This is a genomic window from Sphingomonas faeni (assembly GCF_024273235.1).
Lineage (GTDB): Bacteria > Pseudomonadota > Alphaproteobacteria > Sphingomonadales > Sphingomonadaceae > Sphingomonas > Sphingomonas faeni_A.
Window position 1 is genome coordinate 1 of the sequence record NZ_JANBVH010000022.1, and the last position, 81234, is coordinate 81234.

Sequence of the window (81234 nt, forward strand, 5' to 3'; positions counted from 1 at the left end):
GGCCGCGGTCCGGACGGCGATCGCCAAAGGCTTTCCTGTCGCCGCCTCGCTCTTCCGCCAAATGGAAGAAGATCCCGCGGTCCTGCTCGGTGAAATCTGGTCTGTTATGCTGGAAACGCGCGAGCTCTATGAGCATGAACTAAAGGACGCGAAGGCCACTTTGACCACAGTGCAGTGGTATTCGCCGACCATCGCGGCTGCGACGTTGAAATGTTTCGCCTGCGAATCCGAATTGCTGGAGCAGCTCGATCCCGACAACAGCGCTCAGGAAATGGTCGCTTTTCGATGCCGCAGCTGTTTCGCTACACCAGACGTAGCCGATATCATCGAGGCGACGATCGAGAACGCCTTCGCCTTCGACGCCTATACGCGCGCTAAGGAAGGCGGCGAGGAGGGCCCGGTCTACCAATGTCCCGCATGCGAACGCGACACCTATGTCGAGACGGAGGACAGCTGTGCCAATTGTCATGAAAGCCTTAATTACGACGCTGAATGCGCGCGCTGTTCCAATGGCATCTCCATCCAAGAATACCTTGACGGCAATGATTCCGGGCTTTGCGGTTACTGCAGCTACGTTTCCGACAAGGTGATGCGTGAGTAACGCCCTGTTGCCGAATATGCGCGGTACAGTTCTGACGTTTTCCAAGTCTCAGTGATTCAAACGTAGAACTTGAACGGTTGCCGTTCCTCTCCTTTCGCCGACCCCATCGTTAATACATCACCGACCATCCTCGCAAAACGAACCGTGACGGGAAGGCCATCGTTAAAGTTACATGAATTGTAGTTTATTTTAGTTAAACCCATTATGTCGTTCAACACTGACAATATATCAGGTTGCGTATCCTTGCTTCTCATGACTGTGATGTGAAGGGGATTCGGTGTCTCAGGACCGATGTACGTATCGAGCTGAGGGACATAGCCGTTAGAGCGGTTTCTGATCAGTCTGCATCGTAACCAGCGGCTGCAAAATAGTTCGAGCATTCCTGGGGTGAGTAGAGGTCCACGATGCGGCCGATGGCGTCCCAGAGGCCATGGATGGTCCGCTCGGCCGCTTTTCGCAGATGCGCCTTCAGCTTGGAAAAGGCCATCTCGATGGGGTTGAAGTCTGGGCTGTAGGGCGGAAGGAACAGGAGCCTGGCACCCGCGGCTTCGATGGCGGCGCGCACGGCAGGCGCCTTATGGCTGGATAGGTTGTCCATGATGACGACGTTGCCCGGTGAGAGTTCAGGCACCAGCACGCGGGTCACATAGGTGGTGAAGGCATCGCCGTTCATCGGCCCGTCGAGAACCCAGGGTGCGATCATGCCGGTGCGGCTCAGACCCGCGACGAAGGTGGTGGTTTTCCAGTGCCCGTGCGGCACGCCGGCCCGCAGTCGTTCGCCGCGCGGCGCCCTGCCGTAGCGACGCGCCATGTTCGTCGATGCCCAGGTCTCATCGATGAAGATGAGCTGCTCGGGATCGAGATCGAGCTGACCGTCAAACCATTCCTCGCGCCGCTTCAGGATGTCGGGACGATCCTGCTCGGTCGCGTGCGCAGTCTTTTTTTGCGCGTGATCCCGCGCCGCGCGAAGAACCGCCATATCGTGCCGAGTGCGACCTCGGTGCCGTGATCGGCCAGAAGTGCCTGCAACTCTGCCAGAGTGATGTCGGGCGTCGCCTTGTAAGCCTCCAGGATCAACCCGGCATGCGCCTCGATCCTCATCGAACGTCGATCGCCACCCTGCTGCTGTGGCGCCGGCGTTCCGTGCTGGTTTGCAAGCTGCTGCCACCGGACAGCGCTCGCGGCACTGACACCGAACCGTACCGCCGCCTGTCGACGCGACAGACCGCTCGCGATCGCCGCCACAACCCTGTCTCGAAGATCCACTGACAATGCTCGCGCCATCCATGCCAGCCTCCTGCACCGGCACGCACCTGAATCAGAAAACCGCAGCGACGGGAATCCCCTTATGATTCAGCACGGTGAGAAACCGCTCTAGTCCAGAGGTAGGCGGTCCGCCGATCAAGCAACAGCGCCGTTCCACGCAAGACCGGATAGTCGCCGTCTCGAAAAAGTTTGGTGTCTCCCGAAGTCGTGCGGATGCGAACGCCTATGACGTTAGTTTCGACTGGCGCGGCGTCGACGAACGCCTGCCATTCCTCATCATTGAAGTAGGTTTGGCCGTGAATGAATAATTCGCGAGGCGGTGCTCCGTGACTCGCCGTGTAGGTATCGAGTACCATCGTCAGTAGCCGCTTTGCAGCGTCGCGCTTAAGGTGGAATTCGTAGTCGCCGGTTTTCCAAGGCCCGTTGGCGCCCCGAAACACCACCCCATCGCCTTCATTGAGAAACATTTGAGCAGCGCAGCAAGAATGCCCTTGGGGATCGTTGGGCAAGCTTTTGTAGACCATGCCTATGTAGCAGACCCCCGGCCGCACTGACGCCAGCCGCCATGGCGGTGTGGGCTGGGATTTATAATATAGCCCAGTGGCCAGGTTCCAGGCGATCGTGGCGGCGTCTTGAGTCTTGCGTAACGGATATCCGGCGCTGTTGAGAAAGGCTTCTGGTGCAATCGTCGTCTCCCGAAGGAGCTGCGTAGGTGCAATCTTGAGAAACTCTGCCTTGATCCGGCGGTGAAAATCCGGAACGTCTTCGAAGATGTTCTCGTTGGTCTGATCGATCACGCCGGCAGCGGCTAACAGTGGCAGGCTAACCTTCAGCTTTTGCCTTTTGGAGAAAGTCCCTTTCTCCATCTTCAAGCCCATTCGTTTGGAGCCTGGACGGCACCGGTCATATACGATCTCGGGCACCACCAGCATCCAGACGTCGACGCTGCTTTCCTCATTACGAAGGTGCTTGTTGACCCGGTCGATGTAGAGGTGGGCAACTTTCTCGACGGCCTCGTTCAGGTTCTCGATGCGCGTGGCTCGATCAATCTCTTCGATGGTTATGGCGAGCGTTCTTACATCGTCCGGGTCAAAGGTGACGCCGAAGGCCTCGTCAATGCCGGGGAAGTTTGCGAGATGTAGACGGTCCGCTTTCTCGCCCTTGCCGGGGGGTGGCACTGTCACGACTGACTTCAGTTTGTAGGCCCAGGCGCGGAAGTGAGCGATCCCTTCGCGGGTGCCGACTACCCCGATCCGGATATCGCGAATCTTTTTAGGTTTGGCGTGTGGCCCATAAAGGAATAGCCCGTCTTTTGGGTGGGGGCTGCGCTGGCCAGCGGCGAACTCCAGTTCGGGTTCGTGGATATGCTCAACGCGCAGCGATACTTCCGGGAACCTCATGCCTCAACCTCCTCCTCAGTTTCTGGACGGCCAAGCGTGCTCAAATCCGCTTCCTCGTCGTCGGCATCGAGGATGTCAGGCAGGGCCGTACTGACCGGGGAGGAAAAGAGGATAGGTGCCGCCTCCATAATGACCGCCGACGAGGCGGAGAGGGGAAGACGGATAAACGCCGACTCCCCCGACAGAAGCTCTAGGAACGCGAGCATGCGGCCGTGCCACTGCTTGTTACGCCATCCTTTACAGACGCTGCGTCGAAGTCGATGCATCTTCTTGGCGTCATCAATTTCTAAGCCAGATGGGGTGCCGTTGTCAGCCGCGAACAGCACCCTCGACTTAAGTTTGAAGTGCCAGAACGGCCAAAAAGTCGGCAGGGCAGTGACGCCAAACTGCCAAATATGTCCCTTGGCCGCATTGCGCAGCATTGAAGAACGCCGATCTCCTTGCCGACCCCACGGTATCCGCTGGCCTGTAGCGGCGAGTCCGGGAGAAGCGTGAAATCCGATGCTGCCGGAATAACGGTACTCGAGCAGACCGCGCTTACGGCAGAACCCAAACCATGCCTCTTTAAACATCGTGTTGATGATATTGGACGCTGGTTGACGAAGCAGCCCAAGTCGCCGCGAGCCGTGTTCGACAAACTCCACGATTGGAATAGACAGTACCGCTCGGAACCGCCCTACCCCCCCGAACGCTTCTGCGATCTCAGCTTCGTTGGAAAACGACAGGAAACCGGCAGCATGCAGAGCAGCAGGGAAAGGGAATGCTGCAACCGCCCGCTTCAGCGTCGCCTGATCCACCACGCCGCTGCTCTCGTAATAGTGGATGTCATCTGGCGCTTCGACGACACGCAGCCAGTTGGAGGTAAGGCGCTCAGGTTCGTTGACGAGCGGGATGGCACCGCGTCGGCGGAAGATTTCCCAATTGGGATCGATTACCCGTTCGTCAGAACGCGGGACCCTTTGCCGCTTGAGGGCGTCGAGCAGCAGTGCCAGCCCCTCTCCCCAGCCACGCACGAAATCTACGGGAACGGCATCCCCAAGGCCTTTGACCTTCCGGAAGCTTTCGAGACGTAGCGGGACGATAAAGCGATTATCGCCGCGCTCCTTGGCGACGTCGAGCGCAATCTCTAGATCGTCCTGAACATGTGGATCTTCCAGCGTCGTATTCGTACACACCAGGAGGACTTTTGCGGCGCGATATTGCAAGGCTGCGTTGATCTCGCGCCGCCAGCGATCGCCAGGCTGCAAGGTGAGGATATCGGCAAAGACACGGTATCCCTCCGCTTCGAGCTTGGGCGCTAGCCATAGTGTAAATTCATCATCCGTCGGGCTCGCTTTGAGCAAGAAAATGACGTCGTGCTGGGCCGGCGCTTCATCGGGCTTAGCGGACGCCGATGGCGGCGTTGGCAGAAGCCGTGCCAGCACCGGTGGTAGCCCGGGTTTACCCAATGCCTTTTTGACGGCATCCGTTACCACCGTCTCCAGCATTGTAGTGGAACCCGACCAAAGCCTGCTATGCGCACGCTCGACCTCGGGAAACTCGCGCAAAAGGGCGGCGAGATCGTCTGCACCGAAGATGTCGCCAGACGAGATCAGCGTTGGCCCGATAATCGTCGCCAGACTGGTCTTATTGCCTGGTGTGAGCGGCACCGAGGTCGCGAGGATATAGCGTTCTGACTGCAAGCGGTCGATTGATGGCCGCTCTTTGGTCATCGTTGTCTTAAGAGCTGAGAACGGTGAGCGCTGGTAATGCTTGACCTGAAGTATGATCGCTCCGCTTTCTGTCACGTACCGACCATCAATTCCGCCGTCAGGCCCTTCCGTGAACGCTTCGAGACGAACACCGATGGCGCGGCCGATCAGGTCACGGGCTAAGCTTTCAAAATCGGTGTGAGATAGCTTAGAAAAATCATAATCCATGGGGCATGGAAGACGGTGTTTTCCACTATCGTCAAGCCTTGGCCGTAGGATAGCACCGCCGCCACGTCGCCCAGAGGGATGTCCGAATTACAGGAAGCCCTCGCTGGCGTATTCGCGGAACCGCTCGTGATCGCGGACATATTCAGCCACCATGTCGATTGAAGCATGTCGGCTGTGCTCGCGCATCGTGAACAGATTAGCGTTTTGCCGCCCTGCTTCAGTGAGGAACCCGGCTCTAAGCGAGTGGCCGGAAAATAATACACCGGCTCAGGCTGGCTTTCGCACGGCAGCTTTCACCATCAGCGCCACACCTGGTGCGCTCATCGGTCCCGCTGTCAGCCGCCCCTGCGGTGTCAGCTTCCGGAAGACTGGCCCCTATTCGGTCCCGGTTTTAGCCGACCAGGCGCGACAATGGCGAACTGGCTCGAGCCGTCGACCATCCGGAATGGCGACGCTGTGCCCCTGCCCTCTTGGTCAGTCTTCGATGTTGGCACCCGCACCTGCAAGCTGCGCGTGCCATCAGACACAGGCCAACCGTAATCGCCACCAGCGTGGAGCGGCGAAAGGCACCGGCCATGCCAATCGCGCCCGGCCGCGGTATGAGCGCAGATCCTCGCCATCGATCGTGTGCAGCATATCGCGCAGCGCGTCGCCGTCGGCAGGACGCTTCTTGGCGGCTGCCCTAAGCGTTGCGCCGGATAATGCGCGGGCGACATGACCGTCGACGAGAATTTTGATCCGCTGCTTGCGTTATTGCAAGCAGGTTGCTTGCTTACAAATATCCCTCCCGAAAGCTTCTAGGAAAGCGCAAGCGCAAGCGCAAGCGCCCGCGCAAGCGCAAGCGCATTTGCAAGCGCTTGAGCAGGCGCAAGTGATTGGCAAGCGCGAGCGCAAGCGCAGGCGCATGCGCCAGTGCTAGCGAGTGCGCCAGCGCATGCGCTAGACACTGGCAGGCTATAGTGATATCGATTGCGAAAGCGCATGCGCTAGCGAACACGCAAGCGACTGCGCAATCTTGATGGGGGGCTCCATGTCCGTAATTTCGATCGGCAATCCAAAAGGCGGAGCGGGTAAAACCACACTTGCGCTAGTGCTCGCCGACCAGCTCCACGAGAACGGAGTCAAGACAGCCGTCATCGATGCTGATCCGAACGCGATCATCGCCAAGTGGGCTGCGAAGCGAACCAAGGCGGGGAAGGGCGTCCCTTACACAGTCGTCCCACGGCCGACCGAAGGCGAGATGATTCAAACAATCGAGCGCCTGTCTGAGACACACAGCATCGTTATCATCGACCTCGAGGGTGCGGCCTCACGAATGACGTCGCGCGCTCTTGCAAGGTCACACATGGTCCTCATTCCATTCAATCAATCGCCGGTTGATGCAGAACTCGCGGCGACGGCGGTCGCACTTATCGAGGAAGAAAGCGAAGCCCTTGGCCGCCGAATCCCATATCGGTTGGTACGTAGCCGAGACAGCGCAGCGATTGCGACGAAGACGTCCAAGCGCATTGCCAGTGCGATTGAAGAGGCCGGGCTGCCGACACTGAGCGTGGGCCTCGTCGAGCGGGCCGCCTACCGGGACATATATGAGTTCGGAGCGTTGTTGCGCGAGTTAAATCCGACCGAAACATCAGGCCTCCCCAGGGCCCAAGAGAACGCCCAAGCCTTGGCTGAAGCCGTGATCGAAGCGCTGCGCGTGGAGTACAAGGCATGAGCAACTTCGGGTTTAAAAAACCGGCGACAAGCGGAGAAGATACTAAGCGGCCGGGTCTCGATCTCGAAGGCATCCCGACAGGACCAATCGCGCTGGATCCTGTGAAAGAGCGAGAGGCGGTGCAAAGGGGTGAAGCGCTTGGCTTCACCGATCGCGGCCAGAATGAGGACACTCAGAAGGGCAGGGGGCGCCGCCGACAGAAACCTCCAGCCACGCCAATGGAGGTCATCTATGTCCGCGCGCCCAAAGAACTGGCGGAGTGGTTCCAAAACTACACCGACGCCCAAGGTCACAAGGCATACTGGCAGTCGATCCAGGACATGCGGGATCTGATCGAACGACGGCGTGACACCGGCACGGAACGACAGCCGCAGGAATGAGCTGTTAAATGGGGCTGACGTTGACGACGCCCTCGCACGTGATCACGTCCAAGCAGGCAAGCACCGGCTAGTGACGCCGGCTAACGAACTGGCGAACTGGCACCGCACAAGGGGACCGAACTCGGTCAGCCGAATTTGATCCTGCGACGCCAGTGTGAGAGGCCGATGTGCAGGACGGTAGCTGAGCGCACGAAGATCGGGTGACAATGACGCAATCAAAACCTCAGGCCCCTTCGCAAGATCACCATTTCATACCAAAGTTCCTTCTGCGCGCCTGGGCAGGAGCCGATCGAAAGGTAGCGTGTTGCTGGCGCCGTAAAGACGGGATAGTTCGACCGGGACGCCTCAGTCCGAAAAGTTTCGGTTATAGAACGCTGCTCTATACCACCCAGGGCTTGCCGCCGGAGCATGCCCAACAAATGGAAGATAAATTCTTCAAGCAGCTCGATGACCAAGCAGCCAATGCCCATCAGCTTTTAGTGGCAGGGCGCGTCGGAGAGCTGACCGACGCCATGGTTTCAGGGTGGGCGAATTTCATCATATCGCTGTGGTTTCGCACACCCACCGACATTGATGGTCTGGGAGAATTCGTAGATGCTTTCAGGGACTCGGACTTCAGCGAGGCCAAGTTAGGAATGGCGACACCGGAGGCGCTTCCCGATGGCGCCTATAGTGCGCTTCAGATGGAAGCGGTCCGCGAGGCGATCTATGATCGGGCGTTGAACCAAGCGCTTGTAGACATGAATTGGTATTCGCTCGAGACGGACACCTCACGCCGCTTCATGATCTCGGACTGGCCCACGCACACGGCTCAGAACCTGCCGTTTCTTGGGCACCCCAACTCGTATATCGCGATGCCGATTTCACCGAGGCGCATCTTCATCGCCGCAGCGTCGAACACCTTCATTTACGAGGGGCTTGATACGCCCCAAGCGTTTCTGGTCGATCGCGTAAATGAAGGGATTGTCGCCCATGCCAGGCACTTTGTCGGCTATGCCGATGAGGGAGAAGTTCCGTTCATCAAAAGCCATTTCGCAAGCGCGCGACGCCCATCCGTCGCGGCGACTATTCGGAATTGAGTGCGAACGTCGATAAGCCGATCAAGCATCCGCTTTTGTCCCGGATGCTTGGGGGATGGAGGTTAGGTGTGAGGCGACCGCCGCTCCACCATGCTGGTCGATAGCCGATGCAATTGCCCTGGCGTCCGACTTCTCAATCGCGGCGATCTTTACGCGTTCAAGGGCAGCGAGTAAAATAGGGCGGCCAGCGTCGCGTGCAGCGATTTCTGCGGCCTTTGCTTGCTCGTCGAGTTGAGCAAGCTCCGCGAGTAGGGCCTTCTTGCGCATTTCAATGGTCCGGAGATCGGCTGGTTTAGAAGGCGAACGCGGCATTGGCTTGTCTCCTAGGGTGGGCTGAACCAGTTAGTATGATGTCGGGAGACGGCTAAGATTTCTAGTGACTTTGATAGAGCCTGGATCGCTTAAATTTCAAAAAAACAGCGCGCGCCGAAGGTGCACATTTGGGGGGTCATCGACGTGAACCAAAAAGGGCTGATGTTCTGACGAGGGGACAACGCCAGACAGTTGCTCCCGCTCCGCGTCTGTGAGAAGATGCAGGGCGCGGGGATGATTTGGAAGACCGATGAGGGTGAGTGTTGAGGGATGGCAGGATATTACTCGTGGCACCAATGTCGGACATTGGTTCACGAGGTTCCGCTGCTCGGGGCTTGAGAAATGAAGGTTACGGTCCGGCTCAGCGATGACCTTACCGCGGAGATCGATCGGATCGCCGCAGCCAATGGGCAGACGCGTAGTAGCTGGATCACTAAGGCGTTGACGATTGCGGCGGTCTCCTCGGACAGCCAAGACGTTCCGCTCATGCCGGTGCAGGGCAGGGGGCACCCGGACGACTACATCCGGGTGACGGTCCGACTTAACCGCAGTGAGATGGAAGCCATCGACACCGTTGCTGCACCGATGCGGCTGACGCGGAACGAATGGATCAAGCGCACAATCCGTTGGCAGCTTTGGGACAAGGCGGCGCTGCTGCGGCTTGCACCAGTCACTCAGACCGAGATCGGTAAAGTGCGAAAGCAGGTCCTGGCGATCGGGCGAAACATCAACCAGGCGGTCCACGCCATGAACGCCGCCAACCAGCCGGAAAGCTCTCTCGACATCGCTCGGATCGCGGGCACGTTCCTTGAGACCTGCGGCGATTTGCGGTCGCTTTTGATCGAGGCACGGCGCTCGCTGGCTTCATCCATTGGTGGCGAGATCGGCTACTGGACCCGCAGGGATGAAGGGCAGGGCCAATGAGTTTCCGGTTCTCGTCCGGTACGATGGACTCGATGGCTGGCGTGTTCGCACCACCCAAGAAGTACCGCATGGGATCGGGTGGGGGCAGCGCCAAGGGCCCGAAGGCCAGGGGCACGATACTCGGCATGGCCGTGGCGTCGATGTTCCCGAAGCCGACGTCATCGACGGGTTCCCACGCGAGCAGTCAGACGAAGCACGCGTTCGGGGGTGGGTCGCATACTCGCGTGAACAACCGTGCGGTGATGGCTGCGGAGCGCACGTCGCGTCGCGTTCCTGAGGCGGTAGTACGGGTCACAGGACGACAGCATGGTGGCGGCCATGTGCTTGCGAACTTCGCGTACATCAGTCGCCTGGGTCACGGCGACGAGAAGGAACTGGGGCTCGAAACGAGTGAGGGCGAGATCCTCCGCGACGGCCGTGAGATGCAGTTGCTCGCCAAAGAATGGAACGATTGGGAGATGGACGGCGATGCACGTCGCAAGGGTGCGACGTCGCTTTCCATGATCCTATCGATGCCCACGGGCACCGATCCGGAGCGTCTCAAAGGTGCTGCCCTGGATTTCGCCAGGGAAGAGTTTGCGAACCGCTCCTGGGTCGCTTCGCTCCACGTTGATCGCGATCACCCGCACGTCCATCTTACGATTGCACGCCGCGATCATGACGGACGGCGCTTCCATCCTAACCGTGAAGATCTCTTCCGCTGGCGCCAACGCTTCGCCGAGAAACTCCGTAATCGCGGCATCGAGGCGAACGCTACACCGGCAAAAGCGCGGGGGATCGACCCCAAACACGAGCCGATCGCCGCTGTAAAAATGCGTGAGAAGGGGCAGGTCCCGCAGATCGACAAGAGCCGCATGGCACGTGTGCAACGTCTCCGCGAGCAGGGGGTCGAAGATCCGGTCTTTGCCATGCTCGCGAGCCGACAGGCAGCGGTCCGCGCGACCTACACGCGCTCGATCATCGAACTGTCGGCGTCGCCCTTTGCTGCTGACCAGCTGGTTGCGAAGAGCCTGGAACGGTTTGTCGAGACAATGCCGCCGCCTGAGCCCAACTCAGTCAGGGCTATGCGCCTCGCAAGCGAGCGAGAGGCCGAGCCGATCGCCTCGGCGCCCGTCCGCGCGCCCATTCGTATCCCTGATGTGTCGGCATCGCGCGTCGATACCGGCATCGACCGGCTCAAGGCGCTGCACGAAAAACTCACTTCTCCCGAGGCACAAGCCAAGTCCCCGACCGATGGAAAGGCAACGACGAGCGGCCCTCCCAGCGACGTCGCGGACCGCATTCGCAAGCTCGTAGAGAAGAACCGAGGACCTGCCGGCAAAGACGATGATCCAGACCGTGCGGGTACGCTCAGCGACCGTCTCCGTGCCCTTACCGAGAAGATCAGCGAACCTTCACAGCCCATCGATCTTTCGCGCCACGACGAGATTGTGCGGCAAGCCGAGGAGCGAAACCGCGAGCGGCTTGATCGCGAGCGGCTCGACCGTGAGCGGGCGAAGGATAGGGACGGACCAGGCCGATGAGTTCAGACGCATCTACCGTCGCGCTTGCCGCCCTGATGGACGCAGTGTCCTTGCTGCGGGGTGAGGTAGCAGCCCTGGCGCAAAGCAACGCTCGCCTCGAGGCGTCCCAGCAGGAAATCCATCGACGTCTCGACGTCATCGACACAGGCCTTGCCCCGCTTCCCGACCTCTTGCCGTACCAGGAGGCGATCCTCACCAAGACGCTTGAGGGTGATTATGCCACGCACGAGTGGCTCAAGGCGCTAGCACCGGTCCTGGACAGGATCGTGGAGCAATCTGCCGAAGATCGGGAGTCGATCGGCATGCTGCATCAGGACGTTATCCGGGTCCGAGAAATTGCCGGCGCTGGCCAGAAGGGGACCGCAGAGGTGGCCCTGGGCTTAGAGGTAATCGCAGGTCGTTTGGAGGAAGCTGCCAGCGCAGCTCGTAAGGAGAGGAAAGCCGGGTTCACGACGACCGCGGAGTTGATTGGCTATACGCGAGCGGCCGCCCTGGGGCACCGAGGACCATTGCCGGTCCATGTCGAAGACAATCCTATGCTGGAGCGCTTTATCCTTGCCCAGCCCGCCGACCTCACCTCCGATGAGCGCGCCCTGGTCGATTGGAGAACCGCCGCCACGGCCGCCAGCACCGCAGACCTGATCACAATCCTGGAGAAGCAACAAACGCCGTCACCAACCGACACTCCCCAGGCGCGCCTCCTTCGATATCGCCTCGCAGCGATCACCCGGGCTAAGATCGAAGAACGCGGAGCAAAGCCGCCCGCGCGGCCGACCACGACACGAGCAACCGACCGATCGGCAGCGACGAGCTTTGAACGCTCCCTGGAGCTTGCTGAGCTATGGCGAAACGGCGAGAGCACCGAGCTATATGCCGAACCCGAATTGGCCGGCGCGATCGATCTTTTCGACGCTCTGGAGAGTGGGCTAGAACCTACCGCAAGCGACGCCGTCCAGCCTGAGCTGTCCGCGTTTCACCGCGAGATAGCCAAGCGCCTCGAGCTAGGCGAACGGCCGACACTCGATGAGAGCGGCCCAGCGGCGCGGCTCGACCGCGCAAACACGGTCGAGCCTAGCAAGGACCGCTAGGCTTTTGGCGCTTTCTTAGGGTCGGCGGGGTGACGATGATCGCCGCGCTTGCCGTAGTCGTGGGGGCCCAGGTATTGAACGGTTAGGCGCGTCGGTCCGGATGCAGGGCAAGCTAAAAGCCTGTCGGCGGGACAAGGAATTGCCGATGGCTACTGAAATTAGGCGCTCCTGTCTTATTTGGCCACCGACTCTCGGAAAGGCACGATATCGATGACCCTGCTATCTCTGCTCTACGTGAGCCGAAGCACCATCGATGCGGCGCTGGCCGAGACGGTGGTGGCGGACATCGTTGAGACGGCCGGTCGGGTGAATCTCGCACTGGAATTGACCGGCGCGCTCATATTCACCGGAGCGCATTTCGCGCAAATTCTTGAGGGGCCAACCGGCGCGGTCGATACCCTCATGACGTCGATCGCGGCCGATACTCGTCACCGGAACATCCTGATCGTCGACCGGCTGCCTGTCCAGAGCCGAAGCTTCGACCAATGGAGCATGGCGTATTTTGGCCGCGTCCGCTTCGTTGAACGGCACATCACCGATCTGATCGAGACGCCGTCCTCCAGCGATCGAAGTCATTCCAGCAAGCTGCTTCGTAAGCTCATGCACGAATTTTCGGTGCAGCACGTGCCGGCGTTACGCGGGGCGTAGTTGAGCGCCGAGACTCCAGTATCAGGCCCGAAGACCTTCAGAGCATTTCGGGGCGAAACAGGTGCCGGCGGGAAACCGTCTTGCCCGACAGCATGAACTCGCCATCCCCACGATAGTGCAGCGTTTGCGGATAGCGCGGCGAGATAACTGCCTGGATTCCAACAACCTCGAAGATGAAGAGATTGTAGCGATCGACCAGGGCATCGTCGTGCAGTCGGCATTCGAGGTTGGCGTAGCATTCGCCGATCGAGGGCGCTGCAACCAAGCTGCTGTCGACACGCGTGAGGCCGAAATGGTCGAACTTGTCGATGTTCGCGCCCGACGTGTTGCCGATCGACACCACCGTGTCGGTGAGCACGGTGGTCGGAACATTGATCACGCATTCTCGGCTTTCGCGGATCATCTCGAAGCTGTGGTTACCGTTTGAGATCAGGCAACTGACCAGCGACGGCGTGAATTCCAGTATTTGATGCCAGCCTGCTGTCATGATGTTCGCGCGACCATCATGAAGCGAGGAGATCAGGATAACCGGGCCGGGCTCCAGGAATTGCCTGGCCCCGCTGACCGGCACCGTCTGTTTTCGTGCTCCTGTCATTGCTGATCTTCCATATCCGCGCATTCCTCTGGCGGTAACGTCCAAGGCCTGCCTGCGGTACGGGCCAAGGCCTACCGCTTGCGCTCTCGGGTCAGGCCGCCTTAGACTCTGTCGCCGAGTCCTCTGCTTCCGCGGTCAGCGTGGGATAGTCGGTATAGCCATGCGCGCCACCACCATAGAGTGTCTCGGGCGCCATGAGCGGGGCGAGCGGGCGATCCGCGCGCAGCCTGGCTACGAGATCGGGATTGGAGATATAGGCTCGTCCGAACGACACCAGGTCCGCGCGATGGCTGGCAACGGCGTCGATCGCCATCGAACGATCATAGCCATTATTGACCATCCAGCGGCCGCCGAACCGGGCGTGGAGGGCGGCGTAATCGAACGGCAGATTGTCGCGCGCGGCACCGGTTGCGCCTTCGACGATATGCAGGAAAGCCAGACCTAAGGGGTTCAGGGCATCGACCACGTGATTGAACAGCGCCTGCGGGTCGCTGTCATGGGCATCGTTAACCGGCGAGACCGGGGAAAGCCGCACGCCGAGTCGGTCGGCGCCGATTTCCGCCGCCACGGCCGTCGCGACTTCGACCAGCAGCCGCGCGCGGTTCGCGATCAAGCCACCGTAGATATCGGTTCGCTGATTGCTGCCATCGCGCAGGAAAGCATCGAGCAGATAGCCGTGTGCGCTGTGCAGTTCGACACCATCGAAACCAGCCTCGATCGCCCGTCTTGCTGCAAACCGGAAATCGGCGATAATGCCCGGGATCTCGTCTAACATCAGCGCGCGCGGCATGGACGTATCGACGAACCCCTCACTTGCTACGAAGGTCTTCGTCTTGGCGCGTATCGCCGACGGCGCGACCGGTGCGGCACCACCTGGCTGGAAGCTGACGTGCGAGACGCGCCCGGTATGCCAGAGCTGGACGATGATCTTGCCGCCCGCCGCGTGCACGGCTTCGGTGACTTTTCTCCAGCCGGCGACCTGCGCGTCGCTGTAACAGCCCGGCGTGTCGGAATAGCCCTGCGCCTGCGCGGAAACCTGGGTCGCCTCGCTGATGATCAGGCCCGCGGTCGCACGCTGCGCATAATATTCCGCTGCCAACGTGCCCGGGACCAGGCCGGGGCCGGCACGGTCTCGCGTGAGCGGCGCCATGACGATCCGGTTCGCCAGGTCTAGGGCGCCGACGGAGACGGGTTCGAACAGGGATGGGGTAGCAAGATGTTCGTGTTGAAAACGCACGGTAAGCCTCCGAAGGAATAGTGTGGAGCATATCAGCCGAGCCGTGGCCAAACCCTCGGCCAGCGCGACTGACCGAGGGGCTAGGTCACACCGTCGCCAGCTCGCGCGCGGTCGCCTCCGGGGTGACTGCGCTCGCGTCAGAGAAATCGAGCACAACGCGCGACGGCACGTCGCCGCGCTCAAGGCGATCGAACACGGTGTTGATCGCCGAGAGCGGCTGCAGCTCGATATCGGCCTTGACCTTGCCGTCGGCGGCGAACTGTAGGCACTCCGCCATGTCCTTGCGCGTGCCGACAAACGATCCGCGCACCGTGATGCAATTGGCGACGACGTCGAACAGCGGCACGGGAAACTCGCCCGGCGGCAGGCCGACGAGCACGCAGGTGCCGCGCTTGCGGGTCATGTCGACACCCTGCTTGAACGCCGCGAGCGAGGGCGCGGTGATCAGCACGCCGTGCGCGCCGCCGCCGGTCTCCTTCTTCAGAACCTCAGCGGGGTTTTGGGTCCTGGCGTTGATCACGAGATCCGCGCCGAGGCGGGTGGCGTGCGCGAGCTTGCCGTCATCGATGTCGATCCCGACCACGTTCAGACCCATCGCCTTGGCATATTGGATCGCCATATGGCCGAGCCCGCCGCAGCCCGAGATCGCGACCCATTCCCCTGCCTTGGCCTGGGTTTCCTTGATGCCTTTGTAGGTGGTGATCCCAGCGCAGATCAAAGGCGCCGCCTCGAAGGCGCTCAAACCCTGCGGAATGTGCGCGACATAGTCGGGGTCGGCGAGGAGATAGTCGGCAAAGCCACCATTCTGCGTGTAGCCGCCAAATTTGGCCTCGCCACACACCGTCTCCCAAGCGGACAGGCAATATTCGCAGTGCCCGCACGCGGAATAAAGCCACGGCACGCCGACCCGGTCGCCTTCCTTGACCGTGGTAACGCCCGCGCCGAGTGCGACGACAATGCCGATCGCTTCGTGTCCGGGAATGAAGGGCGGGTTGGGCTTGACGGGCCAGTCGCCCTTGGCGGCGTGAAGATCGGTGTGGCAAACGCCGCACGCTTCAGTCTTGACGAGGATCTGGCCGGGACCGGGGGTAGGGATCGCCAGTTCCTGGAGGACCAGCGGCTTTCCGAATGCCGTGACGACGGCAGCCTGCATTGTCTTGGCCATGACGGTTTTCCTTCGTGGGTTTTGGGTAAAAGGGGAGGGTTCAGGCTGCGGCAGCGGTCAGGCCGCGCACGGCCTCGATCATCGCGACGAGCGCGACCTTCGCGTCACCGTAAACCATGTCGCAATTGTCGCCGTAGAAGAGGGCGTTGACGATGCCGGCATAGCCTTTGCCCTCGCCGCGCTTGACCACATACACGTGGCGGGCCTTGTCGACGTTGAGGATCGGCATGCCGAAAATCGGCGAGCCTTTGTCGGTGCGCGCGGCGGGATTGACGACATCGTTGGCGCCGATCACCAGCGCGACATCGGTGGTTGCGAACTCGTCGTTGATCTGGTCGAGCTGGAAGATCATGTCGTACGGCACGCCGGCCTCGGCGAGCAGAACGTCCATCTGCCCCGGCATCCGACCGGCGACGGGATGGACCGCGAACTTCACGACAACGCCCGCGCCCTGCAGCAATTTGACGAACTCGAAGAGCTTCTGCTGCGCCTGGGCGACGGCAAGGCCATAGCCGGGCACGATGATCACCGACTTGGCGTAGCGCATCGCAATGCCGGCGTCGGCGGCCTGCACCGGCTTGAGGTTGCCAACGATCGCGCCTTGCTTCTGCTTGGGCGCGTCGCCGAAATTGGTGAACACCACATTGGCAATCGAGCGGTTCATCGCCTTGGCCATCAGCAGCGTGAGGAGAAGTCCGGCGGCGCCGACGACCATGCCGGCGATCATCAATGCCGGGTTCTGCAGCACGAAGCCTTCAAGCCCGACCGCAAGGCCCGTGAAGGCGTTGAAGATCGAAATCACCACCGGCATGTCGGCACCGCCGATCGGCAGCGTCATGAGCACGCCGAATAGAATGGCGAGGCCGAAGAACACGCAGATCCAGACCGGCAGGCTCAGCAGCGGCACAGCAATGCCGAATACCGCCGCGACGATGAGCCCGCCGACCGCGAGCGTTGCGACCAACGCCATCGCATTGACGACCTGCTGCCCGGGGAAGCGCAAGGGCTTGTTGATCACACCGTCGAGCTTGGCCCAGGCAATCAGCGATCCCGATAGCGAGACCGCGCCGATCAAGGCGCCGAGCAGGGTCACGACCAACTCGGTCGCGCCGCTCGTGCGGTTGCCGAACAGCTCGGCGGCGGCGATGGCACCAGCCGCGCCGCCGCCCATCCCGTTATAGAGCGCGACCATCTGCGGCATGGCGGTCATCGCAACTCGCTTGCCGCTCCACCATGCTAGACCACCGCCGATCGCCAGCGCGACCACCGCCAGGCCGATATTGGCGTACAGGTGCGGCCGCGCCGCCTCGACAACATCGAACACATACAAGAAGCTGGCGAGGATCGCCGCGACCATGCCGACGCCCGCGACGAAGATGCCCGAGGAGGCGGTCGCGGGCGACGACATGCGCTTTAGGCCATAGAGAAACAGGAAAGCGGCAGCGAGATCGGCCAAGCCGATAACAAGCGATGGCAGGGAGGTAAGCATATCCTCAGCCCTTCTTGTGATGACGGGGTTTGGCGCGAGCAGGCTTCGCCTCGGCGGTCTGGAACATTGCCAGCATCCGCCGCGTGACCGCAAAGCCGCCCGCGGCATTGCCGGCGCCGAGCAGCACGGCCACGAAGCCGATTGCTTGCTCGGTCGGGGTACGCGCGCCCAGCAAGGTGTAGAGCCCGCCGACCACGACGATACCGTGGACGAAGTTCGAGCCTGACATCAGCGGGGTGTGCAGGATTGCCGGCACATGGCCGATGATTACCCATCCCGCGAATCCAGCGAGTAGGAACACGTAGAGGGCGACGAAGCCCGTCATGCTGATCTGGAAGTCCATCATCATCTCCGGGTCACGCGGCTTTGGCTTTGGGGACTGACGCTGCGGCGGCGTCGCAAAGCTTGCCCGCGTGCGTAAGCGCGGTCTGGCGCAGGACCTCATCGGTCCAGTCGATGCTGACGATGTTGTCCTTCATCATCAGCAGCAGGAGATTGTACTGGTTCTTGGCGTAAAGCTCGCTGGCATCGTCACCGAGCAGCGAGGGGACGTTAAGCGGTGCGACGATCGTGACGCCGCCGACCGTGATCGTCTCGCCCGCTTTCGTGTCTTCGCAATTGCCGCCGCCCTCAGCCGACAAATCGACGATCACCGCGCCGGCTTTCATGCCGGCGACCTGTGCTTTGCTGATCAACTTTGGCGACGCCCGACCGGGGATCGCGGCCGTGGTAATGACGAGGTCCACAGCTTGAATACGCGCCGTGAGCACCGCGGCGACCTTCGCCTGCTCCTCCGCGGTGAGGGCTCGCGCGTATCCCCCCTTGCCGCGGGCATCGACGCCGGTGCGAACGAAGGTCGCGCCCAGCGATAGCGCTTGCTCTTCGGTTTCAGGACGCACGTCATACCCCTCGACCACTGCGCCGAGCCGGTGTGCCGTGGCGATCGCTTCGAGCCCGGCGACACCGAGCCCCATCACGAGCACCTTGGCCGGCCCGATCGTACCGGCGGCCGTCGTGATCTTGGGCAGCACGCGCCCGAGATGCGTGGCGCCGAGCTGGACCGCATAATAGCCCGCGAGCGCCGACTGGCTCGACAGCGCGTCCATGGCCTGCGCACGCGAAATCCGCGGCACGCGCTCCATCGCGAAGCAGGTGATTTTCCGGTCGAGCAGGCGCTGGACCAGCACCGGCTCGTTCTGCGCATAGATGAAGGACACCAGGATCGCGCCCTCCTGCATTGCGTCTATCACCTCGAGCTCCGGGGGCTGGACCGACAGCACGACATCGGCGTCGCGCACCATCGCCGCGCGATCGTCGCAAAACACGACGTCAGTATATGCGCCGTCGGCGAGCTTGATCGCCGCGCCGGCGCCGGTCTCCATGTGGAGCTTGGCGCCGAGCTTGATCAGCTTTGGGGCAACCGAGGGGGTCAGCGCGACGCGACGCTCATGGGCGCGTGTCTCTTTGAGAACGGCGAGGTTCACGTACATTGCGGGTTCCGTGTGGTGGGAGGCCGGGGGCGGGCGGGGACGAGCCCCGCCCGGATTCGCTCAGGCAGGGGCAGCCATCTTCGCGAGGCGCACCAGCTTCTTGTTGACGAACTGCTGGATGCCCATGTCGCCGAGCTCGCGGCCATACCCTGAGTTCTTGATACCGCCGAACGGCAGTTCGGCATCGGTCCAGTCGATGTTGTTGATGAACATCATGCCCGTCTCGACCGCGCTGGCCACGCGGCGGCCGCGCGCCTCGTCCTTGGTCCACACCGACCCGCCGAGCCCGAAGTCGGAATCGTTGGCGAGCGCGATCGCTGCGGCCTCGTCCTTCACGCGGTAGAAGGAGGCGACCGGGCCGAAGAATTCGTCGCGGAAGGCGGGATTGTCGGGCGCGATGTCGGTCAGGATCGTCGGTTGCATGAATGATCCCGGCCGATCGACGCGCTTGCCGCCGATCACCACCTTCGCACCTGCGCTGACGGCGGCGTCGACCTGGCCCAGCAGCTGGACCAGCGCGGCTTCACTGGAGAGCGGCCCGAGCGTGGTCGTCTCGTCGAGTGGGTCGCCCGCCTTGAGTGCTGACAGTGCTGCCTGGAAACGCGCGAGGAACGCATCGGCAACCGAGTCCACGACGATGAAGCGTTTCGCCGCGCAACAGGTCTGGCCGGTATTGTACATCCGGCCCCACACCGCCCAGGGAATCGTGTGGTCGAGATCGGCGTCTTCGAGCACGATGAACGCGTCGCTGCCGCCCAGTTCCATCGACGAGATTTTCAGATTTTTGCCGGCGCGCGCCGCAATGCTCTGTCCGGCAGCGACGCTGCCTGTCAGTGCGACGCCCTTGACGCGGGGATCGTCGATGATCCGGTTCGACTGGTCGTGCGAGATGAGGAGGTTGGTGTACAGCCCCGCCGGGGCGCCCGCATCGAGGAGCAGCTGCTCGAACGCGATGGCGCATCGCGGGACGATCCCGGCATGCTTCACCACCAGCACATTGCCCGCCATCAGATGCGGCCCGGCGATTCGCGCCAGCTGGTAATACGGGAAATTCCACGGCTCGACGCAAAAGATCACGCCAATCGGGCTGCTCTCCATATGCGCTTCGCCCACAGTTGGGTCGAGCTTGACGGGGGCGAGGAAGCGCTCGGCATTCTTGGCGTAATAGGTCAGGATTCGTGCGCTGAACTCCACTTCGCCCCGCGCCTCGGAAATGCGCTTGCCCATCTCGAGCGTCATCGTGTGCGCGAAGGTATCGGCCTGAGCATGGAGCAGCTCGGCGGCCTTTTTGATGATGGTTGCGCGCTCGGGATAGCTCTTCAGGCGCCAGCCCTCGTAGCAGGTCTGCGCCGTCGCGAGCTTCGTCTCAAGCTCCGCGTCGGCAATGTCCGCGAAGCTCTGCAGCGTCTTCCCATCGAACGGATTGAGGCTTTGATAGGTCATGCAAGCTTCCTTCTGGAACCAACCTGGGGCCGCGCCGCAGCACGTCGATCGCATCCTGAAAAATCGGGGCACGCCGGTATGGCGTTGATCGTTCGTCGATTTAGGCTTCTGCGGGGGCCGCGGTGCAGCCTCGGGAACTACCTACAGATCACCTGATCCTCGATCGATGCAGCTCTGAGTGTCGGATGCGTAGTTCCCGAGGCTGAGCACTTCATCCCGGCTCGCCTATCCTGCAGCTTGCAACGGCGATCTGCCGCTCGCGCGAACACGCCGATCTTTGGCGCGGGCGGTGCGACGCAGAGGGTCAGGAGACGACATGACATCCATCGCGCAATTCGCCCCGGCATCGGCAATGCAGCCACTGCCAGAAATCGACCAGCATCCGGAAAGCCGTCACGCCGTAATCGTGTGCAACCCCGACCGGCATAGCTTCGATCATTCGATTGCGCTTCGATATGCCGAAACGGTGCGCGGGGCGGGACACGAGGTCGTGATCCGCGATCTCTATGCGATGGGCTTCGATCCGGTGCTCAAGATTGCCGAGCAACCCTCCAACCAGGCATTCGCACCAGCTCGTGATGTCGCGCGGGAATTACAGGAACTGGCGGGCTGCGAGGTGTTCGTGCTGGTCTATCCGATCTGGTTCGGCACTCCGCCGGCGATGATGAAGGGCTATATTGAGCGCGTGCTTGGAGCTGGTGTCAGGCCGCAGCCGGTACAGCAGGGCAGCCCGACCGCATTGCTCGGCCACAAGACGCTGTTGAGCTTTACGACATCTGCCACCACCAATGTGTGGCTTGACGAGCAGGGCCAGCTGATGGCGCTACGCCAGGTGGTCGATCTGTATCTGGTTCATGCCTTTGGTATGCGGAAGCAGTCGCACGTCAGCTTTGACCATATCACCGAGGACATGAGCGATCATTTCGCTCAGCAATATTTGCTCGAGGTGGAGGAAGAAGCAAAGCGCGTCTGCGTCGACATCGATGCGCTTTCGAATGGGGCCGGCCGCGCTCAGGGATGATCGAGCCGGAGCGCGGCGGCGGACAACGCCAACAACATGATCACGGGCACCCATAACGCTGCAATTCCGACGTAGGGATAGAGTAATGCCCCGGACAAGGCGCCTGTCGCAAGGCTCAGCCATTGCGCGAGATAGGGGAGCCACGCCCAGCGCTCGCCCCCAGCGGCCGCACCGGCGAGCCGCTGGCCGAGCTTGACGAGCGTTCCGGTCATATAGGTCAGACCGATTTGCACGTCGCCGTCGCGTTCGAACACGGCATTCTCGGCACCCATCGCCAGGGCCATCGCGGTGAACGCGAGCGTGCGGCCGCCAACGGTGTGCAACGCGATCGCTGCTGCGAGAAGGGTGGCCACGACGAGCAATACCCAGGTGCGCCGACGGCGACCGGCCATCCGGCTGATCGTGGACCCCAGTACCACTCCGAGGACAAACGTGCCGATCAACCCGATAGCGACCAGTCCGTCGTGCGCGCGGTCCGCAAGGCCAACCCCCATGCGCGTTGTGTTGCCGCTCATGAACGATACAAAGAAACCCCCGAGCGCGAGAAAGCCGACCGCATCGACGAAGCCGGCGACACAGGAGGCGACGCCCGCGAACGCACGCACGCGAGGCGCTAGGCGGTTCAACGGCCAAGGCCTGTACGTAAACTCCACAAGCGCCAGCTCTCGCGTTGCTGGCTATGCCGGTTCATCGGAGATTCTCCATGAACACCGCGCGCCACACCGCCCCGCTTCGCCATGTCGTCGTGCTGGGCCATCCTGCTACCCATAGCTTCAACCGCGCGATTGCCGAGCGCTATTGCGAGGTCGTCCGCGATTGCGGGCAGGAGGTCGTATTGCGCGACCTCTACGCTCTCGACTTCGATCCGCGTCTGCATGCCGACAGACTCCCCGGCCTTCCGACAGATCATCTTTCGGGAGATGTGTCACGCGAGCTCGGGCTTTTGCACGGCGCCGATGTGATCGTGTTCATCTACCCTTTGTGGTTCGGAATGCCGCCGGCGATTATCAAGGGCTATGTCGATCGAGTGCTCGGAGAGGCGCTGACGCCGCGCGATATCAAGAACCACATCCCGGACGCGATTCTCAACCGCAAGCGGTTTGCGACCTTTTCGACGTCGGCCACGACCCGGGCCTGGCTCGAAGAGCAGGGGCAGTGGCAATCGTTGCATCAGGCGTTCGACGCCTATCTCCTGTCGATCTTCGGCATGCGCGATGGCGGCCACACCCATTTCGACGCGATCGTCGATCCGCTCGATCCGCTCTATGCGGCTGAGACGTTGTTTGCCGTCGGAGAGAAAGCCCGTGTCCTGTGCAGCACGGCCTTGGCCGAGCGCCACGCGACCGCTGTGGAAAGTCTGCTCATAGACCGGGGGTAACGAACGACCGATGCCGTGGACCGGCGACCGGCCGCTCTTACGATCCATCGGTCGCGATGACGGTGAGGGGCTCGCCGGTGCCCGCATCCTTCAGCGTGTCGCGTGTGATCAGCAAGGTCGTGCCCGGCGTAAGGACCGTCTCCAACAACGCGCCGAACCCCGGAGGGAGATGTCCTTTGGCCTCGTCCTCCGGCGAAAGATCGGCTGAGGCACCCGGAGCCTGTCCGGGTAATGGCAGGCGAAGCCAGTGCGCGCCGCTGGCATTCTTCGTTCCCAGCGTGAAGGCTTCCGTCACCGTAACTGGGCCGTCGATCGCAATCTCACTGGAGCCGATCTCGACGCCGTTGCGCAGGACGATCAGTCGCCGATCGCGGCCGCTGACGACGATCGACACTGGGCCGGCCGGGGCACGGTCGGGATGCCAGACAAAGGGACTCGCGGTCGCTTCGGGCTTCCCCGAAAGAAGCGGAGGGGCCGCGACAGCGACCGGCACCGCGGCATCGTCAGTGATGACCACGGTCATGCCGAGACGCGTTATTCCATAGAGCAATTTGGCGAAGGCAAGGGGCAGACGGATGCAGCCATGCGACGCCGGAAAGCCCGGAAGATTGCCAGCGTGCATCGCGATACCACCCCAGGTCAGGCGCTGCATGAACGGCATCGGCGCGTCGGAGTAGAGGTTCGACTTATGATCCACCGCTTTTTGCAGCACGGTGAAGACGCCGGTCGGGGTGGCATGGCCGCGGGTGCCGCTCGAAATCGTTGACACGCCGATCGGAACGCCGTTTCGATAGGCATAAGCCCGCTGCGTCTTCAAGCTGACGATGACGGTGACGGGGCCCTCGGGCGCGACCTGGGGTGCCCATAAGAACTCGCCCGGCTTCATGCGTTCGATCTGTCCGTCCACCGCAACGGGCAGGCTCTGCCCGATGGCGGACGTCGTGCTGGCCAGGGCGACGAGTATCGCGACAAGCCGGACGCTCACTGCGGTTGCTGCATCATTGGAGGCAATGCGACGGACGACACGAGGCCGATAATCGTCGACGCCAGCGGCGAGTCCTGTCGGTCCAAGGATATCGACCTAGGAGTCCGCCCCTCACGTGTCTCGATAATTGTCTCGAGGCGTGTTGCATACCGGGCTGCGAGATCCTCGTGGACCGTGCGAGCGCAACAGTCGGCAGCCGCGCGCGCCATGCGCAGCGACTGCACGACGCGCTGCTGCACATACTGGAATTCCGCATTTTCGAGGTACATCATGATTTCCTGGCTCGCCGCCGGGCTCGGCTTACGATCGAGTATGTCGGTAGAGCGGAGGGTGCCGATCGTCTGGCATCGGAAAACACGTACCAGCCGCGCACCTGCGTACTTCCCGATCCTAGGAGGGGCGGGCCGGGGTCCCCTATCGCCATGTCATCGGGACACGCGGGTTCCGCGAGATACTTCTTTTGCGCCGTCATGCGTGTCCCGATCCCGAGAACGGCCCAACCTGAATTAAATGGCAGGGCTCACACAGGATGGATGGCGTGGACGATCCCTATACAACATTGGGCGTCGCGAAGACCGCGAGCCAGGACGAAATCCGGCGCGCCTACCGCAAGCTCGCCAAAAAGCATCACCCCGACCTCAATCCCGGGGACACCAAAGCCGAGGATCACTTCAAGAAAATCTCGGCCGCCAACGGATTGCTGTCCGACGCGGATAAACGGGGCCGTTTCGATCGTGGGGAGATCGACGCGGGGGGCCAGGAACGTGCCGCGCAACCTTCCTATCGTGAGCACGCCCAAGGCGATTCCGGACGGCGTTATAGCCGGGCCGAAGCCCCCGGACAGGGATGGGACGGACAGGATTTCAGCGACATTTTCGGCACGATGTTCAGCCAGGGACGACGCTCCGGAGCCGACCATCGTGCCCGCGGCGACGACGAGCGCTATTCACTCACGACGAGCTTCCTGGATGCCGTCAATGGCGCGACCCGGCGCCTGACGCTTCCGGATGGCCGCACGCTCGACGTGAAGATTCCCGCCGGTGCCGTCGATGGTGTCGTCATGCGGCTTAAGGGGCAGGGCGGGCGGGGCCTGAACGACGGACCTGCAGGCGACGCGATGATCGAGATCCACGTCGCGCCACATCCGTTCTTCGAGCGGCTCGGCCAGGACATTCGCCTCGTTCTGCCGGTGACGCTATCCGAAGCGGTGCTCGGCGCCGCGGTCGAGGTGCGCACCCCAAGGGGTAAGGTTTCGATGCGGATCCCCGCGGGCTCGGACTCCGGGACCGAGCTGCGTCTGCGCGGCCGCGGCGTGCCCTCTACCAAGAACCAGGAGGCTGGCGACCTCTACGCGACCTTGCGGATCTTTGTCGGCCCGCCCGACCCGGCGCTTGCCGACTTCCTTCGGACCTGGTCGCCGGAAACGCCCGTCGATCCGCGCCGCTTTATGGAGGACACGCCATGATCAGCTTCGACGTCCTGATCGCCCGCACCGCAGGGCTTTGCCCCGTCGATCTTCACCGCTGGATTTCGAACAAGTGGGTTCGGCCGGACGGAGATGCCGGCCACTATGCCTTTCACGAAATCGATGTCGCACGCGTCAGGCTCATCTTCGAACTGCGCGACGATCTCGACGTCAACGAAGCGGCTTTGCCGGTCGTCCTGTCACTGCTCGATCAGCTCTACGACGCCCGGCGTCGGATGCGCGAGCTCGGCGACGCGCTCGGCGACCTCGCACCCGCACCACTGCGACAGGCGCTGATCGACCGGCTTTCCGGACCAAATGCCGGCTCGAATGCGTAGTTTCCGAGGCTGACGAGCGCGCCAAAACGCCGCCTATGATCTGCCCCGGAGCGGCGCGTTCGATCTGCCGCATGCACCCCTTTTGAAAAGCAGCGCCATGAACCCGACGAGCGATCCTCTTCACCCCGGCAACCTGCCGGAGGCCGACGATGGCCCGGACGCCGCTGCGCCAGAGAGCGCTTTTACCGAGATGCGCGATCGCTGGATGCGATCGCAGGCCGAGATCGCCAACGTCCGGACCCGCGCGCGGCGCGACGTCGACGACGCTCGCCAGTTCGCGGTGCAGAAATTCGCGACCGATGTCGTCGAGGCCGCCGAGAACTTGCATCGCGGTTTGGAAGGCCTGCCGGCTGCGTCCGCGCATGAATCCGAGAACATGACCGGGATTCGGCGCGGGCTGCTCGAGATCGAGCGGGGCTTTATCGGCGTTCTCGAACGCAACGGGGTCAAGCGCGACGATCCGGCGGGATCGTTATTCGATCCCAATCTGCATCAGGCAATGTCCGAGCAAGAGGCGGTGGGGGTTAAGCCCGGCACGATCCTCCAGACCCTGGCGCCGACCTGGACGCTGAACGGAAGGCTGCTGCGACCGGCGATGGTCATTGTCGCCAAGGCAGCCTCCGCGCCGCCGCCCGCCACACCACGGCGTCCGGCGCACTAGACCTACCACCGGAAGGGTCTGTCGGTCGATCGCATCAGACCCCTGTCTCCCAATGAACCGCAAATGCCCGAGAGCCGATGCGCTTCCCACCCAAGGATAAGATCATGAGCAAAGTTATCGGCATCGACCTCGGCACCACCAACAGCTGCATTGCGATCATGGACGGCAAAGACGTACGCGTGATCGAAAATGCTGAAGGCGCACGCACCACGCCGAGCATCGTCGCCTTCGCCGACAAGGGCGAGCGTCTCGTCGGCCAGGCCGCCAAACGCCAGTCGATCACCAATCCCACCAACACCATCTACGCGGTCAAGCGGCTGATGGGTCGTCGCTATAACGATCCGGTCGCCACCAAGGACCAGGGCCTGGTGCCATTTTCGATCGTCGAAGGCGATAACGGCGATGCGTGGGTCGAAGCGCGTGGCAAGAAATACCCGCCCTCGCAAATCAGCGCCTTCATCCTCGGCAAAATGAAGGACACCGCCGAGGCGTTCCTGGGCGAGACGGTCACCCAAGCGGTGATCACCGTCCCGGCCTATTTCAACGACGCGCAGCGGCAGGCAACCAAGGATGCCGGCCGGATCGCCGGTCTCGACGTGCTGCGGATCATCAACGAGCCGACGGCGGCGGCGCTGGCTTATGGCCTCGACAAGAAAGCGGAAGGGCGGATCGCCGTCTATGACCTCGGCGGCGGGACATTCGATATCTCGATCCTGGAGATCGGCGATGGTGTCTTCGAGGTGAAGAGCACCAATGGCGACACCTTCCTCGGCGGCGAGGATTTCGACGCCCGCGTGATCGATTTTCTGGCGTCCGAGTTCCAGCGCGAGCAGGGCATCGATCTGCGCACCGACAAGCTCGCGCTGCAGCGGCTCAAGGAAGCCGCCGAGAAAGCCAAGATCGAGCTGTCGTCGGCCAAGGAGACCGAGATCAACCTGCCGTTCATCACGGCCGATGCGGCGGGGCCGAAGCATCTCCTCATCAAGATCACCCGCGCCAAGCTCGAGAACCTCGTCGACGACCTGATCGCGCGCACGATGGAGCCCTGCAAAGCGGCGCTGAAGGATGCCGGGCTGACAGCGGCCGACATCGACGAAGTCGTGCTGGTCGGCGGCATGACGCGCATGCCCAAGGTCATCGAGGTGGTTCGCCAGTTCTTCGGCAAGGAGCCTGCTCGCAACGTCAATCCCGACGAGGTCGTCGCGATCGGCGCGGCGGTGCAGGGCGCGGTCCTGAGCGGCGACGTCACGGACGTGCTGCTGCTCGACGTGACGCCGCTTAGTCTCGGCATCGAGACGCTCGGCGGCGTCTTTACCCGACTGATCGACCGCAATACGACGATTCCGAGCAAGAAGAGTCAAACCTTCTCGACCGCGGACGAAAACCAGAGCGCTGTCACCATCAAGGTCTATCAGGGCGAGCGCGAGATGGCCGTCGACAACAAGCCGCTCGGCAATTTCGACCTGACCGGCATCAACCCGGCGCCGCGCGGCGTGCCGCAAATCGAAGTGACGTTCGACATCGATGCAAACGGCATCGTCTCGGTTCAGGCGCGAGACAAGGCGACCGGCAAGGAGCAGCAGATCAAGATCCAGGCCAATGGTGGGCTGGGCGACGCGGATATCGAGAAGATGGTCCGTGAAGCCGAGACCAACGCCGCCTCCGATAAGGTCCGGCGCGAATTCGTCGAGGCCAAGAATATCGCGGACAGCGCAACGCATGCGCTAGAACGCACGCTGGCCGAGCATGGCGAGAAGATCGGCGAGCCGCATAAAGCTGAAGCGCAGACTGCGCTGGCCGTCGTCCGGGCCGCAGTCGATACGGGCAATCACGCGGACCTGGTCAAGGCGACCGAAGGCCTTGGGAAGGTGGCGGCAACGATCGCAGACGCTGTGCAAAAGGCTCAGGCCGGAGCCCCGAGTGCCGCGAGCGGGTCGCCTGGCAAGACGGACGAGCATATCGTGGATGCTGAATTCGAGGACGTCGGCAACGAGAAGACAGACGCATGAGCAAGGCGGCCGCTGGACGCCGCTATCACGCGGAGCGCCGGCGGCCGACACAGGATCCACAGGAAGTCGAACTCAAGTTCCAGCTGTCGGCGGACGATCGTATCGTCATCGAGGCGAGCAATGCTTTGTCGGCGCTGGAACCGACCGAGGTGCATCAGATCACCACTTATTTCGACACGCCGAAAGGCGTGCTCGATGCCGCTGGGATCACCCTGCGCGTTCGAACTGTTGGTGGAATATTCATCCAGACCGTCAAGTCGCGCGACCAGGGGACCTGCTTGGCCAGCATCCGCGGCGAGTGGGAATGCGAGATTGCAAGCCCCGCGCCCGATCTCTCGCGGCTCGGCGAGGTGCCGCAGCTGGCCGAGATGGTCGAATACCTGGCCGGTGGGTTGAATCCGATGTTCGTGACCGACGTCCAGCGCACGATCCGCACCGCCACGCTTGGCAGCGGATGCGTGGTCGAAGTCGCGATCGACACAGGCAAGATCGAGGCCGGCAGCCGATCGGAGCCCATTTTCGAGATTGAGCTGGAACTGAAAGCGGGTCCGCCTGGGCCGATGTACGTCTTCGCCCGCATCCTGCAGTCGGCAGCGCCGATGTGGATCTCCACTGAGAGCAAAGCGACGCGCGGCTGGCGGCTCAGAACCGGCCAGACCGCCGCCATCCGGCTTGCAACCGCCCCGCTGCTCGATCCAGACGCCGACGCGACGCAGGGCTTCCGTCACATCCTCCACGCGGCGATGGGGCATCTCACAGCCAATATCGGGCCGACATTGCGCGGCGATCCCGAAGGCCTGCATCAGATGCGGATCGCGCTGCGCGCGGCGCGCGCGACACTACAACTTTTCGCACCCGCGCTCGACCGTGCGATGGTGGCCCAGTTCGATGACAGCTTGCAGGCGGTCTGCCGCACATTCGGGATAGCGCGCGACTGGGATGTTTTCTGCCTCGAGACGCTTCCCGAGGCAACGCGCGCCTTACCGAGCGCGCGTTTGGGGGACTTGGTGCCAGTGGCGGAGGATCGCCGCGAGCAGTCGCACCGCAACGTCAATGAAATCGTTCGCGGCCCGCACTTTACCGCGATGCTACTCGCGCTGGCGACTTGGGCCGAACCGACTTCTGGAAGCGATCGCGGCGATGCCGTCGCTCCCGCCGGCCGCAATCTCGGGCCGCTTGCGCCGGAGCTGCTCGCCCGAGTCGCCGCGAAAACGCGGAAGCGCGGCCGGAAGGTCACTCGGCTTTCGCCGGAGCGACTTCATCGCTTCCGCAAAGCGCTCGACAGGCTGTGCAGCGATTGCACGGCCTTGGCCGCGCTGTTCCCGAACCACCGGGAAACCGTCTATCATGCCCGGTGTGTCGCGCTGCAGGGCATTCTCGGCGCAGCCAACGATGCGGTCGTGGCGCAGGCAATTGCGCGCAGGTTGAGCGTTCGACCAGATCTCATGGCCCCGGTGGAGGCGCTGCTCGATTGGAGCAAGGCACGCCGGGCGGCAGCGCTGACCGGCCTACAGTCGGCGACACATGCTTTTCGGTCGGGCGCGCCCTTTTGGAGCTGAGCGCATAGCGTTCGCTTCCGCCCTCTGCGGCGGAACCGGGCCTCCTACGCAATCGCTCCGGATCGTGTCGGCGCGCGACGCCGATCTACGCCAAAATATCGACGCAGTGGCGAGCAATTTGCGCATTCTCTTTGGCAGGAATTACGCGAACCCCGAAATCGCCCACCCATTTCAAACGCGCGCAGATTGCTGCCCTTACGTCCGCGTCATGTTCGCCGATTCCCCCAGTGAAAACGAGCAAGTCGATCCCATCAAGCGCTGCGATCAGGCCGGCGATCTGCTTACTCGCCGAATAGCAGAACATATCGATAGCAAGCCGGGCGTCCGCCTCCCCGCTCGCTTTATCCTCGAGCACGCGCATGTCGCCAGAGACGCCGGATATACCGCGCAGCCCCGACTGCTGGTCGATCATCTTCTCGAGTGCCGAGGCATCCAGCCTCTTCTCGCGCAGGAGATAGAGCAGAACGCCCGGGTCGAGATCGCCGCTACGCGTCCCCATGATCACTCCGCCCGACGGCGTCAGCCCCATGCTCGTGTCGATCGACCGCCCGCCCTTTATGGCAGTGATGCTCGCACCGTTGCCGAGATGGGCGAGGATCACGCGGTCGGGCAGATCCTGCGCCAGCACCTGGACCGCGGATTCACACGACAGGCCATGAAATCCGTAGCGGCGAACGCCTTCAGTCCGTAGCGCGCGCGGAACCGGCAGGGTATAAGCGACCTCCGGAAGCGTCGCGTGGAACGCCGTGTCGAAACAGGCGACCTGCGGCAGCGCCGGATAATGCGCGATCGCCTGGTGGATCAGCCCCAGCGATGCCGGATCGTGGAGCGGCGCGAAAACCGCTGCCGCTTCGAGATGTTGCAGCACGGCTGGGCCGATCCGGCAATGTTCGGTCAGGTTTGGGCCGCCATGGACGATCCGGTGCCCGATCGCGGTCGGTGCGGGCAGGGCATTTTTACCAAGAAGACGGTCGATCCGCTCGAAAGGATTTTCGTCCTGCGGACTGGTTTCGATGTCGTCGGTCAGCAGCTCGGACAGATGGGATGCCCCGACCTCGTACAGGCCAATCTTCAGCGAAGACGAGCCGCTGTTAAGCACCAACACGATGCTAGGCACCTCGACGGCCGGCCGCGCTTTCACTCCCGCACTTCCCACTTCCAGTTGCGGACCTCGGGCAGATCTTCGCCATGCGCGTCGATATAACGATTATGCTCGACCAATTTGTCGCGCATCTGCTGCTTCAGATAGGCGCCCTTGCTGCCGAGCGCGGGCAGCGCGTCGATCGCGTCCTGGACAAGATGGAAGCGGTCGATCCCGTTCTGGACGCGCATGTCGAAGGGTGTCGTGATCGTGCCCTCTTCCTGATAGCCGCGCACCTGCAGGTTGCGATTGGCACGGTGGTAAGTCAGCCGCTGCACGAGCCCAGGATAACCATGGAACGCAAAGACGATCGGTGTGTCGCGGGTGAACAGCGAGTCATAGTCGGCGTCGCTCAGGCCATGGGGATGCTCAGCACACGGCTGGAGCCGCATGAGGTCGACGATGTTGACGACGCGCACGCGCACCTCGGGCAGATGCTCGCGCAGGATCGAGACCGCGGCCAGCACCTCCAGCGTCGGCGTGTCGCCACAGCATGCCATGATCACATCGGGTTCGCCGCCCTGGTCGTTGCTTGCCCACTGCCAGATGCCGATCCCCTGCGTGCAGTGCGCGATCGCCTGGTCCATCGTCAGCCATTGCGGCAGCGCATGCTTGCCGGCGATGACGACGTTCACATATTGCCGGCTGCGCAGGCAGTGATCGACCACCGACAACAGGCAGTTGGCATCCGGCGGGAGATAGGCGCGCACGATATCGGCCTTCTTGTTGATGACATGGTCGAGGAACCCCGGATCCTGGTGCGTGAAGCCGTTATGGTCCTGCTGCCAGACGTGCGACGACAGAATGTAGTTGAGCGAAGCGACGTCGCGCCGCCAGGGCAGTTCGGAGGTGACCTTGAGCCACTTCGCATGCTGGCTGAACATCGAATCGACGATGCGGATAAAGGCTTCGTAGCTGTCGAACAGGCCGTGCCGTCCGGTCAGCAGATAGCCTTCGAGCCAGCCCTGGCACTGGTGCTCGCTGAGCATGCCGTCGAGCACCCGACCGGAGGGGGCGAGCGACTCATCGCCCGGTATGACTTCGGCATCCCACTGGCGGTCGGTCACCTCGAACACGCCGCTGAGCATGTTCGAAAGTGTCTCGTCGGGCCCGAAGACGCGGAAATTGCGCTCTTCCTGGTTAAGGCTGACAACGTCACGCAAAAAGTAGCCGAGCACGCGCATGTCCTGCGCCTCGCGCGATCCCGGCGCTTCGATCGTGAAGGCATGGTCGCGGAAGTCCGGCATGCGCAGGTCGCGCAGCAGCATACCGCCATTTGCGTGGGGGTTGGAACCCATCCGCCGATCACCCTTGGGCGCAAGCGCGGCCAGCTCGGGGATCAGCCCGCCGGCGTCGTCAAACAGCTCCTCGGCGCGGTAGCTCTTCATCCATTCTTCGAGCAGCACGACGTTTTCCGGGTGCGCCGGGTCGACGATCAACGGCACCTGGTGCGAGCGGAAAGTGCCTTCGACCGGCAGTCCGTCGACGGTTTTCGGTCCGGTCCAGCCTTTGGGCGAGCGCAGCACGATCATTGGCCAATGAGGGCGCTCGCTAAGGCCCTTGCCGCGCGCCTCTGCCTGAATGGCATGGATCTGCGCAATGGCCTGATCGGTAGCAGCGGCCATCTGCCGGTGCATCGTCATCGGATCCGAGCCCTCGACGAAGATCGGATCCCATCCGCATCCCCGGAAGAACTGCTCAAGTTCATAATGCGGGATCCGCGCCAGTACGGTCGGGCTGCTGATCTTGTAGCCGTTGAGATGCAGGATCGGCAGAACGACTCCGTCGCCCACGGGATCGAGGAACTTGTTCGAATGCCAAGCGGTCGCCAGCGGCCCGGTCTCGGCTTCGCCGTCGCCGACCACGCACGCGACGATCAGGTCGGGATTGTCGAACACCGCCCCGAACGCGTGGGAAAGCGAATAGCCAAGCTCGCCGCCCTCGTGGATCGACCCTGGCGTCGAGGGTGCGACATGGCTGGAGATACCGCCCGGGAAGGAGAATTGGGTAAATAACCTTTTGAGCCCGGCCATGTCCTGGCTAATGTTCGGATACACCTCGCTATACGAGCCCTCGAGATAAGTCTGGCCGACGATCGCCGGGCCGCCATGCCCAGGGCCCGCGACATAGAGCATGTTCAGGTCATGCTCGACGATCACCCGATTGAGATGGGTGTAGATGAAATTCTGGCCCGGGCTCGTGCCCCAATGGCCGACCACCAATGGTTTCACATGGGCGAGCGTCAGCGGCTCGCGCAGCATCGGATTGTCATAGAGATAGAGCTGTCCGACCGAGATATAGTTCGAGGCGCGCCAATAGGCGTCTAGCCGGCCTAGCTCGCTTTCCGTCAGGCCCTTGGGCTGTGGTCGTGCTACCATCGCGTCCATCGGTGAATTCCAGCATGTTGTGACCGACTCCCGCGATCCCGAGATCAAAGCGGTGGGTCTGTCCTCAGGAGATCTGAGCGTGGAATCTACGCCGCTGGAGCGGGCCACAGCAGCCTCGGGAACTACCTATTCCCATTCCATCGCGGCGAGCAGATTGCCGACTTCGACCTTGGCGAAGGTCGTGAAGCTGTCCGCGATCGCATAGGGGAGCAGGAGCGTTCGCCCCTTCAGGACCGCGCCGCAGCTATAGATCACATTGGGCACATAGCCGTCGCGTTCCGCGCGGCGCGGCCGTAACAGCGGATGCCGCATCCGTGCCAACACTTTCGAGGGATCGTCCTTGTCGAGCAGGCAGGCGCCGATGCAGTAGTTCCGCACGGCACCGACGCCGTGTGTGATCACCAGCCATCCCTCGTCGAGCTCGATCGGCGAGCCGCAATTGCCCACCTGCACGAACTCCCACGGCCATAAGGGCGCTACCGTCTTCGTACCGCCGTTCCACTGGTACAGATCGTCCGAGGTTAGCAGCCAGATATTCTCATGATCCTGCCGGCTGAGCATGACGTAGCGCCCGTGGATTTTGCGCGGAAACAGCGCCATGCCCTTGTTGACCGTGGCATCGCCGCGCAGTGCGCTGAGCTCGAAGGTTGCGAAGTCGGTCGTGCGCAGCAATTCCTGGCGGACCAGGCCGCCACCAAAGGCGGTATAGGTTCCGAAATAGGTGGCGATCCCGTCGTCATTCACGAAGCGCACGAGCCTGAGATCCTCGATCCCCTGCCTCTGGCGATCGGTGATCGGATAGATCACCACCTCGGAGAGATCGCGGCTGCCGTTGCAATAGAGGCGCACACCGGGATCGTCGGGCGCGCCGCCCGGGATCAGTTCGATGCGTGGCGAGATCGCCTGCGCGCTTGGGAGATCGAGCGTCACCGATCCATCCGCAGCCCACAGGCCAGTGCGGAAGGTGACCGACGAGATATGGCCTTCGCCAACGCCGCGCAGCGACAGGATGAACCGCATCGCCCCGGGCGCGACCGCCGACTGATCGGGATGCGCGACGATACTCGGGTTAAAAAGGGCGGCGGCCTCGAACGAATATTCCTCGCTGAAATAGCCACCGATCAGTAGCGCCTGCCGGGGTCCGACGGCAGTGGCATCGATCACCGGCCCGTTCACCTCGTGATAGCGACGCGCGAGCGTATGTTCGATATCGCGGTGCCGGTCAGCGAGCCCCGTCGAGACGCGCTCCCATTCGTGATCCAGCTCGGGTCCATCCAGGCTCAGCACGCGATCGGCGATCCGTTGTGCCCGAGAGACCCCCGGGGTCGCAAACGCCGGCGGATCGTCCGCCGGCATGAACGGCCGGATCACCACCCGAGACGGATCAGCGTGGAGGGCGAGCGCTAGATGTTCGACGAGCTCGTGTGCGGGCGTCGGGTCTTCGGCAAGCGCAGACACGATAGTCAGTTCGACAGCAAGGCGCAGCGATTGTCGCTGAGTAGCATGTCGCGCGTCACGCCGCCGAAAGCCCATTCGCGAATCCGACTGTGGCCATAGGCTCCGGCGACGATCAAATCGGCATCGTGTTCGGTAGCAATCTTCGAGAGCCGCTCGGTGATGTTGCCACCCAAGGGGGCCAAGTGCCGGTCTGCGGAGACACCGTGCCGCTCGAGCCAAGCGATGACCTGCCGGACCTCGATATGCACATCGCCCATCTCGGCGGTCACCGCTGCGACGACGACGTGGTCGGCGCGCTTGAGCAGCGGCAAAGCGTCGGCGATCGCCCGGCGGCATTCGCGAGAGTCGTTCCATGCGACCATCACGGTCTCGAACACGCCCGGTGCTGCAGTCGGGGGGACGACGAGCACCGGCCGGCCCGCCCGCAGGACGAGGTCGCCGGTATCGGCATGCGTATTGCCGTTGTTGCCGCTGCCCTTGCCCACACCGGTGATCAAGAGATCGGCGGACCGCGCCTCGGCGGCGATGACATGGGCGATTGGCTCGAGCGCTGGTATCGAGCGCCACTCGAGCACATACGGCTCGAGCGCCACGCAGTCCCGGAACTCTGTCTCCGATCGTTTGAGTTCGTCATCGACGATGTCGCGTTCGGCGACCGCGAAGTCGCCGGAGTAAAAGCCGTCGCAATTGCCGATCTGGGCAGGCTGCCCGGCGGCGATCCCGATCACGCCCGCGGCGAAGCGCTCGGCCTGGCTGGCGGCAATCGCGAGGAGAGGCGCGTTGGTGCAACCCGCATCCAGATGCACCATCAGTGTTGCGTAGGTCACACAATGTCTCCCGAATGCTCGATCGAGCGGGTCACGCCGCGACGTCTCGCCGCAGGTGCCAGGTTGCAGGGGCGGGAGCGCGCCACCAGCGTCGGAAACTACGCAGGCGAGAGGGGCTCGCCCTTTGTGCGCAAGACCCTTCGGATCAGCAGGTATCCGGGAAGCAACGGCAGCCAGAGCGTGAACACGCGAAGAAGCAGGGTCGCCGCAAGCGCTGCTTCGACGGAAACGCCCATAAGACTTAGCATCCCCGTCGCGCCGGCTTCGAATGTGCCGAGACCGAGCGGGATCGGACCCAATGTGGCAATCATCGAGGCGACTACCACCGCGACGAACGTGACCGAGAAACTCACATCCTGTCCGAGAGCGCGGAAGCAGACCAGCAAGCTTGCCGCATCAAGGAAGAAGACAAGACCGTTCGCCGCGACAGCGCGACCGATTAGGGCGCGGTTAACGAGCAAGGACTTGGGCGCTTCGGCAACGATCAGGAGCAGGTTGCGTACTACGGCGAAACGGGAAAGGACAGGCGAGAGCGGGCGCTGCCCGCGCTGGCGGATCCAGATGGCGAGCCCCGGAATGGCAAGCGCCACGACCTGGAAGACGAGCACGAAGCCGGTCATCCAAAGCGAGGCGATGCCTTTGCTCCAAAGGAGGGTCAGCATCCCGAGCGCGCAGGCGCTGTAGGCCGCGTAGAAGCCGGTCATCGAGATCAGCAGCGCGGCCACCGCGACGCCACGGTCCACGGCCAACGCTGTCAGCCGCTCGACGACAAACAGGTTACCGCCCATTCCGGCGACCGGCACGACCTGATCTGCGAACAATTTGCCGATCGCGATAGGATAGAGCCGTCGGAACGACCGCGGCGAACCGGCCGCCGCCAGGACGAACTTCCATCCGCTGGCGACGCAAAGATAGGTCGCTGCCTGTAATACAGCGGCGACCATCAGCCAGCCGGGTCGGGCCCTTCGCAACAGTGCGGCAAACGCCGCAAGATCGCCGATCCGGGCGACTGCGCCGATTACCACTGCAATCGCCGCCATGCCGAGGACCGGACCGGTATTGCGCAACATGGCGTGCCAGATCCACCGCACCAGTACCAAGCTAGCGCGCTCGCCGACGGCGAAGGCCACGCCCGTGCTTGCGTGGCATGTGGTTGAACAGGAAGGTCTTGAGGAGTTCGGCCGAGACCAGATAGGCGATCGTCACGAGCCCGAGCCCGGCAACGACCTCGATCGGCGGCGCGACGAAGCCGAACCAGTGGCCAGCCGGCGTGAACGGGAGCGCCAGCGCCACGAGCAGGGCGCCCAGCGATGAGATTGCCAGTGCCGGTCTCGGCAGATCCGCCCAAGGCCGGCCATTGGTGCGGATGATGAAGATCACCAGGATCTGGGTCGCCATCGTCTCCAGGAACCATGCGGTTCGATATTCCGCGGGCGCTGCGTGAAAGACGAGAGAGAGCCCGGCAAAGGTCAACAGATCGAAGGCCGACGATAACGGGCCCATCACCGCGGCGAACCGGATTAGCGCGCGCATGTCCCAGACCTGGGGTCGCGCGACTGCCTCGGGCCGGACGCCGTCAAACGGAATGCCGATCTCCGATATGTCGTAGAGCAGATTATTGAGCAGGATCTGGGTCGGGAGCATCGGCAGGAAGGGCAGGAATAGCGAGGCGGCTGCCATCGACAGCATGTTGCCGAAGTTCGAGCTCGCGCCCATGCGCACATATTTGAGGATGTTGGCGAAGGTCCGCCGCCCCTCTTCGACGCCGTCGGCGACGACCCCCAAATCGCTGTCGAGCAGGATCATGTCCGCCGACGCTTGGGCGACGCTCGCGGCGCCCTCGACCGACAAGCCGATATCGGCAAGTTTGAGCGCCGGCGCGTCATTGATTCCGTCGCCGAGATACCCGACCACCGCGCCACCTGCCTGGAGCGCGCGGACCAGCCGTGCCTTCTGGTCGGGCGCCAACCGACCAAAAGTATGGACGTTGTGGACCTGCACCGCCAGCGCATCGTCGCTGAGCCGGGCAATGTCGGCGCCCGACAGGGTTTTTCGCGTGGCGAGACCGACCAGCCCTGCAAGCCGTCCAACCACGACCGGATCGTCGCCAGACAGGATCTTAAGCTGGATGCCCGCCGCTTTGAGCCGTGTCACCGCCGCGTGCGCGGTCGCTTTCGGGGGATCGGCGAACGCGCACAGCCCTTCGTACACGAGGTCGGTCTCGTCTTCGGTCTCGGGTGCGTGGATGGCGCCGACCCAGGGCCGCGACGCGATGGCGATGGCACGCAATCCTTGCCCGGCAAGCAACAGGACCTGGCGTACCACCGCGTCGCGGGCTTCGGGATCGAGCGGCGTCGCGCCGGAACCCGAGCGCCCCTGCCCGCAGGCGGCTAGGACGGCTTCCGGTGCGCCCTTCAGGATCAGGACCGGCCCGTTGGAGCCTTGGGCCAGGACCGACCCAAGCCGCCGATCGAAATCGAACACCCCTTGCGCGGCGAGCGTCCAACCCTCGACCGCCTTAGCCGACGCCGCCACCAACGCCAGATCGAGCGCCCCCTGACCTCCACCGAGCGCGGCGGCAATGGCGCCTAGCCGGGCCGGCTCGGGACCGTCCGCGCCCGAGGGCGCGATGCTTCGCGCCAAGCTAATCTGGGCGGAGGTGAGCGTACCCGTTTTGTCGGTACACAGGATCGTCATCGCGCCGAGATCGTGAATCGAGGCGAGCCGCTTCACGATGACTTTCCGCTTCGCCATTCGCATCGCTCCGCGCGACAGCGTGACGGTCGTGATCATCGGCAGCAATTCAGGCGTCAGGCCAACCGCCAGCGCAACCGCAAACAGCAGCGACTGCAGCAGCGGTCGGCCGAGGAAGATGCTGGCGGCGAGCACGATGACGACAAGCGCGAGCGTCAGTCGCGTCGTCAGCAGGCCATAACCGCGGAGATCGCGCTCGAACGGGGAGGGGCCCTCCGCGGTGGCCAGCGCGGCCGCCGCCGATCCGAACATCGTGTCAGCGCCGGTACCGACGACCAGCATGGTCGCGCACCCGGTTTGCGCGATCGCGCCGCGGAAGAGAGCGTCCGATGCTTCCGCCGCCGACGTGGCCGTGACCACTCCCGGCTTTTTCTCGACCGGATAGGGTTCGCCGGTCAGCGCCGCCTCATTTGCGGTGAAGGCGCTGCTGTCGAGGATAAGGCCGTCGGCTGGGATGATATCACCCGCCTGAACGCGCACGATATCGCCCGGCACGACTGTGTCGATCGAGACCTGCACAAAGGCGCCATCGCGCCGAACGGTCGCCGAGATCGCGACCGACTGGCGCAGGATCTCGGCCGCGTGGACCGCCTGTCGTTCTTGATAGGTGTCGAGCAGCACCGAGAAGGCAAGGATGACGACGATGATCGAACCGCCGATTGCATCGCCCGTTGCCATCGAGACGATCCCGGCGCCGAGCAGGATCAAAGAAAGCGGCTCTAGCAGCCGCCGCGCGATCGCGCGGACGGGACCTGTCCGCTTCCCGACCACGTCGCTGTTCGCGCCGTGCTGCCTGAGACGCTCGGTCGCGTCCAATCCTTTGAGCCCGTCGCGCGAGGCGCCGAGCTTGGCCAACACTACCTCGACTGATTCGGTCCAGAAAGGAGCGGCCACCGGCGGTCTGGCAGGATCGACGGTCACGATCGTCAGGCCGCCCGATCGGTCACTGCGGCCAGAGCTGGAGCAGATGCAGCCAGGTCCGCATCGTGAACGGTGATCCGCCGCGGCGACAGAGTCTCTAGCGTCGCGCGCGCACGATCCATTTCGCCCGCTGTGCCATGCGCCATGACCAGAAAGCCGTCTGCGGCTACCTCGGCCTGATAGGTGACGATGCTATCCTCGGGGATTCCAAGGCTCGCGAGGCCTGCCACGAGAGCACCGGCGCCGCCAAGTACGATGGCACCTTCGATCGCGGATATCCCGGCGGCAGCCAGATGGCCGAGCAGCACAACGCCGCCGACCATCGGCACCGTCGCGTAAAGTCCTCCCAAGAACAGACCCCAGAGGCTGCCCCAAAGCGCGCCACGCGATCCCCAGAAACGGATCCGGTCGCCGCTATTGTAGAAGCCGGTCGCGGTCTCGCTCGTGTGATAGCCTTTGCCGACGACGCTCAGTCGGCGGAACTCGAAACCCGAGGCTGCCAGCGCCTTGACGGCGGCATCGGCTTCTTCGTGATCGTCGAACACCGCGACGATCGAATGGGGGAACTGCATCGGATGATCCTCAGATTGCACGTCGCAACACCGTAAAAGCCCCAACCGGAGGTACCAGCGTCGGGAAGTACCTATCGGTGCTTACGGGGCGCACCTGCGAAGGGGCGCGTTCAAGCGGCGAGTTGGTAGGTCGCTTGTCCGCTTGCTTCGAACGTCGACAAATTGGCCATGGTGGTCGCGGCGATCGCGCTTAGGGCTTCCTTTGTGAAAAAGCCCTGGTGGCCGGTCACGAGCACGTTCGAGAACATCAGTAGCCGCTCGAATACATCGTCCTGAATTACCGCGCTGGATAGATCCTCGAAGAAGAGATCGTCTTCCTCCTCATAGACGTCGAGCCCAAGATGGCCGATCGCGCCGCTCTTCAGCCCCTGGATCACCGCCGCGGTGTCGATCATGCCGCCGCGGCTGGTATTGATGAGCATCGCACCGTGCTTCATGCGACCGATCGCTGCCGCATCGATGAGATGCCGTGTCTCGTCGGTGAGCGGGCAGTGAAGGGACACGATGTCGGCCTGGCCGAGTAGATTTTCGAGCGTCGTATAAGTGACGCCCATCGCAGCGCACCCCTCGTTGGCCATGACATCATAAGCGATGACCTTGCAGCCGAAGCCGAGCATGATCTTGGCAAGGCTGGTGCCGACGCGGCCCGTCCCGACGATCCCTACGGTGCGACCATGGAGGTTGAAGCCCAGGAGGCCCTCAAGAGCGAAATTGCCCTCGCGAACCCGCGCATAGGCACGGTGGATGTTGCGATCGAGCGCCATGATGAGCGCCACCGCATGTTCCGAAACGGCTTCGGGAGAGTAAGCCGGCACCCGGGCGACGGCGATGCCGAGCTTTTTTGCGGCTACGAGATCGACATTGTTGAACCCCGCCGAACGCAGTGCGACGATCTCGATGCCGAGCTCCTTAAAAACCTTCAGCACGGCCGCATCCACCTGATCGTTCACGAAGACGCAGACCGCCTTTGAACCGCGCGCGAGGATCGCAGTTTCCTGCGTCAGCCGGCTCTCGACGAACTTCAGACTGTGGGCAGTGCCGGCGGCCGGCTCCAGAAACGTGCGATCATAGGATTTGGTGCTGAACACGGTGACGATCATGGAAAATTGCCTTTGAAGAAGTCGGGGATGCTGGAGCTATCGGGCGTGGCGCTCAGTGCGCCGCCGCCAGGATAGGTGCCGTGGGTTTGGCGAGGGGAACGACCTTGTCCGCGTGATGACCGGTCTCTTTCAGGAAGAAGCTCAGGCCGATCGCAACGATGACACCCGCAACCAGCGGCATGAAGCCGTCCTGGAACTGATGCAGGGTAAGTGGCGTCCCCTGCGGGATCATCAGCCGCGAGATGAACGGCGAGACGATGCCGCTGGTCACGAAGACGAGGAAATTCATGACCCCCGCAGCCGTACCTTTGACCTGCGACGGGTTCGTCTCTTTCATCATTGAAAAGGGGATCATGGCAGCGCCCGAGGCGATACCGAGCAGCAGCGCGACGCTATACGGCGGGAACAGGCCGACAGGCGCGTAGATCGCGGTCAGGCCCGCTGCGAGCATGACGAGCGCGCCGAGGATCAGCACCGGCTTGCGGCGGCCGAGATGGTCGGCGACATAGCCGAGCAAGGGACAGCCGATCACCCAGCCGATCGGCACCATCGACGCCTCCATCGCGGCGGCGGACATCGACATGTCCTTGCCGCCGTTGAGAAAGGACGTTGCCCAGACGAGCGCGCCGATCGTCGTCGGCAGGAACAGTAGCCCGCCGATCACACCGGCAAGCCAGCTCTGCGGATTGGAGAATACGGTTTTGAACGGCTGGATCAGGCTCGCCATCGAAAGGGGTCCGTGATGGGATTCACTGTCGCCCGTATCGCGCGGCATGATGACCCACGTCGCAATCGCCAGGACGAAACCGGCGCAGGCGAAGCCGACCCAGACATATTGCCATGGCACGTGGAAGCTGCCCGCCGGATCGATGAGCATATGTACCGGCTTGGAGCCGAAGGCGGCTCCCGCCATCCCCAAGCACTGGGTCAGGCCAATGAACATCGCGAGCATCCGCGAGGGCAGATAGCGCGCGGCTACATAGGAGGCGCCGATGAAGGCGAAGATCGCGCCGATCGCCTGGATGACGAAGCCGGCCACGCCGGCGGCTTCGCTCCCCTGAGCGAAGACGAGGCATCCAAGGCCGACGACGGCGATACCGTAGGGAATCGTTCGCCGCGGCCCGTAGCGGTCGAGCAAGACACCCGCGATCAGCGCCATCAGCGCGTACGCGACATAATAGGCCGAGATCATGCCGCCGATGTGGTTGCCGCCCCATGCTTGAGTCAGCTCGTGCTGCATCACGCCCGGCGCGGAGCGGACCGCGTACTGGAAGAAATAGAAGATCGCGCACAATGCCCAGGCCAGGAAGAAGAGCGGCTTCAGGACGCTGGGTGGCGACATCTCGGGGCTCGTGACCACCACCGGCGTCGCCGCAGGCATGATGTCGGCCCCAGCCCGAACAGGACTCGGCATAAGGTGGATCCTCTTAAAACGACCCCGTAGGGTATGGCAGCGGTCCAGGTGTCTCCATCGGAGCAGGCAGCGCCTGGTCCGGTGAATCGTTTCGTCGAGTTTGACGGGTGCCTGTTCGCTCGAACTTCAATAGCGTACCGGCTTGCTTGCCCGCTACGCTCGGGAACTACTCAGACCGGCTGTCGAAGGCTCCGGCTGGGCGAGGATCTTTGACAGTCGATTGTGGATCGCGGTCGCGGCAATGGCCGCCTCGCCGTCGGCGACGGCGATCTGGTTGAGGCCGCGAACGAGATCGCCGGCGGCGAATAGCCCGGGGATCGAGGTTTCCTGATGCCCGTCGACGAACAGCCGGTTCGCGGCGTCGACCGTGGCGCCGACTGCGATCGCCAGCATCGTCTGGGGGACGATGCCGAACGCGGAATAGACCAGGTCGAACCGGTGCGTGACCCCGTCGCCGACTGCGACGGCGGTGACGCCATTTGTTTCCATGGCGACCGACCCCACCGCGACCTGTAATATCTCGACGCGTGCCGCCGCCAGTGCGGCGCGGGTCTCTGGGGACAGCGCGATCTCGCCCGTGGGCAGCAGCAAGCTGACCTGAGACGAGAAGGTCCGGATGAACAGCGCCTCGGCGGCGGCATGCTCGCCGTTGCCGAGCACGCCGATCCTCTTGCCGATGGATTCGAATCCGTCGCAAATCGGACAGGTGCGGATGAGGCCATCCTTCACCGCTTCGGCGACGTGCGCGACCGGAGGATTGTTTTCCACCACGCCCGCCGCAAGAATCACGGTGCGCGCGAGGATGGTATTTTGCCCCATCTTCGCCAGGAACACGCCGTCGTTCGCCCGGTACAGTGTCTCGATCGTGCCATGCTCGAGCGTGGCGCCATAGCGGCGCGCTTGCTCGCGCATGCGCGCCAGCAGGTCCACCCCGGAAATGCCGTCGGGAAAGCCCGGCAGGTTGTGGCTGAGCGTGATCCATTTGGCACGACTCCACCCCTTGTCAATCACCAGAACGTTACGTCGGAACCGACCGAGATAGGTCGCTGCGGTGAGGCCCGCCGGACCGCCGCCGATGACGACACAATCGAGTACGGCGGTCATGATCGCGCCGCGTTGCGTCCGGCGACGCGGCCAAAGGCAAAGCACTCCGCGATGTTGCCGCCGCCCTGATAGAGAAAGGAATAGATCGAGCCGAGCTCGCCGGCGGAAAACAGCCGGCCGATCGGAGCGCCGTCCGCGCCGACGATCTGCGCTTGCGCGTTGCGCCGCGGTCCGCCCTGCGTGTTCACGAGCGCAGGGGTCAGTTCCATCGCATAGAAGGGACCGGTCTCGATCGCACCGAGCGTCACGGGTTTGCGACCCCAGTCCGGATCGGCGCCGTTGCGCGCGGACTCGTTGAAGCGGCTGATCGTGTGCTCGAGCGCTGCGGGCGGAAGGTCGATCAGCCCCGCCAGGTCTCGCAGCGTGCCCGCCGTCTTGATCCAGCCCTTGCCGACCTCACGCAGATTGTCGTCGCTCCAGTCGTACAGATTGCCGTGACTGACGTCCCAATCCGCACCAGCCTTTCCGATCGGGCCGTGCTTGCGATAGGTCTCGTCGAAGATCATGTGGATCGGCAAGGGCATCGCCTGCCGCCCCCAGTGACCGTGGCGCTTCACCTTGCCATGTGCGTCGCCGACCGAGCAGGGTTCGCCCTCCATCGTGAACCGGCTGCCGTCGGCGCCGACGAAGAGGAAGCTTTGCCCGTGCGGCAGGTTCAGCCACTGCGCGACCGGGATATCCGGCGCCTTGAACGACAGGATCGGGCCAGACACGTTGCTCATGTGCCAGAGGTCGGCGCCGACCTCGAGCCCCATGCGAATGCCGTCGCCGGTGTTGTAGGGTGTGCCGACCGGGTGGACGCGCGGTAGTCCATCCACGTAGTTGCGGATCATGGCCGGGTTGTTCTCGAACCCGCCACACGTAAGCACCACGCCGCGACGCGCGCGGATCGCGACGCGCTTGCCGCGGCGTTCGGCGATGACGCCGATGATCCGGCGCTCCTCCTTCACCAAGCTGACCGCCGGCGTGTCATAAGAGATCGGGACGTGGCGCGCCTCGACGGCGGTCTCGATCAGGCGCCAGAGGCGTTCGCCGCCGACCGGGCCTTCCCCGTTCAGCAGCACGCGCACGCAGTCCGACCCGGTGAGTTCGGGAAACTCGACATACGGCATTTCGACCGGGGTCATGCCCAGGCCCTCGAGCCACGCTTTGTTGGCGAACATCTCCGTGGCCCACACGTCGAGTAGCTCGTCTGAGATGTCGTCCATGTACGGCCCGGCCATCGCGCGGAAATAGACCTTGGCCGTGTCCACGTCCGCGGGCCAGAACACGATATTGGCCGAAACGCGGCTGTTGCCGCCCTTGTGTGCTTCGGGCGCCTTTTCGAGCAGCAACACCTTCGCACCGGCCTCTTGCGCGGTCATCGCCGCCGTTGCGCCGGCATAGCCGTAGCCGACGACGATCACGTCGGTCTCTTCATCCCAATCGCGTGGCGGCGGTGTCATGATGGTTGCCTTTCCGGGCACGCGCGTGAGCGCTTTCGCTTCGGTTGATGCGTGGAGAAGACGGCATCTCCGGACACTCTTGGTGCGAGCTCCGATGTATCGGAGGAACTCAGCGCACGAGCCCATCGGGAACTACGCATAGGGTGCCACGGAGAGTTCGCGAGCCGGCCCGCCGAGTGCTCGGCCCTGCGTAGTTCCCGATGATGATCACGCTCCGGATCGACCGCTATGATGCGTCGGAGTGTTGTCGCCCGACCGACGGACGACGATACCGTACACACCGATCGGACCCCGCAGCGATGAGCATCAACCGATCGACGGAAATCGCGGCAATGGGCGCGCCATGAACGTGCAGCATCGCTTCGGTACCGTCGCCAACCACGACCGCCCGATTGCGTGGCACACGATGTCGAGCATTGCTGACGTCCTGTGACTCAGCGCATGCAGGAGATCGCCCAGGAGATTGTTCGGCTACAAGCCGAGCTCGATCGGGAGATCGAAAGCCGCAAGCGGGCGTTGGGCGTCGAGGTCGCGGGCCGCATCGTCGGGTTCGAACGCGGTGTCCTAGATGCGCACCGCCAGTTACGGGTGTCGGTCGGCCGCTTCATCGCGCAGTCCGAGCTTGTCTCCTGGCTTACGGCCCCGGTGATCTACTCGCTGATCGTGCCCTTCGTGCTCGTCGATCTGTGGGTAAGTCTCTACCAGGCAATCTGTTTCCGGGCTTATGGCATCCAGCGGGTTCGACGCTCGGACTATATCCTCTTCGACCGGAGGCATCTGGCCTATCTGAACCGGGTCGAGGCGCTGAACTGCATGTTCTGTTCCTACGGCAATGGTCTTATCGGTTTCGTTCGCGAGGTCAGCAGTCGTACCGAACAATATTGGTGTCCGATCAAGCATGCGCTGCGCGTGAATGATCCGCTGCAACGCTATTACGAATTCCTCGAATATGGCGATGCCGACGGGTACCGGACGCGACTGGCCGAATTTCGCGATCGTCTCCGTGGCTAGATCTGGACGCAGCGAAGGAGTGACTTTCGCCAGTTGGCCAAGCCCGATGGAGTGGCAATGATGATCGAAAATCTCGACGATTCAGTTTCGGTCGGCGAACGTTCGGCGGACGCCGGGGCATGGACCTGCCCGATGCACCCCGCGGTCCGGCAGCCACATGCCGGAATCTGCCCTATCTGCGGGATGGCGCTCGAACCGGTGCTAGTGTCGGTCGATGACTCCGCAAACCCGGAACTGGCCGATTTCTCCCGCCGTTTCTGGGCCGCAACGCTGTTGTGTATCCCGCTGCTGGCGCTCGCAATGGGTGGTGACATGCTGCGGCCGGGGCTCATTCCGGCAGGTGTGTCGCCGTGGATCCAGCTCGCCTTGTGCACACCGATCGTCGCCGGCGCGGGTCTGCCGGTGTTCCGACGGGCATGGACTTCGGTCGTGACGCGGCGGCTCAACATGTTCACCCTGATCGGCTTGGGCGTCGGCGCTGCGTATCTGTACAGCTTCATCGCGACCATCTTTCCCGACATGTTTTCGCCGAGCCTGCGCGGTCACGGCGGGATGGTACCGGTCTATTATGAGTCGGCGGGCATGGTGGTCACGTTGGTGCTGCTAGGCCAGATCCTCGAATTGCGCGCGCGAGCAGCGACCGGGAATGCCATCCGCGCGCTGCTGCACCTTGCGCCGAAGATGGCGCGCCATATAGCCGAGGACGGCAGCGAGACCGACGTGCCGGTGTCCGAGGTCGTGATCGGCGACAGGATACGGATTCGCCCCGGCGAAGCGGTGCCCGTCGATGGCGTGGTGCTGGAGGGGCGTTCCTCAGTCGACGAGTCGATGCTGACGGGGGAGTCCGCGCCGGTACAGAAAAGCCCGGCCAGCAAGCTGACCGGCGGGACGCTGAACGGGTCGGGAAGTCTCATTCTCGGTGTCCGTGCGGTCGGCAGCGACACCATGCTCGCACAGATCGTTCGCATGGTTTCGGACGCGCAACGCAGCCGAGCCCCGATCCAGGCGGTCGCGGATCGCGTCTCGAGCTGGTTCGTGCCGCTGGTGATAGCGATCGCCGTCGCGACGTTCGTCATCTGGCTAGTGGTTGGTCCGGAGCCGCGGTTCGGCCATGCGCTGCTCAATGCGGTATCGGTCCTGATCATCGCCTGTCCCTGCGCGCTCGGGCTGGCAACGCCCATGTCAATCATGGTCGGAACGGGGAGGGGCGCGAAGGCAGGCGTCCTGGTGAAGAATGCAGAAGCGCTTCAGGCGCTGGCAGCGATTGATACCCTGGTGATCGACAAGACCGGAACGCTGACCGAGGGACATCCCAGGCTGGTGGAAATCGAGACGTTTGGCCGCGAGCCGGAGAACGCCGTCCTGGCTTTGGCCGCCGCGCTCGAGGTTCAATCGGAGCATCCGCTCGGGCTCGCGGTCGTGGACGGCGCCCGCGAACGCAAGCTCGCGTTGGCCGAGGTCGCGGATTTTCAGTCGCAGGCGGGGCTGGGCGTCAGTGGGCGGGTAGATGGCCGCTTGGTCGTAATCGGGAACGCAGCGCAGATGGAGCGGGTCGGCATCGAACCTGAGCCGTTCGAGGCGACTGCCGATCACCATCGAAACACGGGCGCCAGCACGATGTTCGTGGCGGTAGACGGCGGCTTGGTCGGATTGCTCGCCGTGGCTGACCCAGTGCGGAGCGCCAGTGGCCCGGCGATCCAGGCTTTGCGCGCGGACGGTTTGCGTATCGTGATGCTGACCGGCGACAATTTGGCGACGGCCACGGCCGTCGCAAAGGCGGTTGGCGGGATTGACGAGGTCTGGGCGGATCTGCGTCCGGAAGACAAGGCACGGATCGTGTCGGAGCTGCGGGCTGCGGGCGCAAAGGTCGCAATGGCGGGCGATGGCGTAAACGATGCGCCGGCGCTGGCGGCGGCTGACGTCGGCGTGGCATTGGGGAGCGGCACCGATGTGGCGATCGCGAGCGCAGGTCTCACCCTTACGAAGGGCGACCTTTCCGCGCTGGTGCGGGCGCGGCGCCTCTCCGAGGCGGTGATGCGCAACATTCGCCAAAACCTTTTTTTCTCGCTCGTTTTCAACGGTGTCGGCCTGCCGGTAGCCGCGGGTATCCTTTATCCCCTGACGGGGACGCTTCTCTCGCCGATGATCGCCGGGGCCGCGATGGCACTATCGAGCCTAGCCGTGATTGGTAATGCGCTGCGACTGAGTTCGGTTAGACTTTAAGCGGGACGTGCCGCACGCTGGCACGAGCGGATGGCGTGAAAGCGGCCCAGGCATCGACCTCGTTTTGCAAAAACACGATACAAGCGCTTTCTGGCGGTTCTGCATTCCCCGCTTCTCCGTACTTCCCGACTCTGTCTGGTCCGCGGCTTTGCCTGCTAGTTAATAATGCGGTCCTCAGCCGGACCAAGCCATGTCAACCGGTCGTCATTTACAGAACCCCAAGCCAGACGTACGAGAGTCTTAACCGGGCACCCCATGGCATCTACTCCGCAGAAACTGATCCTACAGGTTGATCTTCATTCTAATTACGAATGGTATTGCCGATGCTCACCAGTGGGGGCTTCCTTGTTCTCATAGTCCTGCCAATCGTCGGCGGCGTTTTAGCGTCGCTTGCGGTAATCGCACTTACACACGTTGAGCCAAGCTGGATCTGGAAGGCCACCCCTCCAGATACGCCTTGGAAATAACGAAAATAGAGTGGCGAGGGTGGTGAAGCGTGGCGGCGGGGCACCAGAGATGCGATCAGGTCATGCCGATATGATTGTCGTCACGCTTTTCTACTGACGCACGATGAACGGCAAACTCGCACGGCGCCGCCCCTCCCCTTAATTCGGCAGGCGTTCCGGGTCGATCGTGAGGGTAATGATGACGCCCCCCGTCGGCCAATCGAAGTCGATCGAGCCCCCAAGGTCGGCCTTCATGCTGCGGACGATCAGTTTGCTACCGAACCCACCTGTCGTCGGCGCACCGACGATCACCGGCCCGCCGGTTTCAATCCAGCGTAGAACGAACGTCGCCTCTTCTTCCGCGCTGTGCCTCAGGTTCAACCGACCATCGGGCGTCGACAGCGCGCCATACTTCATTGAATTGGTGGCGAGTTCGTGGATCACCAGCGCAAGCGCCGTGGCCGAGCGCTCGCCGATGGCAACGCGTGGTACCGAAACCCGAACGCGACCGGACGAATCGGCTTCATCATATGGCTCCAGCAGGATGGTCAGCAGATCGCCAAGCAGAGCGCCACTCGGCTTGCTGCCGGCAATCGGGCGAACCTGATCGTGCGCCCGGCCAAGCGCCGAGAGCCGCTGCGTCAGATCGCGCGCCATATCGGCCGCCGATGCGGCCCCCCGCGAGCTTATGTGGGTCAGGCCGGTGGCGATGGTCAGCAGGTTTTTCACCCGGTGGCTCATTTCGCCTGCGAGCAGTTCGTGGCTCTCTTCCGCCTGCTTGCGGCCGCTGACGTCTAGAAAGATTCCGAACAAGGTCTGCTCAGCCGCTTCAGTATCGTCACCTTTGCCACGCGCCGAAATCCACCGGACCGTGTCGGCGACGAAGATCCGAAAGTCGATCTCGTACAGGCCGAGCTCGGCGCGTGCGGCGTTAAACGCGGCACGAACCCGCCCGCGGTCCTCCGGATGGATGTGCGCCGACAAATCCTCGAACGTCACCGAGTCACTCGGCTTTAAGCCCCAGAGCGAGAAGGCGACGTCGTCCATCTCAAGGATGTCAGTCTCCATGTTCCAGGACCACAGCGCGATGCCGGCCGCTTCAACGGCAAGTCGTAGGCGTTTGGCCCCCCAAAGGGGTACGCACCTAGCTTCAGTTGTGGAGATATTCTTGATCCTTCAACGTCTAGGCAATGATCATTCCGCGGCGGTCCAGCTGCTCCAACTGCGATCAACCGAGGCGGCGATCGCTGCGACGAGGGGGCGATCGCCGATGTTGCGATCGAACACCTTGTCGCCATTCTCTGCCGCTTCCTGTGCGAGCTTGCCCTCGGGGTCCAGCCCGTCGAGCAGGATGCCCCTGCCCCGCCAGCCGGTGGCACGCATCTCGCGCAGAAGTTCGAGGCCATCGATCTCGGGCATGTCGATATCGACGATAATGCAGGCATAATCGCGCGAGCGCGGGTCGGCGAGGAGTGCGGCGCAGGTTGCATAAGATCGGACGCCATAGCGTTCCGAGCGCAGCATGATCTGTCGCGCGTGCCGGATATCGCTGTCGCCGTCGACGAGCGAGACGCCGATGCTTTCCGGAGAAGTAATATCCTTCATAGTCATGCCAATTCCTTGTGGAATCCAAGGGTCGCATGTTCTGCCTGGCGCTGTCTTTACGTAGTAAGCGAGGGGTGTGGCCGTGATCAAGCCGCCTCGCCGAGCCCCGCGGCGAATGCGATGCGCAATACATCGGACAGGCTGCGGGCGTGGACCTTATCCATCAGGTTCGCTCGGTGAACCTCGACCGTGCGGGTCGCAATTCCAAGATCGAACGCGATCAGTTTGTTAGGCCGGCCGAGCACCATGCCATCCAGCACGTCGCGCTCGCGCGGGGTCAGCGCTGCAAGCCGCACGACCGCGTCCGCCGAGGCCACATGGTCGCGCTTGTCGCGCGCGGCATGCTTGAACGCCTCATCGATCGCGGCGAGCAACGCTGCACGCTCGAACGGTTTTTCCAGGAACTCCAGAGCGCCGGCCTTGATAGCGCGAACCGCCAGCGTGACGTCGCCGTGACCAGTGAGCATGATCACCGGCAGTCCGATTCCTTGCGACGACAGGCGGTCCTGCACTTCCAGTCCGTCGATTCCGGGCATGCGGACGTCGAGCAGAATGCAGCCCCGCGTCTCGCGGTCGACGACCCCCAGGAATTCCGTACCCGAGGTGTAGGTCTTCACGACGTGTCCCGCCTTGCGGAGCATGAAACCGATCGACTGGCGGATGGCTTCGTCGTCGTCGACGATATGAACGATGTTGGGCGTATCGGTCATTCGTCTTCTCCAGCGAGTGGAACGCAAAAATGGAAGACCGTGCCACCGGTGGGTACCGCGTCGGCCCAGATGCGGCCGCCATGCGCTTCAACGATGGTACGGCAAATCGACAGGCCAAGGCCCATGCCGCTCTCCTTGGTGGTCGCGAATGCCTCGAACAGACGCTCGCGAACCGCATCCTCGATGCCGCTACCGGTATCGCTCACGCTCACCCGCACCCATCCTGCCCGATCAGGGGCGGTCGAGATCGTCAGATGCTTGGTCGACGCTGTCGACATCGCCTGAATCGCGTTGCGGATCAGATTGACCAGCACCTGCTGAATCTGAATGCGATCGACGAGGACATGGTCGAGGCCTGCGGCGATCGTCATAGTGACCGTGATCCCGGCCTCATGCGCCCCGAGCAAGCCGAGGCTGGTTGCCTCGTTAACCAGCGCGTCGAGACGCTCGAGACGAAATCCGGTGTCGCCCCCGTCCACGAAGGACCGCAACCGGCGGATGATCTCGCCGGCCCGCAAGGTCTGGGCGGCCGCCAAGTCAAGCGCTTCGGAGATTTCGGCAAGCAAAGGATCTGCTGTCTCACCGATCATGTCGCGGCTTGTCTCAAGATAAGCGGCGATCGCAGTCAGCGGCTGGTTGATTTCATGCGCTAGCGTCGACGCCATTGTTCCCATCGCGCTGACGCGCGAGACGTGGACCAGCTTGGACTGTAATTCCTGCATCTTGCGCTCATCCTCGCGACGCGAGGTGAGATCGCGGATGAAGCCCGTAAAGATCCGTTCGCCGCCGATCGAAACTTCGCCGACCGCGAGCTCGATCGGAAATTCCTCGCCGTTCGAGCGGAGCGCCGTAGTCGCGCGAATGCTGCCGATGATATGACGCACCCCCGTGTCCAAATAGGTGCTCAGATATCCATCGTGAGTCGTGCGTTCGGCTTCCGGCATCAGCATGCTAACGTTGCGGCCAACGACATCGGCTTCAAGATACCCAAACATCGTCTCGGCCGTGCTGCTGAACGAGGAGACCGTGCCAGTTTCGTTCATCACGATCATGGCCTCCGGTACGGTCGCAAGGATCGAGCGGAGATGATGTTCTCGGCGTGAAACGGCGGCCGCGGCCGCTTTCTGATCGGTGACGTCGCGGACCACCTTGCCGAAGCCGCGCAGCGCACCATTGTCGTCGCGCAGCGCGGTGATGGTCACACTGGCTAGAAATTCCGATCCATCCTTGCGGATCCGCCAGCTTTCCTCCTCGACGCTGCCTTCGGCATTCGCGCGCGCCAGGTCGCGCTTTGGTTTGCCGGCGGCGACATCGTCAGGGGAATAGAAGGTTGCAAAGTCCCGGCCGATGATCTCCTCCTCGGTCCAGCCTTTGATCTTTTGCGCGCCGCGATTCCAGATCGTCACCCGGCCCTTGGGGTCGAGCATATAGATCGCGTAATTGGTGGCACCGTCGATCAGCAGCCCGAGTTCTTCGTGCATTTCGGCATTGCTGCGAGCGACACCCGCAAGCGCCGCGGCTACGGACGTCGGTTGATCGGCGTTCACAACGGCACGCGCGCGGATGGCCAAAGCCGGGGTCGGGATATCATCTGAGCGTCCGCCTTCTGAATCAGAGGCTTGGGGCGCCGGACGCCGATACGAGTTCTGCTTAGGCAGCCGGCGTTCGTCCCCCTTACACCAGTCCGGCGGCGTAAGCGAATGCTGCCTCACCTATGATAAGAATGGAAAGCACGCCGCCGCCGATCGTTGCGCGAATATTGAGCGAAGTAAGAGATCGGAAGAGCGGCCGCAGATAGAGATTGAGAGTGTGAGCCATTTCGAAACCCGTTTTCATTGCCTGGCTAAGGTGACGGAGCGCGGGCGGTCCGCCTATTGTGGTTTCACACATCGCACGGAAATGCGTGGGTCTTCGGCCCGTTTGCGTAGTTTCCGAGCTTTGTCGCCGCCGGCTCACGCAGTTAGGCCCAGAGCCTGTCCAAACGAGATGCCTCACCTGACGAGCGGTTCGCTCTTCCCCACCGCTGTCGGAGATACCCACGTGATCCCAACGGTTCGACATCTCGAGCACCATACGACCCAGAATGTCGGATGGCTGCGTGCGGCGGTACTCGGTGCGAACGATGGCATCCTGTCGACAGCAAGCCTGGTCCTTGGCGTAGCGGCCGCGCATGGCACGCCACAAGCCATCTTAATCGCGGGCGCCGCCGGCCTGGTCGCAGGGGCCATGTCGATGGCGGCGGGCGAATATGTCTCGGTTCATTCTCAGGCCGATGCCGAGAAAGCCGATCTGCGGCGTGAGGGCGCGGAGATCGCTTCGGACGCCGCTGGCGAAACCCGTGAACTGGCCGCAATCTATGTAGGGCGCGGGCTGGATGCGGATCTTGCAAAAAAAGTGGCGGACCAGCTTACCGCGCATGATGCGCTGGGCGCGCATGCGCGCGATGAGCTCGGGCTCAGCGACGAACTTCGTGCGCGGCCGATCCAGGCGGCACTCGCCTCCGCAACCAGCTTTGCGGCCGGGGCGTCGCTTCCAGTGCTCGTTGCCCGCTTCGCGCCTCCGTCGAACCTGATTGCAGCGGTTTCGCTGACATCGCTGCTGTCGCTCGCCGTGCTAGGGGCCCTTGCTGCACAGGTCGGTGGCGCGCGCGTCGCTGTCGGCGCGCTGCGCGTGACCTTCTGGGGGGCGCTCGCCATGGCGGTGACCGCCGGTGTGGGCGCGCTGTTCGGGACATCTGTGTGAAGAGCCTGGGGCGGGGTCAGCCACTATGGCTTTCGCATGAAAATGTCGAACGGCTCGCTGAGACTAGACGGTCAGCACGGCCGCACCCTCGAACCGGCCGTGACGAAGATCCGCGAGCGCCGTGTTGGCTTGAGCGAGCGGATACCGGTTGATCGTCGTGACGATGCCGATCTTGGGGGCGAGCGTCAGAAAATCGAGACCATCCTGCCGGGTCAGATTGGCGACCGACACGAGCTGGCGTTCTTCCCACAGCACCCGGTACGGGAAGCTTGGTATGTCGCTCATGTGGATCCCGGCGCAAACCACCCGGCCGCCCTTGCGCACCGCCTTCAGCGCGAGCGGCACGAGATCGCCAACCGTCGCGAACAGGATCGCGGCGTCGAGTGGCTCGGGCGGCATCTCGTCGGAGCCCCCAGCCCAGACGGCGGCCAAGGTTCTGGCGAACGCTTGGGTCACGAGATCTCCTGGTCGCGTGAAGGCATACACCGATCGCCCTTGCCAGGCCGCCACCTGCGCGACGATATGAGCAGAGGCGCCAAACCCATAAAGACCAAGCCGTTTTCCCTCGCCGGCCTTACCGAGCGAACGCCAGCCGATGAGGCCAGCACACAACAACGGTGCGAGTGCGGCATCATCGCCCTCGTCACCGAGCGGAAAGGTGTAGCGCGCGTCGGCGATCACCGACGTCGCGAAGCCGCCGTCCCGCGTGTAGCCCGTAAAGAGCGGCGCATCGCAGAGATTCTCCTGGCCCGATCGGCAATAGGAGCAGATCCCGCAGGTATGGCCCAGCCAGGGTACGCCCACACGCTCGCCGACGCGCAGACCCTCGACCCCGCTGCCGATCGCATCGATCCGACCGACGATTTCATGGCCGGGAATGATCGGCACCTGCGGCGAGGCGAGTTCGCCATCGACGACATGCAGATCGGTACGGCAAACTCCGCATGCCGCGACCGTCAGACGGATTTGCCCGGGGCCAGGCGTCCGCTCGGGCATTTCGGTCCACCGAAGCGGCTGACCGATCGCATTTAATATCATGGCGTGCATCGTTCGCTCCTTCAATCAAGCGGCGTGCGCCTTAAGGAGTCCGGCGAGCCGTCAATTTTCGTGGCCACGTCGACCCGTTCGAGAAAGCGTCGGAAACTACGCAGCTGCGCGCGACTCCGCCCTTGGAACGCGCGGGCCCCTTAGATCTGCGCCGCGGTCGCAAGGGGCCCCACTCCCGGATTCTGGCGCGGACCGCGCGCGCCGAGCCAAAAGCCTCAGTTCGAGTCCGCGTTTAGGTAGTTCCCGACGGTTCGCCCGTGCCGCGATCACGACCATTGCTGAGACATCAAAGTTCGCCAGCTCGAGTTGAGAGGCGCCTCTACCGACTTCGTCATATTCCCAAATTAGGTGCGTCTCCCATGAGCAAATATTACTTTGTCGGCAGCGGCATTGCCTCGCTGGCGGGCGCCGTTTTTCTCATTCGAGATGGCGGCGTGTCCGGTCGAGACATCGTCATTTTCGAAGAAAGCCTCCAGTTCGGCGGTGCCTTCGACGCACATGGCGACGCCGAGCACGGCTACTTCATGAGCGGCAGCCGCATGTTCGAAGCGATGTACCAATGTACCTTCGACCTGCTGGCCTCGATCCCGTCGGCCACTAATCCCAACATTTCCGTCAAGGAAGAGACCGACCAGGCCAATGCCAAATGGCCGTGGCACAACAAGGTTCGGCTGGTCGACCGTGACGGGCATGTGCCGGACTTCCATACGATGGGTTTCAGCGAACGAGACCGGATTCAACTCGTGGCGATCATGGCCGAACCGGAAGCACTGCTCGACGGCAAACGCATTACCGACTGCTTCGGCGACCATTTCTTCGAGACCAATTTCTGGTTCGAATGGTGCACGCTGTTCGCGTTCGAGCGCTGGCACAGCGCGATCGAGTTCCGGCGCTATTTGCGTCGCTTCGTCCACCATTTCTCGACGATCGACACGCAGGAAGGCATCTACCGAAGCCTCTACAATCAATATGACAGCTTCGCCGTACCGCTTACGAGTTGGCTGAAGGACCATGAGGTCCGCTTCCACTTCGGCGTGCGGGTCGAAGACCTCGGTTTCGCGTCAGGAAGTGAAGCGATCACGGTGACTGGGCTGGACACCAGCAGGGATGGCGTTGCCGAGCACATTCTGGTGGAAACCGGTGATCTCGTCCTCGTGACCAATGGCTCGATGACCGCCGACAAGAGGTTCGGCTCGATGACCGAGGGTCCGGGCGTCGAGCGATACGGCTCATCGGGTGCTTGGCGTCTTTGGGAAAAATTGGCTCAGGGTCGGCCGCAGTTCGGCAACCCCGCGGCATTCAACAGCGTGATCGCGGAATCGTCATGGATTTCCTACACGGTCACGGTCCAAGAGCCGCTCTTCCTCGAACTGATGGAAGAATTCAGCGGACAGCCGGCTGGCATGGGAGGCCTGATAACGTTCAAGGACTCGAATTGGCTGATTACGATTTCGATCTACCATCAGCCCTTCTTCCCTGAGCAACCGGAGGGTGTCGCGGTATGGTGGGGCTATGGCCTGTTCCATGATCGACCGGGCAACTTCGTCAAAAAGCCGATGGCCGACTGCTCCGGTGCGGAAATTCTCGAGGAAGTTCTCGGCCATCTTCACTTTGCGCGAGCCGATCAGGACGCCATCATGGCTGCTTCGAACTGTATCCCGTGCACCATGCCCTACATCACGAGCCAGTTCATGGTTCGGACGGGTAAAGACCGGCCGCTGGTCGTGCCCGACGGGTCTACCAATCTCGCCTTTCTCGGTCAGTACACCGAGCAGCCCGACGACGTGGTGTTCACGGTCGAATATTCGGTGCGTAGCGCGATGACCGCGGTCTACACCTTGCTCAAGCTGAACAAGAAGCCGCCGCCGGTCTACAAAGGGCTGCATAGCCCGCAGGTGATCATCGACGCGATCCGGACAATGCACCGCTAAGCGCTCGCCAGGGGCGCCGTTCTCGCTCAAACAGCCGGCGACAGCCAAAGCAACGGCTCGACCAAGCTTCCCGGCTCCGCATCAAGCGAGCGAGCCTGGCGGCCGGCCCACCTCGATCTCGAACAAACATAGGCACGGAGACGACGCCATGGTACGGGCATGCATCACCAGAACGTTCCTGCAGGCGCCCCGTGACCGAGGGATGATCGCGCCCCCGCCTGCAAGAGTGAGCCCGGCGGTGTTCTTTAGTATGCTTCAAATTCGTTCGATCGGCTGACCGGGGTGCCCACGACCCTTCCAGTCCGGAACCTCGACGAGGCCAATCGTCTCGCTCAAGCGATCGTGAATACGATTCCCGAGCCGTTTCTCGTCCTCGACGCTGACCTCCGCGTGCTCGAGGCCAGCCGCTCCTTTTATGAAATCTTCAAGGTCGCGCCCGCTCAGACCCAAGGTTGCCTGCTCTATGCGCTCGGAGACGGGCAATGGGACAGTCCTCGCCTACGCGAACTGCTCGAGACGATCCTTCCCGAGCGCGTCGCGATGGACGCTTTCGAGGTCGATCATGATTTTCCGGGGCTCGGTCACCGCGTGATGCTGCTCAACGCCCGCAAGGTCTTGTACGACGAGAGCGATACGATGACGATCCTGCTCGCGTTCCGCGATGTGACAGAGCGTCGCGCGATCGAAGCCGAAAAGGAGGCTTTGCTCAAGCGATCGGAGGATCTGAGACGCCAGAACGAGGTGCTGCTGCAGGAGATGAAGCACCGCGTCGCCAACAGCCTGCAAATCATCGCTAGCATCCTGCTGCTCAAGGCGCGGGCTGTGGCCTCCGACGAGACCCGTTTCCATTTGCGCGACGCGCACCAACGCGTGATGTCGGTCGCCGCGGTGCAGCAGCATCTCGATATGACCGACGGCATCGATCAGATTGAGGTCGCCACCTATCTCACCAAGCTCTGCGCCGGCCTCGGCTCGTCGATGGTAAGCGACTCCCAACCCGTCGTGATTACAGTTACCTCCGACAAGGGCATGATTCCGTCGGCAAAAGCCGTCAGCCTCGGGCTCATCGCCACCGAGCTCGTCATCAATGCCCTGAAATACGCTTTCCCCGTGCATCGCGACAAAGCGTCGATCCAGGTCGGCTATACGATCGATGACGGCCGTTGGGCGCTGATCGTGTCGGACAACGGCGTTGGCAAAGCCATCGACAAGGCGGTAAAGATCGAAGGGGGCCTCGGCACGACGATTGTGGCAGCCCTGGCCACGCAGCTGGACGCCAAGGTCTCCACGGTATCCGATTCGACGGGCTATTCGGTCACTGTCGGTCAGGCGATCGAGCCTGTCGTCCTGCGACCGGCGGCGTAGAAGCTAAGCCGCAGAAACCCAACCGATAATTGTCATCATCCCGGCTCATCCGCCACCTTGGCGCGTTGGGTAATTGTAGCAGCACGGGCGCATCGCGCTCCATCGCGCCCCCGACCAAGGTATCGATTCATCGTGACCAATGGCGTACTGATTCTCGTAGTCGAAGACGAAGCCCTCATCGAAGAGCTCGTCGTCTCGGGCCTAGAAGATGCCGGGTATACGGTGGTGGCTGCACAATCCGCCGAGGACGCGATCGCACTGTTGGGGCAGACGGAAACGGTCTTCCGCGCGGTCGTTACCGATGTGAACCTTGTTCCGCACAAGCTTACCGGATGGGACGTCGCCCGCCGCGCGCGCGAGCTGACCGCGGACATCCCGATCGTTTATATGTCGGGAGCGAGCGGCCAGGACTGGACGGCGAACGGCGTGCCCAACAGCATGATGATCGCCAAGCCGTTCGTAAACGGTCAGATCGTCACGGCCGTGTCGCACCTGCTCAACGCGAGCGGCCCGATCCACACCGAGTAACGCGGAACCGGAGAGGACCAGAGCATAGCGCCCGTTCCCCCTCTGGCAGGTTAATTACGCGCCCACCGCCAGTTCGGTAGCATGGCGCGGATATGGGGCGATGGTTGCGGTGTCGTCGTGCGTTCCCGCCAGCGTGCTGGCAAAGCCGTGGTTCACGTCGCGGTGGTGTGCTTCGTCGGCTCGGACGACGAGTACCACGTCGCGCAACGTCGCGTCGTCCGGCATCTGCCAATAGTGGCGCGCGATCGCGGGTGCGGCGACGTTTGGTGACCGACCTTCGTCGATTTCCTGGAGATACAGCGTGTAGCTGATGACTGCCTCTTCTTCGAAATAGCCGACAACACGGTGTGCAGTGCGTGAGGAGAGGAGATACAGGACCGAGAAGCCCACCAGAAAAACGCCTTGTACGCCGAGGATCACCATGCGCTCGAACCAAGTGGGTTTGGCGATCTCGATGAACGTCATGAGATGCATCCGCTCATTTTCGGCCTCTTCCATCAGCGTGCGGATCCAGCCTTCGTCGTCGCGCATCCAGCGCAGACAGTTCAGATGGGTGAACATGGCGCCTACCATCCCCGGGACAGCAGCGACTGTTTCGAGGACGATCGCGCGGTGCCCGTAACGCTTGGCGAAGAACGTATCCGCGCTGAACCGCAGGAGCTTGGTGAACCCAAGCGCGAAATGATCGGAGAAGGTCTTGGCGACATGATGGATGACGGGTTCGGCGGCGCGCTCCTCGACCAGAGCACGTGCGTCCGGGCTGAGGATGGTATTGACCATGGCCGTTGTCCTAAAATGGTGGCGCCTGCCGGGTTAGCGGCGCGATCAGCGTGAGCGAGCAGGAGCTGATCGTTCGTCGATCGTATAGGCGGAAACCGCGCCAGCGCGCAGGCTCGGCTAACACGTAGAACTTCTCGCTTCGGACTACCGCCCGGTCGCCCAGTCCGTTTCAGGGCAACTTAGGCCTAGGCCTCGCGGGGCCGCTCCTGCCGCGCAAGGCACGCGCCGGTCGGCGCGTCGCGTGCTCCCAAAGTCAGCAGCGCATCGTGCCGGTGTCGAGGAAGCGTTGATGCCAAGACAGCGCCTCGCCGGGCAAGGATGGGGACTGTTGCCCGTAAGAACCTTTGCGGGCGCGCCGATAATAATCGGTTAGCGCAGGGCGGTAGTCGGGGTGCGCGCACTTCTCGATAATCACCTGCGCGCGTTGCTTGGGGCTGAGCCCGCGCAGATCGGCGAGGCCCTGCTCGGTCACGAGCACCTGCACGTCCTGGCTGATGTGATCGACATGGCTAGCTTGCGGCACGATCGCCGAGATGTCGCCACCCTTGGCAGTCGAGGGCGTCATGAAGATCGAGACATAGGCGTTGCGCGCGAAATCGCCGGAGCCGCCAATCCCGTTCTGGATGCGCGAGCCCATGATGTGCGTCGAATTGACGTTGCCGTAGATGTCGGCCTCGATCAGCCCGTTCATCGCCAGGCAGCCGAGGCGGCGGATCAGTTCAGGATGGTTGCTGATCTCCTGCGGCCGCAGGATCATCTTGTCGCAATAGGCGCCCATGTTCGCGTTCAGCCGCGCGGCGGCTTCGGGACTGAGCGAGAAGGCGGTGGCCGAGGCCATCCGCAGCTTGCCCGAGTCGAGCAGGTCGAGCATCCCGTCCTGGATGACCTCGGTGTACGAGGTCATGTCGTCGAAAGGCCCATGGACCAGCCCGGTCAGTACGGCATTGGCAATGTTGCCGACGCCCGACTGCAAGGGCAGCAATGTCCCGGGCAGGCGCCCCCGCGCGACCTCGTGCCGGAAGAATTCGATCAGATGCCCGGCGATTGCTCGCGCCGACGCGTCGGGCGCGGCGAATGGCAAATTGCGGTCGGGTGCCTCGGTCTCTACGATCGCGACGATCTTGGCGGGATCGACGCGGAAATAGGCCTCGCCGATGCGGTCGTCGGGGCGGACGAGCGGGATCGGTACGCGGTGCGGCGGCAGCGCGGTGCCATAGTAGATGTCGTGCATCCCCTCGAGCGCCGGGTTCTGCCAGCGATTGACCTCGAGGATGATCTGGTCGGCACGGTCGAGCCAGGTCTTGTTGTTGCCGACCGAGGAAGAAGGAACCAGCGAACCGTCGGCGCGAATGCCGGCCACCTCGACGACGGCGGTGTCGAGCGGCCCGAGAAAGCCCTGCCAGGCCATCGGAGCGACTTGGCTCAGATGCATGTCGAAATATTCCATTTCGCCGCGATTGATCTTCTCGCGGGCGATCGGATCCGAATTGTAGGGAAGGCGGAATTCGATGCCGTCAGCCTTGGCGAGCGCGCCGTCGAGTTCGGGGCCCGTCGAAGCACCGGTCCACACACGGATCCGAAAGGGATTGCCGGCGGTGTGCTCCACCTCGATCCGCGCGGCGAGCGCCATTGGCACTGCCTTGGGATAGCCCGAGCCGGTGAAGCCGCTGAGGCCGACCGTGCTGCCTGAGGTAATCAGGCCAGCCGCGTCCTCTGCGCTCATAATCCGGTCGCGCAGGGCTTCGCAGTGCATACGGCTCATGTCGTTTCTCTCCGCTTCGCGGCGTGTCGCGAGCATCGAGCCTTGGGCCAGGTCGCGGCGTAATACACCTGTGTTCGCCGACCCCACGATTGCGGCCAACGTTCGAGGCGCGGTCGTCGCTACCCCGCCGGCGAGGCCGGCGGGGTAGGATTTTCAGGCGACGATCAGATCGTTCTCGACGCTCGTCGCCCCGGGGGCGCCCCAGGCGGTCGATCCCGCGGTCCAGCGCTCGCTCGACGAGTGGACCGTCCCGGTCAGCTTGACCTTACCGCCAGTCGCGGTGACCTTGACCTTGTCCGGATCGAACCACGAACGATGTAGCGCGGTATTGATATCCGCGCTGATGTTGACCGCATCGGGCTTCTGCTTGATCGTCGTCAGGTCGGAAATTCCGACTACGCCGTAAAGGCCGCGCACCGCACGCTCCGCAGCTTCCTTCTGGAAATGCCACTCGACCTCGCCCGAGAGCGTGACCCATCCCTTTTCGACCCGCACCTTGATGGCGTTGGCGGGCACCGATACGTCCCAGATGAGGTGATCGATCGCCACGCGGGCGATCTCCTCGTCGCTACGCTCGGCGGAGAAGTGGATGCGCACCTCCATCTCCTGCACGACGCCCTTCACGCCCTTCACGCGCGTTGCTGCGACGGCCGCGGCATGCTTTTCGAGATAGTTCGCGACGTGTCCGGTCAGCGTCACGATGCCGGCGTCGGCGATCACACCGATATGGGCCGCGTTGATGCTCGGCTCCCACGCGAATTCGGCGAGAACGGCTTCCTGCAGTTGACGATCCTGAGACATAAATTCTCCTGTAATATCGGATGAGCCAACGCGGACGATCGCGCTGACCAGTTGCTCCGGATCGATCTTGGCTGGGCGCGTTTTTCAGCCGGGGTGAACCGGAAGCTCGAATGTAGAATGACGCTCACACACCGATAGCTTCGGGAAGTACTTAAAGACTTAGGAGCGCCGCCTTTGAGACCCTTATGAGGCGTCGGTACTGGTAGGCGGGGGCGACGGGCGGGGGGGAACGATCACCGTCCGCTGCGCCTCCCGAGCGTTCAGCTAGCCTGCGATCGCTGGGCTCAAGCCCAGGACGGTATTACTTGATCCGGCCCCGCGGCGGACGTGAGGTTGCGTGTCACGATCACCGTCGATGGATCGCCTGGGTCGGATACAACGCTGAACCCCATGTCGCGTTCGACGGCGATCGCCGTATGGTTGTCTCGGCTTTCGATCGACTGCAGCGTCTTGATGCCCTTGGCTTCGGCGTAGCGCGCGATATGGTCGAGCAAGGTCCACCCGAGACCCTTGTTCTTGAAATCCTTATGGATTGCGATCGCGACTTCCCCGCGGGCCATCGCCGCGTCGCACGCCAGCATGGCGGTCGCGATCATCGTCGAGCCGTCCTCGGTAAAGGCCAGGAAGTCCTCGGTTTGACGATGGTCCACCTGAGTGAGCGCAGCAATCTGGCTGTCGCCTACGACGGTCAGTCCGGCCAGGAACCGGAACCGGAGATCTTCCCGTGTCACATGGGTGAAGAACTCGGCGACCGTGCCTGCGTCTGCCGGGCGCGCCGGGCGGACGTGCAGTCGGAAACCGGTTCGTGTCGTGAGGTGTCGGTTCCAATCATCCATCTGCCTATTCCCTGATTTTACGCGGCCTGACATGGGCGCCAGCCTTGCGAATGCCGGGCTGTCGCCGCGGCGATGCGTCTCACGTCTTGGTCTAATCACCACCGTGCCTGGTGTAGTTGCGTAGTTTCCGATGGGTACCGAACCGCGGTTGGTGCGCCTCACGATCCGAGGCAGCCAGGCGGCCAGCGCGGCACGCACGCGTGGCGACCATCGCTCGCTGGAGAGGAGTCCGCGACGAAGGAATTTCGTTCGCCGGTGTTCATGACCGGCCCAGCTTCGCGAAGGCGCTGTCGGTCTGCGTACTTTCCGAGCCTGTGCGAACCGCATCGTTCCCTGTCTAGATCGTCGGGCCAACGACCTAACCCGTAACAGGAACGCCGAACATGCAGTTCGACCATCCGGGCCTGCCCGCGCTCTACCTCTCATAAATAGGCTGATTCCTCGGGCGAGATCTTTCGCGGCCAACATCAGCAATCCGTGCGGCTCCTCGTGACGGGCCGTGAACGTCCTCGGTCGTCACTCGAATGCCATGAAGGACGACCCTATGTTCGCGACACGAAATCGTTGGACGGTGCTCGCCGCATTCGCCGCGGGTCTTTTCCCGATGCTCGGCGAGTCGAGCGCGTTAGCGCAGGCCGTCGCTTCAGATCCCGTTTCGGCGGCTAGCGCAGTGAGCATCCCGACACCGGCGGCACCACAAGCCGAAATCCTACCAGGCGGTCGTCCTGGCCCATCCGGGGTGCCCCAGCTGTTTCGTTGGACCGAGGATTGGTCTGCCCCGCCCGCGCCGGGTACGCCTTTGGTCGACAGGATCCGACATATCCCGCTCGGTTCGAGCGATACCTACCTCTCGCTCGGCGGAGAGGTACGCGCCTATTATACCGATTGGCAGCACTCCGCGCTCGGCCTGCGCGCGGCTGATGATAACGACCCGCTGCAGCTCAGACTTCGCTTGCTTGCCGATCTTCATATCGGTCCGCATGTGCGGGCGTTCGTGGAAGTTGGCGACAATCGGGAATTCGGCGCGCAGTTCGCGACACTTCCCAATCGCGGCAGGCTCAATCTCCAGCAGGCGTTCGTCGACCTAACGCTGCCGCTCGGGAATTCGGGATCGATCACGCTGCGGCCCGGTCGCTTCGAGATGCCGCTCGGCAACAACAAGCTTGTGAGCGTGCGCGACGCCATGAACGAACGCTTCACCTATCAGGGGCTGCGCGCCACCTACATCCTTCCCGGCAGTCTAAGCGTCGATGTGTTCGCAGTGCGGCCGGTCAGTCTCAAGCCCGGAACGTTCAACGATGGCCCGAGCCATGTGAGTTCGTTTCGCGGCGTCTATGTCAGTGCCGCCAAGGGGCCGTTCGGGCTGGGCACCGACGCCTATTGGTATAGGCTTGACCGGGAGGTAGCGGTGCTTGGTCCGCGCAGCGGTGAAGATCGCCGCAACACCTGGGGCATGCGCGCGTGGAAACGCACCTCGAGATGGGATCTCGATCTCGAGGCCGCGTATCAGAGCGGCACGTTCGCGACCAAGGACATCGCCGCCTGGGCCGTCATGTTCGAAAGCGGCGTGACCCTTTCCAAGACGGCGATGACTCCGAGGCTTGGACTGCGCGCAAATGTGTTCAGCGGAAATCACGATCCCAGCGGGAAGACCAGCGGAACATTCGTCCCGGCGTTTCCTCGGTTCGGCCTGATCAGCGAGGCAGCCTTCTTCAACCTGTCCAACCTCATGGACATCTATCCGTCTCTAACGCTCAGTCCTCATCGCGACATCACCGTAACAGTGGGGCCCGACTTCTTGTGGCGAAACAGCCGCGCAGACGGCATCTATATCGGCGCGACCGGCGCTGCGTTCGCGGCATATGGCTCGAGCCGGTTCACCGGCACCGACCTTAATCTTCAGGCGAACTGGCAAGCCACCAAGCACTTGCAATTTACGCTATATGAAACCTCTTTTTCCGCCAGCGGCTCGTTAATGAGCTACGGCGGCAAGAACGGCAATTATCTCGGCATCCAGTCAGACTTCAAGTTTTAGCGCGCTGTTATGACAGCCTTGAACCGCATCCAGGTGCCACGTGATTAGCTGAATCAATATAACTGAGGCTCGTCATCGGAGACAGTTGCGCGAAGATTGCCTCCACGCGTCATTCCAATCGTCGTGATGATTAGGCACGCGGCATACGAGCTCACGACCCTTTGCCTCAAGATGATCTCGCGCCTCGTCTCGCCCGAGCTGTTCGCAATGGGCAACCGCACGGAAGCACGGGACTGCCGTGAACGTCGCGATAGGGTAAGCATGGCGTATAAAACGCTAGCGGATATGCTCTACCTTGAGGCCCTTGACCTTCACCTTCTTCCATTCGCGATCAGCCGTAAGGGCAGGAACATTGAGCTGCATGGCTAGGGCCAAGCAAGAACGATCACCAAGCCCGCGTCCAAACTCCCGTGTCTGCCCGTGAAGGCCTGCGGCCGCATAGGCCGCTTCGGCATCGTGCGCCCGAACATCAAGGCGAAGCTCGCCAAGGAGTTCGCGGACGGTAGGCTCGTTAAGTCCACTCAGGAGCATTTCTTTGATCACTTCCTGAAGGTTCACGGCGGAAATCGCAGCTCGCCCAATATGTGGTACGACCTTGTCGGCACCCGGTTCATCCCGGATGAGCGCCAAAACCGCGGACGCATCCAAAACAACCGACGTCATTTCGGATCGTGCTGCTGATTGGTTGCCAGTGGCTCACCGGCGTCTGCGACTGCCTCCGCCTTCCGATCGCTCAAAAAGTCGTCTGTCGTGCGAGCGTGCTTGGCATGCTCCCGATACAGGGCTTGAGCGCGTGAGACGCCATGGCCGATCGGAGACAGCCGAACCTGATCGTCCTCAATCGTCAGTATGACCTTCGCCTCGCCATGTAGCCCCATGGCTTTACGAACTGAGGCCGGTAAGATCATGCGGCCGTTGCCGGCTACCCTCACATCTATGGACTGTGTAGCCACGGGCCGTTCTCCAAGTTATGCCAGGAATGAGCTAGTGCCATACTGATCGGAATGTCACAAGCCCGCCACGTGCCGTTACTATGAAGATGCATACCGGCAATCGTCAATATGGGTATACCCTGAGTGGGCATGTGCTTTGGTACACAAAACCCGTTCAAACAGGGTCGGTAGCAGAGAAATCGGACACCTCATTATGAGGGTCTAGAGGCTGCCTGAACACATTAGGGGGGCGCGTCTGACATTGCTGCGTCAGCCTCTGCCTGTCGACGGCGATCACGAGCAATCTTGGCGAGCAGCGTTCGACTGCACCCAGTCGCATCCATTATATCGCGCCAGCTTCGGCCATCGCGAAGAAGGCTCGAGATCGCAGCATTGCGGGTCTTGTTCTCGGGGCGCCCCTTATAAAGGCCCGCTGCCCTGGCTTTTGCGGTGCCTTCGGCTTGTCGACGACGGCGATCCTCATAGTCCTTACGGGCAACCGCGGCGAGTACGTCCAACATCATGGCGTTGACCGCTGCGAACATTCGGCCGGTGAACTCATCCGTCGGTGCCGTCAGGATCCACGACGTCGGCAGGTCGAGTGCAACAACCCGGACCTGCTTGGCGTCGATTAGATTCCGCAGTTTGATCCAGTCTGGGGAGGTGAGGCGGGAAAGCCGATCTACCTGTTCGACCAGGAGCACGTCTCCCGGCTCGCAATCCGAAAGCAGGCGGAACAGCTCTGGCCGGTGAAGCTTGGCTCCACTTTCGTTTTCGACATAGCGGGCCGCAATCCGAAGCCCGTGCTCGGTCGCAAACACGTCGAGGGCGCTCTTGGCGCGCGACGCATCCTGTTCGGAGGTAGAAGCGCGAAGATAGGCTCGGATAAACATCCCGTAGTCTGCTATATGTGGTACTTATTAGTCTAGTCCTTTTTACGCCGTCAGGACGGTATTAAAGTACCAGCTATTGAGAGGTCTGCGAAAGGCATACTCAAAACGCACTGGTCATAACGCGAGCAGCATTGTTTCGGAGAGATCGTCTACAGATCGCGAGAGTTGGTAAGTAGGGCAGGGGGCTTACCTCGCGGCTAGGATCAAAGCCCCCGATTGCCATGTAATTAGCTGCCCCTAAGGGCGGCGTGACATCGAGCTTCGTCACCTTCTGGTTTAATCGGCAAGAAGATCAGGCAGTTTCCTAAGGAGCAAGGTGGCTAGTCTTCCTCAGCCGGTTCCACCATCAAATCGAGGCTCGGGTAGGCGATCATCCCGGCTTGCGCATAAAGGTCGGGTCTCAACCCCAGCGATGCGCCTACATGCTGACGATGATGTACGAACCTCTCGGCAAGCGCCAAGAACGCGGCCCTTCGTTCGCGGATCTGTTTGATGTCCAACTCTGCCCGGCCCGTGTCATTTTGAAAGGCGGCCCAGGTGAAGAAAGGCTTGATGCGATGCTGGAGTGCATCACCGTCGTTGCGGCCAATAAGCACGAAATGCGCGATCTCGTGGCGCTTGCGGTAAAGGGCGAGCGTCTTTTTGCGCAGCGACTTAAAGTGCGGGGGGTAGGCGTTTTCTAAACCGGCGATCGCCTGAACTGACGCCATTATCATGTCTAACCGTGCCTCAAGTGCCACCACACTTTCAAATGCTGCGCGTAGAGGATGGGTAAACTCGTCCCATTTGGCGGCATGCACGATCATAAACAGCTGACTGACCTCAATCTCGACATTGCCCCAAGCATGCAGGCATTCGCCGACCTCAGCGAAAAGGGCGCTAGACGCTACTTCGGACATTGGCGTTGTACTCACGTCAGAACGATAGGAAATTAGGCAATCGGTCTAGGCTAACCCGATGCACTGAAGCAGGGTGGCCAAATCAGGTTCGACAGCGGCCGCCCGTAGAACGGCCGTCCGGTCGATCCGCTTGGCTAGATTGACCCGCGTCATTGGTTTCGCGTAGTCCACCCACTCCTTTTCTAGTGCTTTGATGGCTCCGGGTGTGTCCGGCGGTCGGTTGGCTGACTTGCCCTCGAGATGGCGCAACAGCAAAGCTTCGAAGCACGGCCGCTGCCATAGAACCTTGATGTCGTTTTCGATGGCTAGAGCAATAGCGCGTTGAGCGCGCTGCGGATCGCGCTCGGCTTGGTCGAAGTCGATTAGCGCAAAGCGGTCAGCTGGCGCGCCGCGCTTTTTTTGAAGCTGGCGTAGCCGCAAGACCGCCATCTCGATCCGCGACAACGGATCTCCTGTCCCTGGACCTAGTTCGTCAACGTGGAGATGTACCGCGACACCTGCATCACGGATCAGGTCCTGAAGAAACCCAGCATAGCCTACCTCGGATGCGCCCTCACAGCCGATATAAACTGGGCGACGAAGCTCGATAAATGGTGAGCGACGACGGGTCATCCGAACTGCGGCACGCCGCCGTAGGCACCGCTCAGATATTTACGGTAGTGGTTCTCATCGCGCCGAACCTTCACGTCCATGAGACTATGGATGTGGCTGCGGCCCTGCCGGTCCTTCTCGCAAATGACGATCTCTTCCTTGTTGAGGTCATCGAGCAGGGAAGCAGAATGGCATGACAGCCAGAGCTGCGCATCGTAAGGGTTGCGGCCAGACGTCGCATAAAACCAACGGACCAGCTCGGGCAGCATCGTAGGGTGAATGGCAGCGTCCATTTCGTCTATTGCCGAGATGCCTCCACCTTCCAGCGCGCTCAGTAGAAAGGGGAACATCTTGATAAATGCACGCGTCCCGTGGCTCTCCATTCCCCATGGCATTTCCGCCGCGAGTCCAGCATGCCTGAACAGAAGTACCGGTCCGTTCGCAGTAGTATGAAACCGCATCCCCTCTACGCCAACGTCAATGCGGCTAAGCTCGTCGGTAAGCCGAGACACGACATTGGGCTGCGTCTTGAGATAGTCGATCACGTCACGGTCAACGAACGAATGAACGGGCTCAATCTGGAAGAAGGCCTTTCTTGCAGATTCCACAATGATTTGCGCGACCGGGTGCTGAAACTTCGCGAAAGACGATAGGACTGTGTGGTTGGCGGCCAGCGTCTTCACCAGATGCTGGAAACCCGATAGGCTGAACGTCCTCGAATCCTTCACCCGTCCATCTGGGCTACGTTCGAAAATTCGCTGCCATTTCCCCACGCCCCCAGGTCGCTGACGTAGGACCTCGGACGTGATCTGAAGCGCGAACCCATCCTTGACTTCGATATCCAGTTCGTAGCGATAGGTGCCTTGCTCGACTGCTTCACCTGCCTCAGCGCGCTGAAAGGTTTCAGGGGTCAGGTTCATGACGCCGCCAAGCTCGATCGCGAAGCGGATTGGCCGGTTGGCAGACTCTTCATCGTTGAAGCGCTCGATTCCGGCGAATCCTGGCACCGTGCGCTGAACGCTGTCACGTACCATTGTGAGAACGAATTCAAGTGCGCGGAGCATCGTGGTCTTCCCCGAGGCGTTTGCGCCATAGAGAGCCACCACCTTTGGCGCGCGTAGGTCGGCACCTTCGAAGATCGGCGCGTATCTACCTTCCGGGTCAGGAACCTTACCGTCAATCGTCAGGTCAAGCACCTGTGGATCGCGGATAGAGAAAAAGTTCTCGACTTCGAGCCGATAAAGCATGGTCACCTCGCCGGATGCCAGGTAGCATATTTAACGAGAAAACGTCAATATCCCGACTAAGCAACGCAGGACGGCTGGTGTCCGGCTGTGGGCCATGGAAAATGGGGAGCCTCCGCGGCGTTCTTTTTTCCCGTTCTGTTGGAGCTCTCGTTTCCGAGTTGGCGCGGAGGCCTAGTTGTCCAACGCGCGAGGAGGGCAGGCTTTGATGGGGTACTACCCCGAGGGAGCAAGTGCCTCTATGATCCTACAATCGGCGACGGTGTTCCGAGTACAAGAGTCGATCAGCACGTCGAGTTCGTTAGCGAGCGCAGTCAGGTCCGCAATCTTACGTCTAATCGCGTCGCGGTGTTGGTTAGCGACAACATCAACCGCGATGCAGGACTGATCGCGGCGGTCCGCGAGCCCCATCAACTCGCGTACTTGGTCGATCGAGAAGCCAAGATCGCGCGCACGCCGAATAAAGGACAGGCGGCGTAGATGGGCGTCTTCATAGGTCCGGTAGTTCCCCGCTGATCGTTCAGGCGCGGGCAGCAAGCCAATCTGCTCATAATAGCGGATCGTTTCGACCTTCGTACCAGTCGCACCAGCCAGTTTCCCGATCGTCAGTTTATCAGACATAGCGCTTGACCCTCTAGCGACTAGAGGGTGCATATAGGCTGTCAGATCGATTCTATCGAGGTGGCGAACATGGCCTGCACAAGCTGCGCGTCCGATAAGGCGGGTACTCTCAACGACCCTAAGTGGCGCCGGGCGCTATGGATCGCGCTCGTCATCAATGGCGGCATGTTCGTTATCGAGATTATAGCCGGCATCACGGGCGGATCGAAGGCGCTCCAAGCCGACGCGCTCGACTTTTTTGGCGATACCGCGAACTACGCAATCAGCCTTGGCGTCGCCGGAATGGCGATAGCCTGGCGCGCACGCGCTGCGATGTTGAAGGGGGCGACGCTTGCTTTGCTAGGCGTCTATGTCCTGTTCGCGGCGGGATGGGGTGCGCTCCACGACGCGACGCCCCATGCCGAGATTATGGGCGTGGTCGGCATCGCCGCGCTGATCGCGAACCTTGTCGTCGCGGTCATGCTGTACCGCTTCCGAAGCGGTGACGCGAACATGAGGTCAGTATGGATTTGCTCGCGCAATGACGCGATCGGCAACATCGCCGTCGTGCTAGCCGCAGGCGGGGTCTTCGGCCTCAACAGCGCGTGGCCTGATCTTGCCGTCGCCACCTTGATGGCTGTGTTGGGAATATCGGGCGGTGTTCAGATCATGCGGCAGGCACGCGCCGAAATGCGTAGCGAGCCCTCACCCGCCCCCGCTACTTACCAGCAGTCGTTACATGGCAGTCGGTAAGCTGCTAAGGCGCGGGCCAATGCACCGCCTTTCCGCCCTGTTCCTCAGTTTCATGCTCGTGCTTATGCTCGGGCTTGGATCAGTCGCGCATGCGACAGAAGGCGTGACGTGCGTTGATACCACAGCGGTCAGTTCCCTAGACCATTGCGATGGCGATGCCGACCAAGTGCCGGCAGACGCCGACAAGGCGTATCCCCATCATCATGGCGGTTGTCACGGCCATCATGTGGGCGTGCCGATTGCGTCCGATCCAACCGGACCAACCAGCAGCGTTCGTATGAATGCATCGGTGTGGCGCAACGCGCCCAAGGCCCCGGTAGCGTCCGACCCAGCCCTACGTCCTCCCCAAGCCTGATCGACGCCTAATTTCGCCGGGAAAGCCCGTGCGGATGCTCAAAGGTTCGTCAGGAGTCCGTTACCCATGCACCGTTTTATTGCGGCCTTATTGGCCGTGGCGTCGTGCGCGTCGATCGCGCAGGCGCAGTCAACCGATTCCACATCAAGCAGTCCCCCGCTCACCCTTGAGCAGGCGCTTTCACTTGCCGGAGCGACCGCCCCTAGCTTGGAGGCCGCCACAGCGGGCGTCCGGGCAGCAGAAGCAGGCCGAACGGTTGCTGGCTACCGGCCGAACCCGTCGATCGTCGCCGAGACTGAGAATATTGCCGGCAGCGGTCAATATCGCGGTCTTCGCAGCGCGGAGACAACGGCCGGTCTGGCACTACCGATCGAGCTGGGTGGCAAACGATCGGCACGGATTGCCGTCGCGGATGCAATCGGTAATCGAGCGCGGATAGGCACGGCGCTGGCCGAGGCTGATCTACGGCTTGCCATCACGCAGCTCTACATCGAGGCGACCGCAGCGGAACGCCGACTTGTGACCGCGCGCGAGCAAGCCGGTATCGCCCGCGAGGCATCGCGCGCAGCCGGCGTTCGCGTTCAGGCTGGACGAGCATCACCGCTCGAACAGCAGCGCGCCGATGTATTGCGGATCAATGCGGAGACAGCCGTGGAGCGCTCGGAGCGGCTTTCGGAGGTCGCGCGAAGCAATCTTGCACGACGGATTGGCCAACCTCTCACAGGACCGTTGGACTTGGCGTGGTTCGGCCGTGTCGAGGGCTTTGGTCCGGCACGGCCGATCGAGACCGCCGGGACGCTGGCATTGGCGGCCACGCGCGCGGACGTGACAACGGCAGAGGCACAGGTGCGGCTTGCCAGGTCGCAGCGCATTCCCGACGTGACACTCAGCGCCAGCGCACGACGGCTTGAGGCTACGAACGACGTGGCAGCGGTGTTCGGGCTGTCGATCCCGTTTCCGTTGTTCAACAACGGCAAGGCGGCAGTGGCGCAGGCGCGGGCGCAGACCGATCAGGCGCAGGCTCTACGTCGCGCGGCCGAGCTGGATACCGCCCAGGACATCGCAAGCGCACAGGCAAACGTCGCGAATGCCGCGACGACCGCTCGCAACGCCAGCGGGCCGGCATTGGCGTCGGCAAGCGAAGCCGCTCGGATCGCTCGGATCGGCTACCGGGAGGGCAAGTTTGGTCAGCTCGATTTGCTCGATGCCGAACGTACCCTGTCTGAAACACGAACCGCCGCGATCGATGCGCTCGCCACCTATCACGACGCCAAGGCACGCCTCGAACGGCTCGTTGCCGCAGCGCCCTCGCCCGAGGAAACCAATCAATGACGAAGATCATCATACGGGCGCTCGCGCCTGTGACCCTGGCTATCCTCCTTGCCGGGTGCGGCGGGGGTGGCAACAGCGAGGCCGGTGAGAAGGCCGGAGCCGAGAAGACCGAAGGTGCCGAGGCCGGCGAAGCCAAGGAGGGTCCAAAGGATATCGTCACCCTGTCCGCGCAGCAGATCGCGGATGCCGGGATAGAGGTTACGCGTCCTACAGTAGGCGGCGTGGCCGGAGCGATCGAGCTATCGGCAACGATCGAGGGCGATCCTCAGGGTGTGCAGGTTGTGTCCACCTCCGTAGGCGGTCGGCTCGTTTCCCTTACCCGCAATCTCGGGCAGTCAGTCAGCCGGGGAGACCCGCTGGCTATCATCGAAAGCCGGGAAGCGGCATCACTGAAAGCGGAGGTAGAAGCCGCGCGCGCGCGTTCCGCACTCGCCCAATCAAACCTTCGCCGCGAACAGCGTTTGTTCGCTGAACGGGTTTCGCCAGAGCAGGATCTGGTCGCAGCGCGAACGGCCGCAACGGAGGCCAGTATTGCCCTTCGCCTGGCGCAGCAGCAGTTGTCAGCGACGGGCAGCGGAGGCGGCGCGCTCAACCGCATCGCGGTCCGCTCGCCGATCGCCGGCCAGGTCATCGCGCGGTCGGCTACACTCGGGCAGGCCGTCGCGGCCGATGCAGAGCTGTTCCGTGTCGCTAACCTGTCGAAGGTGACTGTCACCACATCACTCGTCCCCACCGATGCCGGCCGGGTAAAACCTGGCGTGCGTGTCGAAGTGACGGCACCGGGGCGGCGTCAGGAGGGGCGCGTCACGTTCGTGTCCCCCATTCTGGACGAGACGACCCGATTGGTGCCGGTGATCGCCACCCTCGACAACGCCGGCAGCACATGGCGCGTTGGTGAAACGGTCAACGTATCTATCCTCGTTCCTGCGACCGGGGACCGCACCGTCGCCGTGCCATCGGCCGCAGTGCAGATGATCGAGGACAAGTCGTTTGTGTTCGTCCGGACCGCGACGGGTTTCCGGGCAATTCCGGTGACGCTTGGTCGCACCAATGGCGGACAGGTCACGGTAACGGCAGGCCTTACCGGCTCGGAGCGCATCGCTTCCACGAACAGCTTCACGCTCAAGGCCGAACTCGGCAAGGGCGCGGGCGGGGATGAGGACTGAGCCATGATCGGTCGCATCGTCACCCTCTCCGTCGAGAAGCGTTGGCTCGCCCTGCTTCTGACCATCGCGGCTGCATTGCTCGGGATCGGCGCGCTGCGTCAGCTTCCGATCGATGCCGTACCCGACATCACCAACAACCAGGTGCAGATCAACGTCGTTGCTCCTGCCCTCTCTCCCGACCAGATCGAGAAGCAGGTTGCGTTCACGGTCGAAACCGCGCTCGCGGGCATTCCCGGCCTTGAATATACCCGCTCGCTAAGCCGCAATGGCTTTGCCCAGATCACAGCGGTTTTCACCGAAAAGACCGATATCTATTTTGCGCGGGCGCAGGTCGCGGAACGCCTGCGAACCGCAGAGGAAGACCTTCCCGAAGGCGTGAACCCGGAGATGGGGCCGATCGCCACGGGGCTTGGCGATATCTTCATGTGGACCGTCGAATACCGCGAGCTGGATCAGGTTCACCACCGCAACGGCGAACCCGGCCTGCAACGCGATGCCAGCTATATCACCCCCGAGGGCGATCACCTCGTGAGCGACGCCGACAAGGCGACCTACCTGCGCACCGTGCAGGATTGGATCGTCACGCCGCAGCTAAAAAGCACGGCCGGGCTTGCTGGCATCGACTCCCTTGGTGGCTACACCAAGGAATATCTCGTTATTCCAGACATACAGCGCATGGCGGCGATGCGGCTGACGCTTCAGGATCTCACCACCGCCCTTCAGCGCAGCAATACCAGCGCGGGCGCTGGCGTGGTCAACCGCAACGGCGAAGGGTTGGCGGTTCGATCGGATGGGCGTGTCCGCAACGCTGACGAGCTGGCCCGTACCGTCGTTGCTACCCGCGAGAGCGTTCCGATTCTGCTCAACCAGATCGCGACCGTTCGCACCGGGCAGGCGCTACGCATGGGATCGGCGTCGGAAAACGGCCATGAGGTTGTCGTCGGCACCGCGGTCATGCGGATCGGGGAGAATAGCCGCACGGTGTCGACGGGCGTTGCCGAACGGCTCACGCAGATCGGCCGCTCATTGCCGGTCGATGTTGTCGTGAAGCCGGTTATGAACCGGACCGAGCTGGTGAACTCCACGATCGCCACGGTTGCCCGCAACCTTGCCGAGGGTGCGGTGCTGGTGATCGTCGTTCTGTTTGCGCTGCTTGGCAATTTCCGTGCGGCGCTGATCGCGGCCTGCGTCATTCCGATCACGATGCTCCTGACCAGCATCGGCATGTTGGAGGCGGGCGTTTCGGCCAATCTGATGAGCCTCGGTGCGCTCGACTTTGGGCTGATCGTAGATGGCGCGGTCATTATTGTGGAGAACGCATTACGGCGTTTGGGAGAGGCGCAGCATGGTCGTGATGACGTGCTGACGATCGAGCAACGTCTCGGGATTGTCGCGGCATCGGCGCGCGAAATGATCCGCCCATCGGTGTACGGGCAGGCTATCATCATCCTGGTCTATGCGCCGTTGCTCACCTTCACGGGTGTCGAGGGCAAGATGTTCGAGCCGATGGCGCTGACGGTTATCATCGCCCTGGTGTTCGCCTTCATCTTGTCGCTGACCTTCATACCGGCAGCGATTGCGATCTGGCTCAGCAATCGGGTCGAGGAGAAGGAAAGCCGCGTCGTCACGTTCCTCCGGCAGCGCTATGAGCCGGGACTTGATGCGGCAATGCGCAGACCCACCCTCACCATCGGCGTCGCGATCGGCGCGCTGGCGCTTGCCGGTGCCGCTTTCACGACATTGGGGCAGGAGTTCTTGCCGCAGCTCGATGAGGGCAACATCCTCGTGCAGGCGGTCCGCATCCCCGGCACATCGGTCGATCAGAGCCAGGCAATGCAATTCCAGGTGGAAAAGGCACTCGCCAAGGCCCCTGAAGTCCGTTTCGCCTTCTCGCGCACCGGCACGTCTGAAATCGCATCGGACCCGATGCCGCCTAACGCGACTGACACGTTCGTCATCCTGAAGCCGAAGAAGGAGTGGCCCGACCCCGGCCTGTCTAAGGAAGAGCTGGTGGAGCGGCTGGAAAAGCGCCTCTCCACCCTACCGGGCAACGCCTATGAGATCACCCAGCCGATCCAGATGCGGTTCAACGAGCTGATCGCAGGCGTGCGCGGCGATATCGCGATCAAGGTATTCGGCGACGACTTTGGTGAGATGAACGCGACCGCAGATCGGATCGCCGGCATTCTGCGAAAGACGCGGGGTGCAGCAGACGTGCGGGTTGAGCAAACCGAAGGCTTGCCGATGCTCGATATCCGGCCGAACCGCACTGCCATGTCCCGCGTCGGGGTGACGGCGGGTGATGTGCAGGACACGGTTGCAGCAGCTATTGGCGGCCGACAGGCTGGCGTGATCTTTGAAGGCGATCGTCGCTTCCCGGTCGTGATCCGGATGGCGGAAAGCTCGCGCTCCGATCTGACGGCGGTTGCTCAGGTGCCGGTGCCGACCGGCAGTGGCGGCTTCGTACCGCTATCGACTGTGGCGGATATCGCCGTGGTCGATGGTCCCAACCAGATCAGTCGCGAGAACGGCAAGCGGCGTGTCGTGGTGCAGGCCAACGTGCGCGATCGAGACGTGGCCGGCGTCGTGGCTGATGCCCGGTCAGGCATCGACGCTCAGGTGAAGTTGCCGCCCGGCACGTATCTCGAATGGGGCGGTCAGTTCGAGAACCTGGCATCTGCCCGCGATAGGCTTAGCGTTGTTGTGCCGATCTGCTTCGTGGTCATCATGTTCCTGCTCTACGGCGCGCTCGGCTCCGTCAGGGATGCGTTGATCGTGTTCACCGGGGTTCCGCTAGCGCTGGTCGGAGGCATCCTTGCGCTGGTGCTAAGAGGCATGCCGTTTTCCATTTCAGCGGCAGTCGGCTTCATTGCGCTATCAGGCGTCGCGGTCCTCAACGGGCTGGTCATGGTGTCGTCCATCCATGATCTGATGCGGCAAGGCATGGATCGTGCGGTAGCGGCGCATCAAGGCGCTCTGGCGCGGCTCCGGCCGGTTGCGATGACGGCTCTCGTTGCGTCGCTTGGCTTTGTGCCGATGGCGCTTGGTCATGGTGCCGGAGCCGAGGTGCAAAAGCCGCTGGCGACCGTCGTCATCGGTGGCCTGATATCCGCAACCCTGCTCACCTTGTTCGTGCTGCCGACCCTCTACGCTCGTTTCGGACGGCGCGAGCTGCCAGCTCCATCAGGGGGACACATCGAACTGCCGCCTTTAGCTCACGACGGCGTGAGGGCTTAAGCTATGCAGGCCGTTGCCTTCACGCTCATTCCCGTCGTCGCCGTACTGATCGGCTCGCTTTTTGCGGTATCGAGACGGCCAAGTGATGCATTCGTAAGCGCCATGCAGCACTTGGCGGCAGGCGTCGTGTTTGCCGCAGCGGCAGCCGAGATCTTGCCCCAGGTGATGCACGAAGGTTCACCGATCGCGACATTCACAGGCGGCGCGTTGGGCATAGTCGTGATGCTGTCGCTCAAAGCCCTTGAGGGTCGCGCCAGTGGACCGATCGCTATGTTGGGCGCGGTTGCAGTCGATATTCTGATCGACGGGCTTGTTCTCGGGTTGGCGTTCGTCGCTGGCGGGAAGGCTGGCGTGTTGCTGACGATCGCGTTGACCTTGGAGGTGCTGTTTCTCGGACTGACCGTGACGACCGAGTTGGGTGAGACAATCAAGTCCAAGGCGCGTATCATTGCGATTACGATGGGGATCGCGTTGTTGCTGCCGATCGGTGCGGCGATAGCGACGCCCGTTGCGACGTTTCCCCCCGTTGTCATCGCCGGGTTTCTCAGTTTCGGTCTGATGGCGCTGCTCTATCTCGTGACGGAAGAGCTGTTGGTCGAAGCGCACGAGAAACCAGACACCCCGCTTATCAGCGCGATGTTTTTCATCGGGTTTCTGGGATTGCTCCTGATCGAGGAGTTTTTGGGATGACCGCTCGACGTGGAACGTCTTGGACCGATGATGATGACGCCGAGCTTCGTCAGCGTATCAAGGCCAGGCAGACTTTGGCAGTAATCGCGCGAGAGATGGGACGAACGATGGATGCGGTTCGGGGAAGAGCCTCAACCCTGAGGGTAACTCTCCGCTCTTCACAGCGACCGTGGCGGGACGGCGTGCCGCGCCGAGTAGATGTAGACTAGAAAAATAGGGGCGGTTGCCCGCCCCTACCTGGCTTTAGCCGTGCTTCATGCCGCCCTTGGCATGATCGCAGCAGTCAGCAGCCTTGGCTTTTGCGCCATCCTTGCAGCAGTCCGCACCGTCCTTGCAGCACGCCATGTCGGCGCAGCAATTGGCGACAGCGGCGAATGCGCCAGTCGACAGGGTGAGAGCGAAGGCAGCGCTGATGAGCTTGAACTTGGTCATGATATTCTCCGAAAATTACGTCTGATGGTGTTCGACGTCACACGGTTTGCGGAGGGGGTGTGGCCGGAGCGTATGCCATGCCCAAAAGGCCCGTCTGTGAAGCCGGCCAAGGCGATAGACGGGAGGAAGGAACCAGTCCGATATGCTCGACGGTTTCGCCGGCAACCGCAACGCACGGTATGGCGCAGGCCGACGCAGGTGCCTTTTTGATGGGAGCGCCTGGTGCCTTGCTGGCGCAGTCCATCATCGCGGACGCAGCCGGAGGCGCGGCCATCGCCATCGTCTCGCAGAGCGGGCCAAGCCGGACCAGCAACATCACCGCCAGGACGAGAAACGCCATAGAATGCAATATCTTGGAGAGTGGGCGAGCCCGGCGTTTCATTGGATGCATCTAGAAGCACAATCAGTGATGCACAATGTCGTAGGTGGCGGCGGATGGCGCTAGACCGGTTTTCCCCTTCTATCTCAGTTTCTCGATCCACCATCCTTTTTGAGAATCCAGACGCCCTAATTTAGCTCTGGTTCGATCGAGTTCAGAAACCCCTGATGCCACGTACAATGCCTACTGCGGTGCCGTTTGAACGGGTGCCGTATGGTCCTTCTTGGTCAAGGCTTAAGCCGGACTAACCGAGCAGATTGACCAGATTTTTATGCGTAAACTTTTGACGTAAAACGAACCAGATTAAAGAGGTCCACTGGGGGTATACGTTAAAAGCACCGGAGTTTATGCACGTGGGGCAGCTTCACGTCGATGAGCCATAATCCAAACGGTGTGGTACAAACGAGGCTCGCTGGCATACCGTGGGGACGGTTGCTGCTAAGCCGGGATATCCCTAGAAGATGATGACGATGCTGATCAGAGGTACAGAGGCCGTCATGACGATACAGATCAACATAACGCCAAACGGGCGCATGAGCCTGCCCGCTGACGTTCGCAAGCGGTTGGGCCTGACGGGTGGCGGTGCGGTGTATCTCGACGAAACCGAAGATGGCGTTGTTCTGCGAACCGCCAGCCAAGCGGTGGCAAGGGCGCAGGCGCTGGCCGAGCAATATACCGGCGGTAATCCCGACGCCTCTGTTGACGCATTCCTCAATCGGCGTCGCGAAGATAGCGGCGAATGAGCGTGGTTCTCGACGCCTCGGCTCTCATCGCAATGATCAAGGGTGAAAAGGGATCTACCAAGGTTGCAGCCGGTATCGCCGGTGCGCGAGTGAGCAGCGTGAACTACGCTGAGGTGGTGACCCACTTCATTCATACCGGAATGCCCGAGCGAGAAGTTGATGCCATGCTTGATCCGCTGCCACTGACGGTAGTGCCGGCCGACAAGGCCTTGGCGAAAATCGCCGGGCGGCTGCGCGCCGCGACGGCCGAGGCGGGCCTTAGCCTTGGAGATCGCTTTTGTCTGGCTCTAGCCCGACGGGATGGATTGCCCGCTTGGACCAGCGACCAGAACTGGAAGAAGATCGCGGATGCAGTCGAGGTCAAGGTCGTGACGATCCGCTAGAACTTGGCGGGAAGGGCAGGGGGCAACCACCTGTCGATCCTCTGGAAGCGGAAGGTCTGCATCCTGGTGGAAAACCGCCTGTCCGCTGTTGGGCGGCGTTTCGGCGAAAGCTGCCGGGCGACTTCCGACCCATAGTAAGTCATTCAGGACAACTTTTCTGCTCCCTGAAAGCCGCCGTCCGGCCGCGCGGTTGGCTGCGGCTCAGCTGAACGAGCCGGGCACCGGCTCCTGCGTAGCGACACCGTTAACGCACAGGTTAGCGTGTCGCAGATGTGCGTTGAAAGTCGCGTAATTCCGCGACTGACATTCGCGACAGCTACGCCGTCAGCCGACCACGCTTGAGCTGGTGTAGCGAAACTCAGGATATTCGCGACAATCCTCCCACTAACCCATGACGATCATCTCGGTCGCGATCAGCGCGAGCAGGACCATGACGAGCTGGCGGAAGCGCTCAACGGGCAGACGCTTGATGAGCAAGCACCCCGCCCAGGTGCCAACGATCATCGCCAGCCCCATCGCGATCGCCAGCGGCCAGAAGGTTGGTCCAAGGTCGATCGTCGCGCCGTAAACAATTGTCTTGGCACTGTGCATCACGATCGAGGCGACCGCGTCACTCGCGACATAGGCAAGCGGTGGCAAACCGAGGCTCAGGAACACCGCTGCGCCGAGCGGCCCGGCGCTCCCGACTAGCCCGGACAACAGGCCGGTCACACCGCCCCCGATCACCAGCACGCGGCGCGAGGGTTTAAACGCGATCATGCCCGTGGCCTTCAGGATGACGAACAGCAGGATCGCCACGCCCACGATCCGCGCAACGAGCGCCGTCGGTAGCGACGCGAACGACAATGCGCCCAGCATCGAGAACGGTATGGCAGCGGAGAGGAACAGCAACACGGGCCGCCAACGGATTGGCGCCAGCCCAGCCCATCCCGGCCGGCGCACCGTTGCCGATGATCTGGACGATCGTCAGCAGCGTCACCGCTTCGGTCACGCCGACGACTTAAATCAGCAGCGGCAGCAACAGCAGTGCCCCGCCAAACCCGGCCGAACCCGAGATTGCAGCAGCCGCAAATGCACCGACGATCAGCAGCCCATATTCGATCATTGGTGTCATCGGTCGAACCGCGGCATGACCGACCAGTGTTCCAGCTGCTTGTAGACGATCACCTTGTCGCCGAGCAGGTCGCCATGTCGCCGGCAGAACCGGTCGAGCTGGTCGCGTTCGCCAACGAGTTCGACGCAGATCGTCAGATGGGGATCGGCCGCCTCCGATCCGTTCTCGCGGATCTGGCCGTGGTTGCTGAACCCATAGTGCGTGTGTTGCGCGACGGCATTGATGATGCCGTCTGGATTAGCTCGCGATAGAGCGGCTTGGCAGCCCACAGCGTACGCAGGCTGCGCTCACCAATTCGGTCGGACGGTTTCATGTAGATACGCAGCATGCCGATTTCGCGATGCTGGACGGTGAAACGATTGGGCATGGACAAACCCTCGATTGGTGGGGGGATCAGGAGCGTGGGCTTCGCGAGGCGCGGTGTGCCCGCGCCTCGCGAAGCGTCGCGTTCGGGGTGAGGCCGGTCGCCGGCACCTTCGGCACCGCGACGCGCTGCGACAGGTAGATGCCGTTATGACCGGAGCAGAGGTAGGCGACGAAGCAGGCCACCGCGATCGGCACCGCATAGGCAGCGCCGAACAGTTCGATGCCCATGAAGGTGCAGGCGAGCGGGGTGTTGGCCGCGCCCGCGAACAGCGCGACGAAGCCGAGCGCGGCGAATACGCTGGTGGGCACGCCGAACATGGGGGCGAGTGCGTTGCCGAGCGCCGCGCCGATGAAGAACAGCGGTGTCACCTCGCCACCCTTGAAGCCGGCGCTGAGCGTGACGACGGTGAACAGCAGCTTGATCGCCCAGCTCCACGGATGCGTGTCCGGTCCGAAGAAGCTGGCGATGGTGAGGCTGTCGGGCGTCGCTG

74 protein-coding genes and 1 pseudogene are annotated in these 81234 nt (G+C 62.4%); 29 read left to right on the forward strand and 46 right to left on the reverse strand.

Features of this window, described 5'->3' with window-relative positions; genetic code table 11:
• A pseudogene (locus NLI89_RS12920) lies at nucleotides 1-601 on the forward strand (hypothetical protein); the annotation flags it as partial.
• A 337-nt stretch (nucleotides 602-938) separates the two neighbouring features.
• On the opposite strand, the gene NLI89_RS12925 reads toward NLI89_RS12920, so the two are convergent.
• The 3 genes from NLI89_RS12925 to NLI89_RS12935 form a co-directional block, all read right to left on the reverse strand.
• A protein-coding gene (locus tag NLI89_RS12925; RefSeq protein WP_183938040.1) for an IS630 family transposase occupies nucleotides 939-1885 on the reverse strand; the annotation gives its coding sequence in 2 pieces (ribosomal slippage) (nucleotides 939-1549 and nucleotides 1549-1885; 948 coding nt in all).
• A 62-nt stretch (nucleotides 1886-1947) separates the two neighbouring features.
• On the reverse strand, nucleotides 1948-3267 hold the full coding sequence (locus tag NLI89_RS12930) for a hypothetical protein (protein WP_254687388.1): 1320 nt from the start codon (nucleotides 3265-3267) through the stop codon (nucleotides 1948-1950).
• A complete protein-coding gene (locus NLI89_RS12935; protein WP_254687389.1) occupies nucleotides 3264-5186 on the reverse strand; it encodes a TIR domain-containing protein in 1923 nt (640 codons plus the stop codon). Before NLI89_RS12935 ends, NLI89_RS12930 begins: the two co-directional genes overlap by 4 nt.
• 1030 nt (nucleotides 5187-6216) lie before the next feature.
• Here NLI89_RS12935 and NLI89_RS12940 point away from each other — a divergent pair.
• The 3 genes from NLI89_RS12940 to NLI89_RS12950 all read left to right on the forward strand — a co-directional run bounded on the left by NLI89_RS12940 (nucleotide 6217) and on the right by NLI89_RS12950 (nucleotide 8359).
• Nucleotides 6217-6900, forward strand: coding sequence for an AAA family ATPase (locus NLI89_RS12940; RefSeq protein ID WP_254687390.1), 684 nt, complete (start codon nucleotides 6217-6219; stop codon nucleotides 6898-6900).
• Nucleotides 6897-7280, forward strand: a complete 384-nt coding sequence (locus NLI89_RS12945) for a hypothetical protein (protein WP_254687391.1) — start codon at nucleotides 6897-6899, stop codon at nucleotides 7278-7280. The genes NLI89_RS12940 and NLI89_RS12945 overlap by 4 nt, the downstream gene beginning before the upstream one ends.
• A 206-nt stretch (nucleotides 7281-7486) precedes the next feature.
• Nucleotides 7487-8359 carry a DUF4238 domain-containing protein gene (locus NLI89_RS12950; RefSeq protein WP_254687392.1) on the forward strand — a complete coding sequence of 291 codons (873 nt, stop codon included), beginning with the start codon at nucleotides 7487-7489 and terminating at the stop codon, nucleotides 8357-8359.
• A gap of 21 nt (nucleotides 8360-8380) precedes the next feature.
• Here NLI89_RS12950 and NLI89_RS12955 read toward each other — a convergent pair whose 3' ends face one another.
• Nucleotides 8381-8671, reverse strand: coding sequence for a hypothetical protein (locus NLI89_RS12955; RefSeq protein WP_254687393.1), 291 nt, complete (start codon nucleotides 8669-8671; stop codon nucleotides 8381-8383).
• Nucleotides 8672-9013: 342 nt separating this feature from the next.
• Here NLI89_RS12955 and NLI89_RS12960 point away from each other — a divergent pair, with 342 nt between their 5' ends.
• The 4 genes from NLI89_RS12960 (at nucleotide 9014) to NLI89_RS12975 (ending at nucleotide 12854) form a co-directional block, all read left to right on the forward strand.
• The gene (locus tag NLI89_RS12960) at nucleotides 9014-9595 is read left to right on the forward strand and encodes a ribbon-helix-helix protein, CopG family (protein ID WP_254687394.1); all 582 of its coding nucleotides are present in this window, start codon (nucleotides 9014-9016) and stop codon (nucleotides 9593-9595) included.
• Nucleotides 9592-11118: a relaxase/mobilization nuclease domain-containing protein gene (locus NLI89_RS12965; RefSeq protein WP_254687395.1), complete on the forward strand. Its 1527-nt coding sequence runs from the start codon at nucleotides 9592-9594 to the stop codon at nucleotides 11116-11118. Before NLI89_RS12960 ends, NLI89_RS12965 begins: the two co-directional genes overlap by 4 nt.
• A gap of 35 nt (nucleotides 11119-11153) precedes the next feature.
• A complete protein-coding gene (locus NLI89_RS12970) occupies nucleotides 11154-12206 on the forward strand; it encodes a hypothetical protein (RefSeq protein WP_254687396.1) in 1053 nt (350 codons plus the stop codon).
• A gap of 210 nt (nucleotides 12207-12416) precedes the next feature.
• Nucleotides 12417-12854 carry a BLUF domain-containing protein gene (locus tag NLI89_RS12975; protein ID WP_254687397.1) on the forward strand — a complete coding sequence of 146 codons (438 nt, stop codon included), beginning with the start codon at nucleotides 12417-12419 and terminating at the stop codon, nucleotides 12852-12854.
• Between the two features lie 37 nt (nucleotides 12855-12891).
• On the opposite strand, the gene NLI89_RS12980 is transcribed toward NLI89_RS12975, so the two are convergent.
• The 7 genes from NLI89_RS12980 to NLI89_RS13010 form a co-directional block, all read right to left on the reverse strand.
• Nucleotides 12892-13449 carry a flavin reductase family protein gene (locus NLI89_RS12980; RefSeq protein ID WP_254687398.1) on the reverse strand — a complete coding sequence of 186 codons (558 nt, stop codon included), beginning with the start codon at nucleotides 13447-13449 and terminating at the stop codon, nucleotides 12892-12894.
• Between the two features lie 91 nt (nucleotides 13450-13540).
• Nucleotides 13541-14686 carry an alkene reductase gene (locus NLI89_RS12985; protein ID WP_254687399.1) on the reverse strand — a complete coding sequence of 382 codons (1146 nt, stop codon included), beginning with the start codon at nucleotides 14684-14686 and terminating at the stop codon, nucleotides 13541-13543.
• Between the two features lie 85 nt (nucleotides 14687-14771).
• Nucleotides 14772-15851 carry an alcohol dehydrogenase AdhP gene (gene adhP, locus NLI89_RS12990; RefSeq protein ID WP_254687400.1) on the reverse strand — a complete coding sequence of 360 codons (1080 nt, stop codon included), beginning with the start codon at nucleotides 15849-15851 and terminating at the stop codon, nucleotides 14772-14774.
• 40 nt (nucleotides 15852-15891) lie between these two features.
• The gene (locus tag NLI89_RS12995) at nucleotides 15892-17307 is read right to left on the reverse strand and encodes an NAD(P)(+) transhydrogenase (Re/Si-specific) subunit beta (RefSeq protein ID WP_254687401.1); all 1416 of its coding nucleotides are present in this window, start codon (nucleotides 17305-17307) and stop codon (nucleotides 15892-15894) included.
• Between the two features lie 37 nt (nucleotides 17308-17344).
• Nucleotides 17345-17683 (reverse strand): NAD(P) transhydrogenase subunit alpha, encoded by a 339-nt coding sequence (locus tag NLI89_RS13000; protein WP_254687402.1) that lies wholly within the window; start codon nucleotides 17681-17683, stop codon nucleotides 17345-17347.
• A 13-nt stretch (nucleotides 17684-17696) separates the two neighbouring features.
• Complete coding sequence (locus NLI89_RS13005; protein WP_254687403.1) at nucleotides 17697-18830, reverse strand: NAD(P) transhydrogenase subunit alpha; 1134 nt, start codon at nucleotides 18828-18830, stop codon at nucleotides 17697-17699.
• Between the two features lie 60 nt (nucleotides 18831-18890).
• On the reverse strand, nucleotides 18891-20327 hold the full coding sequence (locus NLI89_RS13010) for an NAD-dependent succinate-semialdehyde dehydrogenase (protein ID WP_302675769.1): 1437 nt from the start codon (nucleotides 20325-20327) through the stop codon (nucleotides 18891-18893).
• Between the two features lie 262 nt (nucleotides 20328-20589).
• On the opposite strand from NLI89_RS13010, the gene NLI89_RS13015 reads away from it, so the two are divergent.
• Nucleotides 20590-21294 (forward strand): NAD(P)H-dependent oxidoreductase, encoded by a 705-nt coding sequence (locus tag NLI89_RS13015; RefSeq protein WP_254687405.1) that lies wholly within the window; start codon nucleotides 20590-20592, stop codon nucleotides 21292-21294.
• Here the strand turns inward: NLI89_RS13015 and NLI89_RS13020 are convergent.
• On the reverse strand, nucleotides 21285-21899 hold the full coding sequence (locus NLI89_RS13020) for a YoaK family protein (protein WP_254687406.1): 615 nt from the start codon (nucleotides 21897-21899) through the stop codon (nucleotides 21285-21287). The two genes, NLI89_RS13015 and NLI89_RS13020, sit on opposite strands and share 10 nt — an antisense overlap.
• Nucleotides 21900-21997: 98 nt before the next feature.
• Between NLI89_RS13020 and NLI89_RS13025 the strand changes: the two genes are divergently transcribed.
• On the forward strand, nucleotides 21998-22672 hold the full coding sequence (locus NLI89_RS13025) for an NAD(P)H-dependent oxidoreductase (RefSeq protein ID WP_254687407.1): 675 nt from the start codon (nucleotides 21998-22000) through the stop codon (nucleotides 22670-22672).
• Nucleotides 22673-22709: 37 nt separating this feature from the next.
• On the opposite strand, the gene NLI89_RS13030 is transcribed toward NLI89_RS13025, so the two are convergent.
• Together NLI89_RS13030 and NLI89_RS13035 are read right to left on the reverse strand one after the other, a co-directional pair.
• Nucleotides 22710-23657: a L,D-transpeptidase gene (locus NLI89_RS13030; protein ID WP_254687408.1), complete on the reverse strand. Its 948-nt coding sequence runs from the start codon at nucleotides 23655-23657 to the stop codon at nucleotides 22710-22712.
• A complete protein-coding gene (locus NLI89_RS13035) occupies nucleotides 23654-23926 on the reverse strand; it encodes a hypothetical protein (RefSeq protein WP_254687409.1) in 273 nt (90 codons plus the stop codon). The genes NLI89_RS13030 and NLI89_RS13035 overlap by 4 nt, the downstream gene beginning before the upstream one ends.
• 260 nt (nucleotides 23927-24186) lie before the next feature.
• Here NLI89_RS13035 and NLI89_RS13040 point away from each other — a divergent pair, with 260 nt between their 5' ends.
• The 5 genes from NLI89_RS13040 to NLI89_RS13060 all read left to right on the forward strand — a co-directional run bounded on the left by NLI89_RS13040 (nucleotide 24187) and on the right by NLI89_RS13060 (nucleotide 29689).
• A complete protein-coding gene (locus NLI89_RS13040; RefSeq protein WP_254687410.1) occupies nucleotides 24187-25122 on the forward strand; it encodes a DnaJ C-terminal domain-containing protein in 936 nt (311 codons plus the stop codon).
• Nucleotides 25119-25460 (forward strand): chaperone modulator CbpM, encoded by a 342-nt coding sequence (locus NLI89_RS13045; protein ID WP_254687411.1) that lies wholly within the window; start codon nucleotides 25119-25121, stop codon nucleotides 25458-25460. The genes NLI89_RS13040 and NLI89_RS13045 overlap by 4 nt, the downstream gene beginning before the upstream one ends.
• Nucleotides 25461-25557: 97 nt before the next feature.
• Nucleotides 25558-26121, forward strand: coding sequence for a nucleotide exchange factor GrpE (locus NLI89_RS13050; RefSeq protein ID WP_254687412.1), 564 nt, complete (start codon nucleotides 25558-25560; stop codon nucleotides 26119-26121).
• Nucleotides 26122-26225: 104 nt separating this feature from the next.
• Nucleotides 26226-28130, forward strand: a complete 1905-nt coding sequence (gene dnaK / locus NLI89_RS13055) for a molecular chaperone DnaK (RefSeq protein WP_254687413.1) — start codon at nucleotides 26226-26228, stop codon at nucleotides 28128-28130.
• Complete coding sequence (locus NLI89_RS13060; protein ID WP_254687414.1) at nucleotides 28127-29689, forward strand: CYTH and CHAD domain-containing protein; 1563 nt, start codon at nucleotides 28127-28129, stop codon at nucleotides 29687-29689. Before dnaK ends, NLI89_RS13060 begins: the two co-directional genes overlap by 4 nt.
• Nucleotides 29690-29774: 85 nt before the next feature.
• Here the strand turns inward: NLI89_RS13060 and NLI89_RS13065 are convergent, their stop codons facing one another.
• From NLI89_RS13065 to NLI89_RS13115, 11 genes are all read right to left on the reverse strand, one after another.
• Entirely contained in the window at nucleotides 29775-30830 is a 1056-nt protein-coding gene (locus tag NLI89_RS13065; RefSeq protein WP_254687415.1) for an acetate/propionate family kinase, read from the reverse strand.
• The gene (locus tag NLI89_RS13070) at nucleotides 30827-33217 is read right to left on the reverse strand and encodes a phosphoketolase (protein WP_368077279.1); all 2391 of its coding nucleotides are present in this window, start codon (nucleotides 33215-33217) and stop codon (nucleotides 30827-30829) included. The genes NLI89_RS13065 and NLI89_RS13070 overlap by 4 nt, the downstream gene beginning before the upstream one ends.
• A gap of 126 nt (nucleotides 33218-33343) precedes the next feature.
• The gene (locus NLI89_RS13075; RefSeq protein WP_439144511.1) at nucleotides 33344-34675 is read right to left on the reverse strand and encodes a glycoside hydrolase family 130 protein; all 1332 of its coding nucleotides are present in this window, start codon (nucleotides 34673-34675) and stop codon (nucleotides 33344-33346) included.
• Nucleotides 34676-34680: 5 nt separating this feature from the next.
• Nucleotides 34681-35502 carry a universal stress protein gene (locus NLI89_RS13080; protein WP_254687416.1) on the reverse strand — a complete coding sequence of 274 codons (822 nt, stop codon included), beginning with the start codon at nucleotides 35500-35502 and terminating at the stop codon, nucleotides 34681-34683.
• Nucleotides 35503-35600: 98 nt separating this feature from the next.
• Nucleotides 35601-36632 (reverse strand): lysylphosphatidylglycerol synthase transmembrane domain-containing protein, encoded by a 1032-nt coding sequence (locus NLI89_RS13085; RefSeq protein ID WP_254687417.1) that lies wholly within the window; start codon nucleotides 36630-36632, stop codon nucleotides 35601-35603.
• Nucleotides 36604-39177 carry a magnesium-translocating P-type ATPase gene (mgtA, locus tag NLI89_RS13090; RefSeq protein WP_368077280.1) on the reverse strand — a complete coding sequence of 858 codons (2574 nt, stop codon included), beginning with the start codon at nucleotides 39175-39177 and terminating at the stop codon, nucleotides 36604-36606. Before mgtA ends, NLI89_RS13085 begins: the two co-directional genes overlap by 29 nt.
• A gap of 5 nt (nucleotides 39178-39182) precedes the next feature.
• Entirely contained in the window at nucleotides 39183-39749 is a 567-nt protein-coding gene (locus tag NLI89_RS13095) for a general stress protein (protein WP_254687419.1), read from the reverse strand.
• Between the two features lie 110 nt (nucleotides 39750-39859).
• The gene (locus tag NLI89_RS13100) at nucleotides 39860-40849 is read right to left on the reverse strand and encodes a 2-hydroxyacid dehydrogenase (protein WP_254687420.1); all 990 of its coding nucleotides are present in this window, start codon (nucleotides 40847-40849) and stop codon (nucleotides 39860-39862) included.
• A gap of 52 nt (nucleotides 40850-40901) precedes the next feature.
• Nucleotides 40902-42263 carry an MFS transporter gene (locus tag NLI89_RS13105; protein WP_254687421.1) on the reverse strand — a complete coding sequence of 454 codons (1362 nt, stop codon included), beginning with the start codon at nucleotides 42261-42263 and terminating at the stop codon, nucleotides 40902-40904.
• 153 nt (nucleotides 42264-42416) lie between these two features.
• Nucleotides 42417-43367 carry an NAD(P)/FAD-dependent oxidoreductase gene (locus tag NLI89_RS13110; protein WP_254687422.1) on the reverse strand — a complete coding sequence of 317 codons (951 nt, stop codon included), beginning with the start codon at nucleotides 43365-43367 and terminating at the stop codon, nucleotides 42417-42419.
• On the reverse strand, nucleotides 43364-44812 hold the full coding sequence (locus tag NLI89_RS13115) for an FAD-dependent oxidoreductase (protein ID WP_254687423.1): 1449 nt from the start codon (nucleotides 44810-44812) through the stop codon (nucleotides 43364-43366). Before NLI89_RS13115 ends, NLI89_RS13110 begins: the two co-directional genes overlap by 4 nt.
• Before the next feature lie 441 nt (nucleotides 44813-45253).
• Here NLI89_RS13115 and NLI89_RS13120 point away from each other — a divergent pair, with 441 nt between their 5' ends.
• Complete coding sequence (locus tag NLI89_RS13120; RefSeq protein WP_254687424.1) at nucleotides 45254-45823, forward strand: hypothetical protein; 570 nt, start codon at nucleotides 45254-45256, stop codon at nucleotides 45821-45823.
• Between the two features lie 57 nt (nucleotides 45824-45880).
• Nucleotides 45881-48046: a copper-transporting P-type ATPase gene (locus NLI89_RS13125; RefSeq protein WP_439144512.1), complete on the forward strand. Its 2166-nt coding sequence runs from the start codon at nucleotides 45881-45883 to the stop codon at nucleotides 48044-48046.
• Between the two features lie 605 nt (nucleotides 48047-48651).
• Here the strand turns inward: NLI89_RS13125 and NLI89_RS13130 are convergent.
• The 5 genes from NLI89_RS13130 to NLI89_RS13150 all read right to left on the reverse strand — a co-directional run bounded on the left by NLI89_RS13130 (nucleotide 48652) and on the right by NLI89_RS13150 (nucleotide 52643).
• Complete coding sequence (locus NLI89_RS13130) at nucleotides 48652-49560, reverse strand: sensor histidine kinase (RefSeq protein WP_254687425.1); 909 nt, start codon at nucleotides 49558-49560, stop codon at nucleotides 48652-48654.
• Nucleotides 49561-49686: 126 nt separating this feature from the next.
• Nucleotides 49687-50103: a response regulator gene (locus NLI89_RS13135; protein WP_254687426.1), complete on the reverse strand. Its 417-nt coding sequence runs from the start codon at nucleotides 50101-50103 to the stop codon at nucleotides 49687-49689.
• An 80-nt stretch (nucleotides 50104-50183) separates the two neighbouring features.
• Complete coding sequence (locus NLI89_RS13140) at nucleotides 50184-50807, reverse strand: response regulator transcription factor (protein ID WP_254687427.1); 624 nt, start codon at nucleotides 50805-50807, stop codon at nucleotides 50184-50186.
• A complete protein-coding gene (locus tag NLI89_RS13145; protein WP_254687428.1) occupies nucleotides 50804-52378 on the reverse strand; it encodes a PAS domain-containing sensor histidine kinase in 1575 nt (524 codons plus the stop codon). The genes NLI89_RS13140 and NLI89_RS13145 overlap by 4 nt, the downstream gene beginning before the upstream one ends.
• A gap of 103 nt (nucleotides 52379-52481) precedes the next feature.
• Nucleotides 52482-52643 (reverse strand): hypothetical protein, encoded by a 162-nt coding sequence (locus tag NLI89_RS13150; RefSeq protein WP_254687429.1) that lies wholly within the window; start codon nucleotides 52641-52643, stop codon nucleotides 52482-52484.
• A 150-nt stretch (nucleotides 52644-52793) separates the two neighbouring features.
• Between NLI89_RS13150 and NLI89_RS13155 the strand changes: the two genes are divergently transcribed.
• On the forward strand, nucleotides 52794-53549 hold the full coding sequence (locus NLI89_RS13155; protein ID WP_254687430.1) for a VIT1/CCC1 transporter family protein: 756 nt from the start codon (nucleotides 52794-52796) through the stop codon (nucleotides 53547-53549).
• A 63-nt stretch (nucleotides 53550-53612) separates the two neighbouring features.
• On the opposite strand, the gene NLI89_RS13160 is transcribed toward NLI89_RS13155, so the two are convergent.
• Nucleotides 53613-54596 (reverse strand): zinc-dependent alcohol dehydrogenase family protein, encoded by a 984-nt coding sequence (locus tag NLI89_RS13160; protein WP_254687431.1) that lies wholly within the window; start codon nucleotides 54594-54596, stop codon nucleotides 53613-53615.
• Nucleotides 54597-54955: 359 nt separating this feature from the next.
• Here NLI89_RS13160 and NLI89_RS13165 point away from each other — a divergent pair, with 359 nt between their 5' ends.
• The 3 genes from NLI89_RS13165 to NLI89_RS13175 all read left to right on the forward strand — a co-directional run bounded on the left by NLI89_RS13165 (nucleotide 54956) and on the right by NLI89_RS13175 (nucleotide 58420).
• Nucleotides 54956-56527: an oleate hydratase gene (locus NLI89_RS13165; RefSeq protein WP_254687432.1), complete on the forward strand. Its 1572-nt coding sequence runs from the start codon at nucleotides 54956-54958 to the stop codon at nucleotides 56525-56527.
• A gap of 342 nt (nucleotides 56528-56869) precedes the next feature.
• Nucleotides 56870-57892, forward strand: a complete 1023-nt coding sequence (locus NLI89_RS13170) for a sensor histidine kinase (protein ID WP_368077281.1) — start codon at nucleotides 56870-56872, stop codon at nucleotides 57890-57892.
• Nucleotides 57893-58024: 132 nt separating this feature from the next.
• Nucleotides 58025-58420: a response regulator gene (locus NLI89_RS13175; RefSeq protein ID WP_254687434.1), complete on the forward strand. Its 396-nt coding sequence runs from the start codon at nucleotides 58025-58027 to the stop codon at nucleotides 58418-58420.
• A 54-nt stretch (nucleotides 58421-58474) separates the two neighbouring features.
• Here the strand turns inward: NLI89_RS13175 and NLI89_RS13180 are convergent, their stop codons facing one another.
• The 4 genes from NLI89_RS13180 to NLI89_RS13195 form a co-directional block, all read right to left on the reverse strand.
• The gene (locus NLI89_RS13180; protein ID WP_254687435.1) at nucleotides 58475-59200 is read right to left on the reverse strand and encodes an alternative oxidase; all 726 of its coding nucleotides are present in this window, start codon (nucleotides 59198-59200) and stop codon (nucleotides 58475-58477) included.
• Between the two features lie 253 nt (nucleotides 59201-59453).
• Nucleotides 59454-60962 carry an acetyl-CoA hydrolase/transferase family protein gene (locus NLI89_RS13185; protein ID WP_254687436.1) on the reverse strand — a complete coding sequence of 503 codons (1509 nt, stop codon included), beginning with the start codon at nucleotides 60960-60962 and terminating at the stop codon, nucleotides 59454-59456.
• A gap of 153 nt (nucleotides 60963-61115) precedes the next feature.
• Entirely contained in the window at nucleotides 61116-61763 is a 648-nt protein-coding gene (locus tag NLI89_RS13190; protein ID WP_254687437.1) for a BON domain-containing protein, read from the reverse strand.
• A 284-nt stretch (nucleotides 61764-62047) separates the two neighbouring features.
• Nucleotides 62048-62797 carry a GNAT family N-acetyltransferase gene (locus NLI89_RS13195; protein ID WP_254687438.1) on the reverse strand — a complete coding sequence of 250 codons (750 nt, stop codon included), beginning with the start codon at nucleotides 62795-62797 and terminating at the stop codon, nucleotides 62048-62050.
• Nucleotides 62798-63143: 346 nt separating this feature from the next.
• On the opposite strand from NLI89_RS13195, the gene NLI89_RS13200 reads away from it, so the two are divergent.
• Nucleotides 63144-64634 (forward strand): alginate export family protein, encoded by a 1491-nt coding sequence (locus NLI89_RS13200; RefSeq protein ID WP_254687439.1) that lies wholly within the window; start codon nucleotides 63144-63146, stop codon nucleotides 64632-64634.
• A 276-nt stretch (nucleotides 64635-64910) separates the two neighbouring features.
• On the opposite strand, the gene NLI89_RS13205 is transcribed toward NLI89_RS13200, so the two are convergent.
• The 7 genes from NLI89_RS13205 to NLI89_RS13235 form a co-directional block, all read right to left on the reverse strand.
• Complete coding sequence (locus NLI89_RS13205; protein ID WP_254687440.1) at nucleotides 64911-65297, reverse strand: type II toxin-antitoxin system VapC family toxin; 387 nt, start codon at nucleotides 65295-65297, stop codon at nucleotides 64911-64913.
• On the reverse strand, nucleotides 65294-65587 hold the full coding sequence (locus NLI89_RS13210; RefSeq protein WP_368077282.1) for an AbrB/MazE/SpoVT family DNA-binding domain-containing protein: 294 nt from the start codon (nucleotides 65585-65587) through the stop codon (nucleotides 65294-65296). The genes NLI89_RS13205 and NLI89_RS13210 overlap by 4 nt, the downstream gene beginning before the upstream one ends.
• A 221-nt stretch (nucleotides 65588-65808) precedes the next feature.
• Nucleotides 65809-66459 carry a recombinase family protein gene (locus tag NLI89_RS13215; RefSeq protein WP_254687442.1) on the reverse strand — a complete coding sequence of 217 codons (651 nt, stop codon included), beginning with the start codon at nucleotides 66457-66459 and terminating at the stop codon, nucleotides 65809-65811.
• A 320-nt stretch (nucleotides 66460-66779) separates the two neighbouring features.
• On the reverse strand, nucleotides 66780-67358 hold the full coding sequence (locus NLI89_RS13220) for a hypothetical protein (protein ID WP_056474913.1): 579 nt from the start codon (nucleotides 67356-67358) through the stop codon (nucleotides 66780-66782).
• Nucleotides 67359-67403: 45 nt separating this feature from the next.
• Nucleotides 67404-67970 carry an RloB domain-containing protein gene (locus NLI89_RS13225; protein ID WP_082466084.1) on the reverse strand — a complete coding sequence of 189 codons (567 nt, stop codon included), beginning with the start codon at nucleotides 67968-67970 and terminating at the stop codon, nucleotides 67404-67406.
• Nucleotides 67967-69196 (reverse strand): AAA family ATPase, encoded by a 1230-nt coding sequence (locus NLI89_RS13230; protein WP_254687448.1) that lies wholly within the window; start codon nucleotides 69194-69196, stop codon nucleotides 67967-67969. Before NLI89_RS13230 ends, NLI89_RS13225 begins: the two co-directional genes overlap by 4 nt.
• A gap of 213 nt (nucleotides 69197-69409) precedes the next feature.
• Nucleotides 69410-69814 carry a MerR family transcriptional regulator gene (locus NLI89_RS13235; RefSeq protein WP_056474905.1) on the reverse strand — a complete coding sequence of 135 codons (405 nt, stop codon included), beginning with the start codon at nucleotides 69812-69814 and terminating at the stop codon, nucleotides 69410-69412.
• 69 nt (nucleotides 69815-69883) lie between these two features.
• Between NLI89_RS13235 and NLI89_RS13240 the strand changes: the two genes are divergently transcribed.
• From NLI89_RS13240 to NLI89_RS13260, 5 genes are all read left to right on the forward strand, one after another.
• A complete protein-coding gene (locus NLI89_RS13240; protein WP_056474902.1) occupies nucleotides 69884-70546 on the forward strand; it encodes a cation transporter in 663 nt (220 codons plus the stop codon).
• A gap of 421 nt (nucleotides 70547-70967) precedes the next feature.
• Nucleotides 70968-72233 carry a TolC family protein gene (locus tag NLI89_RS13245; protein ID WP_056474899.1) on the forward strand — a complete coding sequence of 422 codons (1266 nt, stop codon included), beginning with the start codon at nucleotides 70968-70970 and terminating at the stop codon, nucleotides 72231-72233.
• A complete protein-coding gene (locus tag NLI89_RS13250; protein ID WP_055879912.1) occupies nucleotides 72230-73399 on the forward strand; it encodes an efflux RND transporter periplasmic adaptor subunit in 1170 nt (389 codons plus the stop codon). The genes NLI89_RS13245 and NLI89_RS13250 overlap by 4 nt, the downstream gene beginning before the upstream one ends.
• 3 nt (nucleotides 73400-73402) lie before the next feature.
• On the forward strand, nucleotides 73403-76636 hold the full coding sequence (locus NLI89_RS13255) for an efflux RND transporter permease subunit (RefSeq protein WP_254687443.1): 3234 nt from the start codon (nucleotides 73403-73405) through the stop codon (nucleotides 76634-76636).
• Nucleotides 76637-76639: 3 nt separating this feature from the next.
• Nucleotides 76640-77326: a ZIP family metal transporter gene (locus NLI89_RS13260; protein WP_056474893.1), complete on the forward strand. Its 687-nt coding sequence runs from the start codon at nucleotides 76640-76642 to the stop codon at nucleotides 77324-77326.
• A 243-nt stretch (nucleotides 77327-77569) separates the two neighbouring features.
• On the opposite strand, the gene NLI89_RS13265 is transcribed toward NLI89_RS13260, so the two are convergent.
• Nucleotides 77570-77758, reverse strand: a complete 189-nt coding sequence (locus NLI89_RS13265; protein WP_041394287.1) for a hypothetical protein — start codon at nucleotides 77756-77758, stop codon at nucleotides 77570-77572.
• An 876-nt stretch (nucleotides 77759-78634) separates the two neighbouring features.
• Here NLI89_RS13265 and NLI89_RS13270 point away from each other — a divergent pair.
• On the forward strand, nucleotides 78635-78880 hold the full coding sequence (locus tag NLI89_RS13270) for an AbrB/MazE/SpoVT family DNA-binding domain-containing protein (RefSeq protein ID WP_254687449.1): 246 nt from the start codon (nucleotides 78635-78637) through the stop codon (nucleotides 78878-78880).
• On the forward strand, nucleotides 78877-79263 hold the full coding sequence (locus NLI89_RS13275; RefSeq protein WP_055817303.1) for a type II toxin-antitoxin system VapC family toxin: 387 nt from the start codon (nucleotides 78877-78879) through the stop codon (nucleotides 79261-79263). Before NLI89_RS13270 ends, NLI89_RS13275 begins: the two co-directional genes overlap by 4 nt.
• 384 nt (nucleotides 79264-79647) lie before the next feature.
• Here NLI89_RS13275 and NLI89_RS13280 read toward each other — a convergent pair whose 3' ends face one another.
• The 3 genes from NLI89_RS13280 to NLI89_RS13290 form a co-directional block, all read right to left on the reverse strand.
• Complete coding sequence (locus tag NLI89_RS13280) at nucleotides 79648-80154, reverse strand: sulfite exporter TauE/SafE family protein (RefSeq protein ID WP_207894234.1); 507 nt, start codon at nucleotides 80152-80154, stop codon at nucleotides 79648-79650.
• A 219-nt stretch (nucleotides 80155-80373) separates the two neighbouring features.
• Nucleotides 80374-80646, reverse strand: a complete 273-nt coding sequence (locus tag NLI89_RS13285; RefSeq protein WP_235513449.1) for a DUF190 domain-containing protein — start codon at nucleotides 80644-80646, stop codon at nucleotides 80374-80376.
• A gap of 124 nt (nucleotides 80647-80770) precedes the next feature.
• Nucleotides 80771-81234 (reverse strand): chloride channel protein (locus NLI89_RS13290; RefSeq protein ID WP_254687444.1); only part of this gene is annotated, 464 nt, incomplete at its 5' end.

What these genes read in the sequence shown, in the direction of transcription:
- NLI89_RS12930 (WP_254687388.1), bottom strand. Translation starts at nt 3,267, where the DNA reads ATGAGGTTCCCGGAAGTATCGCTGCGCGTTGAGCATATCCACGAACCC.
- NLI89_RS12935 (WP_254687389.1), bottom strand. Translation starts at nt 5,186, where the DNA reads ATGGATTATGATTTTTCTAAGCTATCTCACACCGATTTTGAAAGCTTA.
- NLI89_RS12940 (WP_254687390.1), top strand. Translation starts at nt 6,217, where the DNA reads ATGTCCGTAATTTCGATCGGCAATCCAAAAGGCGGAGCGGGTAAAACC.
- NLI89_RS12945 (WP_254687391.1), top strand. Translation starts at nt 6,897, where the DNA reads ATGAGCAACTTCGGGTTTAAAAAACCGGCGACAAGCGGAGAAGATACT.
- NLI89_RS12950 (WP_254687392.1), top strand. Translation starts at nt 7,487, where the DNA reads ATGACGCAATCAAAACCTCAGGCCCCTTCGCAAGATCACCATTTCATA.
- NLI89_RS12955 (WP_254687393.1), bottom strand. Translation starts at nt 8,671, where the DNA reads ATGCCGCGTTCGCCTTCTAAACCAGCCGATCTCCGGACCATTGAAATG.
- NLI89_RS12960 (WP_254687394.1), top strand. Translation starts at nt 9,014, where the DNA reads ATGAAGGTTACGGTCCGGCTCAGCGATGACCTTACCGCGGAGATCGAT.
- NLI89_RS12965 (WP_254687395.1), top strand. Translation starts at nt 9,592, where the DNA reads ATGAGTTTCCGGTTCTCGTCCGGTACGATGGACTCGATGGCTGGCGTG.
- NLI89_RS12970 (WP_254687396.1), top strand. Translation starts at nt 11,154, where the DNA reads ATGGACGCAGTGTCCTTGCTGCGGGGTGAGGTAGCAGCCCTGGCGCAA.
- NLI89_RS12975 (WP_254687397.1), top strand. Translation starts at nt 12,417, where the DNA reads ATGACCCTGCTATCTCTGCTCTACGTGAGCCGAAGCACCATCGATGCG.
- NLI89_RS12980 (WP_254687398.1), bottom strand. Translation starts at nt 13,449, where the DNA reads ATGACAGGAGCACGAAAACAGACGGTGCCGGTCAGCGGGGCCAGGCAA.
- adhP (WP_254687400.1), bottom strand. Translation starts at nt 15,851, where the DNA reads ATGGCCAAGACAATGCAGGCTGCCGTCGTCACGGCATTCGGAAAGCCG.
- NLI89_RS13000 (WP_254687402.1), bottom strand. Translation starts at nt 17,683, where the DNA reads ATGGACTTCCAGATCAGCATGACGGGCTTCGTCGCCCTCTACGTGTTC.
- NLI89_RS13005 (WP_254687403.1), bottom strand. Translation starts at nt 18,830, where the DNA reads ATGTACGTGAACCTCGCCGTTCTCAAAGAGACACGCGCCCATGAGCGT.
- NLI89_RS13010 (WP_302675769.1), bottom strand. Translation starts at nt 20,327, where the DNA reads ATGCGATCGACGTGCTGCGGCGCGGCCCCAGGTTGGTTCCAGAAGGAA.
- NLI89_RS13015 (WP_254687405.1), top strand. Translation starts at nt 20,590, where the DNA reads ATGACATCCATCGCGCAATTCGCCCCGGCATCGGCAATGCAGCCACTG.
- NLI89_RS13025 (WP_254687407.1), top strand. Translation starts at nt 21,998, where the DNA reads ATGAACACCGCGCGCCACACCGCCCCGCTTCGCCATGTCGTCGTGCTG.
- NLI89_RS13035 (WP_254687409.1), bottom strand. Translation starts at nt 23,926, where the DNA reads ATGTACCTCGAAAATGCGGAATTCCAGTATGTGCAGCAGCGCGTCGTG.
- NLI89_RS13040 (WP_254687410.1), top strand. Translation starts at nt 24,187, where the DNA reads ATGGATGGCGTGGACGATCCCTATACAACATTGGGCGTCGCGAAGACC.
- NLI89_RS13045 (WP_254687411.1), top strand. Translation starts at nt 25,119, where the DNA reads ATGATCAGCTTCGACGTCCTGATCGCCCGCACCGCAGGGCTTTGCCCC.
- NLI89_RS13050 (WP_254687412.1), top strand. Translation starts at nt 25,558, where the DNA reads ATGAACCCGACGAGCGATCCTCTTCACCCCGGCAACCTGCCGGAGGCC.
- dnaK (WP_254687413.1), top strand. Translation starts at nt 26,226, where the DNA reads ATGAGCAAAGTTATCGGCATCGACCTCGGCACCACCAACAGCTGCATT.
- NLI89_RS13060 (WP_254687414.1), top strand. Translation starts at nt 28,127, where the DNA reads ATGAGCAAGGCGGCCGCTGGACGCCGCTATCACGCGGAGCGCCGGCGG.
- NLI89_RS13070 (WP_368077279.1), bottom strand. Translation starts at nt 33,217, where the DNA reads ATGGACGCGATGGTAGCACGACCACAGCCCAAGGGCCTGACGGAAAGC.
- NLI89_RS13095 (WP_254687419.1), bottom strand. Translation starts at nt 39,749, where the DNA reads ATGCAGTTCCCCCATTCGATCGTCGCGGTGTTCGACGATCACGAAGAA.
- NLI89_RS13100 (WP_254687420.1), bottom strand. Translation starts at nt 40,849, where the DNA reads ATGATCGTCACCGTGTTCAGCACCAAATCCTATGATCGCACGTTTCTG.
- NLI89_RS13105 (WP_254687421.1), bottom strand. Translation starts at nt 42,263, where the DNA reads ATGCCGAGTCCTGTTCGGGCTGGGGCCGACATCATGCCTGCGGCGACG.
- NLI89_RS13110 (WP_254687422.1), bottom strand. Translation starts at nt 43,367, where the DNA reads ATGACCGCCGTACTCGATTGTGTCGTCATCGGCGGCGGTCCGGCGGGC.
- NLI89_RS13115 (WP_254687423.1), bottom strand. Translation starts at nt 44,812, where the DNA reads ATGACACCGCCGCCACGCGATTGGGATGAAGAGACCGACGTGATCGTC.
- NLI89_RS13120 (WP_254687424.1), top strand. Translation starts at nt 45,254, where the DNA reads ATGCAGGAGATCGCCCAGGAGATTGTTCGGCTACAAGCCGAGCTCGAT.
- NLI89_RS13125 (WP_439144512.1), top strand. Translation starts at nt 45,881, where the DNA reads ATGATGATCGAAAATCTCGACGATTCAGTTTCGGTCGGCGAACGTTCG.
- NLI89_RS13130 (WP_254687425.1), bottom strand. Translation starts at nt 49,560, where the DNA reads ATGGAGACTGACATCCTTGAGATGGACGACGTCGCCTTCTCGCTCTGG.
- NLI89_RS13135 (WP_254687426.1), bottom strand. Translation starts at nt 50,103, where the DNA reads ATGACTATGAAGGATATTACTTCTCCGGAAAGCATCGGCGTCTCGCTC.
- NLI89_RS13140 (WP_254687427.1), bottom strand. Translation starts at nt 50,807, where the DNA reads ATGACCGATACGCCCAACATCGTTCATATCGTCGACGACGACGAAGCC.
- NLI89_RS13150 (WP_254687429.1), bottom strand. Translation starts at nt 52,643, where the DNA reads ATGAAAACGGGTTTCGAAATGGCTCACACTCTCAATCTCTATCTGCGG.
- NLI89_RS13155 (WP_254687430.1), top strand. Translation starts at nt 52,794, where the DNA reads ATGCCTCACCTGACGAGCGGTTCGCTCTTCCCCACCGCTGTCGGAGAT.
- NLI89_RS13160 (WP_254687431.1), bottom strand. Translation starts at nt 54,596, where the DNA reads ATGCACGCCATGATATTAAATGCGATCGGTCAGCCGCTTCGGTGGACC.
- NLI89_RS13165 (WP_254687432.1), top strand. Translation starts at nt 54,956, where the DNA reads ATGAGCAAATATTACTTTGTCGGCAGCGGCATTGCCTCGCTGGCGGGC.
- NLI89_RS13180 (WP_254687435.1), bottom strand. Translation starts at nt 59,200, where the DNA reads ATGGTCAATACCATCCTCAGCCCGGACGCACGTGCTCTGGTCGAGGAG.
- NLI89_RS13185 (WP_254687436.1), bottom strand. Translation starts at nt 60,962, where the DNA reads ATGAGCCGTATGCACTGCGAAGCCCTGCGCGACCGGATTATGAGCGCA.
- NLI89_RS13190 (WP_254687437.1), bottom strand. Translation starts at nt 61,763, where the DNA reads ATGTCTCAGGATCGTCAACTGCAGGAAGCCGTTCTCGCCGAATTCGCG.
- NLI89_RS13200 (WP_254687439.1), top strand. Translation starts at nt 63,144, where the DNA reads ATGTTCGCGACACGAAATCGTTGGACGGTGCTCGCCGCATTCGCCGCG.
- NLI89_RS13205 (WP_254687440.1), bottom strand. Translation starts at nt 65,297, where the DNA reads ATGACGTCGGTTGTTTTGGATGCGTCCGCGGTTTTGGCGCTCATCCGG.
- NLI89_RS13215 (WP_254687442.1), bottom strand. Translation starts at nt 66,459, where the DNA reads ATGTTTATCCGAGCCTATCTTCGCGCTTCTACCTCCGAACAGGATGCG.
- NLI89_RS13220 (WP_056474913.1), bottom strand. Translation starts at nt 67,358, where the DNA reads ATGTCCGAAGTAGCGTCTAGCGCCCTTTTCGCTGAGGTCGGCGAATGC.
- NLI89_RS13225 (WP_082466084.1), bottom strand. Translation starts at nt 67,970, where the DNA reads ATGACCCGTCGTCGCTCACCATTTATCGAGCTTCGTCGCCCAGTTTAT.
- NLI89_RS13230 (WP_254687448.1), bottom strand. Translation starts at nt 69,196, where the DNA reads ATGCTTTATCGGCTCGAAGTCGAGAACTTTTTCTCTATCCGCGATCCA.
- NLI89_RS13235 (WP_056474905.1), bottom strand. Translation starts at nt 69,814, where the DNA reads ATGTCTGATAAACTGACGATCGGGAAACTGGCTGGTGCGACTGGTACG.
- NLI89_RS13240 (WP_056474902.1), top strand. Translation starts at nt 69,884, where the DNA reads ATGGCCTGCACAAGCTGCGCGTCCGATAAGGCGGGTACTCTCAACGAC.
- NLI89_RS13245 (WP_056474899.1), top strand. Translation starts at nt 70,968, where the DNA reads ATGCACCGTTTTATTGCGGCCTTATTGGCCGTGGCGTCGTGCGCGTCG.
- NLI89_RS13250 (WP_055879912.1), top strand. Translation starts at nt 72,230, where the DNA reads ATGACGAAGATCATCATACGGGCGCTCGCGCCTGTGACCCTGGCTATC.
- NLI89_RS13255 (WP_254687443.1), top strand. Translation starts at nt 73,403, where the DNA reads ATGATCGGTCGCATCGTCACCCTCTCCGTCGAGAAGCGTTGGCTCGCC.
- NLI89_RS13260 (WP_056474893.1), top strand. Translation starts at nt 76,640, where the DNA reads ATGCAGGCCGTTGCCTTCACGCTCATTCCCGTCGTCGCCGTACTGATC.
- NLI89_RS13265 (WP_041394287.1), bottom strand. Translation starts at nt 77,758, where the DNA reads ATGACCAAGTTCAAGCTCATCAGCGCTGCCTTCGCTCTCACCCTGTCG.
- NLI89_RS13270 (WP_254687449.1), top strand. Translation starts at nt 78,635, where the DNA reads ATGACGATACAGATCAACATAACGCCAAACGGGCGCATGAGCCTGCCC.
- NLI89_RS13275 (WP_055817303.1), top strand. Translation starts at nt 78,877, where the DNA reads ATGAGCGTGGTTCTCGACGCCTCGGCTCTCATCGCAATGATCAAGGGT.